The 87177-nt window shown below is 54.8% G+C and carries 73 protein-coding genes, 1 tRNA gene, 2 rRNA genes, 2 pseudogenes and 1 riboswitch; of the genes and pseudogenes, 10 read left to right on the top strand and 68 right to left on the bottom strand.

Annotated features, from left to right (window positions below; translation table 11 throughout):
* The 11 genes from ACI1P1_RS28115 to ACI1P1_RS28065 form a co-directional block, all read right to left on the bottom strand.
* Positions 1–72: ribosomal RNA gene (locus ACI1P1_RS28115) — 16S ribosomal RNA — on the bottom strand; the annotation flags it as partial.
* Positions 73–519: 447 nt separating this feature from the next.
* A complete protein-coding gene (gene lysS, locus ACI1P1_RS28110; RefSeq protein WP_416219882.1) occupies positions 520–2022 on the bottom strand; it encodes a lysine--tRNA ligase in 1503 nt (500 codons plus the stop codon).
* Between the two features lie 128 nt (positions 2023–2150).
* Positions 2151–2627 (bottom strand): transcription elongation factor GreA, encoded by a 477-nt coding sequence (gene greA, locus ACI1P1_RS28105; protein WP_416219881.1) that lies wholly within the window; start codon positions 2625–2627, stop codon positions 2151–2153.
* 256 nt (positions 2628–2883) lie between these two features.
* Positions 2884–3900: a tRNA dihydrouridine synthase DusB gene (dusB, locus tag ACI1P1_RS28100; protein WP_416219880.1), complete on the bottom strand. Its 1017-nt coding sequence runs from the start codon at positions 3898–3900 to the stop codon at positions 2884–2886.
* Entirely contained in the window at positions 3900–4127 is a 228-nt protein-coding gene (locus ACI1P1_RS28095) for a helix-turn-helix domain-containing protein (RefSeq protein ID WP_416219879.1), read from the bottom strand. Before ACI1P1_RS28095 ends, dusB begins: the two co-directional genes overlap by 1 nt.
* Positions 4109–4621: a 2-amino-4-hydroxy-6-hydroxymethyldihydropteridine diphosphokinase gene (gene folK, locus ACI1P1_RS28090; RefSeq protein ID WP_416219878.1), complete on the bottom strand. Its 513-nt coding sequence runs from the start codon at positions 4619–4621 to the stop codon at positions 4109–4111. Before folK ends, ACI1P1_RS28095 begins: the two co-directional genes overlap by 19 nt.
* Positions 4622–4628: 7 nt before the next feature.
* A complete protein-coding gene (folB, locus tag ACI1P1_RS28085) occupies positions 4629–4991 on the bottom strand; it encodes a dihydroneopterin aldolase (protein WP_416219877.1) in 363 nt (120 codons plus the stop codon).
* Between the two features lie 31 nt (positions 4992–5022).
* Positions 5023–5862 carry a dihydropteroate synthase gene (folP, locus tag ACI1P1_RS28080; protein WP_416219876.1) on the bottom strand — a complete coding sequence of 280 codons (840 nt, stop codon included), beginning with the start codon at positions 5860–5862 and terminating at the stop codon, positions 5023–5025.
* Positions 5859–6749, bottom strand: a complete 891-nt coding sequence (locus ACI1P1_RS28075; protein WP_416219875.1) for an aminotransferase class IV — start codon at positions 6747–6749, stop codon at positions 5859–5861. Before ACI1P1_RS28075 ends, folP begins: the two co-directional genes overlap by 4 nt.
* Positions 6750–7334 carry an aminodeoxychorismate/anthranilate synthase component II gene (pabA, locus tag ACI1P1_RS28070; protein WP_416219874.1) on the bottom strand — a complete coding sequence of 195 codons (585 nt, stop codon included), beginning with the start codon at positions 7332–7334 and terminating at the stop codon, positions 6750–6752. It abuts the gene before it with no gap.
* On the bottom strand, positions 7331–8911 hold the full coding sequence (locus ACI1P1_RS28065; RefSeq protein WP_416219873.1) for an anthranilate synthase component I family protein: 1581 nt from the start codon (positions 8909–8911) through the stop codon (positions 7331–7333). Before ACI1P1_RS28065 ends, pabA begins: the two co-directional genes overlap by 4 nt.
* 176 nt (positions 8912–9087) lie before the next feature.
* Here ACI1P1_RS28065 and ACI1P1_RS28060 point away from each other — a divergent pair, with 176 nt between their 5' ends.
* Positions 9088–10872: a methyl-accepting chemotaxis protein gene (locus tag ACI1P1_RS28060; protein ID WP_416219872.1), complete on the top strand. Its 1785-nt coding sequence runs from the start codon at positions 9088–9090 to the stop codon at positions 10870–10872.
* Positions 10873–11001: 129 nt separating this feature from the next.
* On the opposite strand, the gene cysK is transcribed toward ACI1P1_RS28060, so the two are convergent.
* The 23 genes and pseudogenes from cysK to spoVT form a co-directional block, all read right to left on the bottom strand.
* Positions 11002–11940, bottom strand: coding sequence for a cysteine synthase A (cysK, locus tag ACI1P1_RS28055; protein ID WP_416219871.1), 939 nt, complete (start codon positions 11938–11940; stop codon positions 11002–11004).
* A gap of 193 nt (positions 11941–12133) precedes the next feature.
* Positions 12134–13072 carry a peptidylprolyl isomerase gene (locus tag ACI1P1_RS28050; RefSeq protein WP_416219870.1) on the bottom strand — a complete coding sequence of 313 codons (939 nt, stop codon included), beginning with the start codon at positions 13070–13072 and terminating at the stop codon, positions 12134–12136.
* An 89-nt stretch (positions 13073–13161) separates the two neighbouring features.
* A complete protein-coding gene (gene hslO, locus ACI1P1_RS28045; RefSeq protein WP_416219869.1) occupies positions 13162–14052 on the bottom strand; it encodes an Hsp33 family molecular chaperone HslO in 891 nt (296 codons plus the stop codon).
* Between the two features lie 50 nt (positions 14053–14102).
* Positions 14103–14870 carry a type III pantothenate kinase gene (locus ACI1P1_RS28040; protein WP_416219867.1) on the bottom strand — a complete coding sequence of 256 codons (768 nt, stop codon included), beginning with the start codon at positions 14868–14870 and terminating at the stop codon, positions 14103–14105.
* 5 nt (positions 14871–14875) lie between these two features.
* A complete protein-coding gene (gene nadC, locus ACI1P1_RS28035) occupies positions 14876–15742 on the bottom strand; it encodes a carboxylating nicotinate-nucleotide diphosphorylase (protein ID WP_416219866.1) in 867 nt (288 codons plus the stop codon).
* Positions 15735–17348 (bottom strand): L-aspartate oxidase, encoded by a 1614-nt coding sequence (nadB, locus tag ACI1P1_RS28030; RefSeq protein ID WP_416219864.1) that lies wholly within the window; start codon positions 17346–17348, stop codon positions 15735–15737. Before nadB ends, nadC begins: the two co-directional genes overlap by 8 nt.
* Positions 17349–17384: 36 nt before the next feature.
* Positions 17385–18323, bottom strand: coding sequence for a quinolinate synthase NadA (gene nadA / locus ACI1P1_RS28025; protein WP_416219863.1), 939 nt, complete (start codon positions 18321–18323; stop codon positions 17385–17387).
* Positions 18324–18554: 231 nt separating this feature from the next.
* Positions 18555–20531 (bottom strand): ATP-dependent zinc metalloprotease FtsH, encoded by a 1977-nt coding sequence (ftsH, locus tag ACI1P1_RS28020; protein WP_416219862.1) that lies wholly within the window; start codon positions 20529–20531, stop codon positions 18555–18557.
* A gap of 139 nt (positions 20532–20670) precedes the next feature.
* Positions 20671–21210, bottom strand: coding sequence for a hypoxanthine phosphoribosyltransferase (gene hpt / locus ACI1P1_RS28015; RefSeq protein WP_416219860.1), 540 nt, complete (start codon positions 21208–21210; stop codon positions 20671–20673).
* A 90-nt stretch (positions 21211–21300) separates the two neighbouring features.
* Positions 21301–22719 carry a tRNA lysidine(34) synthetase TilS gene (gene tilS, locus ACI1P1_RS28010; protein ID WP_416219858.1) on the bottom strand — a complete coding sequence of 473 codons (1419 nt, stop codon included), beginning with the start codon at positions 22717–22719 and terminating at the stop codon, positions 21301–21303.
* Between the two features lie 64 nt (positions 22720–22783).
* On the bottom strand, positions 22784–23689 hold the full coding sequence (locus tag ACI1P1_RS28005) for a protein kinase domain-containing protein (RefSeq protein ID WP_416219889.1): 906 nt from the start codon (positions 23687–23689) through the stop codon (positions 22784–22786).
* Positions 23679–24416 (bottom strand): annotated as a pseudogene (locus ACI1P1_RS28000) (vWA domain-containing protein); the annotation flags it as partial. The pseudogene ACI1P1_RS28000 and the gene ACI1P1_RS28005, both read right to left, overlap by 11 nt.
* 211 nt (positions 24417–24627) lie before the next feature.
* Positions 24628–27120, bottom strand: coding sequence for a stage II sporulation protein E (gene spoIIE, locus ACI1P1_RS27995; protein WP_416219888.1), 2493 nt, complete (start codon positions 27118–27120; stop codon positions 24628–24630).
* A 433-nt stretch (positions 27121–27553) separates the two neighbouring features.
* Positions 27554–27627 (bottom strand) — tRNA-Met (locus tag ACI1P1_RS27990).
* Between the two features lie 115 nt (positions 27628–27742).
* The gene (locus ACI1P1_RS27985; protein WP_416219857.1) at positions 27743–28255 is read right to left on the bottom strand and encodes a S1 domain-containing RNA-binding protein; all 513 of its coding nucleotides are present in this window, start codon (positions 28253–28255) and stop codon (positions 27743–27745) included.
* 119 nt (positions 28256–28374) lie between these two features.
* The gene (locus tag ACI1P1_RS27980; protein ID WP_416219856.1) at positions 28375–28716 is read right to left on the bottom strand and encodes an FtsB family cell division protein; all 342 of its coding nucleotides are present in this window, start codon (positions 28714–28716) and stop codon (positions 28375–28377) included.
* Positions 28717–28743: 27 nt separating this feature from the next.
* Complete coding sequence (gene yabQ, locus ACI1P1_RS27975) at positions 28744–29307, bottom strand: spore cortex biosynthesis protein YabQ (protein ID WP_416219855.1); 564 nt, start codon at positions 29305–29307, stop codon at positions 28744–28746.
* A complete protein-coding gene (gene yabP, locus ACI1P1_RS27970) occupies positions 29304–29585 on the bottom strand; it encodes a sporulation protein YabP (protein ID WP_416219887.1) in 282 nt (93 codons plus the stop codon). Before yabP ends, yabQ begins: the two co-directional genes overlap by 4 nt.
* A gap of 209 nt (positions 29586–29794) precedes the next feature.
* The gene (locus tag ACI1P1_RS27965; RefSeq protein WP_416219854.1) at positions 29795–30055 is read right to left on the bottom strand and encodes an RNA-binding S4 domain-containing protein; all 261 of its coding nucleotides are present in this window, start codon (positions 30053–30055) and stop codon (positions 29795–29797) included.
* Complete coding sequence (locus ACI1P1_RS27960; protein ID WP_416219853.1) at positions 30055–30327, bottom strand: HU family DNA-binding protein; 273 nt, start codon at positions 30325–30327, stop codon at positions 30055–30057. The genes ACI1P1_RS27965 and ACI1P1_RS27960 overlap by 1 nt, the downstream gene beginning before the upstream one ends.
* Positions 30328–30536: 209 nt before the next feature.
* A complete protein-coding gene (yabN, locus tag ACI1P1_RS27955; protein WP_416219851.1) occupies positions 30537–32021 on the bottom strand; it encodes a bifunctional methyltransferase/pyrophosphohydrolase YabN in 1485 nt (494 codons plus the stop codon).
* Between the two features lie 6 nt (positions 32022–32027).
* Complete coding sequence (locus ACI1P1_RS27950; protein ID WP_416219850.1) at positions 32028–33767, bottom strand: putative polysaccharide biosynthesis protein; 1740 nt, start codon at positions 33765–33767, stop codon at positions 32028–32030.
* A gap of 172 nt (positions 33768–33939) precedes the next feature.
* Entirely contained in the window at positions 33940–34482 is a 543-nt protein-coding gene (gene spoVT, locus ACI1P1_RS27945; RefSeq protein WP_416219849.1) for a stage V sporulation protein T, read from the bottom strand.
* Positions 34483–34828: 346 nt separating this feature from the next.
* Here spoVT and ACI1P1_RS27940 point away from each other — a divergent pair, with 346 nt between their 5' ends.
* Positions 34829–38110: an S-layer homology domain-containing protein gene (locus tag ACI1P1_RS27940; RefSeq protein WP_416219848.1), complete on the top strand. Its 3282-nt coding sequence runs from the start codon at positions 34829–34831 to the stop codon at positions 38108–38110.
* Positions 38111–38201: 91 nt separating this feature from the next.
* On the opposite strand, the gene ACI1P1_RS27935 is transcribed toward ACI1P1_RS27940, so the two are convergent.
* The 8 genes and pseudogenes from ACI1P1_RS27935 to pth all read right to left on the bottom strand — a co-directional run bounded on the left by ACI1P1_RS27935 (position 38202) and on the right by pth (position 58619).
* The gene (locus ACI1P1_RS27935; RefSeq protein ID WP_416219846.1) at positions 38202–40442 is read right to left on the bottom strand and encodes a carbohydrate-binding domain-containing protein; all 2241 of its coding nucleotides are present in this window, start codon (positions 40440–40442) and stop codon (positions 38202–38204) included.
* A gap of 148 nt (positions 40443–40590) precedes the next feature.
* Positions 40591–43599, bottom strand: a complete 3009-nt coding sequence (locus ACI1P1_RS27930) for an immunoglobulin-like domain-containing protein (RefSeq protein WP_416219886.1) — start codon at positions 43597–43599, stop codon at positions 40591–40593.
* A gap of 93 nt (positions 43600–43692) precedes the next feature.
* Positions 43693–44280 (bottom strand): annotated as a pseudogene (locus ACI1P1_RS27925) (S-layer homology domain-containing protein); the annotation flags it as partial.
* A 299-nt stretch (positions 44281–44579) separates the two neighbouring features.
* Positions 44580–52646, bottom strand: a complete 8067-nt coding sequence (locus ACI1P1_RS27920; RefSeq protein ID WP_416219845.1) for a glycosyl hydrolase 115 family protein — start codon at positions 52644–52646, stop codon at positions 44580–44582.
* Between the two features lie 218 nt (positions 52647–52864).
* Positions 52865–53926: a peptidylprolyl isomerase gene (locus ACI1P1_RS27915; RefSeq protein ID WP_416219843.1), complete on the bottom strand. Its 1062-nt coding sequence runs from the start codon at positions 53924–53926 to the stop codon at positions 52865–52867.
* A complete protein-coding gene (mfd, locus tag ACI1P1_RS27910) occupies positions 53910–57422 on the bottom strand; it encodes a transcription-repair coupling factor (RefSeq protein ID WP_416219885.1) in 3513 nt (1170 codons plus the stop codon). The genes ACI1P1_RS27915 and mfd overlap by 17 nt, the downstream gene beginning before the upstream one ends.
* Positions 57423–57710: 288 nt before the next feature.
* Positions 57711–57941: an anti-sigma-F factor Fin gene (locus ACI1P1_RS27905; RefSeq protein ID WP_416219842.1), complete on the bottom strand. Its 231-nt coding sequence runs from the start codon at positions 57939–57941 to the stop codon at positions 57711–57713.
* 114 nt (positions 57942–58055) lie between these two features.
* The gene (pth, locus tag ACI1P1_RS27900; protein WP_416219841.1) at positions 58056–58619 is read right to left on the bottom strand and encodes an aminoacyl-tRNA hydrolase; all 564 of its coding nucleotides are present in this window, start codon (positions 58617–58619) and stop codon (positions 58056–58058) included.
* A 149-nt stretch (positions 58620–58768) separates the two neighbouring features.
* Here pth and ACI1P1_RS27895 point away from each other — a divergent pair, with 149 nt between their 5' ends.
* Positions 58769–58969 carry a hypothetical protein gene (locus ACI1P1_RS27895; RefSeq protein WP_416219840.1) on the top strand — a complete coding sequence of 67 codons (201 nt, stop codon included), beginning with the start codon at positions 58769–58771 and terminating at the stop codon, positions 58967–58969.
* 87 nt (positions 58970–59056) lie between these two features.
* On the opposite strand, the gene ACI1P1_RS27890 is transcribed toward ACI1P1_RS27895, so the two are convergent.
* From ACI1P1_RS27890 to ACI1P1_RS27830, 13 genes are all read right to left on the bottom strand, one after another.
* Entirely contained in the window at positions 59057–59689 is a 633-nt protein-coding gene (locus tag ACI1P1_RS27890) for a 50S ribosomal protein L25/general stress protein Ctc (RefSeq protein ID WP_416219839.1), read from the bottom strand.
* Between the two features lie 120 nt (positions 59690–59809).
* Complete coding sequence (locus tag ACI1P1_RS27885) at positions 59810–60760, bottom strand: ribose-phosphate diphosphokinase (RefSeq protein WP_416219838.1); 951 nt, start codon at positions 60758–60760, stop codon at positions 59810–59812.
* Positions 60761–61265: 505 nt separating this feature from the next.
* Positions 61266–62657 carry a bifunctional UDP-N-acetylglucosamine diphosphorylase/glucosamine-1-phosphate N-acetyltransferase GlmU gene (glmU, locus tag ACI1P1_RS27880; RefSeq protein ID WP_416219836.1) on the bottom strand — a complete coding sequence of 464 codons (1392 nt, stop codon included), beginning with the start codon at positions 62655–62657 and terminating at the stop codon, positions 61266–61268.
* Between the two features lie 97 nt (positions 62658–62754).
* Entirely contained in the window at positions 62755–63039 is a 285-nt protein-coding gene (gene spoVG, locus ACI1P1_RS27875; RefSeq protein WP_113022039.1) for a septation regulator SpoVG, read from the bottom strand.
* Positions 63040–63155: 116 nt separating this feature from the next.
* The gene (locus ACI1P1_RS27870; protein WP_416219835.1) at positions 63156–63545 is read right to left on the bottom strand and encodes a RidA family protein; all 390 of its coding nucleotides are present in this window, start codon (positions 63543–63545) and stop codon (positions 63156–63158) included.
* A gap of 62 nt (positions 63546–63607) precedes the next feature.
* On the bottom strand, positions 63608–64435 hold the full coding sequence (gene purR / locus ACI1P1_RS27865; RefSeq protein ID WP_416219834.1) for a pur operon repressor: 828 nt from the start codon (positions 64433–64435) through the stop codon (positions 63608–63610).
* A gap of 139 nt (positions 64436–64574) precedes the next feature.
* Complete coding sequence (ispE, locus tag ACI1P1_RS27860; RefSeq protein ID WP_416219833.1) at positions 64575–65447, bottom strand: 4-(cytidine 5'-diphospho)-2-C-methyl-D-erythritol kinase; 873 nt, start codon at positions 65445–65447, stop codon at positions 64575–64577.
* A gap of 156 nt (positions 65448–65603) precedes the next feature.
* Positions 65604–65804 (bottom strand): small, acid-soluble spore protein, alpha/beta type, encoded by a 201-nt coding sequence (locus ACI1P1_RS27855; RefSeq protein WP_416219832.1) that lies wholly within the window; start codon positions 65802–65804, stop codon positions 65604–65606.
* 145 nt (positions 65805–65949) lie between these two features.
* Positions 65950–66225, bottom strand: coding sequence for a biofilm formation stimulator Veg (gene veg / locus ACI1P1_RS27850; RefSeq protein WP_416219831.1), 276 nt, complete (start codon positions 66223–66225; stop codon positions 65950–65952).
* 209 nt (positions 66226–66434) lie between these two features.
* Positions 66435–67292 carry a sporulation peptidase YabG gene (yabG, locus tag ACI1P1_RS27845; protein WP_416219829.1) on the bottom strand — a complete coding sequence of 286 codons (858 nt, stop codon included), beginning with the start codon at positions 67290–67292 and terminating at the stop codon, positions 66435–66437.
* Between the two features lie 118 nt (positions 67293–67410).
* On the bottom strand, positions 67411–68307 hold the full coding sequence (gene rsmA / locus ACI1P1_RS27840; RefSeq protein WP_416219828.1) for a 16S rRNA (adenine(1518)-N(6)/adenine(1519)-N(6))-dimethyltransferase RsmA: 897 nt from the start codon (positions 68305–68307) through the stop codon (positions 67411–67413).
* Positions 68304–68852, bottom strand: coding sequence for a ribonuclease M5 (rnmV, locus tag ACI1P1_RS27835; RefSeq protein WP_416219827.1), 549 nt, complete (start codon positions 68850–68852; stop codon positions 68304–68306). The genes rsmA and rnmV overlap by 4 nt, the downstream gene beginning before the upstream one ends.
* 117 nt (positions 68853–68969) lie before the next feature.
* Complete coding sequence (locus ACI1P1_RS27830) at positions 68970–70112, bottom strand: ubiquitin-like domain-containing protein (protein ID WP_416219826.1); 1143 nt, start codon at positions 70110–70112, stop codon at positions 68970–68972.
* Positions 70113–70376: 264 nt separating this feature from the next.
* A riboswitch (cyclic di-AMP (ydaO/yuaA leader) is annotated at positions 70377–70575 on the bottom strand.
* A gap of 458 nt (positions 70576–71033) precedes the next feature.
* On the opposite strand from ACI1P1_RS27830, the gene ACI1P1_RS27825 reads away from it, so the two are divergent.
* Complete coding sequence (locus tag ACI1P1_RS27825; protein ID WP_416219884.1) at positions 71034–71777, top strand: ABC transporter ATP-binding protein; 744 nt, start codon at positions 71034–71036, stop codon at positions 71775–71777.
* Complete coding sequence (locus tag ACI1P1_RS27820) at positions 71774–72997, top strand: ABC transporter permease (protein WP_416219825.1); 1224 nt, start codon at positions 71774–71776, stop codon at positions 72995–72997. Before ACI1P1_RS27825 ends, ACI1P1_RS27820 begins: the two co-directional genes overlap by 4 nt.
* Positions 72998–73212: 215 nt before the next feature.
* Here ACI1P1_RS27820 and ACI1P1_RS27815 read toward each other — a convergent pair whose 3' ends face one another.
* Both ACI1P1_RS27815 and ACI1P1_RS27810 read right to left on the bottom strand, forming a co-directional pair.
* Positions 73213–73980 (bottom strand): TatD family hydrolase, encoded by a 768-nt coding sequence (locus ACI1P1_RS27815; protein ID WP_416219823.1) that lies wholly within the window; start codon positions 73978–73980, stop codon positions 73213–73215.
* 54 nt (positions 73981–74034) lie between these two features.
* Positions 74035–75318 carry an HD domain-containing protein gene (locus ACI1P1_RS27810; protein ID WP_416219822.1) on the bottom strand — a complete coding sequence of 428 codons (1284 nt, stop codon included), beginning with the start codon at positions 75316–75318 and terminating at the stop codon, positions 74035–74037.
* 321 nt (positions 75319–75639) lie between these two features.
* Between ACI1P1_RS27810 and ACI1P1_RS27805 the strand changes: the two genes are divergently transcribed.
* On the top strand, positions 75640–75894 hold the full coding sequence (locus ACI1P1_RS27805) for an AbrB/MazE/SpoVT family DNA-binding domain-containing protein (protein ID WP_113022007.1): 255 nt from the start codon (positions 75640–75642) through the stop codon (positions 75892–75894).
* A gap of 174 nt (positions 75895–76068) precedes the next feature.
* Here the strand turns inward: ACI1P1_RS27805 and rsmI are convergent, their stop codons facing one another.
* The 10 genes from rsmI to ACI1P1_RS27755 form a co-directional block, all read right to left on the bottom strand.
* Positions 76069–76959: a 16S rRNA (cytidine(1402)-2'-O)-methyltransferase gene (rsmI, locus tag ACI1P1_RS27800; RefSeq protein WP_416219821.1), complete on the bottom strand. Its 891-nt coding sequence runs from the start codon at positions 76957–76959 to the stop codon at positions 76069–76071.
* Positions 76956–77723: a tRNA1(Val) (adenine(37)-N6)-methyltransferase gene (locus ACI1P1_RS27795; protein ID WP_416219820.1), complete on the bottom strand. Its 768-nt coding sequence runs from the start codon at positions 77721–77723 to the stop codon at positions 76956–76958. The genes rsmI and ACI1P1_RS27795 overlap by 4 nt, the downstream gene beginning before the upstream one ends.
* 94 nt (positions 77724–77817) lie before the next feature.
* Positions 77818–78171 (bottom strand): DNA replication initiation control protein YabA, encoded by a 354-nt coding sequence (gene yabA, locus ACI1P1_RS27790; RefSeq protein WP_416219819.1) that lies wholly within the window; start codon positions 78169–78171, stop codon positions 77818–77820.
* Positions 78172–78199: 28 nt separating this feature from the next.
* Complete coding sequence (locus tag ACI1P1_RS27785) at positions 78200–79006, bottom strand: PSP1 domain-containing protein (RefSeq protein ID WP_416219818.1); 807 nt, start codon at positions 79004–79006, stop codon at positions 78200–78202.
* Positions 79007–79047: 41 nt separating this feature from the next.
* Positions 79048–80037, bottom strand: coding sequence for a DNA polymerase III subunit delta' (gene holB, locus ACI1P1_RS27780; RefSeq protein ID WP_416219817.1), 990 nt, complete (start codon positions 80035–80037; stop codon positions 79048–79050).
* Between the two features lie 34 nt (positions 80038–80071).
* Entirely contained in the window at positions 80072–80518 is a 447-nt protein-coding gene (locus tag ACI1P1_RS27775; RefSeq protein ID WP_416219816.1) for a YaaR family protein, read from the bottom strand.
* Positions 80519–80551: 33 nt separating this feature from the next.
* Complete coding sequence (locus ACI1P1_RS27770) at positions 80552–80881, bottom strand: cyclic-di-AMP receptor (protein WP_416219814.1); 330 nt, start codon at positions 80879–80881, stop codon at positions 80552–80554.
* A gap of 176 nt (positions 80882–81057) precedes the next feature.
* Positions 81058–81747, bottom strand: coding sequence for a dTMP kinase (gene tmk, locus ACI1P1_RS27765; protein WP_416219813.1), 690 nt, complete (start codon positions 81745–81747; stop codon positions 81058–81060).
* Positions 81748–81784: 37 nt separating this feature from the next.
* Positions 81785–83266, bottom strand: coding sequence for an aminotransferase class I/II-fold pyridoxal phosphate-dependent enzyme (locus ACI1P1_RS27760; protein ID WP_416219812.1), 1482 nt, complete (start codon positions 83264–83266; stop codon positions 81785–81787).
* A gap of 107 nt (positions 83267–83373) precedes the next feature.
* On the bottom strand, positions 83374–83538 hold the full coding sequence (locus ACI1P1_RS27755) for a sigma factor G inhibitor Gin (protein ID WP_416219883.1): 165 nt from the start codon (positions 83536–83538) through the stop codon (positions 83374–83376).
* Positions 83539–83805: 267 nt separating this feature from the next.
* On the opposite strand from ACI1P1_RS27755, the gene ACI1P1_RS27750 reads away from it, so the two are divergent.
* The 4 genes from ACI1P1_RS27750 to ACI1P1_RS27735 all read left to right on the top strand — a co-directional run bounded on the left by ACI1P1_RS27750 (position 83806) and on the right by ACI1P1_RS27735 (position 86535).
* Complete coding sequence (locus ACI1P1_RS27750; protein WP_416219810.1) at positions 83806–84333, top strand: hypothetical protein; 528 nt, start codon at positions 83806–83808, stop codon at positions 84331–84333.
* Between the two features lie 120 nt (positions 84334–84453).
* Positions 84454–84867: a BlaI/MecI/CopY family transcriptional regulator gene (locus ACI1P1_RS27745; RefSeq protein WP_416219809.1), complete on the top strand. Its 414-nt coding sequence runs from the start codon at positions 84454–84456 to the stop codon at positions 84865–84867.
* A gap of 3 nt (positions 84868–84870) precedes the next feature.
* Entirely contained in the window at positions 84871–85719 is an 849-nt protein-coding gene (locus ACI1P1_RS27740; RefSeq protein WP_416219807.1) for a M56 family metallopeptidase, read from the top strand.
* 114 nt (positions 85720–85833) lie between these two features.
* Positions 85834–86535, top strand: a complete 702-nt coding sequence (locus tag ACI1P1_RS27735) for a YceI family protein (RefSeq protein ID WP_416219806.1) — start codon at positions 85834–85836, stop codon at positions 86533–86535.
* Positions 86536–86870: 335 nt separating this feature from the next.
* Here ACI1P1_RS27735 and rrf read toward each other — a convergent pair.
* Positions 86871–86987: ribosomal RNA gene (rrf, locus tag ACI1P1_RS27730) — 5S ribosomal RNA — on the bottom strand.
* Between the last annotated feature and the right edge of the window lie 190 nt (positions 86988–87177).

Raw genomic sequence — 87177 nt, 5'->3', positions numbered from 1 at the left:
AACCCGCTCGACTTGCATGTATTAGGCACGCCGCCAGCGTTCGTCCTGAGCCAGGATCAAACTCTCCATAAAAGTGGCCCCGAAGGACCGTTATGTTAGAGCTGATTGCTCAATTGTTCAAACGTTTGGCTTCATTGTTTTGCTGCTCGTTGTTCAGTTTTCAAGGAGCTCGTTTGTTTCTTCGTCGTTCTCTTCTTCAAGAGGCGACTTTTTTAATATACCACATTGTCACCCATGAATGCAAGCTTTTTTTATTCTCACATTTTGTTGATTTTTGTGGCTTCCGCTCGTTCCGGTGATACCGTGGAAGCGAGCGAACATTAATGTAACATACTCCAGGCAGAAAAACAAGCCCTGCAATTAAAAAACATTTTGCCGTTACCGGAAGGAGGCTTGTTATTGAATTGGATCTCTCTATATAAGAAAACCCTGTTCCAACACCGCAGCTCGATAGGGTTAAACTGAGGGGCAGCTTCACCAACAAAAAGGGCGCCCGAGGGCGCCCATTATCCTAACAGCTTATTCACCTGTACGGTCACGCATCAGCGGGAACAGCAGCACATCCCGGATAGACGGGCTGTCGGTCAACAGCATCACCAAACGGTCAATGCCGATACCCAAACCGCCTGTCGGCGGCATGCCATATTCCAGCGCGCGGATGAAGTCCTCATCCATTTCATGCGCCTCATCGTTGCCAGCCTCGCGCTCCACAAGCTGAGCTTCAAAACGCTGCCGCTGGTCGATGGGATCATTCAATTCCGTGAAGGCATTGGCATGCTCACGGGCCACAACAAACAGCTCGAACCGGTCGGTAAACCGCGGATCGGCATCATTTTTCTTAGCCAGAGGCGAAATCGCCACCGGATGTCCGGTTACGAAGGTAGGCTGAATCAGGGTCTCCTCACAGAAGGTTTCAAAGAACTGGTTCACAATATGGCCGAAGGTCATATGGGGCTCAACAGGAACCTTATGCTCCTTGGCAATGGCATGTGCTTCTTCATCTGTCATGTGGACGTTGAAATCAACACCAACCACTTCCTTGATCAGATCCACCATGGAAATCCGCTTCCATTGCGGCGTCAGGTCTACCTCTACGCCCTGATAGTTGATTTTGGTGCTGCCCAGCACTTCTTGGGCAATATGGGCAATCATATTTTCAACCAAAGACATGATATCCTTGTAATCCGCATACGCCTCATACAATTCGATCATGGTGAATTCCGGATTGTGACGTGTAGAAACGCCCTCATTCCGGTATACCCTGCCGATTTCATAGACCTTCTCCAGGCCGCCGACAATCAGCCGCTTGAGATGCAGCTCAATGGCAATCCGCATATACAGCTGCATGTCCAGCGCATTGTGATGGGTAATGAAGGGACGGGCAGCCGCACCGCCGGCAATGGCGTGCAGCGTTGGCGTTTCCACCTCCAGATAACCTCTGGAGTCCAAATAGGAGCGCATGGCAGTAATGATCCTGGAACGGGCAACAAAGGTGCGCTTCACGTCTTCGCTCATGATCAGGTCCACGTAACGCTGGCGGTAGCGCATTTCCACATCCTTCAAACCGTGGAACTTGTCCGGCAGGGGGTAAAGGGACTTGGACAGAACCGTGATCGCGCTGGCCTTCACCGAGGTTTCTCCGGTTTTGGTCTTGAAGACATGGCCCTTCACTCCGATAATATCGCCGATGTCCAGGATATCGAAGGCACTGTATTCCGCTTCACTGACCGAATCCTTGCGGACGTAGATCTGGATGCGTCCGGTAAGATCGGTAATATGGGCGAAGGAAGCCTTGCCCATACTGCGTTTTTGCATGAGACGGCCGGCAATCACAACCTCGACGTTTTTCTCGTCCAGTTCTTCGGTGGGCAGCTCGGAATACGCGGCCAGAATATCGGCGGCGTTATGGGTGCGCTCAAATTTCGCACCGAAGGGATCGATGCCCAGATTGCGCAGCTCGTCCAGCTTGTTGCGGCGGATGACCAACAGTTCATGCTCGTTTAATTCCAGTTCCTGACTCATTAACTTTCATTCACTCCCTTATGGATTCCAATCGTTCCCCAATTGCGCCAAAATGAGGGTTTCCCCTCTTTACGCTTCATAAGGCCGGTCCCTGTGACGGAATCGGCCTTGAATGAGGTAAGCCATGTTTATTTTTTGATATCGATAATCTCGTATTGGATGGTGCCCGCGGGAACGCTCACTTCCACCAGTGATCCCTTCTGCTTGCCCAGGATCGCCTTGCCTACCGGGCTTTCGTTGGAGATCTTGTTCTGGAAGGGGTCGGATTCAGCGGTGCCCACGATGGTGTATTCTACGGTATCGCCGAACTCCATATCCTTCAGCGTGACGATAGAACCGATGCTGACGGCATTCAAGTCCACATCATCGTTATTAATGATGCGGGCATTGCGGAGCATCTTCTCGAGAGTGATGATGCGTCCTTCCACAAAGGCTTGCTCGTTCTTGGCATCGTCATACTCGGAGTTCTCGCTGATGTCGCCGTAGCCGATGGCCACCTTGATCCGTTCCGCAACCTCGCGGCGCTTGACGGACTTCAGATGCTCCAGCTCCTCCTCCAGTTTCTTCAGACCTTCCGGAGTAAGGATAATTTCTTTCTCGCTCATTCCATCTGTTCTCCCGTCGTGTGAATATTATTCATACCTGCGGAACGTGTTCCCTGTACGTATGAACTCACTGGAGCCGCCTCGCCGTTTCGTAGCCAAACGGTTCAATATTATAACTATATTGTAAAGTCGCATGAAAATGACAAGGGGACAAGGATGTCCAACCACGAAGAAAAGCGGCTTGATGCGCCTTGATTATTGAATGATTATATTGCAACGCTTTCCAAATGTCAATGACAGGAAAAGAACGGTAATCCTAGTGGACGGCGACGTCTTCCCCGTCCTCCGCAGCCACCGGATGTTCACCCAGCCTGGACACAAAATCTTCCAATATGGTTACCATCGGATCCCGCTCCGTCAATTCCATAATGACATCCTTCACCCGCGCCGCACCGGGAAGGCCCTTCAGATACCAGGCCAAATGCTTGCGCATCTCCTTCACGGCCACATGCTCGCCCTTCAGCGCCACAAGCCGGTCCATATGCAGGATGGCAATGCGGATTTTCTCCTCGGGCAGCGGCTCCGGAGGAAGCACACCCTCCGTCAGATACGCCACCGTACGGTAAAGCATCCACGGATTGCCCAAGGCGCCTCTGCCGATCATTACACCATCCGCACCGGTATGTTCCAAGAGCCGCTTGGCATCCTCAGGTGTGAAGACATCCCCGTTGCCGATAACAGGAATAGATACGGCTTTCTTCACCTCGCGGATGATATCCCAATCCGCCTGCCCCGTGTACATCTGCACCCGGGTCCGGCCGTGCACGGACACTGCTTGCCCTCCAGCATTTTGCACCGCTTGGGCATTACGAACCGCATAGATATGATCCTCATCCCAGCCGCTGCGCATCTTGACCGTAACGGGCTTGTCCACAACCTCCACCACAGCCGATACCATCTCTTCAATCTTGGACGGGTCCAAGAGCCATCTGGCGCCGGCGTCGCACTTGGTTACCTTGGGAACCGGACAACCCATATTGATATCGATGATATCCGCATCGGTATTCTGGTCCACAAACCGCGCCGCTTCCACCAGCGTCTCCTTGTCGCCGCCAAAAATCTGCAGGCTGAGAGGCTTCTCCCGCTCATCCACATACAGCATCTCCATGGTACGTTTATTGCCGTGGAGAATCGCCTTGTCGCTGACCATCTCGGCGCAGATCAGACCGCAGCCGAATTCCTTGGCAATCAGCCGGAAAGCCGGATTGCATACACCGGCCATGGGAGCCAGCACTACATTATTCTTTGCCGCCACATTGCCGATTTTGAGCATTATGCGTCTCCTTTCATCGCGGAACCGGGAGGGAGCAGCTCGTCGATATCCACCTGCAGAGCTTCCGATATCCGGGCGAGCATACGCTCGTCCACCCGTCGGGTTCCCCGTTCGATGGTGCCTACGATGGCCAACGACACTCCCAGCCGATCCGCCAGATCCGATTGGGTTAACCCTTTTAATTTGCGAAATGCGCGTATCCGGTATGCTAAAGCTTGTCTTTCCATCGTTTGACGCCCTCCTTTCCTTCCAGCGTGTCCAGTGTTTCGCGAATCAGCTCCGCCTGGAGGCGTGGTTCGGGCAACAGCACATCCTGCAGCGGGACCAGGACAAAAGCCCGTTCCAGCATCCGGGGATGAGGCAAGGTTAATGCAGGGGAGTCCATTCGGCAGTCCCCATACAAGAGCATATCCAGATCAATCGTCCGGGGGCCCCAGCGGATTTCGCGCTTGCGCTCCAGTTGCTGCTCCACCTCCATCATGAAGGCCAGCAGCTGCTCCGGCGGAAGCCGCGTCTCTATACGCAGCGCCATATTCAAAAAAACCGGCTGGTCCACATAGCCAACCGGTTCGGTTTCGTATATGGCGGAGCTTGCCGCAAGCCTGACCTCCGGATGTCTGTTCAACAAATCAACAGCCCCGGCCAGCCAGGCTTCCCGGTTCCCCAAATTGGAGCCCAGTCCAATGTATGCCGTTGTCCACTCTTGTTGCGCCTGATTCATGCAGCGTCTATGCCCGCTTTCTATGAATGTGTACCGTGACCCCGTCAAAATGGGTTTCAAACGGAGGATGGGGCTTGGTTACCCGCACGGCAATTTCATAAATACTAGTATAAGTTTGCAGGAGAACAGATGCAACTCGTTCGGCCAGAGCCTCAATCAGCTTGAAGGGGGGCCCTTCGGCAATCTCTTTCACCACACCGTAAACCTCCGCATAGTTCACCGTAAGCGAAAGGTCGTCCAGCCGGCCTGCCTCCTGCAGATCCAAGACCATTTCCACATCGATGTAGAACCGCTGCCCCAGCTTATTCTCCTCCGGAAATACACCGTGGTAGCCGAAAAACTCCATGCCGTTCAACACCATCTTGTCCAAACCTTGCCGCCTCCCGACTAAAATATCAAGTTTAATCCGTATTCCGCAAGTCCGCATGGAGGATGGCATCGGTCATCCGGGCTACCCGGGACATGCCCAGCACATCATGGACTCTCATTATATTCATACCCTGTGCAATTCCCCATGCAACAGTCGCCGCCGTTCCCGAATACGCTTCATCGGTTCCCACATCCAGCACATTGCGGATCACCCGCTTGCGGGAGGTGCCCAGCAGCACCGGATACCCCAGTGCGGCAATTTCCCCAAGATGGCGGAGAATATATAGGTTTTCAGCCTGGTTTTTAGCGAAGCCGATACCCGGATCGAGAATGATCCGGGCAGGGTCTACTCCTGCCTCCCGGGCAATGGCCACGGACTCCAGCAGATCATGCTTCACATCCGCCAGAAAATCCGCATAAACCGGCTCCTCCCGGTTGTGCATCAGCACCACCGGGCAACCGTAAGCCGCGGCCACTTCAGCCATCCTCCGGTCGCGACGGAAGCCCCAGATATCATTGATGATAGACGCCCCTGCCTCCAGAGCGAGCTTAGCCGCCTCCGGCTTGTAGGTGTCCACGGAGATAGGGGTGTCCAGCTCCCGGGAGACCGCCTCAATAACCGGAATAATCCGCTCAAGCTCCTCCTCCAAGGAAACCGCCGCCGACCCGGGACGGGTGGATTCCCCGCCGATATCCAGAATATCCGCCCCGTCCTCCACCAGCCTGCGGGCCTGGGCCACCGCTCTCTCCACCGTATTATACCGGCCCCCGTCCGAGAAGGAATCCGGCGTCACATTCAATATGCCCATAATAAGGGTCCGCTCCCCCAAAGGGAGCATTCTGCCGCGGCAGTCCAGGAAACGCGCGCTCATTGCCCGCTCCCTCCCGCTTCCGCTGCACGGTGGTACCGGGCTGCCAACTCGAGAGTCCGCTTACCTGCTGTACCTCCGCTAATGATCAGTCCGTTGCCCTCTGGATCATAGAGGCTGGTAACCGGCATCAATTCCTGAATGGAGTTGGTCAAAAAGATTTCATCCGCCTCCAGCAGCATTTCCCAGGTATAAAAACCCTCCTCCACTTCCAGCCCGGCCTCTGCTGCATGACGGAGCACCCAATCCCGGGTGATGCCCTCCAGAATGCAGGTTTCGGCGGCGGGAGTATAGAGCGTATCCCCCTGAATGAAGAACAGGTTGCTGACGGTGCCTTCGGAGATAAAGCCGCAGTCATCCAGGAACACCCCTTCCGCCCCTTGGGCCCAAGGATAACGGGCAAGCTCTCTTTTGCCAAAAATGGAGTTCATATAATGAAAGGACTTCAGCCTGCGCTCGCCCTCCGGCGTATTCCTGCGGGTTTCCAGCAGCTGAAGCGGCCGTCCGGCTGCCCATAGAGCAGCATCCTTTTCGAGCGGCAGCGGCTTCACATACAGGATCTCGGCGGGGCGGCTATAGGTGTCCCCGGGCAGGCCCAAGGGCTCCTCTCCCGCCGACACACTCAAGCGGAAGTAAGCATCCGCCAGATTGTTGGCTTGAAGCAGCTCCGTCACCAGCTCGGCAAGCCGGACCGGGTCTGGCTCATACGGAATGCCCAGCTCCAGGGCTCCAGCGGTAAGCCGCTCCAGATGCTCCGGCAGCAGAAAGGGGCGCCCCCCGTAGGTGCGGAAGGTTTCGAACACACCCATTCCATACAGAAAACCGTGATCATACACGGAGATCACGGCCTTATCCGAGGCGCACAAGGCGCCGTTCATAGCGATTATCATTTACTTGGCTCCTTGCGATGCGGGAAGTCCCAGGAAGTTGGCCAGCATCTTATGTCCATTCTGGGTGATGATGGATTCGGGATGGAACTGCACACCTTCAATGGCATATTCCTTATGCCGCAGGCCCATAATCTCCCCTTCGTCCGTCCATGCGGTAATCTCCAGGCAATCGGGAAGGGTTTCCCGTTTCACGATGAGCGAATGATAGCGGGTAGCCGTAAACGGATTAGGCAAATCACGGAACAGCCCCTTGCCGTCGTGGTGGATTTGGGAGGTTTTTCCGTGCATCAGCCGCTCCGCACGGATTACGTCGCCGCCGAAGGCTTGACCGATGGATTGGTGCCCCAGACAAACGCCGAGAATAGGGAGCTCTCCTTTGAAACGTTCGATCAGAGCCAGACTGACTCCCGCTTCATTGGGGGTACACGGTCCCGGCGAAATCAGAATATGGTCCGGGTTCAAAGCGGCAATACCCTCCAGATCAATTTCATCATTGCGGCGCACCTCGACCTTTTCACCCAGCTCCCCCAGGTATTGCACCAAGTTGTAGGTAAAGGAATCGTAATTATCAATCACCAGAATCATTCTATATCCGCCCCCTTCTTCGTATGGTCTTCCTCCCACAAGCGGTGCCGCTCGCTGTACTCCACTGCCTTCCACAAGGCCTTGGCCTTGGAGAGGGATTCCTTGTACTCCCGCTCCGGCACCGAGTCGATCACTATTCCTGCTCCGGCCTGCACATATGCCTGACCCTCCAGAGCCAGCAGCGTGCGGATAACTATATTAAATTCCATGTTGCCGTTGTAGTCAATCCACCCGATGGACCCGGTATAGGGGCCCCGCCGCACCGGCTCCAGCTCCTCGATGATCTCCATGGTGCGTACCTTGGGCGCTCCCGTGATGGTACCGCCCGGGAAGGCTGCGGCGATGACGTCGTAGGCATCCTTGCCCTCCGCCAGCTCCCCTGTCACCTCGGAGACGATGTGCATGACGTGGGAATAATACTCGATCCCCATCAGCTCCGTCACCTTCACTGTGCCATACCGGGAAATCCGCCCCAGATCATTGCGCTCCAGGTCCACCAGCATAATATGCTCCGCCCGCTCCTTTTCATTGGCCAGGAGCTCATCCCGCATCCGCCGGTCCTCTTCGTCGGAGGCACCCCGGCGGCGGGTGCCGGCGATGGGCCGGGTGCGGACGGTGTTTCCCTCCAGCTGCACCAGAAGCTCGGGAGAGGCGGATACCAGCTCGAAGCCGGGCAGGCGCAGATAGCCCATATACGGCGAGGGGTTGAAAACCCGCAGCCATTCGTAGATATGGGCGGGATGAGAGGATAGCGGACGGCTCTGTCGGACAGCCAGATTCACCTGGAACACATCACCTGCAGCAATGTAGTCCCTGATTTTCTCCACCGCCTCCATGAAGGCATCCTTGCTGAAATCGCGCCGGAGCCCTTCCATCCTGTCCAGATCAATGGACAGATCCTGTCCGCCCACAATATCCCTCATTTGTGTAGCCCGTTGGCGGGACTGCTCTTCTTCCGGGGAACGCAGCAGCCGGTCCCACTCCGCCTTCAGAGCAGCCGCCCGCTCTGCAGCAGCCCGGTAAAGACGCTCCGTTTCCGCTTCATCTGACGTCTGCAGAAGGGGAACATGAACGCAGCAATAGAGCTTCTGCTCCTGCAAATCCGCCACCCACAGCTCCTCGAAACGGAGCATGACATAATCGGGTATACCCAGATCATCCCGGGCCAGCTCCGGCAGCTTCTCCAGATGGCGAACCACATCATAGCTCAGGTAGCCTACGGCTCCACCGCATATTTTGGGCATGTCCGGTACGGTTGGGGCCTTATACGGGCTCATCCATTCCCGGATCAGCGGGAGCGGGCTGCCCGTCCGCTGCTCTTGGTTCCTTCCGGTGCCCGACCAGTCCGTCACCACGGCGGCTGTTCCTTTGCCCTCGATCATGGATACGGGGGAGAAGCCGGCAATGGTGTAGCGCCCTCCCTTGCCACTCTCCAGCACAAAGGCGGGTTTGGCGGAGCTTCCCCATAGCCCGTCCCATTGGGCAGGCAGCCCGTCCAAGGGGTGGGTCTCTATATACGGCAGCATGGTATACGCCGGTGCCCAGCGTTGCCAATCCTGCAGCGCAGTTGCAGTCAACAGGTTGTCCTCCTTCACGTGTCGCAAGCTTTCTCCCATTTTAACAAATGGCCATTGGTCACACAATTCTTAAAGTCTGGTTCCCCCATCCGATTTCAATACGGGATGGTTTATTCTATAATGAAGTTTAAATTCGTTTTATGAAAGTCAATACATAGAAGCAGGGAGTGTTACAAGTGAGACGGATTCGGTTTAAAATTCTTTTACCGTTTGTCTTAAGCAGCGTGATTCTCACCGGATTGTTCGGTTGGTACAATATCGCCATGCTGCAGAAAAACACCGAACGGGAGCTGACGCGGTATGAGGCGGACCTGTTCCAGCAGTACGATGTCATGATCAAAAACCAGGTGGACACCGCTTATTATCTGCTGGAGTCCTACCACCGCCAGGCCGCCAACAACATCATTACCCAGGACGATGCCCAAAATTCAGCCCGCAAGGCCGTCAAAAGCCTGCGGTACGGGGATAGCGGCTACTTCTGGATCGACAACACTGACGGCACGCTTATCGCCCACCCCATGTCGCCGGACCAGGAGGGCACCAACCGGCTGGAGCTGAAGGATGCGGAGGGCACAACCCTGATTCAGGGCATCATTAGCGCTGCTACCACCGGCAAGGATCAAGGCTACACCCAATATTTGTGGGAGAAGCCGTTGACCGAAGGAGGCACCAAGGTTACCTTGAAGCGGGCATATTCCCGTTATTTTGAACCATACAAGTGGGTCATCAGCACAGGCAACTATGTGGATGACCTGCAGGGTATGGTGGAGACGAAACGGGTTCAGTTGAACCACGATCTGAAATCCAGCATAATGGCGACGGTTCTCTTCATTGCCGGCATCTGTGCCATCATGGCCGTGATCGGGTACTGGATCAGCTCGCGCATCGCCAAGCCGCTGCTGGAAATTGCCCGTGCTTTCCGTAAGGATGAGCAAAACCGATACACTATCCGGGAGATTCCGGTGACCACCCGGGACGAAACCGGGCAGGTGGCCGGCGCCTTGAATGAATGGACCGGACAGGTGCGCAGCTTCGTGCAGGAGGCCAGCACGGCCACAGACCGGATTGCCGTCCATATCGGCGAGATGGATGCACTCACGGACGAGGTGAAGGACATCGCCCAGGATACCGACGCCCAAACCCGGGAAATGACCGCAGCCATGGAATTCGTCGCCCAGGCTGCCGACCAGATCGCTGTAGCGATGACGCAGGTGGAGCAAGCCATCGGCTCCATTGCCTCGCGGACGGAGGATGCGGCATCGTTGACCAACGAAGTCAGTGACCGGGCGCGGATGCTGCAGGAGCATTCCGCCACCTCCATAGAACGGACCAGGGAAATGTATGAAGCCACCCAGAACGATATGGACAAGGCCATCCTCCATTTGGAGAATGTGAAGGAAATCGGCTCCTTGTCCCAAGAAATCTCCGGCATTGCCAGCCAGATTAACCTGCTGTCTCTGAATGCGGCTATCGAGAGTGCACGGGCCGGTGAGGCAGGCCGCGGCTTTGCAGTAGTGGCTTCTGAAATCCGCAAGCTTGCAGAGCATACGGAATCCACCGTCAAGCGGATTGAGGGGCTGGCCGGAACCATCACCAACTCTGTGGAAACCCTGGTGCAGTCCTCTCTGGGGATCACCTTCTTTATTGAGCGGGATGTTCTGGAGAGCTATGAATCGCTTATGGAGCACAGCGGCAAGTATCTGGAGGATGCCGGCCATATCCAGAATGTGATGATGGAGCTTTCGGCCACCTCCCAGGAAATCAGCGCCTCCTCCGTGGAAGTCACCCGGCAGACCACTGATGTGGCGGAGCGGATTGCCGAAAGTGCCCATTCTCTGGAGGGCATCAGCACCCAATCCGGCGTCATTCTGCAGGACCTCAGCCGGATGAAGGAAAGCTCCCAGGCTAATTTGGACAATATGCTGCGGCTGAAGACATTTGTAGATACCTTCAAGGCATAAAGAATGGGGCTCCGTCCGCGGACGTCCCTTCCTATAGCAGAAAAAAGCTTGCCTGGGCAGATCTTGCCCGGACAAGCTTTTTTTGAATCCTTTTCACTGCATCTCGTCACTCCTGAGGGGAGTGTTCAATTAGTCTTCGAAGCTGTACAGCGGCGTGCTCAGGTAGCGCTCGCCATTGGAAGGCAGAACCGCAATGACACGTTTGCCCTTGCCCAGTTGTTTAGCAACCTGCAATGCGGCGAAGATGGCAGCACCGGAGGAAATACCGCCCAGGATACCCTCTTCCTTGGCTACGCGGCGGGAGGTTTCGAAGGCATCGTCGTTATCTACAGGAATGATTTGATCATAAATTTCGGTATTCAGGATATCCGGCACAAAACCTGCGCCGATGCCTTGAATCTTGTGGGGGCCTGGTTTGCCGCCGGACAGCACCGGGGACGCGCTGGGCTCTACGGCAATAATCTTGATACCCGGGAAGTTCTGTTGCAGCACTTGACCTGTACCTGTAATGGTGCCGCCTGTGCCGATGCCTGCCACGAAGGCATCCAGCTTGCCGTCGAAGCTCTTGATGGCTTCCACGATTTCTGGACCGGTGGTTTCCAGGTGGACCTTAACATTGGCCGGATTCTTAAATTGTTGGGGAATAAAATAGGACGGATTCTCTGCAGCCAGCTCCTCGGCTTTACGGATGGCGCCCTTCATGCCTTCGGCTCCGGGAGTCAGCACCAATTGGGCGCCATAAGCGCGCAGCAGGTTGCGGCGTTCCAGGGACATGGTCTCCGGCATAACCAGAATGGCCTTGTAGCCCTTGGCTGCGGCCACCATGGCCAAGCCGATGCCGGTATTGCCCGAAGTCGGTTCCACAATAGTATCACCAGGCTTCAGCTTGCCTTCCTTCTCGGCAACCTCCACCATGCTGATGGCAATCCGATCCTTTACGCTGGAGCCGGGGTTTTGGTATTCCAGCTTCACATAGATTTCCGCGCTGTCTTCGGGAACAACCCTGTTTAGACGTACAAGCGGTGTATCGCCGATCAAATCCGTGATATTCTGAACCAACTTCGCCATGTCCAAATCCCTCCTGAAATTGTATGGATATTCCGAGTAATCTACTAGGTATTATCTGTCTACATATTATCAAGCCAGGCTCAAATTGTCAACTGGATTTCTTGAGAAAACACCAAACTGAAAAAATCTATGTATTTTCACTCTCAATGATATCCCAAAACAGGCTGGAAACCAAAAAAGGACTCTCCCCGGCTCAAAGAGCCAGTTCGGAGTCCTCAATTTCGGCTTTGTATTTCACCCGCAGGGTCTGGGTGATGTCTGCAAGCGGCGGAGCCTTTTGGAGAGCCAATATCCGGTGCACGTTGGCATTGATCTCCTCCGGGGTTCCCTTGCTGACGTCTTTTTTGTCCTTCAGCCTGATGACTGTATAACCCTCTGCGGTTTTGATGGGGCCGGAGATATCTCCTACCTTCATCTTCCGCGCTGCCTTCAGCAGCTCCTGGGGAATAAACGGGTCATTGTCCTCCAGCCAGCCCAGATCCCCTCCGTCCGACGAGGTGGAGGTGTCCAGCGAACGCTCTTTGGCCAGGAGCCCAAAATCCTTGCCGGAGCGCGCCAGCTCCAGCGTCCGTTTGGCCTGGTCCTCCGTCTGGCTGACGATTTTCTGGATGCGCAGTTGGGAGGAGACAGCAAACTCTTCCGGGTGCTCCTTAATGTACTGATTAATCTCTTGATTGCTTACGGTAACCGCCGCCGTTGCGATTTTCTCCAAGATCAGCTTATAGTATACATCCTCACGGATGTCCTCCTTGGACATACCCAGCTGGCTTTTCATGGAGTCGTAAAAGTGCTCCTCGCTATCATAGCCTTGGCTCATCCGGGTTAGCTCCGCGTCCAGCTCTTCCCGGCTGATCTTGATTTTCTGCTCCTCCGCCTCCAGCCGAAGAACCTCCCGGTCCAACAGTTGGTTGAGCAGCTCCAACCCATACTTCTGAAGCAGCTGCTGCTCCAGGATGCTCAGCTTGAACTCTTTGCTGCCGACTTTGGCCACCACCCGGTCTCCCGCGGCCGGGTCACCCGGAACTCCTTCGTCGCTGCCGGCCGCTCCATCCTTCACCAGCAAAATGCCAAGTACCAGCACCGTTGCCCCGAGACAGCCGACGAGCCCCCATAACAGCTTGATGTTTCTCATCCCATTACTCCTCTTTACATCCCACGGTGGCCCTTCAAAGTCCCGGATGTCTTTCTGTCTTAAGCTCTTGTCTTCGGCTGTCGTGCTTTTTAATTATTCCCCGCGCTTCTGATCCGCTCGATTACGCCGCGCAGCTCCGGCTCCGGAAACAAATACGCTTCATTGCAGTAGTGGCACTTCAGCTCCACTTGCCCGTCTTCCTCCACCAGGCGCTCCAGTTCCTCTGCACCCAGGCTGATGAGAGTGCCCATAACCTTATCCCGGGAGCACTTGCAGGTAAGGGATAGCTCCATGGTATCCAGTATGCGGACGGTGCCCAGGACCGTTGCCAGAATTTCATCCAGCTCCAATCCTTGCTCCAGCAAGCTGGTAATGGGAGGCAGTGCCGAAAGCTTATCTTCAATTTCGCCAATTTCCTCGTCGGACAAGCCGGGAAGAAGCTGGATGATGAAGCCTCCTGCGGCCTTTACCTTATAGTCACCCTTGCCGAACAACACACCCAGTGCTACAGCTGAGGGCGTTTGCTCCGACTTGGCGAAGTAATAGGTGAAGTCCTCCGCCAGCTCGCCGGAAATAATAGGCACGCTGCCCTGGTAGGGCTCCTTCAAGCCCAGATCCTTCGTTACATACAAAAAACCATCCGTTCCTACAGCCGCTGCAACATCAAGCTTGCCTACGGCATTGGGACCTACATCCACCTGCGGTTCGTCAACATACCCCCTGACTTCCCCCCGGGCGTTGGCATCTACTACGATCTGGCCGATGGGTCCTCCACCCTTGACTTGTATAACCAGCCTTTCCTCTCCCTTGAGCATAGCGCCCATCATGGCAGATGCGGTGATGGTCCGTCCCAAAGCGGCTACTGCTGTTGGGGAGGCCTGGTGCCGCTCCTTCCATTCCTCTACGATTTGCGTTGTTTTGGCTGCAAAGGCGCGAACCTGCCCGTTCCAGGCAGTCGCCCTGATCAACACGTTGTCCATGATACCTCCTAAGGGCTTTCCCGTAAGGGAAAGCCTGCATCGTAAGCATACTAAGGGCGATTGCGCTCGTAAATAAGCTGCAAGCCCTGTAATGTGAGAATGGAGTTGATAACTTCAATGCTGCGGGATTCCTTGGCGATCAGCTCCGCCATCCCGCCGGTTGCCACCACAGTGGGTTTGGTGCCGAACTCCTCTTTAATCCGTTGGACAATTCCGTCCACCTGGCCAGCGTAGCCGAAAATGATGCCTGCCTGCATGGATGTAACGGTGTTACGCCCTACGGTGCTTTTGGGTTTCACCAGCTCAATGCGGGGCAGCTTGGCGGCCCGTTGATATAGAGCTTCGGTAGAGATGCCGATGCCGGGGGCAATGGCACCTCCGATATATTGGGCTTTTTCGTCGATATAGCAGAAGGTTGTGGCGGTGCCGAAGTCTACGATAATAAGCGGAGGTCCGTACAGCTCCAACGCCGCCACGGCATTCACGATCCGGTCGGCGCCCACCTCCCGGGGATTCTCATAACGGACGCTTAATCCGGTCTTAATGCCGGGACCTACGATAACAGGCTCACGGCCGATATACTTGCGGCACATGCTCTCCAGGGCAAACATAAGCGGCGGCACCACAGAGGAAATAATCACTCCCTCCACCGATTCCAGCACCATCCCCTTGTGGGCGAATAAGCTGAACAGCGTCAAACCGTATTCATCCGCCGTCGCCTGGCGATTGGTGCTGATCCGCCAGTTTTGCACCAGGGTTTTGCCCTCGAAGAGCCCCAGCACGATATTGGTGTTGCCTACGTCCACAACCAGAATCATGGGGGTTAAGCCTTCCTTTCATTCAAATCCAGGCTGATATCCAGCGCTTGCACCGAATAGGTCAGCCGGCCTACGGAAATCACATCCACACCGGTCTCGGCAATGCCGCGGATCGTGGACAAATTCACATTCCCGGAGGCCTCTACCAGAATATGCGGCTTATTCGCTTTCAGAATGCCTACAGCCTGGCTCATGTCCGCCGGTTTCATATTATCCAGCATAATGATGTCCGCATTCGCGGCCATGGCTTCCTCCAGCTGCGCAAAACCCTCCACTTCCACCTCGATCTTCATGGTATGGGGAATCTGGCTTCTTGCTGCAGCCACCGCTTGGGTAATACCGCCGGCACCTTTAATATGGTTGTCCTTGATCATAACCGCATCGTACAGCCCGAAGCGGTGGTTATGTCCGCCGCCGACCCGCACTGCATATTTTTCCAGCGTCCGGTGTCCAGGGGTAGTCTTGCGGGTATCCACCAATCTGGTCGGCAGCCCGTCCAAGACATCCACATACTCGCGGGTGCGGGTGGCAATGCCGGACAGACGCTGCATGAGGTTTAAGGCAAGGCGCTCTCCCAACAGAATGCTGCGGATGCTGCCATGAACCTCTGCCAGAACCGTACCCTTCACAATCCGTTCCCCGTCCTGCCGCACAGCACGGAAGGATAAGGAGGGATCCACCACGCGGAAAACCGCCTCGGCCACAGGGATGCCTGCCAGAATGCCGTCTTCCTTCACATGGATGATGCCCAAACCCTGACGATCCTCGGGGATGGTGGTCATTGTCGTAATATCTCCGGAGCCGATATCCTCCTCCAGCCATAAACGAATCTGGCCTTCCAGGGCCCGTATATTCAAGAAAGGGTTAGACATCGGATATTCTCTCCTCTATTACGCCTTTTTCACGGTTGAACACCACATGCTTGCGCCATACCAGATCGTCCCGCTCGGGGAAATCATCCCGGTAATGACCGCCTCTGCTTTCCTCACGGATTTCTGCCGCACGGGTAATCAGGAGTGCGCAGGTCAGCATATTGGCGAATTCCAGCTCCTCCCGCTTGGTCAAGGCCGAGTCGAAGATGGGCATCTGCCGCTTCAGCTCCTCGTAGCCCTTCTGCAGGCCTTTGGCATTACGCTTCAAACCGGCGTAACGAACCAGGATTTTCTGAAGCTTAAGACGCTTCTCCACAATTGCCTGATGGACAGGCTCCTTGCGCTGAAGGTTCTCCAGCTCCTGCGGAAGAGAAGCCTTGTCCCTAAGCTGCAGCACCTTGCCCACAATCCGCCGTCCGAATACAATGGCCTCGGACAGGCTGTTGCTGGCCAAACGATTGGCTCCATGCACACCGGTAGAGGAAACCTCGCCGCAGGCAAACAGCCGCTTAAGGGTAGTTTCTCCAAAGAGATCCGTTTCCACCCCGCCCATCATATAGTGGGCTGCAGGCGCTACGGGAATCCAGTCTGTGGCCAGATCCAAGCCAAATTGCATACAGGTTTCATATATAGTGGGAAAACGGTTTTTGACCATTTCCGCAGATTCATGGGTAATGTCCAGATAAACAAAGGTGGATTTGGTAAGCTCCATCTCACTGACAATCGCCCGGGCAACAATGTCCCGGGGAGCCAGCTCCAGCTGGGGGTGGTATTTCTCCATAAAACGCTCGCCGCGGATATTCCGAAGCACAGCGCCTTCGCCGCGGACCGCTTCCGAGATCAGGAACCGGGGAGCACCGGGGTAACATAGAGAGGTGGGATGAAATTGGATGAATTCCACGTCACGTACGGAAGCCCCCGCACGGTAGGCAATAGCCATGCCGTCACTGGTGGCCACGTCGGGATTGGTTGTATAGCGGTAAAGCTGGCCTGCACCGCCGGAGCACAGCACGGTGGCGGAACCATGGACGATAACCTTCTCCCCGCTGGGTTTGATAACCAGGGCACCGCAGCATTCGCCTTGGTTGGTAATCAGGTCGACGACAAAATGATCATGCCATATTTCGATATTGGGATGCTTCAAGGCCTTCTCCGACAGCGCACGGACAATCTCGGCCCCGGTTGCGTCACCGTGGGCATGGAGGATACGCCGCATGCTGTGGGCCCCTTCCTGGGTCAGAGCCAGCTCACCGTTCTCCAGATCAAACTGGGTCCCCAGTTTAATTAGATCCCGGACGCCCTCAGGCCCCTCCTGAACCAGCACATCCACGGCCGCATGGTCACAAAGGCCTGCTCCGGCAATCAGCGTGTCTTGACGGTGGTACGCAAAGGAGTCCTCATCGGAAATTACAGCCGCGATGCCACCCTGAGCATAGCGGGTATTGCTCTCGGTGAGCGCCTTCTTGGTGATCATCAGCACCTTGCGCTCCTTTGCCGCCTTGATGGCGGCGAACAAGCCGGCAATGCCGGCTCCGATGATAATCACATCCGTCTCCACACGGGGTAACTGGTTCACATCCACATCCATCAAATAACGGGGGATCATCTTTTTCACCTGTCTCTAACAAGGAAGTAGCGCATGCTACTTAACCAGTAGCATGCGCTCTAATGACAATCGTGCTTGATCAGCAATATGAGGCGGAACATAAATCTGAGGCGAAAGTGTCTCCAGACATTTGGCGACCTTCTTCAGATTGTTCACCTTCATGTTGGGGCATACCAGATATTTGGTTGCGAAATGAAAGGTTTTGTGGGGGCTGTCCAGACGCAGCTGATAGCCCGTCCCATCCTCGGTGCCCACAATGAACTCCTGGCAGTCGGATTCCTTGCAATACTTGATAATAGCTGTGGTGCTGCCCACAAAATCCCCCAGCTTGACCACTTCCGGCCTGCACTCGGGGTGAACCACGAACTGGGCGTTAGGGTGTTGGGCTCTCATTTCCTCTACGTCCCGGACAGTCAGCATATCATGGGTGTTGCAGTAGCCTTCCCAGATAATCAGCTTCTTGTCCGTATGCTTCTGTACATAATCGCCCAGGTTCTTGTCGGGCACCCAGATCACTTCATCCGCGTCCACGGATTCAATCACCTTAATGGCATTGGCGGAGGTACAGCAAATATCCGTTTCGGCCTTCACCTCTGCGGACGTGTTGATATACGCCACTACCTTGGCGTTGGGATGCTGGGCCTTGAGCTTCTTCAGCCCGTCCACATTGACCATATCGGCCATGGGACAGCCTGCCCGTTCGTCAGGAATAATAACGGTTTTGTTAGGAGCCAAAATTTTGGCGGATTCCCCCATAAAATGAACGCCGCAGAACACAATGACGTCCGCGTCGGTAGAGGCGGCCTTCTGCGCCAGCAGGAAGGAATCGCCCCGGAAATCGGCAATTTCTTGTATCTCATCCCGTTGGTAGTAGTGGGCAAGAATAATCGCGTTGCGCTCCTTCTTCAATTGAAGAATGCGCTCCTTCAAGAGCCGGTCCTGCTCAGCTTTGTGTGCACGGGCCAGAGCTTCCATCGTATTGAAAGACCTCCTTCGCATGTTGCCTGCACTGGTGCTGGAGATAGAAAGACGGACAAGAGCAACCGCAGCATGAGTGGCTATACGCCTAAGAATAGTTTACACCTACTGTACACAACCGCATTCCGCGTGTCAATGTGAAACTGGACTTATTCCGGGACAAAAATTTCCACAGGAAAACCGTCCCAAACAAAAACCGGCAGCCTGTGGAGGCTGCCGGTCAGTCCTTTATTCCTTAGGCGGTTCCCGGTCATCCAGAACCGGCTTGATGGGAGCATTTTCTTTCTCTTCCGGCTGCTTCTGAATGTTGATCTTCAGATCAGGATTCTCCGAAGCAGGCGTTGAGCTGCCGCTGTCCGGAGCGGCAGCCAGATGGCCTTGCTCGATCAACTGGATAATATCGTCCTTGTCAAGAGTCTCCTTATTGAGCAGGGTCTGGGCAATCAGATGCACCTTATCCGCATGCTCGTTAAGAATTTCCTTGGCCCGGGCGTAACACCGCATTACAAGGCTGCGGATTTCCAGGTCAATTTCGTAAGCGATGGCGTCGCTGTAGTTCTGCTCATGGCCCAAATCCCGGCCCAGGAAAACCTGGCCGCCTTGGGTGTGGCCGAACTGCATCGGCCCGAGCTTATCGCTCATGCCATAATCAACAATCATCCTGCGGGCAATTTCTGTGGATTTGCGGAAGTCATCATAGGCTCCGGTACCGATTTCGCCGATAAACAGTTCCTCAGACACCCGTCCGCCCAGCAGGCCCGTGATTTGGTCAAGCAGTTCCGCTTTGGTGACTACCAGCGGATCTTCCGCATCCTTCGGCAGCATCATAACATAGCCGCCGGCGCGTCCGCGGGGAACGATGGTCACCTTGTGGATCATCTGGGCATTCCGTTCGAAATACCCGATAATGGCATGGCCGGCTTCGTGATAAGCAACGGTTTTCTTATCCCGCTCGCTGATCACTCTGCTCTTCTTCTGGGTACCGACAATCACCCGGTCGAAGGCTTCATCCACCTCGGACATGGAGATGTCCTTGCGGTTACGTCTTGCCGCGATCAAGGCGGCTTCGTTCAGCAGGTTCTCCAGATCCGCACCGGTAAAGCCGGTGGTATAGCGGGCCAGGGAATCCAGCCTCACATCCTTGTTCAGCGGCTTGTTGCGGGCATGCACCTTCAGCACCGCTTCGCGGCCCTTCACATCCGGACGGTCAACGGTGATCTGGCGGTCAAACCGGCCGGGACGCAGAAGCGCCGGGTCCAGAATGTCCGGACGGTTGGTGGCGGCCACGATAATAATGCCTTCATTGGCACCGAAGCCGTCCATCTCGACCAGCAACTGGTTCAGGGTTTGCTCACGCTCGTCATGACCGCCGCCCAGGCCTGCGCCCCGCTGGCGTCCGACAGCGTCAATTTCGTCGATGAAGATAATACAAGGCGCGTTCTTCTTGGCATTCTCGAACAGGTCGCGGACACGGGATGCGCCGACACCGACGAACATTTCCACGAAGTCCGAACCGCTGATGCTGAAGAACGGCACGCCCGCCTCGCCGGCAACCGCTCTGGCAAGAAGGGTTTTACCTGTACCCGGAGGGCCGACCAGAAGCACACCCTTAGGAATACGGGCGCCTACTGCGGCGAACTTGCGGGGGTCCTTCAGGAACTCAACCACCTCAACTAGTTCCTGCTTCTCCTCATCTGCCCCGGCCACATCCTCAAACGTGACCTTCTTCTTCTCTTCATTATAAAGGCGCGCCCGGCTTTTGCCGAAATTCATGACCTTGCCGCCGCCACCCTGAGCTTGATTCATCAGGAAGAAGAAAAGAATGAAGATGATGACGAACGGGATGATGGAGGTCAGAAAGGAAATCCAGATGCTGTCGCCTTCCATCTTCAGATGCTCTTCGTCAATACCGCTTTGCTCCACCAGCTCAATCACGCGGTCGCTTAAGGGAGCGCGGGTTTTGAACTGTTTGCCGTCTTCATACTGGCCTCTGATCAAGTACGTGATGCCATCCGGCTTCATCGTAATTGACTTAATTTTATTGCCTGTTGCATTAGGCTTCGCCGTATCTTCCAGCTGCTGACGGAACTGACTGTAGTGAATGGTCTGCTCCAATTCATTCTGCGAGCTGATAAAGCGGACGATCCCGATCACAACCAAAAAGATTAGTAAATAAAATCCTGTATTGCGGAGGATCCGATTCATCCCCTACCTCCTCTCATGCGGCACACTTGTTTTATTTTACCACAGCAAGACTTTCTATCACAACCGAACCCTAACAGTACCCTGTTGCCATTTAACGGCAAGGATTATGTGATCTTAAGGGCAGGCCCGGGAGGATGCATCAGGTCGTGTAAATCTCCGGCTTAAGGACACCGACAAAGGGAAGATTGCGGTATTTCTCCGCGTAATCCAGCCCGTATCCCACCACAAACGCATCGGGGATGGTGAAGCCTTTCCAGTCCGGCTCCAGATCCACCGTGCGGCGTCCCGGCTTGTCGAACAGAGCGACAACGGAGATGGAATTGGCATTGCGGCGCTCCAGCACGTCAATCAGGTAGGACAGGGTCAGGCCGCTGTCGATAATATCCTCGACGATCACCACATTCCGGCCTTCCACCGGTACATCCAGGTCCTTAATGATCTTGACCACGCCGGAGGACTTGGTGGAGGCGCCGTAGCTGGAAACCGCCATAAAGTCCACTTCGGAATGGATGGTGATGTTCTTGAACAGATCCGCCATAAAAATAAAAGCACCCTTCAGCACACAAACCAAAAGCGGATTCCGTCCTTCATATTCCTTGCTGATGATGTCCCCCAGCTCTTTTACCTTCGCTTGGATCTCTTCCTCGGTGTACAATACTTCTTCAATGTCGTTGCGCAAAGTTGGCCCTCCTATATACTATGTTTCAATCCACACTCCTTATGAGGAGGAGTGCCAGCTGGAAGCTGTAAACCATGCATTCAAATGCTTTTACCCATCCGGAGGCGGACTGTAGCGGATGCGGAGAATTTGTTTGGTTTTCTCCGTCACCTTGGCCGTCCCGGCGCGGCGGATCCCCGGTATCCAAAGAATGGCGCCGCTGGCGTCCGTTACCACCGGCGTGTGTTCACGGCGGAAACGGGGTACCTTGTCATCAATGAAGATATCTTTAACTTTTTTGGAGCCGTTTAAACCATCGACTTGCATTCGGTCCCCCGGCCTGCGGTTGCGGAGCTGCAGGGGAAAAACCAACTCCTCCGCATCAAACCGGGCTTCATAGGAGCAAGCCGTCTCTGCCGCCTCGTCCCCAGCCGGTGCGAGTGCAATTTCCAGCCGTCCTCCCGATTCCGCCAAAGCGATCTGTCCGGACACCGCTTCCAGCGGATATACATAGTCCCGCGGGGCTAAGGAAGCCGGTCCGGTTCCCAGCCGGACGGCATCGTATTCCCGGTCCAGATAGACCCTGCCGGAAACACTCATGCGTCGGTTGGGAGCCCCGTCCTCCAGAAGTCCCGAACGGATTTGCTCCACCGCCGCGAAATCAAGATTTTCCGTGGTACCAAAGAGATAATTTAATATTAGTTTAATGAAACGCCTTTGTAAAGCAACATGGAGACCGGCGAAGGCCGCCCCGGAAAAACGCACTTCCCCAGGCCCTTTACGGACCATCTCGGCCACCCTTTTCCCCGCTTCCCCTTCCAGAAAATCATCGTCAGCCGCAGCAACCTCGGACAGTCTGTTCAGAGCCCGCACCACAGAGGGATTATGCTCGGCAAGCAGCGGCAGCGTTTCCAGCCGGATGCGGTTGCGGGTATACTTGGTCTTGGCATTGCTGGAGTCCGTTACATACTCCTCCTGCAGCCGCTCCAGCTCTCTCAGAAGAAGGTTCTTATCCATACGCAGAAGCGGGCGCACCAGTTTCACGCCGTCCCGATCCTGAACAAAGGACATCCCGCCCAAGCCGGAGATGCCTGTTCCCCGGAGAATGCGCATCAGAACGGTCTCGGCCTGGTCGCCGGCGTGATGGGCCAGGGCGACTTTGGGGGCGTGCCACGCATGTGCCGTTTCCCCAAGAAATTCATAACGGAGCCGGCGGGCCGCATCCTGCGGGTTGCCCCCCTCCCGCTTGAGATATCCCGGCACATCCAGCTCCCGGTAATAAAAAGGAAGCCCCCGCTGCTCCGCCTGCCGCCTGACAAACTCGGCTTCATAAGCGGATTCGGACGGCCGGAAGCCATGATTGGCATGGGCCACTGCAAGCTGCCACCCGGCCTCGGCGGAAAGCAAAAAAAGGAGATGCAGAAGCGCAGTGGAGTCGGGTCCCCCCGAGGCTGCCACCACGATCCGGTCTCCCGGCTCGAAGAGCTTATATGTTGCAATGGTCCGCCGTAACTCGCCTGTTACATCCATGGAGAAGGATCCTTTCGCTCGAAAAGAAAGAAGTTCGCCTTGCCTTCGCCTATTTCGGCGGTGCTTACCAATAATACCAAACCGTCGCGGCAAAAAGCAACAAAGAGGCGGCAAAGCCCACTTTGATCCATGTGTCTTTAGCCGGTCTGACGTCAGCCTGTGTACCCTTCCGGGTGCGCACCAGCCTGCGCCAATCCTCCAGAGCCTCTCTGGAGCCGGCATAAGTACCGCGCAGCGCTTTTTTCAAAAACGGGAGGAATTCGGCACAGCCCGGATCAGCCGCAGCTTGGTTCAATAACTCTTCGACGCTGCGGTTCTGGGGCAATATTTCCCGGGAAAAGGCTTCCTTGGGGCCTCCGCAGACATGGATGCAAAGAACGGCAAAGGAAAACAGATCATAAGCCGCGTCCGCCGAACGGTCCCCCGCATTCCAGTAGCAGCGGTCATAGATTTCGGTAAACTGCTTAACCGCCTTGCCTATAGGTGTGACCCCGCCGAAATCCACCAGCTCCACCATGCCGTACCCGGAAACCAGCACATTTTCCTTCTTCAAATCTCCGAATATATAGCCTGTACGGTGCAGCTCCGCCAGCTTCTCCAACAGCCGCAGGCCGATCAGAGGAAACCAGGCGGATCCTTTAAGGGACAGATACTTCTGCAGCTGCTGCCCCTCCACGAAACGCATAACGTAGAAGGGAATGGCCTGCCCCTGCTCCTCGGCATCATCCACATCCACCAGAAAGCGGCGGAAGGAGCCCTCCATACCGGAGAGGACCTTCAGGGTGTTAACCTCGGATTGCAGGTCCAGCGTGTCGGAGCCCACCTTCATAGCCAGCCGCTCTTGTCCTCTCCGGACCAGATACACCTTGCCGTTGGCGCCTTCCCCCAGCCCGCGTTCCACCGTATATTCTATTTTGTTCCACCTGCCGGTAATCCGCTTCCCCAAGGGGAAGACAGGGTTAGACGACATACTCACTTAGACATCCGTCCTTGTCCTCCACCGGCGGCAGCGCAGGTTTACCCGCCATATAGCGGATGGTTTCCAGGAGCGCCGGGCCGGTTGGGGTAGTGCCTCTCATGTTTATTTTATAGAACAAGTTGCGGGCTTTTGCAAGATCGGAAGTGAAGCCCAGCTCCATATGGCATTCCTGGCCCTGCAAACCGGGGAACCGGAATACAGCCAACCGGCTTTCTCCGCCCCGTGCCTTGAGGCTGGCCATCAGATCATGGGCCGTCTCCTGAACCGCCAGAAGCTTCGGCTTCATGCTGGCGCTGGCATCCACCAGAAGCGCAACCTCCAGCCCCAGCCGGTCGGTCATATCCTCTACGGCCTGTACCACCAGCCCGCGCCTCTCCGGAGCCAGCTCCGTCAGACTGCCGCTGCCCCCCAGAATATGGCGGAGCTCCTGCTCCACGACTTGCTGGATAGTGCCGGCTACGGTCTTGCGGGTCATCATCTGCACCGTGCCCGAAAGCTGGGCGGAGGGTACAATCCGGCTCATACCTCCGCCGGCCTTGGCAATTTCGGCAATTTCGGACGCTCCCAATTCGCCGATCTCCCCTTGATCGATGACCCCCACCACATGGACTACAATCCCCTCCTGCCGCGCTTGGGCGGCGGCAATAACCGGATCCACCCCCACATTGGAGCAGCCGTCGGTAATCAAGATAATCTGCTTCATGTTAACCATCCTCCGTTTTCCTGTGCTTGCTTGAACTCTATGTCTCTAGTATGTCCGGTTAATAGAGTGTTTAGACAGGAAGGAACGGAGTTTGCTTCAAAAAAATTGGGACCGCGGCCAATAATGGAACAGCCTCTGATACCGGCAAAAAGCAGGGTCCGGGCAAGCCGGGCCCTGCTGCAGACAGACAGCGTTATTCGGGTAAAGATATACGGACAAAACTTTCCTAACTAACCGTTTTGGGGCGTTCAATCCGGCTGATGCCGGGCCAGCGGAAGGTGGACCATTCCGGACGGTACCGTTCGATCCGGGCCACAATAACCGTCATATCGTCGGAAATTTCCCCATGCTGCTGCCGGACAATCCGCTCCAGCAGGCAATCAGCAATATCCTGCGGGCTTTCGGCGTTAATTTCGCCGATAACACGCTTCATCCACATCTCCTTGTTGACCGCATAACCCGGCGCATCATAGATGCCGTCCGTCATCATAATGAGCACATCTCCGGGTTTCAACTGGGTGCTGATCAGATCCACATCGATCTCCTGCAGGATTCCTACCGGCAGATTATTGCCGGTAATTTGGATCACCTCATTGCCGCGTTTGATAAAGCTGGGTGTGGAACCGATCTTCATAAAGGTGGTGTCGGCGCTGTATAGATCGATTAACGCCATATCCACCGTGGCATACATTTCGTCCGGCGAACGGAGCAAGAGCACCGAGTTGACGGACTTAATGGCCAGCTTCTCGTCCATGCCTGATTGGAGCAGCTGCTGCAGAATGGTAAGCGCGGTGCTGCTCTCCGCCCGTGCCCGCTCGCCGTTGCCCATGCCGTCGGACAGCGCCACCACAAACTTGCCGTTGCCCAGCTCAGCGGTGCTGAAGCTGTCGCCGGAGAGCAGATCGCCGCCCTTGGCCGCTCCGGCGATGCCGGTTTCCACCTCATATTCCTTGGCCGAGCCGAAGGTGACCGTACAGGAGCCGTCCCCTTTATCCGAAGAAACCTCCTTTTTAACTGCGATATTCTCACCCAAAATGTCAGATAACAGCGGCGCAATAATTTTGCGGCATTCGTCGAAGCCCTTGGTATATTGATGGACAATCTCAATCTCCACATTGCCCTCTTCCAAATTAATCACATCGATAGTCAGAATGGATAGCCCCAGCCCCTCCAGTGCGCTCCTGATCTGCTCCTCCTGCAGGTAGAGCTCCTGTCCTTCCCGTTTAATCTCCCGGGCCAGGTCCTCCATAACCTGGGATACACCAACCAGCTGCTCCGACACCAATTGCCGGCTCTCCAGAATCTGCTTTTTCCACCGCAGATCATGACGGTACAGGGTATACTGCTGCTTCATCACCTCCAGCACCTGATCCGGCCGCTGGCAGGCCTTTCGCCATTCCTGCTGGATATCCTTGCGGGAGAACTGCTCGTTTTTCTCCACAGCGGTCATCATTTCCGTCATAAATTTATAGGTATCGTAGAACTGCCTGTCCCAGCACTGCTGCTTTTTCCAGCAGGACATGCAGCTTTTGTTGGCCACCGCATTCATAAAATGACTGACCTCTTCCTCCTTCTTCCGCTCCATACCCTCTTCGGTCAGCTGGCGGAAGCTTTTGGACAGCTGCTGGAACACCTGGGAGAACTGCTCCACCCGTCCCGCGGTAATGTCCCGTACCCGCTTGGCATATTCGTAATGGCTCTTCATATTCTCCTGGGTGCCGGGCACATATTTGGCGAGAACCTTCACCGCTTCCTTAGGAGTCAGCAGGAACAGCCCCAGGGCCACCAGAGTTTCCCAGGTTGAAGCCAGAATCGCCGCCTGGTCTCCCACATATACCGTCAGGATGGAGCAGCCTAACAGCATCCCCAGGGCAGCCGCCCATTTGCCGCCCTCCCGTAAGAGACCCGCCAGAAGCCCGGCAAAAGCCAGCAGGCTCATCTGGTAAATCGCATTCATATCCGCCAGGCTCAGGATCAGTCCGGTAATCACCCCGACGGAGGCGCCCAAGGGTGCGCCGCCCACCAGAGCGAAGAGCAGAATCAGATAACGGGAGAACACATGCTCCACGGAAACCCCGCCTACCAGCCACCCCACCGTCCCGGTCATAACCGAAGCCAGCAGAATAATCAGGCAGATGATTTCCTCGTGCTTGAGGTTGGATTTCTTACGGGTTTGGGTCAGCACCGGCACCGCCTGGATGAAGATCAGCGTCAGCACAAGGGACAGCAGTGCTTCTACCCCGGTTAACATTAAGGTGTACCATGACAGGTCAGCATTCATTACATAAGAGAGGAGCTGCACCATAAACACGGAGGCGAAGGACATTAAGGGCAGCAGGGAAATATCCGAACGTTCGAATTTTTCTACACCCTTCTGAATCAGGACAAACACCAGGAGCTCCGTAATGACATAGCCGGGATGGGCGGCCGGAGAAAAGATGCTTCCTGCGGCCAGTGCCAGGCCCACCCAAGGCACCAGCTCCCGCCGGACAAACAGAATAACGGCAAAGTACGCAATGGCAAAGGGCGACAGCCTGTCCAAAATTGTGGCCCGGCCCAACAGAAAGGCAACACCTATCAGCAATATGGCCCACTTGCGGATGATCCAGGCCTGTGTCAGACGGTTTTCCAGTAAGAGGGCTTTCAGGCCCTGGGTTATCTTGCGTGCCTGGGCGGGGATCACTTGTTCCATTCCAATCATCTTGTTCGGCTTTTGCATAATGATCAATTGCACCACCTTAATCAGTTTTCATTGGCAAGCGGCCGCCGGCTGACAGCACTACAAGGGCAACATGGACGCTCCTAATCGGAATGTCGTTAAGTGAACCCTATTATAGAGTGAATCTATCAGAAAGTTTGTCAGATTCAGTTGCTAGACCTTAAAAAGTTTCCGACAGTCCGCGCGAAAGAGCGCTTTCCTTTATGGGGTAACGGATTAGGGGAATTGGGAGACAGAAAGCTATCGGCCCATTCCCCAACAATCCGCAAAACGTGAGCGCGCGCCGCCAAAAAATGGTGTCGATGTGAATCAGTCGCCGGAGGGATTGCCAAGAAATGCGGAAAACTTTTTTTGGTCCCCCTCCAAATCTGCGGATGGCGAAGACAAAAAATCCCCTACCGGCTCGGCAAGGGAATGTGCAAAAGAATACATATAGCGGCGAAGGGAATCGAACCCCCGACCTTTCGGGTATGAACCGAACGCTCTAGCCAGCTGAGCTACACCGCCGCATATGGACAAGCATGAGTATACCCGATGAATCTGCGCTGCGTCAAGTCATCGCCCAAAGCAAAAAAAGCCGTACGGATTCACAGGATCCGCACGGCTCTATGAATGTCGGGACTTAGTCGCGGCGCGCGCCGCGGCCTCCCCGCTTGCCTTCCGTATTCTTCTTGATCGAGGACATCCGCTCCTCGCTGTCCTTCAGGAACTTCGACATCTTGTCTTCGAAGGACGGCTTGCCCATAGGGGGCCTTTGGAAGGAACGTCCGCCACGGTCTCCGCGTCCGCCTCCGAATCCACCGCCGCCACCACCACCGCCAAATCCGCCTCCACCTTCACTGCGTTCGCGGGGAGGAAAGCTACGGCGTTCAGGTCTGGCCGGGGTCTCACCTGGAGGTTTGTCGACGGCTTGCTTGATTGAAAGGCCGATCTTTCCGTCCTTGTCCACGTTGATCACCTTGACGGTAACCTTATCCGCCAGCTTCAGATGATCATTAACATCTTTCACGTAATTGTCCGCAATTTCCGAGATGTGAACAAGGCCTGTCTGTCCTTCCGGAAGTTCAACGAACGCTCCGAAATGAGTGATGCCTGTCACCTTTCCCTCAAGCTTGCTGCCTACTTCAATTGCCATAAAGGTAATTGTTCCTCCCTTGACATAATAAAGCCGATCCGAATAATCCAAAAAGAACGGGCTATGAGCATTATACCCGAAGGGCCAAAATCGGTCAACAAAAGCCGGGCATCCTCCGTCTACGGAGTTGTCCGCGGCACATCGAACACCGTTTCCCCTTGTTTAAACATATGATTGTCTTTGCGGATACGTTCCTCCCGGTATTCCGGATCGGACATCCGCTCAACTTCACGTTTGAGCTTTTCGTTCATCTGCACCGTATCGTTCAGCTTGCCCCCAAGCGCCTCCAGACGGATTGTAATCTCGTCGGTTCTCTTCATCTGGCTCCAGACGGTGGCTCCGGCCCACATGGTCAAGGCCAGCACCCCTATGGTCACAAGACGGATGCGTTTTCGGCTTGCGCCAGTTTTGGGGCTGGCGGAAGCTTTGCTTCCGACACTGCCGGCGCGTTCCCTGGACATGAGCTTTCCTCCCGTTCATGAAGCGTCTTACCGTTTGAGCCACCGCCGGAAGGCCAACCAGGGACCTTTCACCCAACGCGGCAGCTTGGCATAAGGCTTGACTGCCCGTCCTACAAAACGGAGCAAAAGACGCAAAGGATAGAGCAATTGTATCACAACTTTGTACAGGAACATAGCGACTGCAGTCACGATTCCCAGCAGGAAACGGACTACCCGGACAAGTAATCGGAATGGCCGGATAATAAGAATCTCTACACAGCGTATCACAAATTGAATCACGGCTTCAATTCCGCGGAGCACCATTTTGATCATTTTGACAGAAGAACGGCTTAATCCCAAGAAATAAACGGTGTATCCGGCAGCCAGCCCGAGAAACACAAACACCCGGACTTGTCCGAAATTACCGATAAACAGCATACGGAACACAAAAATCGTGGCGATAACCCAATAGGCCAGGTCAAAAAGAGGGATCAGCCATCGGGGAATCCGGAGCTCATGCGCCAGAACCCGGTACAGGTCGAACAATAGACCAATCCCGATGCCGCTGGCCAGCATAAGCCCCATGGTGGCGAATTGGGCAGATAGACTCACTTAAACAGTTTCCCCAAAAAGCCTTTGGATTTACCGCCGCTTCCCCCGTCCACATAAGCCAGCTCGTTCACCAATCCCTCGATGGCGACCAGTCCCTGCTCCAGGTTCAGGTTCTTGATATGGAGATTGGAGCCTTTGATCATCAGGTACCCCATCTCGGTCTCCAGCAGAAACTCCTCATTGTCAAAGCTCTCCACATTCATGACTCCGGACAGCTCCAAAAGCTTCCGGTTTAGCATCTTGACTTCCTGGCGCTTAATCTTGCCCGTTTCCACCATCATGGCATGTCCCCTCCCTCACGTTCACGCGGACGTAAAGCACTGCCGGCGGCTGTTCGCGTCCACGCCTGCTCTACCATAAGGGTATGGGGGATTGTCCGGGTTTAGAACCGGTTTAGAAAGGGGAGCTGGGATTTTGTATTCCGACAAAAACTGCATTCCATGAAAAAACCGGCCGGGGAGATTTCCCGGGCCGGTTGCATACCGTTCTATTCCTTATGGCTCTCCTCGCGGAGCACCGTGTACATACCGGCTGCTTCATCCTTGCGGGAGGTTTCGGCAATGCTTTCCACCCGTACGGTTACGCTTTTTTGGCCGAAGCGGATCGTCAGCTCGTCCCCAACCTTCACCTCGCTGCTTTTCTTCGCTTCACGGCCGTTCAAGTAAACCCGCCCCTGATCCGAAACCTCTTGGGCCACGGTACGTCTTTTGATCAGGCGGGAAACCTTCAAATATTTGTCCAGCCTCATTACTTAACGGCGTCTCTCAGCTTATTGCCGGCCTTGAAGGCCGGAATAACGGATTCCGGGATGGCGATGGGATCGCCGTTTTGGGGATTGCGGCCGGTGCGGCCGGAGCGCTTGCGGGTTTCGAAGGTGCCGAAGCCAACCAGCTGAACCTTGTCGCCTGCGGAGAGTGCTTCCGTTACTTCACCGACGAAGCTGTTCAGAACGGTTTCCACGTCACGTTTGGTCAAGCCGCTTTTTTCGGAAATTTTGTTTACCAGGTCCATTTTATTCATGTTTGGATAATCCTCCCTAAATATGGTTTCAAGCTGCCGGCGAATCCGGCGTCTGAATCGTCAGGATAGGCCTTCTCTGCAGGCAAACGGCAGCAAAAAAGCCTGTTTCTCGTGTACATATTCTGGATGGCACCGGAAAATCCTTCTTTTTCTTGTGCCTTCCGGTAAAACTTTTTTCTGTAAAAAAGCGCCGGCCCGGTAGAGCAGCCTTACGCATGGGGGAGTGTTTTGGCCTCCTGCCAATAATGCTCCATCTCCTCCAGGGTGGCATCCCCCGGCTCTTTCCCGGCCTCTCTCAGCTTCTTCTCCACATAGGAGAACCGCCGGACGAATTTCCGGTTGGTCCGGGCGAGAGCTTCCTCCGGATCGCAGGACAGGAACCGGGCCAAATTAACAATGGCAAACAGCAGGTCGCCCAGCTCGTCCTCCTGGCGGTCCTGGGATTCGCCCAACTCCGCCTTCAGCTCCGCCAGCTCCTCCTCCACCTTGGCCATTACATCCTCCATACGGTCCCAGTCAAAGCCCACCTTGGCCGCTTTTTTCTGGAGCTTGTAGGCCTTCATCAGGCCGGGCAGGTCACGGGGCACCCCGTGGAGTGCAGAGAGGGCTTCGGGCTGCAAGCCCTTTTGACGCTTCTCCTCCGCCTTCACCTCTTCCCAGCGGGCCAGCGCCTCCTCGGCATTATCCGCATCCCGGCTGCCGAACACATGGGGATGTCGCCGGAGCAGCTTCTCATTCAGTCCGGCAATGACGTCATACGCGGTAAAGCTGCCTGTTTCCTCCTCCATCTGGGCGTGGAGCATAATCTGCAGGAGCAGATCCCCCATCTCCTCGCACATGGCATCCGGGTCATCATCATCCAGTGTTTCCAAAACCTCGTAGGTTTCTTCAATCAGGTTTTTGCGGATGCTCTGATGGGTTTGCTCCCGGTCCCACGGACAGCCCTCCGGGCTGCGGAGAATACGCACAATTTCGTGCAGCCGGGGAAAGGTTTTGTTGATGACGGCATCCGCCTGGGTAGGCGGCACATAGATCAAAGAGAGGTTGCCATAGCCCGTCTGCCGGTCCAGCTCATAGAGGGGCACCGCCGCCATGGATTCGCTGCCCGCCACACCCAGGGCATGGCCCACCCATACCGTATGCTCGTCCGGATAAAGCTCCATCAGCGCCAGCTTGGCATCCGAGGCGGTGTACATATCGTACACCTGGCCGATGACCGTATGCAGCCGGGGATTGAGCACGGACATGGAGAGGCTTGTGGCATCCAGGAGCTGAAAACCCTCGATGGGATCAAATCCGAACCGGGCGAAGGCCTGGTCCAGGAAGCTCTCCCCGCCAACCGCCTCAAAAGGAATCTCCTCCGCCGCACACCGTTCCTTCAGCAGCATGGTGGTCCGTTCCGCCACAAAAGGGTGGCCCGGCACGGCATACACTACCTGCCGGTCCTCTTCTGTAGCCAGCCGGAGCAGCTCGGCGGCAATGGTCTCATATACATCATTAAAGCTGGATTGAGCTTCATAGACCGAATCGAAGCTGGAGCAGGTGATCCCCTGCTCCTTCAGATACGGGACTACCGGATGGTCCTCCGTCCGCAAATAGACGGTTTTCGCTTCCGTGAGCCTGCGGAGCACCCCCAGGGTCAGCTGGTTCTCGTCCCCCGAGCCCAATCCCACGATTGTTATTGCCTTCGCCATGCGCGATCAGCCTTCTTTCGATATGGAGTGCGGCGTCTCCGGCAGGAGGCGCCAACGCCGCAGGAGCGGCTTCCACCGGCTGTGGAAGCCGGGCACCAGGGCCAGCTCGGCTTCGGTGAGCGCCCCGGTTTTGAGCAGCGCCGCCCCGTACACGGCGGCGCCGGCCGCTACTGCGGCCAGGGCTGCGACGGTATGCCGCAGCCGGAAGTGGCCCTGGCCCCAGGGCAGGTGGAGGATGCTCCACTCCACCGCCAGCACCGCCAGGGCCATGACGCACGCTGCGGCCACGGGCCGGCGCAGCGTGCCAAGCGGCGCCAGGGTCTCCGGCGCCGTGCTTTTGAGCGTCCGCAGATTCAGCGCGGACGCCAGGCCATAGGCGAGGACGGCGCTGGCCGCGGCGCCCCCGATGCCCCAGGCGGGCACCAGGAGCAGGTTGCCCGCTGTTTTGGCCGCGGCAGCCAGGAACAGGCTGCGGGCCGGAACCCGCACCGCGCCCAGGCCCTGCAGCACACAGCCGCTGACAATGTGCAGCGTGGCGAACAGCGCGGTGAAGGACACCAGCGCCATGGCGGGCCAGCCCTCCGGCGACGCGAAGAGCATCACGTTCACGGGCAGGGCCGTGGCCGCCAGGCCGAAGGCCGCAGCCAGCCCGGCCAGCCAGGTGAACCGCAGCACCGGCCTGACCCGGGTGGCCAATAGCCGGGGGTCCCGGGTGGCCTTGGCCTGGGCCACTGCCGGCACCAGAGCAGCCGCCATGGAGGTGGCCACCATGGTCACCAGCTGCACCAGCGGCAGCCCGTGGTTGTACACGCCGAACAGGCGGCTGGCCTCGGAGGCGCCCTCTCCTGCTGCAATCAGCTGCCGGGGAATGGTGAAGGTATCCACCAGGGTCAGCACCGGCATGGCCAGGGAACCCAAACATACCGGCACGGCATACAGGGCAAAGCGCCGCAGGAATACCCCCGCGGGTTCCTGTTTCCCCGGGAGGGCCGTAGCCTCCACCTGCCCGGTTCCGCCCACCGTTGCATTCCCGTCTACTCCGCCAGTGCTTGTCCTTCCCCTTTTGATCCAAAACCACCATGCCGCCAACAACCCCGCAGCCGCTCCGGCTGCAGAGCCGAACACTGCACCGGCGGCAATCCGGTCCGCTGCCTCCTGACGCCCCGTGAGCCAGAACAATAGCAGCAGCATAACAGCTACCCGCATAACCTGCTCGACGACCTGCGTCACCGCTGTGGGCACCATGTCCTGCAGCCCCTGGAAATATCCCCGTACCGCAGCCATAAGCGGCGCCGCCAGCAAGGCAAAGGATACGCTCCTGATGCCCGTTGCTGCAGCTTCGACGCCCATCAGCACGGCAATCCCGTCAGCCGCCGTATACAGCACAGCAAACCCCGCCGTACCGGTCAGCACCAGAATCCAGGCCGCCCGACGGAAGATTAACCGGGCTTCGGCCATATTCCCCTGCCCGGCCGCCTCCGCTACAAAACGGGAGACCGCGATGGGGAACCCCGCCGAGGCCAGCGTCAGAATAAACAAATACAACGGATAAACAGCGTTATAAATGCCAAAAACTTCATCGCCTGCGATATTTTGCAGCGGAATTTTCTGAAGCGTCCCCAGAAGCTTGGAGATCACCGTGGCCATCCCCAGAATGGCCGCCCCTTTCAGAAGAGTGCTGCCCGTACCCGCACCGGGCTTGGGCTTTCCCTTCCGTCCGTCCTTCCGCTTTCCTGTGTTGTCCATGAATGAGCTGTCCTTTTCGCGGCGGCAAATTCTTCCTCTTCCCTCTCCGCCCCTTTAACTATACAGAATCCGGCGGTTCGACGCCAGCCCGTCCTGTCCGCACTCCACGACAAAAAGCTTCCTCACAGGCCTGGGCCTGTAAAGGAAGCTGGACATGGTTCACCCATACCGATTATTGCTCCATTTGTTTGGCCAGAAACCCTGCTGCGGTTTCGGCCATCTTCACTTCCATTTGGCCCATCTTAACGCCCTCTTCCTTGCTGAAGAGAATGACAGAGCCGATCGGATCCCCGCTGGCCACAATAGGAGCCATCGTTACAGAAGTATAGTTTTCCTGCACGTCCTTGCAGATTTCATAGGTGCCGGGATTGAGTTCTTGCACCGCTTTACGCTGCTCCATGCAGGTTTCCACCAACGAACCAATCTGCTTCTCCAGATAGTCTTTCTTGGAACCGCCGGAGATGGCGATAATGTTGTCCCGGTCGGAGATCATGGTGATGTGGCTGGTGCTTTCGTAGAGGGATTCGGCATATTCCTTGGCGAAGTCGCCAAGCTCGCCGATGGGCGAATACTTCTTTAGAATCACTTCTCCGTCGCGGTCCACGAATATCTCGAGGGGATCTCCCTCACGGATTCTTAAGGTTCTGCGGATTTCCTTCGGAATAACAACTCTTCCCAAATCATCAATGCGGCGTACGATCCCAGTTGCTTTCATGCTCTTGATGCCTCACTTTCCGCGAAAAGTAGTTGATCTCCTGATGCTTTATCACTGTGGATGGGAGCTCGAGGACTGTCCATAGTATTCATCTGTTGCCAGTGTCTTATGCAAGTTCCTGTATTCTGCTTGCGGGAAGGCGTTGATGGGGCATTGGGTTCCTCTCCCGGTGCTTACATTATGTCCTAAACTCTCCTTCGTCATCCGGTCCGGGTGATGTCTTGGTAAAGACTGCTTACTTTTTTATTTTCGACAAAAACCGTCATCCTTCTTTGTCCCCGAGGATTATAATGTTCTCATAAGTTGGAATCAAAGTAAGCCCAATCCAAAACAGGAGGACAGTAGCATGCAGCATCAAAACCATACGCCCCCGCTTTCATCTCTTAAACGCCTGACAGTCAAGGCTACGCTGGCAGCCGCCTTGCTGTCATCAGCCTTTACCGGCATTGCCGCTGCGGAGGACAACCCCACCCCCGCTCCCGCGGCCGGATCCACCGCCCCCTACTTTACCGATATCTCCGGCTCCTACGCTCAAAAGGAAATACTAGCGCTTGCCCAAGCAGGAATTCTCTCGGGATATGAAGAGGGGCACTTTTTTCCGGAGCGGCCCATTACCCGTGCAGAGCTGGCCAAAGTTCTCGTGTTGGCAACCGGAAGATCGGAGAGCTCCTCTCCAACAGGCTTCGCAGACGTACCAGCCGACAGCTGGTATCGGAGATATGTAGCTGCATTGGTCGAAGCGGGCATTACGGAAGGGTCTTCCGCTTCGGGTTTTTCGCCGGACGCCTATGTGACCCGGGAAGAGCTGGTTGTGTTTTTTACCCGGGCGATGGGTCTGGATAGTCAGGCGGCAGTATTCCCGGCAGACGCCGGGTTTACCGACTTTCCGCAGGTGGCAGATTGGGCCAAACCCAGCGTTGCCCTGGCCTACAAAATCGGCTTCGTCAACGGCCTGGATAACGAAGGCGGCGCTCTGAAGTTTGCCCCCCGGGAGAGGGCAGAGCGGCAGGCCCTGGCTTTATTGGCCTATTCCTGCTGGACCCGTCAGACGGAGTTTACCGCCAAGGCAGAGGATCTGCTGGGGCTTACCCCTGCACCTTCTTCCTTGCCCGCTCCGGCACCCACAGGGAAACCGCCTTCCCTCAGTTCCCCGGGACAGCTTTTCCGCGTAATCAAAGCGGCGGCATATGACCGGACCACTGTTTTGGTGACCTTGGACAAGGCCATTGAGAATGAAGCTGATGTCAGAGCGTTTTCCTTTCCCGGCGGGCTTGATGTGAAACGGACTGCCGTTAAAGCCGGCACCCCCACTGTTGTGCTAACAACCGGGCAGCAGACCCCCGGTGAGGACTATCGGCTTTATTACGATGAGGGCAATACTTTCACCGATATTACGGGCTCTGCCGATTACCTGACCGGGATTGACGGAGATAGAACGGGGATATTCAAGCTCAGCCAAGCCGACGCGGTATACGGGCCTTTAGCCGGCACCGCTGTTATCCAGGGGGATTTGTACATAGATGCTCCCCGGGTGAAGCTTCGCAATGTGAAGGTTACCGGGAAGCTGGTTATTACAGAACAAACGGGCAGCGAGCCGGTTTATCTGGAGAATGTGCAGGTAGAAGGGGAAACCCTGGTGCTGGGAAGCGGAAAAGGCGGTATTCATCTGACCGGAACCCTGCTGCATTCGCTAACCGTGAACAATCTCCGGGAGGTTACAGACATTGTCGCGGGTCAGGGCACACGGGTGCTGCAAACCACTCTGGCCTCCTCCGCAGTGGTGAACCAGCTCCGCACACGCGAGCCTGTCCCGGTGTTTGAGCAGGTGGTGATTCCCCCGGAGGCTCCTGCCCAAAGCTATGTCTCTCTGCAGGGCAGATTCAACACGGTGGACGTCCATTCCCCTGTGTTTCTGCAAGCCCCGGAGGGAAGCATCGGGAAGCTGAACCTCCCGGCTTCCTCCAAACCCGTCGTCCAAACCGATATGAACCTGCCCATTCTGGAAAAGGCCGTTATGTCCAACGGCAAAGTGGAGCTGCAGTTCTCCCGTAAACCGGAGACGTCATCCATTTCGGATTTTGACATAGAGGCAACTGTGGGAGAGAAGCCCGTCAGCCTCGACGGCTGGACCTATGAGGCTCAGTCTGGAACGCTTTTATTCCCTGCGCTGGCTGTTGATTCTACGGAGCTTCTGAAGGTTTCGATCCGAGCCAAAAACGGTGTCTTTGCTGGCCATCTCCATACGGTCTTATCCGGCATCTCCGGCCGTATTTCGAATAAAAGCGGATTACCCGTTGGGGGAATAAGGATTGTTTTCCGCCCAAAAACTGCAGATGCCAAATCCGGTGGACCTTCCTGGGAAACGGTTACGGACCAAAACGGCCATTATTCCATCCGTTTAAGCCCTGGGTCATATATAGGGGAAATCATCGGTGATTCATTCTTGCGGACTCAACTGGAGGGTGTTGCCGCTTCCGCCGCATGGACCCCGAATGTTGATGCATTAGCCATTGAAACCCTGAAGGACAATGAATTCCGGATGGTGCTATCCTGGGGACTCCAGCCGCGTGATCTGGATGCCCACCTTTTGGGACCGGACCGCACAGGCCGGGGGAATGACCTTCACTCATGGTACAAGGACGAGTTTAGGCGTAACGGCTCTCCCAGCAATGTAGAGCTTGACCGGGATGATCCGAATTCTCCGGGAATGGAGACCATTACCGTGCGGAAGCCGGCCAACGGGCATTATGTCTTTTATGCGCATCAATACTCCGGTGTCCCCCTCTCACCTGACGGCTCACTGGCTACGGTCAGGGTGTACCAGGGTTCGAATCCGGAGCCGCTGTATACGTATTCCATGCCTTTGGCGCCTGGCGGCAAGGAATATTGGGTCGTATTCCAAATGACGGTCAAAAACGAGGATATTTCCTTCACGGCTAGGAATGAGTTTACCGATTCCGACCCGTGGAACAATGTGGGCAAGCTGGGCAATAACACCGAGATCCGCTCCCGCGTGTATCCCATTAACAATGGGATCCGGTGGATCGAGAAGATTCCCCAGGGCACCACTGTGGAAGCCTTCAAGCAAACCCTGTCTACAATAGATCCGGCAGCCCATCTTGAGGTATATGAACAAGACCGGACCACGGTCCGCACCGGCATTGTGCAAAAATTCGATATTGTTGTCATCACCGGCGCCAACGGCTTGGCCCGGCGGGAGCTGGAGGTCCGCACAGAGGATACCCCTCCTGCAGCAGGCCCTGAAGTTACAATCGCTGCCCTATACGCATCATCCGATAATACCGTCACAGGTGCCGTTTATAGCCAGCAGAACGGATCACAACCCAACAGCAGTGTCAACCCCTTGCATATCCCGTCTTCCGCTCCTCATCTGCTGGTCCAATTTAATCAGGAGCTGTCCCCTGATCAGGAGGGGCTCCAGGTTTATGTGAATGATAGTCTGCTTCCCAGCGGTTCTGTCCAGGTGCTGCCGGATCGGATATTGGCGCTGAATTTGTCACAGGTCTCCTCAGGCCGGGAGGCTGTTATCAAAATCACCCATCTCAAAATAACCGGCGGGCAACTCAAGGCCAATCCAGTAACTGTATACATTTATAAGGAAAGCTAATATGCGCTGATCACCAGCATAAAAAAGGAGGGGGCTGAATGCCTCCTCCTTCGTGCTGCTCCATTCTGTTCAGACCCCGTATCCTCGTTGCCTACCTTTTCAAGGAAACCAGCATAACGGCGAACTCCCCGCGGGTCAGCGGCTTGGAGCCACCTTCCGCTTTTTGGTACGTTTGTCCGCTTAGGGCGCTGTAGCGCTCCATGATCAGATTCATTCGGTCCGCTGTTATGATGCTGTTGGGCGAGAATTGACCATTGCCAATTCCCTCTACCAATCCTGCCTCCGCTGCCCAACCGACATAACCGCTGTACCAGCTGCTTTGCTCCACATCGCTGAACAGGGCGGTTTCTTCGGGTTTCACATCCAGCAGCCGTCCGAACACGGTAACGGCCGCGGCGCGGGATAATCCTTCATTAGGAGAAAAAGCATTCTCCGCTGTTCCTACCATCACGCCTTTTTCATACAGGGACTTGATAGCATCATAAGCCCCATCTCCAAGCTTCACATCGGCAAATGGCAGCCCGCCAATGGTAAACTGCAGACTGGTGGCACCGGTGTAGGCGGCGTTGCCTGAAACCACCGCAACGGTTAGGCGGTATGTGCCGTCGTCTTTAGGCAAAATTGCAGAGATGGCCTCTATACCTTCAGACAGCAGAGCTGTTTCAGAATAATTTTCCGATGGGACATCCGTTACGGTAACTTGAACATCCATATCCGGAACGGCTGTGCTGGCTGTAATGCTGTCCAAGACAATTGTGCCGCCTGAGGCTGCGTTAGCAATGCCTCTGCCTGCATTGATGGAGAAGGTTACCTTCTGCTTGCCGGAGGCATCCGTGGAGGCCGTAATCGCCGAGAAGCTGTGGACGGTATCAGTCAGGATAAATGAAGTGGAAGCCTCCCCGGCGGTTTCAGCCTGTCCGTCCGGGAAGCCGTTCATACCCGGAGGTGTCATGCCATCCGGCATTGCTGGTTTTTCTCCTGCGGGAGGCTCAGGAGGAGTTCCGTTACCATTTCCGGCGGGAGGTGTGCCTTGGCCCTGCCCCGGAGGAGTTCCTTGCGGACGCCCGCCGCCTCCGGGAGGTCCTCCCATCATACCGAAGGAATTACCGCTGTACTGCTGCCGGATACCATCCACATACACTTGGTATTCTTGATTAAGGGCCAAGTCAGCTGAGGTGAAGGTTATACTTTGGAACGCCTTCTCGGCAGTGTGGTTAAGCAGCTTATTGCCAGACGCATCAGTGATCTCAATGACGCTTCCTGCAGCTTGTGTGGAGGCGAACATCAGCTCCATGAAAGGCTGCTTGGAGTCGCCACTTGTTGCATCATTGCGTGTACCCAACGCAACAACCATACCACCGTTCAACAAAATATCCTTATCCGCATCGATTCCGCCATCCGGGCTTCGTTCATTGGACATGGTCACAATGCTCCCGCCGTTAACGGTCAGATAGCCGTTGGAGTCAATGCCGTCGCCCTCTGCACCCAAACCGGCATTCACATGCAGGTAACCGCCGTTGATGGTTGTCACCGAGATGCCGTCTTCGTTGGTATTAATACCGTCATCCTGGGACTCAATGTAGATGCTGCCTCCGTTAAGAGTGAGATGCAGTTCGGAATCCAGCCCTTCATTTTCTGCAAGAATCGTCAGCTTTCCGGTTCCCGCCGATTCCCCGCTGATGTTCATGGACATTTTGGAATAGAATGCCCCATCGTATTTATGCAGCTTTTTGGTAGTGCCTTCCTTGTAGATTCTGGCCACGTAGGAGCCGCTCACATGGTTGTCGGAGCCATCGGCGATCACCACCTGCGCACCTGCCGACGACAGATCGGTTACGCCCTTTGTATCCTCACTGGAGCTGTACGGCTCGTACACATTATAGAAAATCACAGCCGGCGCCACCGTGGAGGTAATATTGACGCCATCCAAAATCAGCTTTACCACCGCCGAAGGATCCTCTGCGGCATCCTTGCCAAGGTCAACAGCCAGTTGGCCAGCCGACAATGTGCCCGAAACGCGGTATGTCCCCGGCTCCGTAATGGTCACGACCGTGTGCGCTTCAGCCTCACTGGCCGCATGCTCGTCCTCGGCGGTTCCTTCCCCGTAAGCGGAGCCTTGTCCGGCTTTGTAGTACACGATATCCGCCCCCGTATAAACCGCAGAGGAGGAATCCGAGGAGGCCGTTTGACCATCCACTTGAATGCCTCTATCAGATAGTGTAATCAAGGTTTCTGTAGGACTAGCTGCCCCGGCCACCGGGGAAAACAGGACAGAGGATAAGGTCAGCATCCCCGCGAGCAGGAACGATGTAGAACGCAAACGCATTCGCATAAAGAGCTTGCACATCCTTTCTGGTGTGATTGGGATATAAGCTCAGTTTATAGGCGCTTCCTGAATCCCCCCTGAATAAAAGCCAAACATTCCCTTAATATAAAAAAGGCAAGGAAACGTCTCCCGTTTCCCTGCCTTTTTGTCATGACTACTTTTGCTTGCTTACCTTCACATAATCAAAGTCCGGTACAGGGCCGCCCGTGGTATCGGATAAGCCATAAATACTGTAATCATCCGGTAAAACTTTTTTATATTTAATACGGACTACAGAGGCTTGATCCACTGCCTGCTTGATTTCCTTTGACCATATGTCATTCAAATTGATATCCATTATATTGTAATTATAATTGGGAGGCGAGGGCTGACGGGTTGCAATAATATGACCTCTTAGCCCATACTCGACTCCATCCGCCTCTACTACCAACCCGGAAGCATACATATATGGGTTAACCGTTCCTATAAATCCTTGGGCAAAATTCAGTTGAATGAATCCACCCTGATACGAGGCTGTTGGAATGCCGGGGGCTGGGATTCCAAGCACCCGGGCCTGAAGCTCAGCAGGATAAGGCTCTCTGGCCCAATTCATTAACCCCTCCGTACGGTACGTGATATCAATTGTTCCTGACGGAAGCGGGCTGTTGAAAGCAAGTTGGACATACCGGTCACTTTGATTCTTTACCGTGGCGGGATAGAGCCGGCCATTCACTTTTACAGAAATGCGCTCTGAGATCGGAGTGGTGCTTAAGGCCGCTTCATTATCCACCCATCTCCAGCCGGTTTGTAAGTTGAACACAGCCATTTTACGGTCCGATGAAATGACGGCTGTCAATTCTGTAGAACTATTCGCGAGTTGGTTATTGAAAGATGCTACCCGCACTCCCGTTTTGAGACTACGAAGGGACTTTCCAGTGTACTGCACTGTGGAATAAGGAAGGTTGGAGTTATTCATTGAAGCAGACAGCTTCACATACGCTCCGGCCGCTTCAGGATTTATAGACCAGTCATCATTGAATATAGTTACATCATTTATTTTAGCACCCTCAACTGTAAAATCATTGACTGTGGGCAAATAATTGGGATCCAGCCTTTTATTAAAGTAGATATAGATAGCATTCCGCTCTTGGTTCCAGTATGCAGTTCCTGAAGTAGCCGGATCGTAGTTCGGAACGTAGCCATGAAACGGCTCCTCTAACTGAACCTGCACAGTTGTAACTTGTTCAGAAATGCGGTTGCCGTCCTTCACGACAAAATCCATCTTTAGGGGGCCCCCATATGAACCAAGCTGAAAGCCGGTATTGGATGTTAAGACCTTACCCACATCCTGTTGAGTGATTTTTGCGTAAGGCCAATCATAGAGGGGAGTTATGGAGGAATTAGAGCCTTTCCCATACCCCTTTAACACAGAATCCACCGTTCCGGCCATATCATAAGAGCCCATAACAGAATACATTTCCGCCGGCTGTTTAAATGCAATTTGCACATGGACCGTACCATTCTTCATATAAGCCTTGGGATAGCCCTCCACAAAATAGGAATCCACAAAGCTGCTGCGGGTCATAATCATCTTGTTGGCTTTCACAATGACCTGGTATGATTTGGAGCCCGTATATTCTCCGGACAATGTGGCGGTAAGGGTAACGGTTTGATCCTGTTCTAATCTTTTAACATTTCCATTCGCACTAATCACGTCCGGATTGCTCGAGGACCACTGAACATTGACCATTGGGTAACTGTCTAAGCCCGACCACAAGAGCATATTCCCTAGAATATGGTCCTTGTCCGGGTTAGCTCCGAGATAAAGCTTTTCGAGCTCGCCGAACACCCCTTCAACTGAGGAGACAACCTTGGCAGGCATGTATTGAAGCTGTAAGGAGGCGGGAGCATAGCCTTGCTTCGTGATGTCAAAACGGGAAGAAGTTACGGTTTCTTGGTTGCCGGTGTCTAGAAGATACAGGAAGCTGCCGGCGTTAAACTTCTCGTTGATTCCTTCTCCAAAGTGTGGATTATATACGGCTCCGTTAACGGTTACGGTGACACCTGATGTGTCAGCTAGCGGCCTTCCCAGGCCATCCGTCAGTTGAATGACACCGTACACGGCATATACCACTTGTCCCACCGACAGCGGAACCAAAGGCTGGCTGGCTCGAATAACAGCAGAATACTCATTGGGCTGGACACCTGACGGAATCGTTCCGGAAATGTCTGCCCGCTTGCCGTTTTCCATTAATACTCCATCCATTTCAGCATTCGGATCCTTTATATCGGTGGTGAGCAGCGTCACCTTAACTCCCAGCTGCTCTACGGCTTGTTGTTTCACCGTAATGGTTGCCTTCGCTTCGAAGCCGCCGCTTTGAGTCTGCACCACAACTTCCTTTACACCTGGAGACTTAGCGGTTACCAGACCTGTATGATCCACTGTAATAACGTTGGAGCTGCCGTCATTCACTCTCCATGTCACCGCTTTATTGGCAGCATTGGAAGGTGTCACTGTGGCGGCCAGTTGTTTGGTAGTCCCTGCCTGCATGGAAACATTCGTTTCATTCAAGGAAACACCTGTTACATTAATGGAGGGAGCTCCCCCACCAAAGCCGCCTCCGCCAAAACCACCGCCGCCCCCACCGCCAACAGGAGCTGCTGCAGGTTTATCATTAATTGTCACGGCTGCGTTATCCTTGGCAGAGATTTTCTCCACCTTCACTTCACCCTTCAGGTTGGTGGAGGTTTCGGCAACCAGCTCCTTGATTGTTCCGTTAGCCATAATACTTACCGCAGAGGACTGGTTTGTCACCTTATTGAAGCTTCCCTCCAGAGCGATCTTCTGCCCTGCAGGAACATCTGTTGTAATGGTAACCAAATCGTAGCCTGAACCGGACAGCTGGCGGGTTTCCAACGTAGCGCCCGTCTCCAGCAAAGTTGAGGAGATCCTGCTATTCCCGGAGGCAACAATCCGTACCTTCCCGTTATATTTATTTACCGCAAGAACGCCTTTCACAACAGCATCCTTCAAGAGAAGGGAATGTTCACCGCCCCCTTGAATATAGACGGCCCCATTTACCGTCACACCATCAAGGTTAATTTCTCCTTCCCCTACACCTTGGGCGATATATAAATCACCCGTTATGGTCATGCCTTTTAGAGTAACACCGGCAGCGTTCACCAATGCATTGCCCTTTATTTCCCCGTTATATGTACCTGCCTTGTTATATAGCTTGGCCAAAAATTGATCGAACAAGGATGTCGCTTCTGCCCGGGTTAAGGTAGCCAAGGGCCTGAAGGAACCATCCGGGAATCCTTTCAGAACTGTGCGCGTTGCCAGTTCGCCAACGGCAGCAGAAGCCCATGGGGCCAGTTCTGTTTTGTCTGAAAAGGCAGCAGCACCTCCCGCACTCTTCAGCTTGAAGGTCCGCGCCAGCAATACAGCAGCCTCTTGACGGGTAATCGGATTACCCGGATGGGCCTTGCCGTCGGAGCCTTCCATTATCCCTGCAGCCTTCAGTTTGGTTACTGCCTCATAAAACCAATCATTAGAGGACACATCGGAGAAGCTGCTATTCCCCGGTTGGACATATTGGGAAATGTTCTGAAGCATAGCGGCAAATTCAGCACGGGTCACAGGTTGATCCGGTTTGAATATGCCATCTCCGTACCCTTGGATAATTCCATAACCGCTCCATTTTTCAACAGCTGCATTGCTCCAATGACTAACTGTATCCGTATACCCGTAAACCTGTTCGGCTACCGGTGGAACGGAAATTTTATCCTCCGCAGCCTTTTCCTCCGCCAATGCAATGCCTGTCCATGCCGGCACCAGAAGAGCTGCGGATAAAAGCGCTGCCATTCCTTTCTTCACTTGCCTGTGCAAAAGATTCAAACAAAATTCCTCCCGTTTCTTTTTCTATGTTTGTCTACAAAAATACCGTAAACAGGAAACATATTGTTCTATGATCCTTGTTTTCATAAATATACCATTCCGTCTGGCGTCAACACGATAGATGAATTGTGAAATGTTGCAAAATTTGATGATAATACGCATATTTTTTTGCACTAAAGCGAAATGTCTCTGATGGAAAACAGCCACGGAGCCGAGCGGACATTTCCGCCTAACTCAGTGGCTGTTTTTATACCCTGCTTAATTCATCAGTTACTGTTCCAAACTACAAAACGCATCAGCATCGCGGACACCTCTGCCCTGGTGGCTGCACCCTTGGGCGCCAAGCGATTCTCTGGATTGCCGTTAAGAATGCCCGCATGTACCGCCCAGTCCATGGCTTCCGTGGCCCATGGGGAGATGTCGCCGCTGTCCACAAAACTCTTGCCTGCTCCGGCGGCGGTTGGCTGCCCGGCATACCGGTGCAGGAGGGTGATCAGCTGCTCACGGGTAATGGCTGCTTCAGGCGCGCTGCCGTCGCTAATGCCGGATGCGGCCGCCCAATCCTGCGCCTTGCTGTACCAATATTCTCCGCCTTCGGTCTCCACCCCCTCCAGCCGTGCCAGCACGGTGAAGAGCATAGCCCTGCTTAAGGATACCTCCGGGGAGAACATTCCTTTGTCCGTTCCGGAGAAAAGCCCGCGGCTGGCGGTAAAGGCTACGGCTTCGGCCGCCCAATGACCGCCGGGCACATCCGTGAAGGCAACCGGATTATCCATGATCTGCACAGTCATATCACCCTTAGCAATGAAGCTGATCCCATTGCCCGCGGGGAGAGTGGTTCCCAGTACCGACCGGGTTCCGTTCTCCCTGACCCTAACCGCTACCGTGGAAACGGAGGTTTTGGGAACGGGGATGGTGATCCGTGCTTGTGTCACACCTTGGGGCAGACGGACGCTGGCCGTGATCTCCCCTACAGAGGTGGTGGCGGTCTCCACCTGAACTCCCCGGGTGTCCGAAACCACAGAGCGGCTGCTTCCATCCGGTTTGGTTACTGTCTCCTGTTTGCTGCCGTTCTGTCTGGTGATGAGCTCGGTAACAGTACCATTGCGTTCCTTCGTGAAAACTCTGCGGTCGCCGTTCGGCCAATGGGTGGTTTCTGTCACTGCTCCGGTAGCCGGATCAGTGGCGGTGGCAGTGGTGCTGCCGTCTTTATCTTTGACAGCGGCGGGCAAAACCGGCCTAGGCCCTGTGGAGCCCGGAGACTCCTCCTCCGTGCTGCCCGGATCAATTCCGCCGGAGGCATATTCCCCTACGGTCACATCGCAGAACGCTGTGTAGCCCCCGTCTGCTGTGGTCACCGTAATCCTGGCTGTGCCCAACCCGCGGACATGGACCAGACCGTTACTGTCAACTGTCACTGCCGCCGGGTTTGAAGAGGTCCATAAAAAAGTCTTATCCGCGGCGTGGGCAGGTGTCACATTTGCGATGAGCTGGAGAGTAGGGCTTCCATAGTTGGTATACAGCTGTGCGCTGGTGTGATTCAGACTCACACCTTCAACAGAGACTGGCGGGTTCCCCGGGTTTTGCGGACCGCCGTACACACTTACGGTTACGGTTGCGGTATCCGAATAACCGCCATCCACCGTTGTCACGGTGATATAGGCCGTCCCCGCGGAATGGGCGGTAACAAAGCCGCCGTAGACGGAAGCAACAACGGTATCCGAGGTGCTCCAGGTGACCTCCTTGTTAACTGCGTCAGCGGGCTTTACCTGTGCATGAAGCTGAACAGCAGGGTTTCCATAGTTGGTATACAGCCGGATATCGGTATTGCCCAGGCTTACCCCGCTGACACGGCCTGACGGCACAAAAGGCAGGATGCTCATTTCCACATGAGGGCTGGCTTGATGGGTTTGGGTTTCCTGGTACCGGACCCAGTAGACTCCCGGCGCCAATCCGGAAATGGCCGTGCCCTCTACGCCGGACCAGGTGTGTCCTTGGTCTGAAGACCATTCCATAGCGGCGTTTATCCCTTGAATGCGGCCGTCGTTGGCGCCCGCTGCTGTTTCATCAGTCTTTACAAGTCCTTCCGGTGCAGCCTGTTCGGCTTTTTTCGGTCCGCCGGTGACCATCACCTTGATATTATCGAAGTCCACCTGTCCGTTGGCGAAGTTGTCGATGCCAAATACATGCCCGGCTAGCGTTGTGCTGCCTGGTGTGCGGAAGGCAAAGTTCTCCGCAATGGCCGCATCATCCATATACACGCTGTACGCCTGCGCAGTCATATCCGCTATAATTTTGAAATGATGCCAGGTATCATAACGGAAGGGCTGCACATTCTTCCTGGCGGATGCGTCGGCAACCTTCACCCACGGGTCGTTGCCTGCATTCTCGAAGGCCACAGTCATGGCGTAAGCGCCGTTCTGGTTTTTAGGCAGGAAGGCGTTGGCGTATTGCAGTCCCGCCTTGAAACGGGCGGAATATTCAATCACAACCCTCTCGTCCCCGGCTGCAGTCACCTGACCCATGTAGGGAAGAAACATATTGGCGAAGCCCTTGCCAGTGCCGGTGGTCAGCCTCAGGAAGGAATTCCCATCCTCCTCCACAACCTGCGCCGCACCGCTATTCTGGACCTTGGTGGCTTCGATCCCGAAGGGCTGCTTGCCTGTTATATCCGCTTCGAAATCCCGGTACGCATGGTACGTGAGGCCATCCTGTGTCAGGTTCAGCGAACCCGATAAAGCCGCCTCCGCTCCGGACAGAGCATCCCGTGCCTCTCTAAACTGCTCCTCTGTCAGATTCCCGTTGGCCGCCAGCTCCTCCGCATGGTCCAGTGCTGCCAGGAGGGCATGATAGGCGGACTGGCTATAGGCGCCCGGCCCTTCGCCTAAAGGAATGGAGAGCTCTACGGTTCTGCTGCGTGTCTCCTTCACCAATTCGTCCAGTCCCCATCCGGCGGTGACTTCAACGTCGGCTGTGGCATTCACCTCCAGCCCCTTCAGCTTGCCGGGCACCTGGACGATGCCGGGGGTGTTGAACACTAGACCGTCCAGCATCCAGACGACCTCCGCAAGCCCGGTGCTGCCATCCGCATACACCACCGGAGCAAAAAGCGGCAGCTTGGGCGTCTGTCCGGAGAGCGACTTCACCGCTACAGGGGACACTTGGACCACCGGTGATGCCTCCGGCGCCGGAGATCCCTTGATGCCGGCATACACAGCCTCCGCAATCCAGGTATACCCAGCGGCATTGCCGTGCACATAATCCGGGAATTGGGCCAAGGTGGCGTTTTGCGTTGCCTGGTGGACATCGATAAAGCCGGCGTCCGCAATGAGAGCAATCTGCTTCTGCAGCGGAACAATCTCGTTGTGGAGCACATCAGCCTGAATGCCATACCGGTTAGAGCCCGCAACGACGGTTGGAGATGTGGCAAGATACACGGCAGGATGGGAGTCCAGATCACGGTAGCTTTGGATAAGCTTCAGTCCGTGATCCACATACTCCGCTTTGTACGTTTCCCAGTTCAGCTCCTTGGAGTCATTGGTCCCCAGCATGATGACTACCACATCGGGCTGGAAGGCCTGGCTCTCCGCAAATTTCTGCTGATGCACATACCCCTTTTGGGCACCGCCGGTGTCGGTTCCGTTCTCCAGCATGGTAGCACCGCTTACCCCGAAATTCTCCACCTGGTAGTTGGCACCCAGCAGGGCTTGCAGTTGGGCAGGATACTTATCCTCCGGCTGGATAGGGCCGGCCGAATCCGAGCCGAAGGTAATGCTGTCCCCCACGGCAGCCATCTTAATCTTGGGTATATCCGGCTTGGTCGGGTCTATGATACTGACCTTGAAGTCGTCGAAATCAATGGAGCCATTCGCCATATTATCAATACCGAACCGCTGGCCGGTGAGCTTGGTGCCGCCTGTGTGGCGGAAGCTGAAGTCGGTGGCTACCGGAACAGGGTCGTTGTCCATATAGACCGTATAGGTCTTTTTGGCCCAATCCCCCACCATCTTAAAGGTGTGCCATTGGTTGTAATTAAAGGATTTCACGCTGACCTTATCCGCATTGGACGTGCCTTTATGCACCTTAATCTGATGGGCCCCATTGGCATTCTCAAAGGCCGTAACCATAGAAAAATTGTTGGTTCCGCTGTCGTTTCGCACCATGGCGCCGTTGGCATATTGGAAGCTTCCGTTGAACCGGGCCCGGTATTCAATAACGATACGCTCATTGGCTGCCGCCTTTACCTCTCCCGTATACGGGAGGAACAGATCGGCCTTGCCGGCAGTAGACGTTGTGGTCAGACGCAGGAAGGAATTTCCGTCCTCCTCCTGCACACTGGCCGCAGCACCATTGGTCATCCCCTCGATATTGAAGCCATAAGGGAATTTGCCCGTTTCATCTCCGGAAAAATCCCGGTACGCCTGATAGGTTTTGCCCTGCCGCGTCAGAACCAGCGCATTAGGCAATGCAGCTTCAGCCGCTGCAATGGCATTCAGGGCTTTGTTGGCCTGCTGCTCGGTCGCCGTCCCGCTGTGGGCCAGGGTTTCCGCCGCATGAAGCGCATCCACCAAGGCGTTATATGCAGCCTGACGGTATTGGCCCAGCGCATCGCCCAGCGGGTAAGAGATGCCCGACATGGCGGCACGTTTGCCGTTCACCACCGCCAGGAGCTGCTGCCCGACTGTGCTCTCCGTCCGGAGGGAGGGATTCCATAAGGCATCTGTTGGGGTTTCGCCGCTTTTTGTCAGGTAGATGCGGTCCACATACAGGCCGTCCTCCCGCATCCACAGGCTGAATGCATGCTCTTCCGCTGTTGTAACATTTACCTTGCCTACGTTTTTCCAATGCCACTTCTCATCCAGACTATTGCTGAAAAACACATCCGTAGAGAAATTGCCGAGGCTTCCGTCCAGCCCGCCGCGGATGGAGTCGGAGGCGTTATCTACATACCTCCAACGCAGCCAGACGTTATATGTGCCCGTGCTGTTGAAATTTATTTTGTACGTCAATTCCGGGCTGTACACCGGGAACTCGGCATTCTCCGACCACTGTGCGCCCATATCGGGAAGCCGCATAGCCATACCGGTGTCGGATTGGGTAAGACGCCAGCCGTTGGGGATTTTTCCCGGAACCTGCACGGCCTTATCCCGTTTGGAGACCGTATAGGCCTTCATGTCGGCCGTGATCTCGCTCTCCGATTCCAACGTTTGTTCCATGGCGTATTCGGCTTCCAGGCTTACCTTGCCATCCGCCTCCACAAAAGCGCCCCCTCCCCACTCGGCGGGAATGTTCTTCGGCTCTGCCGGTACTGGGATCCGGGGCAGGAGGGCGGTGCCGGGGTGAAAATCTCTATTAAATTCAGAATGATAGCTCTCATCCGGACCAAGCTCGCTTGGAATCACACCCTCCGGACCGGTGTAGAGCACCAGCTTATCAATCATGATAAAACTGTCTACCATCCACAGCTTAACCGTATGTTTGCCGGCGGAAAGAGCAGGCAGCGTCACTACGTGCTTTTCGATCATATGGAATAGGTTGCTCACCCAAATGGTGCCCTGACCTTCATCGGCCGCAGCGGATTCCACAATAATCGGGGCAGTGTTATCCACAGACACCGCAAAACGTACCTTCCCCTTGGCGTTCAGTGTGGGAATCCGGTAGATCTCCAAGGGAAACTGGCCGGAGGAGGATAGGTTGATATCATATTCCATACTGGGGGCAGAGGCGGTGACCGTGTCTTCCTCTAAAGCATCCAAATCAGGTGAATACGCACGGACTACATCCCCGCCGAAGGCGCGCCCTGCGTCACGGATGATTTGCCAGGTCTTATCGCCCTTGGTATACAAACGGCTGTAATGCTCGGCCTCCATAGATACATAACCGTCCGCCTCAGCATACCCGCTGATTGCAGATAAGGGAGCTGCCGGATTATCAACCGTTACCTGAATGGTCTTCTTGAGATTGGTCCTCGTGTCGGTAATGGTAACCGTAGCGGTTGCGCCCTTATGGGCTTCCATATTGGGTACCGTTACGAATAGACGGGTCTCATCAATGACGGTTCCGTCAGCGGCGGAGAGCTGAACCCAAGGCTGATCGGCGGTGGCCGTCCAATGAACGCTGCCTGCTCCCTTATTGAACAGATCGATGAATTTCCCAACCTGATGATATGGGGAGAAAATAAGCCTGGACTGCTCCCGGGGCAAAGTTTCCCCCTCCGCCACAACCCCCAAAGCCGGCGCACCCAGCACCAGTGCCGGTGTGCCGGGAGGCAGCTGGTTAATCACAGGGGGTGAGGCAACCTCCGGGTCAATGAAGCCTTTCCACTTGCCGTCTGCAATCGTGCTATAGTAGGCGATCTCTGCCTTCTTCGCCAGATCAGCCTCCTGTGACAGCTTGAGCATGCTGTCCGCAGAGGCCATCCTGCCCTGATCGAAGGCCAGATTGCTTCTGTCCGCATAATAATAGGCTTTGTTGACGTAATAGGCCCAGTTGATTTTGGCTTGAATCAACTCATAGAAGGGCAGCTTCTGTTTTTCGGGCAGCGCCTGGGAAATAGCCGCCGTCCGGTTGAACAGATCCTGGTAAACCGCCATTCGTTTGGAGGCTTCATCCCCGTAGTGGGTCTGGTTGAACAGGCCATCCTTCATATGCTCCGGCTTGCGGACGATGGTGTGCTGGTAGAAGGTGTTGAGAATGTCGGCCGCTTCATCGCTGTATGCGCCGCCCACATGCTGGGCAGTCCAGTCCTTCAGGAATTGGTCCGCCTTGTTTTTGTATTGCTCTACATCCCAGCCGTAACGGATAAAAAAGGTCATCTCCGCTTCCTGCGGCTTGATATCGCCCACATTCAGAATCCAGGATTTGCGGATGTTATGCTCCCAGGATTTGCTGAGCTCCTCTCCCATCACAGCAAGCGGAAGGGAGCTGAGCCACATATAGCTTTGATCCACCGGGGCCCAGTAGGACACGTGATAATACAAGCCGTGCCCGCCCTCCCGCGCACGTTCCGCAGCGTCGGGCATCCTCCGCATCATCCCGTGGTTATCGTCGCACCAGATGACGGTCACATTTTCGGGCAGATCAAAAGTGGGGTTATTATAGATGGGCAGAACTTCCTTATACGGGATCAGGGCCTGGAAGGAAGCCGCGTATTTGTCCGGGCCGAGAATTTCCTTCAGCAGCTGCTGCTGGTCCCGGATAATTTCGTTCATGAGGCCGGCTTTCCGGTCCTCCAGATTGCTGCCCAGATGCGCATAGACGTCGGACATCAGATTCTGGGCTTCGAATGGTTCATCATGCAGCCCGCGCATCCCCAATGTCCATTGGGCGTCGGTATTCTTATGCCGCTCGATATTATCGCGCCAGTATTGGAGCAGGGCATCCTTGCTTACGGTGTAGTCATACTTGATATCGTTGGCATTCTGGCCACGCTGCGCAGCATAATCGCTTTTCCACTTATCCCACTCGTGGACATTGGTCCGCAGCAGCATATCGGGATGGCTGGAGCCCAGCACAATGCCGTATTCCTGTACAAGCTCAATGTTGCCCGGCACATTATTAATGGAGTTGACGTGCATGGCGGCCCAGATGTAATTGCCCTTCAGCCGGAGAATCAGCTCGAAGATTTTGGCGTACGTTTTGGGCCCCATGGTACTGGGATCTTGGAACACCTCGGTTGCCCAACGGCTGAGCTTTTCCTCGTCATTAAGGAACACCCCGCGGTACTGCACATCGGGCATATCCGTAATGGACGTTCCGGCTTTAAGATAAACGGAAGCTTTGGCTGCAATAGCTGCATCGGCGAAAAAATACCAAGGGCTTACCCCCATCTGCTCGGACAGCTCGTATACCCCAAAAACAGCCCCCCGGGGATCGGAGCCGGCGATTACCAGAGTATGCGGATCTATTACCTTGATGAGATAAGCCTCCCACTTGCCTTTGATGGCGGACACTTCAGCGGGCGTAATTTTGCCTGCGTCCACCAACGCCTTGACCTGGGCGCTTGCGTCCAGCGTACCCACGATGACCACCGGACCGGCAGGAAGAGTGGCTGCACTGCTGACAGGAGCATCCAACCCGGTGACCCGTTTGATATCCTCCTTCAGGTCATTGACCACCCGCCTCACCGGAGCATTATCCTGGGCATCAACCCAGAGGGCTGCCGCAGCTCCGTTAGCCGCCAACGGGAAGTCTCCTGCGCCCCCCGTTTCTGCCATGTATCCGCTCTTCCCGCTCACCGGGGAAGGTCCGGCTGCTGCAAAAGCGGGTAACATGCCTGCACCCAGGACGGCGATCATCACCATAGCGAGGATACGTTTTATCTTTCCAGTCACTTCAGCTCACCTCTTTTTTATTTTGTTTGCGCTTTCATTTTGTCCCGTCCCCATTCTACCCTCCGCATAACCCGATAAAAATGGAAGATCTTAAAATGTTTTTGTACCCGTTTTAGAAAGATTGCGGCCAGCACCATTCATTTGAAACAAACGCATTCCACCTAAAAACAAAAAAAGCGGCACAGAGCTTCCGCTCCATACCGCTGTTGGTTGATGGTTTATTTCGCTGCCGGACTTGCCGCAGGACTGGTGCTGGCCGCAGGAGAGGCCGCTGCGCCTGCCGATGCCGCAGGGGAGGCTGCCGCACTTGCACTGGCTGCCGGAAGAGTGATTTTGAATTCCAGCTTGGGCAAATCATTGGTGATGAAATCGCCGATCATCTTGTCGGCAATTTCCGTCCGGATGTCTTCCTTCACTGCGTCCACGGATTGCACCTCACGCTTGTCCACACGGAGAATATGGTAACCGAAGGAGCTCTCGAAGGGCTGGCCTACCTGGCCTACCGGCTGGGTGATGGCTGCTTCCTTGAAGGCAGGATCCCATACGGAAGGATTTTGGTTTTCGTATTTGCCTTCCTTATCCTTGGATCCCGGGTCATCGGAATATTCCTTGGCCAGCGCCGCGAAGTCGCCTCCGCTTGCCAGCTTGGCTTTGACCTCATTGATCCGGGTCAAGGCTTCCTCCTTGGTGCGCAGCTCCTTGGTGCCTGTGGCGTCGTTGGGGTCCTTCAGCGCAACCAGAATATGGGCCACCGATGCCAGGTCATACACATGGGGATCTTCCTTCAGCTTGGCATCGTAATTAGACTTGATTTGATCGTCCGTCACCTTGCCGCTGGTATCCTTCAGCACAGTAGTGCTTAGTGTCACGTATTTCTCCAGGTCCTTCTTGGTAACCTTCAAAGTTTCCAGCTGCTTGTCGAAGGCGCCCTTTTCTTGGGAGTTGTAATACTCCTCCATTTGCTTGATCTGGTCCTTGGCTTCCTTCTCCGCTTCCTTCTTGGTGTCGTCGGAGGCCTTGCCGGCCATGATCTTCAGGGTAGCCAGCTGCTTCAGCAGGTACTCCTGCATTTCCGGACTGCCGGCCATATCCCCGTACTGGGAGAAGAAAATACTGTGGAACTGGGTCAGCTCCGTTTGCGTAATTTCCCCGCCTGTATAGGTAGCGACAACGGTTTTGTCGCCTTCCTTCTTGCCGCAGCCGCTGACAATCAAAGCCGCACCCAACATGACAGCCAAAGCCGCTTTGGGCAAGCGGGCGTTCTTAAGAATTTGAAACATTCTCCAGTTCCCCTTTCGGTTTTAGAGCTTCCTTATATTGTACCAGAAACCGTTCCAACATACCGATGGACTGCTCCGGCGTCAAACCTTTGCCCTTCATAATCATCATGTTCGGGGAACCGGGCACAGGCCGGATCCGGTTCTCGAAGGCCTGCTGGCTGACCGCAAGCTTCTTCTGATCCACCTGCTCGGCCATATTGCCCGAGAAGAGAATTTCCACATCGTCTCCGCGCTGCCGGATGGTTTCGATCCGGTACTCGGAGCCGTAAATCCGCAGACGGGCCACGGTAAGCAGATGTTTGACAGCGTCAGGGATATCCCCGAACCGGTCAACCAGCTCCTCCTCAATATCCGCCACCTCGTCCAGGCTGACGGCTGTAGCCACTTTCTTATAGATTTCTATTTTTTGCATACTGTCATAAATATAATCCGACGGTAAATAGGCGTCAAGCTGCATCTCGATTTGTGTCGAGAAGACACGTTTCTCCTCCGGCTCCTCCCCCAGCTCCACCTTGCGCTTCTTGATTTCCTCAGTGAGCATCTGGGAATACAGGTCAAAGCCTACGGAAGCGATAAAGCCGTGCTGCTCCGCCCCCAGAAGATTGCCTGCGCCGCGGATGGACAAGTCCCGCATGGCGATTTTGAAGCCGGACCCCAGCTCCGTAAACTCCTTGATCGCCTGCAGACGCTTTTCGGCCACCTCCGTAAGCATTTTATCCCGCTGGTAGGTAAAATACGCATACGCGATCCGGTTGGAGCGCCCTACCCGGCCCCGCAGCTGGTAGAGCTGGGACAGCCCCATTTTGTCGGCGTCATGGACGATCAGGGTGTTGACGTTGGGGATGTCCACACCGGTTTCGATAATGCTGGTGCTGACCAGCACATCGAACTCCCCGTCCAAGAAATCCAGGATGGTTTTCTCCAGCTCCTGCTCGCCCATCTGGCCATGGGCTACCGCCACCCGGGCGTCTGGCACCAGCATGGTAATCTGGTCGGCGATCTGCTGGATGCCCTGCACCCGGTTGTACAGATAATACACCTGGCCCTCGCGGGCCAATTCCCGTTCGATGGCCTCACGGGTCAGGGAATTGCTATGCTCCACCACATAGGTTTGTACGGGGAAGCGGTTTTCCGGCGGCGTCTCAATAACCGACAGATCCCGCACACCCAGCATAGACATATGCAGCGTCCGCGGGATAGGGGTAGCTGTCAGCGTCAGCACATCCACATTGGATTTCAGCCGCTTCAGCTTCTCCTTGTGCGCCACGCCGAAGCGCTGCTCCTCATCCACGATGAGGAGGCCCAAGTCCTTGAAGATCATATCCGCAGACAACAGACGGTGGGTGCCGATGACAATATCAACGGTGCCGTTTTTGATGCCCTTGATCGTTTCGTTCTGCTCCTTCTTGGAGCGGAAGCGGGAAAGCACCTGGATATGGAAGGGGAAGCCGGAGAACCGCTCACGGAAGGTTTCATAATGCTGCTGCGCAAGAATGGTGGTCGGCACCAGCACCGCTACCTGCTTGCCGTCGATGGCCGCCTTGAAGGCCGCCCGGATGGCCACTTCGGTTTTGCCGTAGCCCACGTCACCGCACAGCAGACGGTCCATGGGGCGGCTGCGCTCCATATCCACCTTGATTTCGTCGATGGCCCGGGCCTGATCCCGAGTTTCCTCGTAGGGGAACATCCCCTCGAAATCCTTCTGGTACGGCGTATCCTTGCTGAAGCCGTAGCCGGGCCGCGCCTGGCGGTCAGCATACAGCTTGATCAGATCGTCGGCAATATCCTGAACGGCGGAGCGGGCCTTGGTTTTGACCTTATTCCAATCCGTGCCGCCCAGCTTGTAGATCTTCGGCTCCTTGCCTTCATCTGCGCCGATGTACTTCTGGATCAGGTCGATCTGCTCGATGGGAACGGAGAGTTTGTCGCCCCCGGCATATAAAATGTGAATATAGTCCTTATGGATTCCGTTAATTTCAAGCGTGCCGATGCCTACATATTTCCCGATCCCGTGATTGACGTGGACAACATAATCGCCCACCTTCAGCTCCTGGTAGCTCTTGATCCGTTCGGCATTCTCCAGCTTTTTGTCGATCTTCCGGACCTTCCGCTGCTTCTGAGTGAACAGCTCGCCTTCGGTAATCACCACCAGCCTCACTGCCGGCAGCTCAAAGCCTGCCTGGAGGTTGCCGTCCAGCAGCTGGGGCTCCTCGATATGGTAGTCCTGAAGGACGCGGCGCACCCGGTCCAGACGCTCCTGGCCCTGCGCCAGGAGAATAACCTTGGCCCCCGTCTTTTTCCAGCGCTCCATCTCGGACTTGAGCACATTCATCTGGCCGTGGAAGCTCTGCATGGAACGGCACACCATGTTGACGATGTTCTGCGGCTGGGTGCCATGGACCTGGCGCAGGAACAAGCTCAGATACACAGTGGGAAATGGCTTGCGGAACAGCAGCGAATCATAGGTTTTGGACATGACAAACGCAGGCAGGCACTTGCCCTCCTGCAGCATGCTGGTCATCCACTCAGCTTCATCCCGCTCCAGCTGCTTGGCGGTTTCCACGATGCGGCTAGGCTCATCAACGACGAGGATGGTATCCTTGGGCAGCTGATCCAAGAGGGTCTCCCGTTCCGGATAGAGAAGGGAGATATACTTGGCGATTCCCGGGAAAAATTGCTCCTGCCGGAGCAGCTCAATCTCATGCATCAGCTCTTCCTGCAGCTTCTGCTTGGCGCTCCGGTCATTCATCTTGCCGAGCTGGGCTTGAAGGAGCTCGTAGGCATGCTGGGATGCACTCTGCAACCGCTTACCGTCGGCCAAAATCTCGCGGCACGGCACAATCTCCACCTGCTCCAGCTTCTCGAGAGACCGCTGCTCGGTGGCATCGAAGGTGCGGATGGAATCCACCTCGTCATCGAAGAACTCCACCCGAATTGGGTTGGGGGCGGTCATGGGGAAGAAATCCAGAATCCCGCCCCGGACGCTCATTTCCCCTTTATTCTCCACCTTGTCATTGCGCTCGTAGCCCATTGCAGAGAGGCGCTTGAGGAGCCCTTCCAGCTGTACCCTGTCACCGAGCCGTATGGTTATCCGCGCCTCCGCAAACACCGCCTGCGGCGGCAGCAGCTTGCGCAGCCCTGCGTAAGGCACCACCAATACGCCGCGGAAGCCTGAGGCCAGGCGCATCAAGGCGTCAATACGGCGGGCCAGCATCTCCGGGCTCTGCGCGGCCATCTCGGCCACAAGCAGCTCCTGGACGGGGAACAGCGCCACCTGGTCGGAGGAGAGGCATTCCGCCAGGTCCTCGGTAATCTTCTGGGCAGCATACATGTTATGGGTTAAAACCACAATTGGCCGCTTCATCTCCTCCGAGAGAGCGGCAATGGCCATTTGGCGGGCGGAGCCGGACAGGCCGGATATAATCTGCTCATGCAGTCCATTCTCCAACCCGGCCAGGATCGACCGGAAATCCGTATCTTGTGAAAAAGCACTCATCAAAGCCTGTAACACCGGACCAACTCCTTATCCCCATGCAAGAGCCGCCCATGCCAATGAGCACGGGCAGCGGATGGATACACAACGAACGGCGTTTAGGTCAACGCCGTTCCTTTTGCCGTTTATTGTCCATGTTCAGGGAAGAAACGGCTGAAAGGCGCCCTTCCGGCGCCGTGCGGCCGCCCGTATGTAATCGGGCATCTTCCCTTATACAGCCAGAAGCGCGAGGCTTCTTACCGGTAAAAAAAGCCTTGGGCTTCATCCACCAAGGCCTCTTCATCACTTTGCTTACTGCAGCGGATTGGCAACCAGCATCAGCTCGGGATTCGTCTCCAGAGCCTGCTTACAGTAATCGCAGGTTACCTTGACGGTTACGTCTCCGTTCACGCTATAAGCTATTATATCGCTCCGCTCTTCGAGGGTCAAGGAATGGAAGCCCAACTGCGCCTCCGTAAGATGGCTGCCGTTTAACCGGCCCACCTCCGTGCCGCAATGCGGGCACACATACCGAACATCCATAACAGCAGTTCCCCTTTCCAGCCATACCGGTTTTTGTGCCAGGTCTGCACGTTATCCTCCAGTATGTCCGGATTAGAGCCATTTTATGAGAAGGCTCCCAGGGATTAAGGTGAATTAGCCGTTGAATTTGGCCATGGTTTGCTCGAAGGTGGCGGTGAAGGTATGGGTCATCGCCTCACCAACCCGCTCCAGAATCAAAGGAATTTCCTTAACCTCCTCCTTGCGGAAGCCGGCCAACACATATTGGACGATATCGTAGCCTGCAGGCGGCCGGGAAATGCCGATGCGGATGCGGTTGAAGGTTTGGGTACCGGTATGGGCGATAATGGACTTGATCCCGTTATGGCCTCCCGCACTTCCCTGATACCGCAGCCGGATTTGGCCGAAGGGGGTATCCATATCATCATAGAGCAGGACCATATCCGCAAGGCTGGCCTTATAAAAATCCATAAACCCGCGCACGGCTTCCCCTGACAGGTTCATGTAGGTTTGCGGCTTGAGCAGCGCTACCTTTTCACCCTGCACCATCCCTTCCGCCACCAATCCCTTGCACTTGGAGACGGATTTCCAGGATAATCCCCACTCCGCCGCCATGCGGTCAACGGCCATGAAGCCAATATTATGCCGGGTGCTCTCATACTCCCTGCCCGGATTCCCCAAACCAACAAACCATTTCATTCTGTATCGCTCCTCTCGTACATCCTTCGATTATAGCAAATCCGCACGAAAAAAATAATTTCGGTAAGCCGCAAACTATATTCCCTTTGGCTTTGTCTTTCCTGTGGGCCCTACTTTGTCAACATACTCCTCCGAAGGAGCATCCGCCTATGTACCTCTTCGGTCAGATTCTGACCCAGGATATTCACTTTCTTCACCATATGGAGCATGAAATCCCCGTGCAAGTTTATCTGGGGGCCCAACATGCGGACATTGGTTTTGTAAGCGGTATCTCGCCGCACTTTATCCGGATCGGTCCGGTATATTACACCCGAGGCGTCTACCGTTTTGTATCCAGACCGGGCTACTAGCAGCCAACAGACGGAGAAGCTCGGCCTAACACAAAAGAGCGGACGCGTACTGCGCCCGCTCCATTTTGCTTATGAGAGAACCTGGTGTTAGGTAACCGGCTCCGCATTTTTGGCAGCTTTGGCAGGAGCCGCATCCTTTGCGGTTGGCTCTGCCGGAGTCTCCTCCACTTCCTTCTGCGGCGCCAGAATCGTCACCACCACTTCATCCTTATGGGTTTTGAGCTCCACCCCTGCCGGCATCTGCAATTCTCCGGCGGTAATGGTATCTCCCATATCCAGCCGGGTCACATCCACCACAATGGAGGCAGGGATTGCGGCCGGAAGACAGCGCACCTCCACCTGGTGAAGCTGAATCTGCAGCATGCCGCCTTCCTCTTCACCCTTGGAGTCGCCAACGAAGTCCAGGGTAACCTCGGTGCGGACCGGCTCATTCATATTGATCTGGTGAAAATCAATATGCAGCAGATTGCTGTTCAACGGGTCCCGCTGCACATCCTGGATCATCACCGTCTGTTTGCCTGAAGAGCCCAGCTCCAGCTCGATAATCCCGTTGGCATGGGATCGCAAAAGCGAAGACAGCTCCCGGTTATCTACTGTAACCAGGACGGAGCCGATTGTCTTGCCGTATACCACACCCGGCACACTGCCGGAGGAGCGGAGATGCTTTACTCCGGATTTAGTTAGATTGCCTCTGGTTTGAGCCTGCAATGATATCGCCATAATTGTTGGTAGAGCCTCCCTTAAACGGATTTCAGGTTAAGCCGCTTTTTTCCTGTGCGTCTTTCACTAGATTGCCCGTTTTGGAAGGATTCCAACCCTTGATGGACCAGATGCGTTAAATTATTCCTCAAACAGCTTGCTGATAGGCAGCTGCTCGTGAATCCGGATAATCGCCTCGCCGATGGTCGGCGCCACGGACAGCACCCGGATCTTCTCCGAAGGATTGGTGTGATGCAGCGGGATAGTGTTGGTCACCACCAATTCCTTCAACGGGGAATTGGCAATACGCTCCATGGCCGGTCCGGACAATACCGGGTGGGTGGAGCAGGCATATACGTCCGTCGCGCCGTATTCCATCAAGGCGTTGGCGGCCAAAACCATGGTGCCGGCGGTATCGATGATATCGTCCACCAGGATGGCGGTACGGCCCTTGATGTCGCCGATGATATTCATCACTTCGGAGACATTCGGCTCCGGACGGCGTTTGTCGATAATGGCCAGAGGCGCAGACAAATAATCCGCCAATCTGCGGGCGCGCACAACGCCGCCATGGTCGGGGGAAACAACGGTAATATTGGGGAGAGCCTTGTTGCGGAAATACTTGCCGAGGATCGGGTTGCCCAATAGATGATCCACAGGAATATCGAAGAAGCCCTGAATTTGTGTCGCATGCAGATCCATGCTGATTACCCGGTCCGCACCGGCGGTTTCGATCATCTTCGCCACCAGCTTGGCGGTGATGGGGTCGCGGGAACGGGCTTTCCGGTCCTGCCGCGCGTAGCCGTAGTACGGAATCACCACGTTGATGCTGTTGGCGGAGGCGCGGCGCAAGGCGTCCACCATAACCAGCAGCTCCATCAGGTTATCATTGACGGGCAGACAGGTGGACTGGATAACAAATACATCGCAGCCCCGCACACTTTCATTCAGCTTGATGCGCACTTCACCATCAGCGAATTGCAGCGCTTCAGAATCGCCCAAGGATACCCCGATGTAGGAGGCAATTTCCTCCGCCAGCTTGGGATTGGAGTTACAGGTAAAAATCTTCAACTTCGGATCTAAGTATGACACAAACAGTTCCTCCTAAGGGCTTCCCTTTAGGGAAGCCGGCTTCGTAAGCGTAATCTTGAGTTTTTGCTGGGGCAAAAACTGGCATCGTAAGCTTTAGCTGGGCTTCCCTTTAGGGAAGCCGGCTTCCTAAGCGTAACTACCACTACAACAGGACCAAACCGATGTTCCCAAAAAAGAACGAACTGCAAAAGTGCAGGTAATCAAAGCAGATTGTCTGACCAGCCGGGGTTCAACTGCAAAAGTGCAGTTATTCTCCCCACAACCTGCCGTTTCCGGGAAAATAGCCCCCATTAACTGCATTTTTGCAGTTACAGCCCATAAAAAGAACTCCTTTGGGACAAATTAACTGCACATTTGCATTATAGCCTCTCCGATTCCGGCAAGGCCACAGGATAATATTGCTACTGAGCTATTATAATGGGAATACATCCTGTATTTGATCCAAATTCCAACTCATTCTGCTCCCTATAATACTCATCCGATGCGGCGCACGACCGGCAAAGGCCTACTTCTTTTCCTTCTTGGCCTTGAACTTGTTGCGCAGCTTTTCGGCATAACCTTCCTTATTCACCTGGCGCACCCGGGCGATAGCCAGATCATTGTCGGGCACCTCATGGGTAATGGTGGAGCCCGCAACCACAAACGCACCGTCCCCAACCCGCACCGGCGCAATCAAATTCACATTGCTGCCAATAAAGGCATTGCTGCCGATTTCCGTACGGGATTTGTTGAAGCCGTCGTAGTTGGCTGTAATGACACCACACCCGATATTGGTATGGCTGCCCACAGTGGCATCTCCGACATAGCTCAGATGAGGCACCTTGCTGCCTTCCCCGATAACGGCGTTCTTAATTTCTACAAAGTCCCCAACCTTCACACCATCCGCCAGATCCGCGCCTGGACGCAGATACGCGAACGGCCCGATATTCACATCATTGCCGGTTTTGGCTTCCAGCAGTACGGATTGTTTGATGTGCACACCGTTGCCCACCACGGAGTCGGTCATTTCCACATTGGGTCCGATGACGCAGTCCTCACCGATGACGGTTTTGCCCTTCAGCACACAGCCGGGGAGCAGCACCGTATCCGCACCGATAGACACACCCTTCTCCACATACGTATGGGAGGGGTCCGTTACCGTCACACCGTCGAGCATCAGACGGCGGACAAGGCGCTCCCGCATCAGCCGCTCCGCTTCCGACAACGCCACCCGGTCATTTACTCCGATGGCTTCAGCCGGATCCGTTGTCTGCCAAGCCGCTACCTTATGTCCGTCCTCCTGCAGAATCCGGATCACATCCGTGAGATAATACTCATTTTGCGCATTGTTGTTGGTCACCCTGCCCAATGCCGCAAACAGCTTCTGGTTGTCGAAGCAGTACGTGCCGGTGTTGATCTCCTTCACCAAAGCCTGCTCCGGCGTACAATCCTTCTGCTCCACGATGCCCATAACCTGGCCGTCACCGCTGCGGACCACCCGGCCGTATCCGGTGGGGTCTGACAGCTCCGCAGTCAGCACAGTGGCCGCAGCTCCGGACTGCCCATGCACCTCAATCATCTTGCGCAGGGTTTCCTCCATCACCAGCGGAGTATCACCGCAGACAACAACCGTGATGCCTTCCTCTTTCTCCAGCAAAGGAGCTGCCTGGAGCACAGCGTGACCGGTTCCCAGCTGCTCTTCCTGCATCACAAACTCCGCCCGGCTGCCCAAATAAGACTTGACCGTTTCGCTGCCATGGCCAACCACAACCACATTGCGGGAAGCGCCGAGCCCTTCAACGGCATCCAGAACATGGCCGACCATCGGCTGGCCGCAAACAGGGTGAAGCACCTTGTACAGCTTCGACTTCATCCGTTTGCCCTTACCCGCTGCCAGGACAATACTGAGTATGTTCAAATTTATCATCTCCATCATAAATTCCAATATGAATATATCCTACTTTCCGGCAAAAGAAAAGAGAGCCCCGGAGGCTCCCACGGAAAATGCGGTTATTTTATGCTCCCTCTTCCATGACTTCTTCCTCGACAGCGGCTCTTTCGTACTCAGCCAGAACGGCTGCCTGAATTTTTTCCCGGGTGGCGGAAGAGATGGGATGAGCGATATCCCGAAACTCTCCGTCGGGAGTCCGCTTGCTGGGCATAGCAACGAACATTCCGTTATTTCCGTCAATAACGCGAATGTCGTGCACGACGAATTCGTTGTCGATGGTAATGGAGGCGATGGCCTTCATTCTTCCTTCGGAATTCACGCGGCGGAGTCTGACATCAGTAATTTGCACGTTTACGTTCACCACCTTTTTTTTAAGCAGGACTTGCTGTATATTTCCACAACAGCTGGGAAAATCCTTCTTTTTTGTGCTTAAAAAAAAGGTTTTTTTAAAAATATTTATACAACTTAAACTATTTCGACATTTCTCAACGCGATGCATTCTATTTCGACAAGAACATCCTTCGGCAGGCGTGCAACCTCTACAGTAGAGCGTGCCGGCTTATGATCCTTGAAGAAGGAACCGTACATTTCGTTGAACTCTGCAAACAGGTTCATGTCCTTCAGAAACACGGTGGTTTTAACCACTTGGGTTAACCCCGACCCGGCTTCCCGAAGCACAGCCTCCAGGTTCTTCAGCACCTGCTCGGCCTGCTCGGCAATACCCCCCTCCAGAAGGGTCCCGTCCGCGCGGAGGGGAATCTGCCCCGAGGTATACACCATATCGCCTGCGATTACGGCCTGGGAATACGGCCCGATAGCGGCAGGAGCTTCTGCCGTCGCAACAATTTTGACCATAACAATGCTTGTCTCCTTCCGGCGGCCAGCCGGCAAGGCGGATTCATCACCCACGATGCCGTTTACTGATCCGATTCAAAATAATTACCCAAGACCACCTTCACCTGCTTGCTGCGCGAATCCACATGGGTCAGACGGGCAAGGGAGATATAATCCTCCACCAAATGCTCTTCCACCTCATCGGAATCCACGAACACGCCAACACCCTTCACTGTCGCCCGGAACTCCGACAACAGATCCATCATACCGTGAATGGTGCCGCCTGCACGCATGAAGTCGTCGATAATCAATACCTTGGCTTCTTCCTTCAACGCCCGTCTAGAGAGAGACATGGTCTGGATCCGCTTGTTGGAGCCCGACACGTAGTTAATGCTTACGGCGGAGCCTTCCGTCACCTTGTTGTCCCGGCGCACAATCACCACCGGCAGGTTCAGGAACGTAGCCGTGGCATAAGCAAGCGGAATTCCCTTGGTTTCTACCGTCATAACCACATCGATATCCCGTCCGGCAAAAGCGGTTGCAAACATCTTGCCAATTTCATTCAGAATCATCGGACGGCCCAACAGATCGGACATATACATATATCCGCCCGGCAGAACCCGCTCCGGCTGCTCCAGCTGTCTGCATATATCCACCATGAAGATCTCCGACTGGGCCTTGGAGACCTTCGGAATAAACTTCACACCGCCGGCGGCTCCAGCCAATGTAAGGAGATCTCCCAGCCCTTCTGATTCACACACTTCCTTGATGATGGCCAAATCCTCGCTGATGGACGACTTGGCTGAATTGTATCGCTCAGCAAAGGTTGTCAGCGGAATCAACGTATGGGGGCGAAACAGCAAGTATTGCGTCATTTCTACCAATCTTGCGCTTCGCTTTAATTTTTTCATGCATGCACCCCCGATTGCGGATCATATCCACACTCAAATCCGAATATTATAATGAGAATATATCATTTATGTCCGTATTTATTCAAGTTCCCAATGAAATTGTTTCTTACATGCAGCTAACATCCTTCTGCATTTCGGATTAGGGGGCGGCATGCTCCCCGGTCAGCATCCTCACCGCATAGACTTCCTTGCAGAAGCCGCGAAGCCCGTTGTAGATCCGCTGTGCCTTTTTTTCCTTGGAGCAAAGGGCAAAAACCGTAGGACCGCTCCCGGACATCAGCACTCCATCCGCACCCAGGCGCTCCATGCAGTTCTTCAGCTGCCTAACCTCCGGATACAAGGATAATGTAACCTCTTCCAAAACATTGCCCAAGCCGTCGCACAGGCTGTGGTAATCCTTGCTCCGGATAGCCTCCGCTACAGCCGCCGTGTCCGGATGCTTCGCAATCCGGGAGGCATTCAGCTTGCCGTACACATCTGCGGTAGACACATTGATGGGGGGCTTGGCCAGCACCACCCAGCATTGGGGCGGGGAATCGATAAACTCCAGCTTTTCGCCGCGTCCGCGGGCAATTGCGGTGCCGCCGGTTACACAGAAAGGCACGTCTGATCCCAGCTCGGCTCCCAGCGTACGAAGCTCCCCGTCGGTGATGCCCAGCCGCCACAGGCGGTTCAGCCCCCGAAGCGTAGCCGCCGCATCGCTGCTTCCTCCGGCAAGACCGGCTGCCACCGGAATTTTTTTATCCAAATGAATATAGACCCCTTGCTTCACATCATATCGGTCCTTGATCAATCTGGCTGCCTGAAAGGCAAGGTTCTTCTCATCCAGCGGAATATACCCCGCCTGGCTGGAGATAATGATGGCATCCCGGTCCAGCTCTTTCATTTCGATCCGGTCCGCCAGGTCCACCATCGTCATAATCATTTCTACTTCATGATAACCGTCCGGCCGCTTATGCAGCACGTCCAGGGTAAGATTGATTTTGGCTGAAGCTTTTTCCATCACTCGCACAAGGCTGCACCTACTTTCAATAACGGCCTGATCCAACTTTACATATTATAGCAAACCCCGTTGGGAAAAGCATCTGGCGTGCATCGGGCGGGTTTCAAATAAAGCCGAGGCGTATAAAACGCCCCGGCTTGTATGGCTGCTCTATTCGGTTCGCGATTATCTTCCCGGTGGCTGGCCCTGTCCTTGTGCCTTGGCTGCCTGCTCGGCCATCTGGATGGCCCGCTTCACCATATTTCCCGCATCCTTGGTGGTGATGCCGCCCCAGCCTTCCCGCTGGACAGTATTGTAAAAGCCCAAATCCTTCGCCAACTCGTACTTCAGCTGCTCCGACATAACCCCGCGGCGCCTTCTGCCCATTTCACAATCCCTCCTTGGGTTTCATTCGTCTTTACCGGTAGGATGCGCAGACAGAGCCGGTTTTAGCCGCAGGTATTTGATGTTTATGAAACAAAAAAAGAAACTCCGGCAAAAATCACCGGAGGCTTGCGGCGGTCTCGCAGGGTTACCCCTGAATGTATGTAACCCGCATCTGGCCATCCTCATTGCAGACAGTCACTTCCACTGTCTCTGTCAGAATGTCCGCGTAGCTGTAGGAAACTCGTTTGAAGCTTTGCTGGTCCTGGTCCAGCTTGACAATAAATACAGAAGGGTAGGTTTCTTCAAGCACACCTGAACGTTCAATGGTTTTCCTCCGGCCGCCGTTGGCGCGGAGAGTAATCTTCTGTCCCACATGTGTTTCCATGGTACGTTTGATCTCCAAAAGCGCATTTTTAGCCATGGACTACTACCACCTCTTTCTACCCCATTATACCTCAGATTGTCCATCTTGTCAAATGAAGCCAAATATTATACCAGTGAAGAAAACCAGTTGTCAATGGTAATCCCCATAACCCGTTTTTAATATGTCCTGAACCCGTTTCCTTTATCCGTCTTTTCCAAAAAAAGAAAAACCGCCCTCCTGGTGACCAGGCGGACGGCATCGGACGTTCAGTATGTTTTAAAGCCCGGAATTCCCAGGCGGTAGCTGCCGCGGGTATCGATTCCTCCAAGCCCCTCCAAACCGCTCATGGTATGCTGGAGGATATCCGCCATCTGGACGGTATCCTTGATGGGGGTAAACGCCACCTTGGCAGCGATGTACAACGGATCCAATGCATGGATCAGCACCCGCCCCGGAGAGCTGGCATAATTGGCTCCGGCCTGCAGCAGTGCTTCAAAATGGGATTGGCAGGCTCCCGCAATAATAACCAGGGCATCCCGGTTGCGCTCATACTTCCGGGCCGTGCGGACCGCATTTACGAAGTTCTGGGAGTTTTTATAGCTGGACAGACTCTGCGTATCTTCATCCTTCACATCCTTGAGAATCCCGTCATGCCCGGTAATCACCACGATATCCGGATGCACCTGGGGCAGGAGCCGGGTCAAAACCTCCGCCATGTTCTGCTCCGGCACATAGATGCCTTCCGCCGGCACACGAAGATCCCCGTAGAGCCCCATGCTTTTGCGCAGATAATTGGGGTCCCCATCCAAGTGGAGCACCTTGCCCGGCACCTCGAAATGCCCGGAGGACTGGCGGCCGCTTCTTGCGGCGGGAGCCGCCTGCTTGACCGGCTGGGGCAGGCTTTTCGTCATCACGCTGCGCATTTCGGTGCACCGCTGCTGCATATCCTCCTCATGGCGGGCGATGCGGTTCTCGGGCGCAGGACTCAAGTCCGCGACGGACGCATCCGCCAGAAGCCGCACATCTACCCCCCGGAGCAGCGCAGTCTGATATGAAAAATCTTGAATTTTAAAAATGACGTCACCGCCATAGGATTTCCGTACCACCAGATCGCCTTGCTTCATTGCGCCTATCCCCTCCTCACGATGTATCGTATGGCAGGACTGGGCGTTTGGTGCGGTGCAAATCAGGAATTCAAGCAAAAACTCCCCCGCCGGGTGCCGGCAAGGGGAGTAAATGCGCTTAAACGCTGATTCCGGCCTCCTGGAGGGCTTCCGTAAGGCGCGCGAACTCTTCGAGGCTCAACGTCTCACCGCGGCGTATAGGATCGATTCCGGCCTTCTCCAGCGCTTGCTCCAGAAGATGCCGGGTTTCTTTCCCGAAGAACCGGGTTAAAAGATTATTAAAGATGGTTTTCCTCCGTTGGGTAAAGGAGGCCTGCACCACCTGAAAATACAGCTCTTCATCCGATACCTGGACAGGCGGAGCCTTGCGCAGCCGCAGCCGGATCACGGCGGAGTCCACGTTGGGCTGGGGGATGAAGACGGTGCGGGGAACAATGGCCACTACCTGGGGCTCGCAATAATACTGCACAGCGATGCTCAGGCTGCCGTAATCCTTGGTGCCGGGTTTGGCCGCCATCCGGTCCGCCACTTCCTTCTGGATCATCACCACGATGTTCTCCAGGGGGATATGCTCCTCCAAAAGTCGCATGACAATAGGCGTAGTCACATAATAGGGCAGGTTGGCCACCACGCTGACACCCTTCACATCCGCGAAGTAACGCTGGAACAAATCATCCAGATCCACCTTCAGAATATCCCCATGAACCACAGACGCATTGCCGTAGGCCGACAGCGTTTCCTCCAGAACAGGCAGCATCCGCTGGTCCAGCTCCACTGCCACCACACGTCCCGCACGTTTAGCCAATTGCTGGGTCAGAGCCCCCAGTCCGGGGCCGATTTCCAAGGCTCCCTTGGACTCGTCCAATTCAGCCGCATTCACGATATTGCCCAGGATATTGAGATCTACGAGAAAATTTTGGCCAAGGCTTTTCTTGGCAGTAATACCGTATCGGCCAAGGACATCCTTCGTTCTGGCCGGAGATGCCACATCCGCAGGGGAATGGGGTTTTGTCATTGGAAGCCCTCTTCACGAAAAAGCTTCAGCGCTTCTTCGAATTCTTTCCGTGTGATTTGAAACATCTGGCATCTTTTTAAGAATTGCTTACCGTTGGCATAGCCAATCCCGAGCAGGCGCCCCATCGCTTCCCGCCGGGCTGCCGCATCCGGATGAACCAAAAGTCCTGCGTCCATCAGATCATCCTGGGTGATTTCCGATTCGGCCGACTGATAGTCTGTTTTCAGGTTTTCCAGCGCCTTGCGGATCATCTCCGGGGTTGCGTTCTCAATGCCCACATCGCCGTTTTTGGTGGTTTCCTCCTGGCTCAGGAAAGCCTGCTTGCATCCCGGAAAGCGAGCGGTAATCAGCCGCCGCAGCCGTTCTCCTGCATGATCGGGATCGGTGAAGATAATAACACCCCTGCGCTTCAAGGCCAGACGGATCTTTTCGTAGACGGCCTGATTGATAGCGGAGCCGCCGGTTTCAATGGTCTCGGCCTCCACGGCACGCTTTATAGCCGCCGTATCGGATTTACCCTCCACCACAATAATTTCTTTTAGCATAGACGCAACTTTTCCCTTCGCCGCTTCGTCTTAATAAACAGGAAGAGAAGAGGCCGGCAGCCTCTTCTCGAAAGGTATCCACTTGGAACAAGCCCTAGCCGGACAGATCCAAACCCGTTAGTCGGTAACCGGCTTTTTCGGACCAATCACATACACCGTATAACCTCGCTTGGTGCCAAACTTGTTGGCATACGCATTGCTGTCGAAGTATACGTCGATCTTATTGCCCTTAATGGCGCTGCCTGTATCCTCGGCACGGCGGAAGCCGATGCCTTCGATATAGACCCACCAGCCCATGGGAATCACACTTTTGTCCACAGCAATGGTACGGCCCTCGGTTACAGTCGTGCCGCTGGAGGTCACACCGTATTGCGGGTGGTCCTCATCCTTGCCTGTGGAGGCCACGCCGGCAGAATATGCCGTCAAGGTCACATTGTTCAAGATCTTCTTATAGCCAAAGTTTACCCCGTTCTTGGTGACTTCATCCATATTGGGAGAGCTTGCGCTTAACACGGTTACCACCGGAGCCTTGGTGCCCACGGCTACCACCTTGCTGACGCTTTCGGCGGCAATCGTTTCGTCCACCTTGTTCTCCGCTACCAAAACGCCATCCTCGTAAACCTTTTCTGTTTTGATAACCTTGGTTCCTTCTACGCCGTCCTGAACAACCTCTTCCTTGCCCTTCAGCAGGTTGCTGTCATTCTGCTTCACCGTTTCGAAGGCAATCGGCTGCGACTGCTCAGCGATTTCCTTGGTGACGCGGACGATCTTGATTTCTTCCCCGGCGCCTAAGTTTTCCTCCAGTGCAGGAGTAATCTTATCCAGCGGGTCCGTGCCAATATTTAAATCCTCCAAAGCGCCTGCAACCGTCTTTCCGGTTGTATACAACGTTAAGGTCTTTCCATCGGCAGTCAATTGCACCGGCGAGGTGTGATTCAGCACAATGACGTCCCCATTCCGCAGCTTGGTATCCACAGGCAGGGAAATACGGTCATTCTCACCGTACGAAATTGCTTTTTCATCCAGTAGGTGTTTAAGAACATCTTGCCGCGTTACAACCACGGTTTCTTGTCCGTCCACCACTACGGATACGCTCTTGGTAGCCGTACCGTACAACAACATGAAAAACATGAAGGCTAAGGCGATCGAGAAAGCTGCTGCTATAATAATTCTGCGCCCGTTTTCATGCTCCCATCGCAATGCGAAGGCCATGCTGGATGATCGTTTTTCATGGGTTTCCTGAACAGGGATAGCGCCCACTTCAATCGGTCCTCCTTCATAGTCCGCCGTCTGGTATGATACAGGGTTCTTTTGACGTGACTATTGGTTTGATTATAACTTCATGCTTAAAAACCAATTCTCCTCGCATTCAAAGCAGGCTGCAGCCGGAATCTGGCTCCTCGCGCAGCACCTCCTTCGCGAATATGATGAGCGGTTGAATTATGAATATCACGGGGAACAACATAAATAGCCCCGTGAAGAGGTATCTTCTCGTGGCAAACTAAGCATAAAAATGCACGACAAGTATCCTCTCTTCAACGCTTACGAGGTTAGCTGACGGATTCGGACGAAAGAGTCGCCCTACCTCTCCGGGCTGCAAAGCAGCCGTCAAAAGGATTCACCCCAAAACCGTGCCGTCACTTCAAGGCCGTCCACAAAGCCATGAAGCTGTTCACATTCGGTTCCCCCGTTTTCCAAAATGGAAACTCAGCGAATTGGAAATTTGGCAAGCACTATTAAGTTATCATGTGTTGTATATTAATGCCTCAGGCTAAAGTTGTAAATAGCGAAAAGTCCATAAATCGGTTAAAATTAGCCATGTATGCGATTAAAAATGGTTTTTTTATCTCATTATCTCACTCGTTTTATCCATTATCTCTTTATTTCTTAATTTCAATGGCTTATGACGGCTTAATTATGAATTTTTTATTGCTTTCCTGAAAGAATTATCAAAAAATTTTGACATCGAAGGGCTAATTTCCCATCATATTTACAGTTTGTTTACCTCCCCTCATACCCTGTCCCACGCACTTTTTCCAGCACCAAATCCTTCCGTTTTGACCTCCCATTCCCTTCCTTTTCCACTATCTTGTCCCCGGTTTAATTGCATCGCCCGGAGCTTTTTCTATATAATAGCGGAAGAATACATAACGTAAGAAGCGGGTGAACGGTTTGGAACCGATGCTGCAGGTAAAAGGGCTGTACGGGGGATATTTCCCGCGCAAGCCTGTTCTGAAGGATGTGGATTTTGACGTATTTCCCGGTGAGATGGTGGGCATGATCGGACTTAACGGCGCCGGCAAAAGTACCACGATCAAGCATATTCTGGGGCTGCTCCAGCCCCAGAAGGGAGAAATCCGGGTCCGCGGGCGTACCCTGGCCGAGGCACCTTTGGAATATCGCTCGTCCTTTGCCTATGTGCCCGAGTCCCCGGAGTTGTATGAGGAGCTGACCATCAGCGAGCACCTGGAGCTGACGGCAAGAGCTTACGGACTGGAGCGGCCCTTGTATGCGCAGCGGTCCGCCACTTTGCTGGACACCTTCCATATGACGGCCAAAAAGGACAGCTTCTCCGCGCATCTGTCCAAAGGGATGAAGCAGAAGGTGATGATCATGAACGCCTTCCTGACGGAGCCGCCCCTCTATATTATAGATGAGCCGTTTCTGGGCCTGGACCCCCTTGGTATCCGCTCCCTGCTGGAGCTGATGGTGGAGATGCGGCAAAAGGGAGCCAGTTTCCTGATCAGCTCCCACATCTTGTCCACCATTGAGCGCTACTGCGACAAGTTCATTGTTCTCCATCAAGGGTGCATCGCCGCCAAAGGGACCCTTCCCGAGATTTTGAAAGCGGCGGGCCTGCCTGCGGGCAGTAGTCTGGACGATGCCTTCTGTGTGCTGGCCGCGTCGGGAGGCGCCGTCGGATGAGGGAGGATTTCGCGGATCTGTGGCGCAAAAGAGCGGCAGCTTTCTGGAAGGAGAGCTTCATCTATATCAGCTATGCCGCCCGCAGCGGCTTCGCCGGATTTTTATTAATGTTCTTTATAATAGGCGCTTATTATTACGGCAAGTTTCTGCAGAGCCTTCCGGAGGCGTTTCCCTACTGGAGGTTTACCACCCCCCTGCTGGCCCTGCCCCTGGGGATGACCGGAATCCGCACCTTCATGAAGCAGGCGGATATGGTATTTCTGGCCCCGGCCGAAGCGAGGCTGCGCAGCTGGTGGACCAGCTCGATTGTATACAGCTTCGTGTTCCAAGCTGCGGTCACCCTCCTGCTGCTGCTCCTGGTCTGGCCGTTGTATCTGGCTTGTGCGGATGAGGCAGCGCTTCCCTTCGCACATGCCGCCTTGTATCTTGCGGCCGCCAAGCTGCTGGCGGTGTTGGGCCGCTTCCGGGCGGACCGGCTGGTCTACCGGCTGAACCGCAGCGCCGAGACTCTCGTCCGCTGGGTGGCTGCGGTGGTCCTGCCCTTCGCCCTGTTGACGGAAAACCCGGGGAAGGCATGGCTGCTACTCCTTCTGGCGGCGGTAGTGCAAAGCTTGGTGGTGCTGCCGTTCCCCCGGCACAGAGTGGCCTGGGAGCATCTGATCCGCCGGGAGGAAATCAGCCTCAAGCGTCACTACACCTTCTACAGCTGGTTTGCCGATGTGCCGAAGCTAAAAACCAAACCGGCGGCAAGACGTTTTCTCGGGGGGATCACCTCTCGGATTCCCTTCCGGCAGGAGGACACACACCGGTATCTGTATGCCAAGACCTTTATCCGTTCAGAATATTATGCCATATTGGTACGCACCTCCGTGATAGCCATCCTGTTGTTCCTGGCCGTGAATCATACGGCAGCGGTTCTGCTCATTTACGGGGTTGTGCTGGTGATGAATTGCGCCACAGTGTCCTCGTTGGCCCAGAGCCACCGGTACAGCTTCTGGCTGGAGCTGTATCCGCTGGATGCGGAACGCAGAGTCAAGGCAGTGTCCCGCATCTGCGAAGCCGCACTGCTCTTCTCCAACATAGCAATGGGAGCTGCGCTTATTGGCTTTCACGGCAGCGGCAGGCTGGAGGCCTTGGCAGCTGTAGCGGCGGGTTTTCTGGTTATCCTCTACTTCACACGGGTGTCGCTTCCCCGGAAAATCAAACATGCCGGGGACTGAGTCCTCCGGCATGTTTTTTTCTACGATTAACTTCACATTACAGACAATTTACGCCCTTCTTCACGCTCAAAACAGAACGGAACCACCGGGAAATCCCGCTCCCCGGCGGCGCGCATATTTTTCCCCCATAAAGCCTTGTATTCAGCGGGTTTCCAAGCCCATTTAAGACCTGCTCCTAACCCGTTTCTTCTATTATAATGTAAACTTATAAACGGTCATTTCAGGCCCAGCAGCTTAACCGCATTTTCGGTGGTAATCCGGGCGATTTCCTCTACGGACATCCCGCGGATTTCGGCAGCTGCCTCTGCCACATAACGCACATATCCGGTTTCGTTTCGCTTCCCGCGGAAAGGATGTGGGGTCAGATACGGGGCATCCGTTTCCAGGAGCAAACGGTCCAGGGGAACCCGGGCCAGCACCTCTTTGGGCTGCTTGGCATTCTTGAAGGAAACCGGTCCTCCGAAGGAAATATGGAAGTTCATGTCCAGGCACATTTTTGCCGTTTCCCAGCTGCCGGAGAAACAATGCATGATGCCGCCTACCTCTGCCGCTTTTTCCTCCTTCAGAATCTCCAGAATATCCTGATGGGCATCCCGGTTATGGATAACAATGGGCTTGCCCAGCTTCTTAGCCAGCCGGATCTGCTCCCGGAAAACCCGAGCCTGCACATCCTTGGGGGAGGTGTCCCAATAATAATCCAGGCCGATTTCGCCCAGAGCCACCACCTTGGGAAGCTTCAGCAGCTCCTCCAGCTCCTCCAGGTCCTCCGGTGTCATATCCTTGGCATCCTGGGGGTGCCAGCCCAGCACCGCATAGACAAAATCATACGTCCGGGACAGCTCCAGAGTAGTGGGAATGGTTTCACGGTTAAAGCCCACATTCACAATCCGGGTGACGCCGGCTTCATATGCCCGCATCAGCGCCTCATGCCGGTCTTCCTGAAAGGACGGACTGTCCATATGGGTGTGTGTGTCGGTAAACATGCTTGTACCTCTTTTCTGCGGTTGCATTCTTGACGTTTTTAATGGGAGAAGCGGCTACGATCGCTTCTGCAGCAGCTGCCACAGCTCGTCGGGCATGGATTCCGCCGCCAGCAGCTCCTCCGGGAAATAAATGTGATGCTGCCCTTGGCGGATGCCGCTGATGGAGCGGACAATTTCCGAGCGGCTGGAGATTTCGAATAGCTGGTCTCGGGCATCCAGCAGCAGAATCGGAAGCTTCTCCTCCACCTCGCCGGGTTTATATACATCATACGGAAGATCCGCCGGAAAATCGAGATACATATAATAATCCGGATCAAGCCCCACCTTCAACAGGCAGTCCCGCACCCCCCGGGTAAGCGGGATCTCGCTTTCCTCCAGAGGCACATATTTCAGGAGCCGCCTATCCAGGAAACGGCCGCATAAATCAGCCAGCACCGGATCGGAATCCTTGGTCCACTGCATAAAGGCCACCTGCATCAGCGCTTCATCCAGGTGCAGATAATCGTTGACCGTCATGGAATGGTCGAACAGCCGGCGCAGCGTATCATTCAGGAAGGAAAAAGTATGCGCACCCCCATATAATACTCGCGCCCGGTCGAATATTTTGGATAGCAGAATTTCCCCGCTCCGGGTGACAGGGTGAAAGTAGACCTGCCAATACATCTGATAGCGGGACATCAGGTAATCCTCCACCGCGTGCATGCCGCTCTCCTTCACCACAATATGTCCCTTATGGGGGCGGACCATCCGCAGAATCCGCTCCAGATCGAAGGTGCCGTAATCCACACCGGTATAATACGCGTCACGCAGCAGATAATCCATCCGGTCTGCATCCATCTGGCTGGAGATCAGGCTTACCACTATTTTTTTCTCGTAGGTTTTCCGGATAACGGCGGCAATCTTCTCAGGAAGCTCCGGGTCAGCCTTGCGCAGAATCCGGTTCACCTGGGTTTCCCCCAGAACAATCCGGCAAGTCCACTCCTCGTGGTCGCTATTAAAGGCCCTTTCGATGGAATGGGAAAAGGGGCCGTGCCCCAAATCATGGAGCAGTGCCGCACACAGGCATAATAACCGTTCCTCCCGCGGCCAATCGGAAAATCCGCTTTTTTCGAATTGCGATATAATCCGCCGGGTTATTTCATACACACCGAGAGAATGGGAGAACCGGCTGTGCTCCGCCCCGTGGAAGGTCAGATAGGACGTGCCCAGCTGCCTGATCCTCCGAAGCCGTTGAAACTCTGCTGAATTAATCAGCTCCCATATGGTTTCATCCTGGACGTAGATGTAATTATGTACCGGATCCTTAAATACCTTTTCTTCCGACAGTTTGCCTGACATGTCCGCGCCCCCCTTCATTGGATTGAGGTAAAAGTCCTCTTTTTCACTTGTCGAAAAATGTCGCAAACAACCTCCTTTAGTCCCGAACGGATATTCCTTAAAAACTAGTAATATTACTATTCGATTTTTCCGGCAAAAATATTACTCGAAAAAAGTCCACTGTTATCAGGGTTATGGGATTTTATAAGCCAAAATTTAGTACCTTTTTTTACAAAAAAACAGTTGACTATTTTGGGAATGGTTGGTATCATAATAAAGTGCGATGTCGAAAGATGACGATTGTAAAATCTGCCACCAAATTTGAGAGGAGCAACATATACAATGATGAAATCTACTGGTATTGTAAGAAAAGTGGACGAGCTGGGCCGGGTTGTAATCCCGATCGAACTTCGCCGCACCTTGGGAATTGGCGAGAAGGACGCTCTTGAAATTTATGTAGATGGCGAGCGCATCATGCTCAAGAAATACGAGCCTGCTTGCATCTTTTGTGGCAATGCTGAGAACGTTGCCTACTTTAAAGGAAAAATTGTTTGTAATGTTTGCCTAACTGAGATGCCTAACCCTGTGACAAAATAGGAATTATAGTGTATAATAAATCCATAACCAATGTTAATTCTAACCTTTTTATATCTCCTCTAGTCCCTGAACAACCTACGCAAAGCCGGCGTGGTTGTTGAGGGATATTTTTTGTCCTCCGGCCTGTTGCCCAAACCTACTAATAGATAAGCCAAAACGGGGGCGAATGCCCCCTTATTCCTCCAGCAGCTCCTGATAGATATCCCGGCGGGACACGCCCCGGTCCCCGGCTGCCTTCTTCATGGCCTCCTTGCGGCTGAGCCCGTCGGCTTCATACCGCTCCACATGCTCTGCTGCCGACAGAGTCTTCCACCAGCTTGCTTCAGCGGCCATGTCATGTTCCCCAGGCCCATCTGCAGAAGCTCCCTCTACCACCAGGCAATACTCACCCAAGGGCGGAGCCGCCTCCAGCATGCTAAGTGCTTCCTCCAGGGTTCCCCGGGCAAACTCCTCGTAGCGTTTAGTCAGCTCCCGAGCCAGCACCACCTGTCGGTTGCCCCAGGTTTGCAGCATTGCCTCCAGCGTTTTGCCTACCCGGTGCGGAGATTCATAGAATAACAGAGTCTCCTTCACCCCTTGAAGGGAGGAGAGTTTTTCCCTCAGACCTTTTTTGTCCCGGGGCAGGAAGCCCGCAAAACGGAAGCCGGTGGTGTCCAGGCCTGACGCAATCAGCGCAGAGAGCGCCGCATTAGCACCCGGCACAGGTATTACAGGAATATCCGCCTCAATGGCCAAACGGACCAAGTCCGCTCCGGGATCAGATATGGCTGGCAAACCGGCGTCGCTGACCAGGGCAATGCTCTGCCCTTCCTGGAGAAGACGGACCAGCTCAGGGCCGCTGTGAATTTTATTATGCTCATGGTAGCTGACCAGCCTGCCCGCAATCTCGAAGTGGGTCAACAGCTTCCGGGTCTGCCGGGTATCCTCCGCCGCTATAATATCGGCCTCCTTCAGGATGCGCACCGCCCGGAATGTCATGTCCTCCAGATTGCCGATGGGTGTGGCCACCAGATAAAGTGCTCCGCCGACACCGCGGTCTGCCGAATAGCTCCGCTGTATATTCATTCCGACACCCTCTCCTTATTCTCTACCCGGAGGCTATCGGCTGAACCATAATAAACCTCCATCAGCTCCGCGCTATATTGCCCGTCCGGGCCGTAGACCACCAGGGGCGGAAGCAGCCGCAAATCCGGCTTGCCTCCCCTGATGCCCTCCACCAGTACCATATTGGCCTCTTCCTCCGCTTTGGGGTGGACAAAACGGAGACGTTTGGGTTCCAAACCTGCCTTCCGCATCCCTTCCAGGATGTCGGTAAGCCTTCCGGGCCGATGGACCATGGCCACCTTACCGCCGAATCGGGTGAGCCGGCTGCAGGTCTGCAGCACATCCTCCAGGGTACAGAAGATTTCATGGCGGGCGGCGGCAAAATGGACATTCCCGTTTTGCTCTCCTGCGCTTACGGGGAGATACGGGGGGTTCACCGTCACCAGGTCGAACAAACCTGCTTCCCGGCTCCGGTATTCCTTCAGGTCTCCCTGCTCGATATGAACCCGCTCCTCCAAACCATTCAGACGGACACTCCGGGCTGCCATGTCGGCCAGCCGCTCCTGAATCTCCAGCCCCCAAATCTCCGCTTGGGTGCGGGTGGACAGCAGCATGGGGATAACGCCGTTGCCGGTGCACAGATCCATCACCCGGCCCCGGGGAGGCACCGAGCAGAAGCGTGCCAAGAGCACCGCATCCATGGAAAAGGAAAATACATCATCCGCTTGGATGATCTTCAAGTTATTACGGAGTAAATCATCCGCTCGTTCGTGAGGCAAAAGCATATCTGTTCTCTGGACTCCTCTGTGCCGCCCAAGTGCTCATAAGGCCAGCCGCTCATGTCGCGGCTGGCCTCGTTCATCTCATGCGCCATCAATATTATTTATTCAGGAATGACATACAAAACAGGCAGTCGCCTTCGGTACGCAAATGTCCATAATAAACATTGCATATGTGAAAGCCTTCATGATAAAGCCGGGCCAGATTCTCATAACCTTCCCGGGTCAGGGACAGACCCTCCGGCTTGGCGGGCTCGGCGTCAGGCTCCATAGTCGGTTCCGGGTATTGATCCTCACGTATCAGACGCAAGAGCCGCTCATTCTCCATCTGAAGCCGCTGGTTTTCCTCCAGAAGCTCCACCACAATGGTCTTCAGCCTGCTCAAATCCGCATACATGGTGCCCATTTGTTCTTCCATGGCTTCAATCTGTGTGAAAATTTCCTTTTTCTCCAACGGTTGTCACCTCAGGTGAGCCTTCAAATTACTCCTGCTCCGCTACATCATCCCCCGGGAGCTCCACTACCCGGTTATTCTGCTCAAACAGCTGAACCTTTACCATCCGGCTCTCCACATTCAGGCTCACCACCTTGGCCTGCCCCATGGTGGTAATTACGATACGCCCAACCTTAGGCAGCTCGGTTTTGCCGCTTTCATAATTGTCATGCTCGTATTTCAGACAGCACATCAGCCTGCCGCATAATCCGGAAATTTTGGTGGGATTCAGGCTGAGGTTCTGATCCTTGGCCATCTTAATGGAGACGGGATCGAAATCCCCCAGGAAGGAGGAGCAGCACAGAATGCGGCCGCACGGCCCGATTCCACCCAACAGCTTGGCTTCATCCCGGACTCCGATCTGCCGGAGCTCAATGCGGGTGCGGAAGATACTGGCCAGATCCTTCACCAGCTCCCGGAAATCCACCCGGCCCTCTGCTGTAAAATAAAAGATGACCTTATTCCGGTCAAAGGTATATTCAACGTCCACCAGCTTCATCTTCAGCCCGTGGTCCTTGATCTTCTCCTGGCAGATGCCGAAGGCTTCCTTGGCGGCGGCCTTATTATTATCCACCACCCGGGCATCATTGTCGTCCGCGATCCGGATGACCCTCTTCAAGGGAAGCACCACATCGCTTTCGGGCACATCACGCTTTCCGATGACGACCTTGCCGTATTCCAATCCCCGTGCCGTATCCACAATCACACTGCTGTCTTTTTGAACAGGCAAGTCAATGGGGTCAAAGTAAAACACCTTCCCCGCCTTCTTGAAGCGGACGCCCACAACGCAATACAAAGTTTTCTCCCTCCAATCTATGTTAACCTTTATTCAAGGCATTAGCTTGCAGGCCGGTCCTGCATTCCGATAATGGCCTGCTCCAAGGCCAGCTGGGCATTCGCCGTGGTGCGCAGCTTCTTCTGAAGCTCGATCAGGAGCTCCATGGCATGCACCCAATACCGCAAGGGCAAACGCATGGCTTCCTTATAGGTCCAATCGGTTTGATCGGCAAACACCACATCTTCCCGGCGGCCGTTCTGAAGGTGAAGCATATCTTTCAGCAGAAGCAGCCACAGGTCCAGAATAAGAGGAAGTCGATCCGCCATATCGGACTTAAACACGGCCTGCTGCGCTGTAATGAGCACATGAGGGAAGCGGAAAAGCGCCTCCTTAGCCAATTGTATCATTACATTTCGCGCTTCTGCAAACTCCTTTGATTGGATAAATTCCCGCGCGGCCTCTACTCCTCCCGCCACATGGGCGGCAGGCAGCACCAGCTCCAGCGGAAGCCCTTCCCGCCGGTGAAGCACCTCCACAATTTCGGGGGCAGCCAACGGAACAAAGGGTATCCATTGGGCCCTGGACTGGATGGTAGGCAGGAGAGCATGTCCGTTTTCCGTAATCAGAATGGCCATGATATCGGTCCCCGGCTCTTCCAGAAACTTGAGAAGGCTGTTGGCCGCTTGGACTGTCATCCGGTCCGCTTGTTCAATCACATAGATCTTCTTCGCGCCGCCGGACAGACGGTAGCCCAGCTCCCGCTGCAGCTCCCGGATCTGGTCGATCTTCACGCTGGCCCCTTCGGGCTCTATCAGAATCAGATTGGGATGGTTGCCGTGGGCCACCTTGCGGCACTCCACACAATCCCCGCAGGCGTCATCCTCTCTGGCGGTGCAGAACACCGCTTGAGCCAGAGTCACGGCCATTTCCTTCTTGCCGGAGCCCGAAGGCCCGGAGAAAATGTAAGCATGGGACAGCTTCCCGGTACGGAGGCTGTTGACGAGCATCCGCTTGGCCCGGAACTGTCCCGGTATAGAATCAAACGACAATGGTGCCTCCCTCCTTCCCAGGGATCCCTTCTATTTAAAAGGTCAAGTTTATGAGTAAGCCTTTAATTTCACCGACCCGCTGCAGGATATCGATTTTGCCCTGCTCCGTGTCCAGCAGCTCGTCCGCCATGGCAAGCAGATGGCCGTCGATTTCCTCCAGAAGCTTGTAGCGTTTGGTGCGGCCCCTGCGGTCCCAGCCCCGGGTATCCTTCAGCCCGACACCGCGGCGGGCAGTCTCCTCCAGAAACTGCTTGATCAACAGCTTGTACTGCCGCAGCTCACGGACGGTCATGGAACGGGACAGGCGGTCGCCCTGCCGCTGGATCTGGTCGATCATCCGGTTCAATTGCTCCTGGCCGGCTTGTTCATCTTGCTGGCGCAGACTGTCAGAGAAGCTTTTTTGCTCCACAGGATGGAAATTGGAATTGTCCGTCCGGCGAAGCTCATTGCCGGACGGACGCCAGCCAGGATTGATTTTCATGAGGATATGTCCAGCCTTCCTTGTGCGAATGAATTAATAGTGCTCGAAGCGTTCAACCGGCATGACGAACACCGCGGCGCCGCCCACCTGAACCTCAACAGGGAATGGAATATAGGAATCGGAAGTTCCGCCCATAGGGGAAACGGGAGTAACCAGCTGTTCCCGGGTCTTGCAGTTGTTGCGGATTACATTCAGCACCTCGGGCACCCGCTCATCCTCAATACCGATAATGAATGTGGTATTGCCGGCCTTCAGAAAACCGCCGGTGGACGCCAGCTTGGTGGCGCGGAAGCCGTCCTTGATGAGAGCGTTGGACAGACGGTTGCTGTCTTTATCCTGAACCACAGCGATGACAAGCTTCATAGCAACTCCTCCTTCTAAATGATAGGATAGCTCCACAAGCCGCAGGTATACCGGCCGGGTGCTTATTACCTCACGATATGTGCCGGGGACAGCATGGGTGACAGCCGCCTAAAGGAAAGGAGTCTCCATGAACATGCATTACCCGCATTTTCAATAAAAAACTCCATGTCCATACTTTATTTGACATGAAAGCAACGTTTTCCTGCTTGGAAGGAAAGATTCAGCGCCTGCCGTACGGATTGCGCCACTTGATCCAGAGGCTGTCCCGCATCAATGCGGACAATCCGGTCGGGATACCGGGCATGGAGAAGAGCATAGCCTTCTCTGACCTTATGGTGAAAGGACCGGCCCTCCAGATCCAGGCGGTTGATCTCCCGCCCTTCATCCTTATGGATCCGGGAGAGGCCCAGCTCCGGGTCAATATCCAGCCACAGGGTAAGATCCGGCATCACCCCAGCTGTGGCAAATTCATTAACCGAATAAATTTCGTCGATGCCCAATCCCCGGGCGTGCCCCTGGTAGACCAAGCTGCTGTCCACGTACCTGTCGCTCAGCACCGTTATTCCCCGGGCAATGGCGGGCAGCACCTTCTCCACTAGATGCTGCCTGCGGGCTGCAGCATACAGAAGCGCCTCCGTTCTGCCGTCCATGGAGATATGCTCCTTGTTCAGAATAATGGAGCGGATTTCCTCGGCAATCCGGATGCCTCCCGGCTCGCGGGTAATCAGGACCTCCATTCCCTTCTCCTGCAAAAAAGACTCAATCTCCGGAATCAGGGAGGTTTTGCCCGCTCCTTCTCCGCCTTCCACCGTAATAAACCAACCTTCTGCCACTGCTATACCCCATTCGTTGTTTATTTCAGCCATCCGTATATCAAAGCGCAAGCGCCGCAACAATAAACCGTCAGGAATCCTGTCCCGTTACCAGTATACTACATCCGGGTCCCGGAGGCGCACCCTGAAATTTGGCTCCTGCCCGATACAGACGCAAAATCCGCTCCGCAGCCCCTGCCGAAATGGTCTCACCCGGAATCAATAGGGGAATTCCCGGCGGATACGGCACGACCGCCTGGGCGGCACGCATACCCACCGCCTTACCGAGGGGCATGGGCGTTCCTCTGTTGACGCCGGTAAGCCCCATCGGCACCGGCTCGCTGACCGGATCCGCAGCTGCCGCCGTCACAGCCAAATTCGCAGATACGACGTCAGCTGCCTCACCGCCGCTATATCCGGAAGAGCCGGGTAAGGAGGCGATAACCTCCGCCAGCCGCTCCAGATCCTCTCGGCCCGTGGCCGGACTGGCCGCCAGCACCGCATAACGGTCATCGGCCATCTCACCGATGATACCGCCCCCGGCCAGCTCCTGCAGGAGCTGAAATCCGGTGCGACCGCCTGCCGCATCCTCCATCACCAGCTTATACGGGTCCCATACATCATAGGCATTAGCCTCCGGCTCCGGCATAAGCACGCGGATTCCAGTGCCGTTCATACCGGCCAGCGCCTCCCGGAATCGCCGGAGCTCCTCCAGCCCGGCGCCAATCTCCGCTTCCCCACGAATGGCTGCATAACGTCGGGCCATATCCAGCGAAGCCATGATGGGATAGGACGGACTGGAGCTTTGCAGCATAGTCAGCCTCTCCCGCAGGACATCCCGGGGTATGCGGTTACCCTGCACATGGAGCATCGCCCCCATGGTCATGGCCGTCAGCATCTTGTGGGTGGACTGCACTACCCCGTCCGCTCCACGGGACAACGCCGACACAGGCACCCCCGGGTGAAGCCCGAAGTGGGCGCCATGTGCCTCATCCACCAAAAGCGCCATCCCTGCGCCGTGTACCAGCCGGGCATACGGCTCCAAGTCCCAGCCCATCCCGTAATAATTGGGATTGGTCAGAAACACCGCCTTCGCCTGCGGATACCGCTCCAATGCGGTATGAAGGGTAGTCCGCGCCACTCCTCCGGCTATCCCCGTCTGCCTGTCCACCTCCGGCTCCAGCATCACTGCCCGGGCCCGGGCCAGCATCAAGGCATGGATCACCGATTTATGGGCGTTGCGCTGTACCAGAATGAGGTCATCCTGCTGGCAGACGGCGCCGATCAAGGCCAGATTCCCCGCTGTGCTGCCTCCTACCAGGAAGAATGTCTCCTCCGCGCCGAAGCATTCCGCTGCCAGCTGCTGTGCCGCAAGAATCGGACCCTCCGGATGATGCAAATCATCCAATCCTTCTATTTCGGTATAATCAAGCTCCATAACAGAGCCAAAAAAATCCTTCTCTTCCCCCTGTAGACTTGCACCAAACTTGTGGCCGGGCACATGGAAGCTGCTTTCCTTCCGTTTGCTCCGTTCCACCAGCGCTTGAAGCAGCGGGGCTTGGGTCTGATCCATCCGTAAGCTCCTCCCAACCGGAAACAAAAAAAGAAGGACAAGAATACTCATCCTTCTTTAACTATATGAAAAAAGCCGGATAAAAGAAAGCATCTGCCGTCCGCTTTTTACGCATTTTTGGGGTACCAGATCCGCTTCAGCTGGTGGATAAAATAAGGGTACTTGGCATCCTGCACATCCGTCCGGACAATTTCCATTTCACATTCCTCACAGATAAATTCCGAAATCACCCGTATGCCTTCCTTGCCGGTGCTCCCGCAGATAATGCAGATCTCCCCGACAGCCCCGCTTTGACTATGCTCATGCTCCGCCGCCGGCTCCGTGCTCCGTTTCAGGTCCAGTCCTTCGAATTCCTCCAACCTTATCACCTCTAATCTTTTTATCTATCAGTATGTCCATGAAACTATCCGCTCATTCGTTGTTTCAAAGCTTTCCTCCGTTTTTATATGTGTATGTGGGCAGGGGCCTGTTGGTTCCTGGAAAATAGCTGCAAAACCAGCCCTCCGATGCCGATATTAAGAAAGAAGAGGAGGCGCATCATGTCCAAACATACCCTATCTGAGGATTCTACTATATATCATTATACCCTGCTTTACCGGTTTACCCGCAAGCATCCGTTTTTCTGGGTGTATTCCGCCTGCCTGCTCCTATGGGCCTTTGCGGATGCCGTATACTCCGGATGGGAAGGCCTGCTTCAGCTTGCTGCATCCGTAGCCATCGTCACCGCTGTTCATGCGATTATCGTATTGCCTCTCACCCGTCTCTCCCGCGGCTCCGTGCCCCGTATATGGAAATGGGCCTTTGCCTATCCCCTGGCCGGTTATTTGCCTGCCGGGCTGGTGCCGATCAAACAATGGGACCGGGCCAATCATCACCGTCTGCTCATCGGCTTTGTGCTGGTGGCACTTCTATATGTATGGCTGCCCCTGCCTTGGCTGGCCAATGCGGCGGCGGCCCATTATTTTCTACTCCTCCCCCAGCTGGTCTATGTGGGAAAATGTCTCCGCCTCCATGCCGGCGGCATGCTGAAGGTAACGGAACGGGACATTTCTTTCTACAAAAATTAAGGGTCCACGGCTAAAGCCCTCTATACCCCCCCGCAACTTTTGCCAAATGAAACATCCCCCTCCTTCGCTTGACAGCATATCTTCCATAACACTATAATTTGTAGTGTGAGGTGTGTCACAGTGAAGATACAGAACTTCAAGTACAGCGAAAAAGGTCTGAACCGCTTTTTTGGCCCCCTGGAAGCTAAGATTATGGAGATCCTGTGGTCCCATACGGAATGCTCCATCCGGGATGTCCAGAAAATGCTGGATCAGGAACGTAACCTCAACTTCAACACGATCATGACCGTCATGAACCGGCTTTTGGAAAAGGGTGTGCTGACGAAGCGGATGGATGGGCGTACCTCCTTGTTCCGTCCGGTGCACAGCAAGGAAGACTTTATGGACATCCAGTCCAAGGAGATTACCCACGAGCTGATGGAAGATTTCGGGCCGTTGGTTGTCAATCATATGATTGATGCCCTTGATGAAGCGGACCCCGATTTGCTCAGCCTCCTCGAGCAAAAAATCGAAAGTCTGAAAAAGGGAAGATAGCCTATGGGAAATTCTCTATCCAAATCGGTCTTGATCCTGTCCTTGTTGGCAGCGGGGCTTCTGTTTGTTCAAATGGTCATGTATGCAGGCTTTATCCTGTTCCGCTGGGATGCGCTGCGCAGCTGGTTCGATATGTGCAACAGCTGGTTTATCCAGTGGGGGATGCCATTTATGGCGATCCTATTGGATGCGTTAGTCTGGACCACCGTTTTGGCCGGTGTGACTATGCTGGGTATCCAGCTGGTCTCATATCTCCGCGTCAAACGAAATTTTGCCCCTCTGCGTCGCAGGGACCAGGAGCAGGCCATCACTCTCGCTTACCGTCTCCCACGCAGAAGGTTAATCATTATTGAACAGGAGAACGCAGTGGCATTGACCATGGGCTTCATCCGTCCGGTCATCGTGCTGTCCACAGGTTTAATCCGCATGCTGGATGAGCAGGAGCTGGAAGCCGTTATCCGTCATGAAGAATATCATATGCGGCATCACGATGCCCTGCGAGCAATGCCTGCCTATTTGCTGTCCAAAATGATGTGGTATTTGCCGATTCTGCGCTGGTGTTATCATGTGCTTAAGATATCTGCGGAGGTTCAGGCAGACCAATATGCCGTATCACGTACAGGTACTCCTGTAGGCTTGGGAAGCGCCCTGCTGAAGTTAGCGAGGCACAAGCCGGTGGTACAGATGAACTTTGCCCATGCATCCTTTGCGGATTCTCCCATTAACATCAGAATCCGCCAGCTTATCGATCCCGCGGGAAAACCGCCTATGCGTCTTCCCTTGCTTTCTACCGTCGTTTCACTTCAAGTGGCTGTCGTATTGGCCTCGCTTTTACTTCCGGCTTTGATGTAACACGCTATTCCATGCCTCGGAATGGGGCATCTTTTTTGAAAGTAAACACTACACGTTGTAGTGATAATGGGATAGATCATTTGAAGCAACCACTATTAAGGAGGAAATGAACCAATGAATAAATGGAAACTGGCAACGATTATTACAGTGATCGTCATTGTGGCAGGCGGCGGTATCGGATATTACGCGTACGATTATTATGCAGGCAACCATGTGGAGGTTAAGGATGTCATCAGCGCACCTACCACCTCTGGCGGTACACAAGGTGCCGCCACGGCCGCTACTCCCGCTGCAGCTGCTGATGTTAACGGCACTTGGAACATTCAATCGGCTTCGGAGGTCTACTTCTCTGTCACCACCTCCAAGGAAACCGTCAACTTCTCCGTTAAGCCGGTAACCGGCTCCTGGACCCTGAACACTGCCGATCCCACTCAGAATAAGGCAGAAGGCGCCGTGGAACTTAGCGGCCTCAGCTCCGGCAACGGACAGCGGGACAACCACATTAAGGGAGCTGACTACCTTCAGGTAGAGCAGCATCCGAAGGCGACCTTTACCGTCAAATCCTTCGAAAATCTGCCGAAGGAATGGAAAGCCGGCGCTACCGAATCCTTCAAGATGACCGGCACCCTCACCGTCCGCGGCATCGCCAAGGACGTCACCTTCGACACCAAAGCGCAGCTGGATGGAACCCAGCTGAAGCTGGAGGGTCAAACCGTCGTCACCTTTGAAGACTATGGTATGAAGAATCCCCACACCGTCGTCCTCAGCGCACAAAATGATGTTACCGTCCAGCTGCGGCTGGTACTCAGCAAATAATAGAAAGACCGCGTACCGAACTTAGGACGCGGTCTTTTTGTGGCGTCTGGGGACACACGCATTCGCTTTATACCAATCTCCGTCTGATACGCTGGGCTTACGGACACCACAAACCATATTCGTCTCATTGTGCGCCATCCTGAACTCTAACGGACCCAGGTGCTCTTATTCCGCTAAAAAGATGCCTCCACCGCCTCCATTCATTCAAATAGCGTCACTGGAGTCCGTTAGAGTAGCCAGACCCCTGTTTTTGAGTAAATAGCGCCTCTCCAGTCCGTTAGCCCGCGAGACTACAACAAAAAGACCCTCTAGCGTGAGCTAAACGGTCTGTCTGTGCTTGGCAACGTCCTACTCTCCCAGGACCCTGCGGTCCAAGTACCATCGGCGCTGGAGGGCTTAACGGTCGTGTTCGAGATGGGAACGCGTGGTTCCCCTCCGCCATCATCACCAAACGCTTTGCAAGTCAAGGCTTGCGCCCTGAAAACCGGATGCGAAACGAGGTCACCGAAACCTCTTCATCTATACCACTGCTTACCAAGTGAGTGTGGCTACCGCCAACCTCGTAGGTTAAGCCCTCGACCGATTAGTATTCGTCAGCTCCATGTGTTGCCACACTTCCACCCCGAACCTATCTACCTCGTC

Origin of the sequence: Paenibacillus mesotrionivorans, assembly GCF_046098205.1 — a bacterium.
GTDB lineage: Bacteria > Bacillota > Bacilli > Paenibacillales > NBRC-103111 > Paenibacillus_AR > Paenibacillus_AR mesotrionivorans.
Note: the sequence above shows the minus strand (reverse complement) of the source record. Positions and strands in the feature narration are given on the sequence as shown.

What these genes read in the sequence shown, in the direction of transcription:
- lysS (WP_416219882.1), bottom strand. Translation starts at nt 2,022, where the DNA reads ATGAGTCAGGAACTGGAATTAAACGAGCATGAACTGTTGGTCATCCGC.
- greA (WP_416219881.1), bottom strand. Translation starts at nt 2,627, where the DNA reads ATGAGCGAGAAAGAAATTATCCTTACTCCGGAAGGTCTGAAGAAACTG.
- dusB (WP_416219880.1), bottom strand. Translation starts at nt 3,900, where the DNA reads ATGCTCAAAATCGGCAATGTGGCGGCAAAGAATAATGTAGTGCTGGCT.
- ACI1P1_RS28095 (WP_416219879.1), bottom strand. Translation starts at nt 4,127, where the DNA reads ATGGAAAGACAAGCTTTAGCATACCGGATACGCGCATTTCGCAAATTA.
- folK (WP_416219878.1), bottom strand. Translation starts at nt 4,621, where the DNA reads ATGAATCAGGCGCAACAAGAGTGGACAACGGCATACATTGGACTGGGC.
- folP (WP_416219876.1), bottom strand. Translation starts at nt 5,862, where the DNA reads ATGAGCGCGCGTTTCCTGGACTGCCGCGGCAGAATGCTCCCTTTGGGG.
- ACI1P1_RS28075 (WP_416219875.1), bottom strand. Translation starts at nt 6,749, where the DNA reads ATGATAATCGCTATGAACGGCGCCTTGTGCGCCTCGGATAAGGCCGTG.
- pabA (WP_416219874.1), bottom strand. Translation starts at nt 7,334, where the DNA reads ATGATTCTGGTGATTGATAATTACGATTCCTTTACCTACAACTTGGTG.
- cysK (WP_416219871.1), bottom strand. Translation starts at nt 11,940, where the DNA reads ATGGCGAAGTTGGTTCAGAATATCACGGATTTGATCGGCGATACACCG.
- ACI1P1_RS28050 (WP_416219870.1), bottom strand. Translation starts at nt 13,072, where the DNA reads ATGAGAAACATCAAGCTGTTATGGGGGCTCGTCGGCTGTCTCGGGGCA.
- hslO (WP_416219869.1), bottom strand. Translation starts at nt 14,052, where the DNA reads ATGGACAACGTGTTGATCAGGGCGACTGCCTGGAACGGGCAGGTTCGC.
- ACI1P1_RS28040 (WP_416219867.1), bottom strand. Translation starts at nt 14,870, where the DNA reads ATGATTCTGGTTGTGGACGTAGGCAACACCAATATCGTGCTGGGGCTC.
- nadC (WP_416219866.1), bottom strand. Translation starts at nt 15,742, where the DNA reads ATGTCTAACCCTTTCTTGAATATACGGGCCCTGGAAGGCCAGATTCGT.
- nadB (WP_416219864.1), bottom strand. Translation starts at nt 17,348, where the DNA reads ATGATCCCCCGTTATTTGATGGATGTGGATGTGAACCAGTTACCCCGT.
- nadA (WP_416219863.1), bottom strand. Translation starts at nt 18,323, where the DNA reads ATGGAAGCTCTGGCCCGTGCACACAAAGCTGAGCAGGACCGGCTCTTG.
- ftsH (WP_416219862.1), bottom strand. Translation starts at nt 20,531, where the DNA reads ATGAATCGGATCCTCCGCAATACAGGATTTTATTTACTAATCTTTTTG.
- tilS (WP_416219858.1), bottom strand. Translation starts at nt 22,719, where the DNA reads ATGGATGTAACAGGCGAGTTACGGCGGACCATTGCAACATATAAGCTC.
- ACI1P1_RS28005 (WP_416219889.1), bottom strand. Translation starts at nt 23,689, where the DNA reads ATGTCGTCTAACCCTGTCTTCCCCTTGGGGAAGCGGATTACCGGCAGG.
- spoIIE (WP_416219888.1), bottom strand. Translation starts at nt 27,120, where the DNA reads ATGCAAAAGCCGAACAAGATGATTGGAATGGAACAAGTGATCCCCGCC.
- ACI1P1_RS27985 (WP_416219857.1), bottom strand. Translation starts at nt 28,255, where the DNA reads ATGGCAATTGAAGTAGGCAGCAAGCTTGAGGGAAAGGTGACAGGCATC.
- ACI1P1_RS27980 (WP_416219856.1), bottom strand. Translation starts at nt 28,716, where the DNA reads ATGTCCAGGGAACGCGCCGGCAGTGTCGGAAGCAAAGCTTCCGCCAGC.
- yabP (WP_416219887.1), bottom strand. Translation starts at nt 29,585, where the DNA reads ATGGTGGAAACGGGCAAGATTAAGCGCCAGGAAGTCAAGATGCTAAAC.
- ACI1P1_RS27965 (WP_416219854.1), bottom strand. Translation starts at nt 30,055, where the DNA reads ATGAGGCTGGACAAATATTTGAAGGTTTCCCGCCTGATCAAAAGACGT.
- ACI1P1_RS27960 (WP_416219853.1), bottom strand. Translation starts at nt 30,327, where the DNA reads ATGAATAAAATGGACCTGGTAAACAAAATTTCCGAAAAAAGCGGCTTG.
- yabN (WP_416219851.1), bottom strand. Translation starts at nt 32,021, where the DNA reads ATGGCGAAGGCAATAACAATCGTGGGATTGGGCTCGGGGGACGAGAAC.
- ACI1P1_RS27950 (WP_416219850.1), bottom strand. Translation starts at nt 33,767, where the DNA reads ATGGACAACACAGGAAAGCGGAAGGACGGACGGAAGGGAAAGCCCAAG.
- spoVT (WP_416219849.1), bottom strand. Translation starts at nt 34,482, where the DNA reads ATGAAAGCAACTGGGATCGTACGCCGCATTGATGATTTGGGAAGAGTT.
- ACI1P1_RS27940 (WP_416219848.1), top strand. Translation starts at nt 34,829, where the DNA reads ATGCAGCATCAAAACCATACGCCCCCGCTTTCATCTCTTAAACGCCTG.
- ACI1P1_RS27935 (WP_416219846.1), bottom strand. Translation starts at nt 40,442, where the DNA reads ATGCGAATGCGTTTGCGTTCTACATCGTTCCTGCTCGCGGGGATGCTG.
- ACI1P1_RS27915 (WP_416219843.1), bottom strand. Translation starts at nt 53,926, where the DNA reads ATGTTTCAAATTCTTAAGAACGCCCGCTTGCCCAAAGCGGCTTTGGCT.
- mfd (WP_416219885.1), bottom strand. Translation starts at nt 57,422, where the DNA reads ATGAGTGCTTTTTCACAAGATACGGATTTCCGGTCGATCCTGGCCGGG.
- ACI1P1_RS27905 (WP_416219842.1), bottom strand. Translation starts at nt 57,941, where the DNA reads ATGGATGTTCGGTATGTGTGCCCGCATTGCGGCACGGAGGTGGGCCGG.
- pth (WP_416219841.1), bottom strand. Translation starts at nt 58,619, where the DNA reads ATGAAATGGTTTGTTGGTTTGGGGAATCCGGGCAGGGAGTATGAGAGC.
- ACI1P1_RS27895 (WP_416219840.1), top strand. Translation starts at nt 58,769, where the DNA reads ATGTACCTCTTCGGTCAGATTCTGACCCAGGATATTCACTTTCTTCAC.
- ACI1P1_RS27890 (WP_416219839.1), bottom strand. Translation starts at nt 59,689, where the DNA reads ATGGCGATATCATTGCAGGCTCAAACCAGAGGCAATCTAACTAAATCC.
- ACI1P1_RS27870 (WP_416219835.1), bottom strand. Translation starts at nt 63,545, where the DNA reads ATGGTCAAAATTGTTGCGACGGCAGAAGCTCCTGCCGCTATCGGGCCG.
- purR (WP_416219834.1), bottom strand. Translation starts at nt 64,435, where the DNA reads ATGAAAAAATTAAAGCGAAGCGCAAGATTGGTAGAAATGACGCAATAC.
- ACI1P1_RS27855 (WP_416219832.1), bottom strand. Translation starts at nt 65,804, where the DNA reads ATGGGCAGAAGGCGCCGCGGGGTTATGTCGGAGCAGCTGAAGTACGAG.
- veg (WP_416219831.1), bottom strand. Translation starts at nt 66,225, where the DNA reads ATGGCTAAAAATGCGCTTTTGGAGATCAAACGTACCATGGAAACACAT.
- yabG (WP_416219829.1), bottom strand. Translation starts at nt 67,292, where the DNA reads ATGAAGCAAGGCGATCTGGTGGTACGGAAATCCTATGGCGGTGACGTC.
- rsmA (WP_416219828.1), bottom strand. Translation starts at nt 68,307, where the DNA reads ATGACAAAACCCCATTCCCCTGCGGATGTGGCATCTCCGGCCAGAACG.
- rnmV (WP_416219827.1), bottom strand. Translation starts at nt 68,852, where the DNA reads ATGCTAAAAGAAATTATTGTGGTGGAGGGTAAATCCGATACGGCGGCT.
- ACI1P1_RS27825 (WP_416219884.1), top strand. Translation starts at nt 71,034, where the DNA reads ATGCTGCAGGTAAAAGGGCTGTACGGGGGATATTTCCCGCGCAAGCCT.
- ACI1P1_RS27820 (WP_416219825.1), top strand. Translation starts at nt 71,774, where the DNA reads ATGAGGGAGGATTTCGCGGATCTGTGGCGCAAAAGAGCGGCAGCTTTC.
- ACI1P1_RS27815 (WP_416219823.1), bottom strand. Translation starts at nt 73,980, where the DNA reads ATGTTTACCGACACACACACCCATATGGACAGTCCGTCCTTTCAGGAA.
- ACI1P1_RS27810 (WP_416219822.1), bottom strand. Translation starts at nt 75,318, where the DNA reads ATGTCAGGCAAACTGTCGGAAGAAAAGGTATTTAAGGATCCGGTACAT.
- ACI1P1_RS27805 (WP_113022007.1), top strand. Translation starts at nt 75,640, where the DNA reads ATGATGAAATCTACTGGTATTGTAAGAAAAGTGGACGAGCTGGGCCGG.
- rsmI (WP_416219821.1), bottom strand. Translation starts at nt 76,959, where the DNA reads ATGAATATACAGCGGAGCTATTCGGCAGACCGCGGTGTCGGCGGAGCA.
- ACI1P1_RS27795 (WP_416219820.1), bottom strand. Translation starts at nt 77,723, where the DNA reads ATGCTTTTGCCTCACGAACGAGCGGATGATTTACTCCGTAATAACTTG.
- ACI1P1_RS27775 (WP_416219816.1), bottom strand. Translation starts at nt 80,518, where the DNA reads ATGAAAATCAATCCTGGCTGGCGTCCGTCCGGCAATGAGCTTCGCCGG.
- ACI1P1_RS27770 (WP_416219814.1), bottom strand. Translation starts at nt 80,881, where the DNA reads ATGAAGCTTGTCATCGCTGTGGTTCAGGATAAAGACAGCAACCGTCTG.
- tmk (WP_416219813.1), bottom strand. Translation starts at nt 81,747, where the DNA reads ATGGCTGAAATAAACAACGAATGGGGTATAGCAGTGGCAGAAGGTTGG.
- ACI1P1_RS27760 (WP_416219812.1), bottom strand. Translation starts at nt 83,266, where the DNA reads ATGGATCAGACCCAAGCCCCGCTGCTTCAAGCGCTGGTGGAACGGAGC.
- ACI1P1_RS27750 (WP_416219810.1), top strand. Translation starts at nt 83,806, where the DNA reads ATGTCCAAACATACCCTATCTGAGGATTCTACTATATATCATTATACC.
- ACI1P1_RS27740 (WP_416219807.1), top strand. Translation starts at nt 84,871, where the DNA reads ATGGGAAATTCTCTATCCAAATCGGTCTTGATCCTGTCCTTGTTGGCA.
- ACI1P1_RS27735 (WP_416219806.1), top strand. Translation starts at nt 85,834, where the DNA reads ATGAATAAATGGAAACTGGCAACGATTATTACAGTGATCGTCATTGTG.